The sequence below is a fragment of the Kitasatospora sp. NPDC002543 genome, from assembly GCF_053594915.1.
In genome coordinates, this window is the sequence record NZ_JBSFWR010000003.1 from 113869 (window position 1) to 214958 (window position 101090).

General features: G+C 74.3%; 84 protein-coding genes and 1 pseudogene (1 of these 85 running past the window's edge). 36 read left to right on the forward strand and 49 right to left on the reverse strand.

The window, feature by feature from the left end; genetic code table 11:
• On the forward strand, positions 1-43 hold the end of the coding sequence (gene lnt, locus ACWD4P_RS02555) for an apolipoprotein N-acyltransferase (RefSeq protein ID WP_449778299.1). The gene continues 1556 nt to the left of window position 1, outside the view; only the last 43 of its 1599 coding nucleotides appear in the window; the start codon falls outside the window, past its left edge; its stop codon occupies positions 41-43.
• Here lnt and ACWD4P_RS02560 read toward each other — a convergent pair.
• The 6 genes from ACWD4P_RS02560 to ACWD4P_RS02585 all read right to left on the reverse strand — a co-directional run bounded on the left by ACWD4P_RS02560 (position 19) and on the right by ACWD4P_RS02585 (position 10839).
• Positions 19-783 carry a VOC family protein gene (locus ACWD4P_RS02560; RefSeq protein WP_449778300.1) on the reverse strand — a complete coding sequence of 255 codons (765 nt, stop codon included), beginning with the start codon at positions 781-783 and terminating at the stop codon, positions 19-21. The genes lnt and ACWD4P_RS02560 overlap by 25 nt on opposite strands.
• A gap of 266 nt (positions 784-1049) precedes the next feature.
• Positions 1050-1934: an AraC family transcriptional regulator gene (locus ACWD4P_RS02565; RefSeq protein WP_449778301.1), complete on the reverse strand. Its 885-nt coding sequence runs from the start codon at positions 1932-1934 to the stop codon at positions 1050-1052.
• A gap of 139 nt (positions 1935-2073) precedes the next feature.
• Positions 2074-3465, reverse strand: coding sequence for an NADP-specific glutamate dehydrogenase (gene gdhA / locus ACWD4P_RS02570; RefSeq protein ID WP_359817264.1), 1392 nt, complete (start codon positions 3463-3465; stop codon positions 2074-2076).
• 265 nt (positions 3466-3730) lie between these two features.
• Positions 3731-7261 carry a protein kinase domain-containing protein gene (locus tag ACWD4P_RS02575; protein WP_449778302.1) on the reverse strand — a complete coding sequence of 1177 codons (3531 nt, stop codon included), beginning with the start codon at positions 7259-7261 and terminating at the stop codon, positions 3731-3733.
• Positions 7262-7772: 511 nt separating this feature from the next.
• Complete coding sequence (locus tag ACWD4P_RS02580; RefSeq protein ID WP_359827099.1) at positions 7773-9902, reverse strand: putative bifunctional diguanylate cyclase/phosphodiesterase; 2130 nt, start codon at positions 9900-9902, stop codon at positions 7773-7775.
• Between the two features lie 130 nt (positions 9903-10032).
• A complete protein-coding gene (locus tag ACWD4P_RS02585; RefSeq protein ID WP_359827096.1) occupies positions 10033-10839 on the reverse strand; it encodes an SAM-dependent methyltransferase in 807 nt (268 codons plus the stop codon).
• 249 nt (positions 10840-11088) lie between these two features.
• Here ACWD4P_RS02585 and ACWD4P_RS02590 point away from each other — a divergent pair, with 249 nt between their 5' ends.
• The 7 genes from ACWD4P_RS02590 (at position 11089) to ACWD4P_RS02620 (ending at position 19334) form a co-directional block, all read left to right on the forward strand.
• Complete coding sequence (locus tag ACWD4P_RS02590) at positions 11089-11601, forward strand: SRPBCC family protein (RefSeq protein WP_449778303.1); 513 nt, start codon at positions 11089-11091, stop codon at positions 11599-11601.
• The gene (locus ACWD4P_RS02595) at positions 11598-12851 is read left to right on the forward strand and encodes a MalY/PatB family protein (RefSeq protein ID WP_449778304.1); all 1254 of its coding nucleotides are present in this window, start codon (positions 11598-11600) and stop codon (positions 12849-12851) included. The genes ACWD4P_RS02590 and ACWD4P_RS02595 overlap by 4 nt, the downstream gene beginning before the upstream one ends.
• 271 nt (positions 12852-13122) lie before the next feature.
• Positions 13123-14403 (forward strand): ergothioneine biosynthesis glutamate--cysteine ligase EgtA, encoded by a 1281-nt coding sequence (egtA, locus tag ACWD4P_RS02600; RefSeq protein WP_449778305.1) that lies wholly within the window; start codon positions 13123-13125, stop codon positions 14401-14403.
• Complete coding sequence (egtB, locus tag ACWD4P_RS02605; RefSeq protein WP_449778306.1) at positions 14400-15896, forward strand: ergothioneine biosynthesis protein EgtB; 1497 nt, start codon at positions 14400-14402, stop codon at positions 15894-15896. The genes egtA and egtB overlap by 4 nt, the downstream gene beginning before the upstream one ends.
• Positions 15896-16645 (forward strand): ergothioneine biosynthesis protein EgtC, encoded by a 750-nt coding sequence (gene egtC / locus ACWD4P_RS02610; protein ID WP_449778307.1) that lies wholly within the window; start codon positions 15896-15898, stop codon positions 16643-16645. Before egtB ends, egtC begins: the two co-directional genes overlap by 1 nt.
• A gap of 45 nt (positions 16646-16690) precedes the next feature.
• Positions 16691-17662 carry an L-histidine N(alpha)-methyltransferase gene (gene egtD / locus ACWD4P_RS02615; RefSeq protein ID WP_449778308.1) on the forward strand — a complete coding sequence of 324 codons (972 nt, stop codon included), beginning with the start codon at positions 16691-16693 and terminating at the stop codon, positions 17660-17662.
• Between the two features lie 244 nt (positions 17663-17906).
• Complete coding sequence (locus ACWD4P_RS02620) at positions 17907-19334, forward strand: sugar porter family MFS transporter (protein WP_449778364.1); 1428 nt, start codon at positions 17907-17909, stop codon at positions 19332-19334.
• Between the two features lie 185 nt (positions 19335-19519).
• Here the strand turns inward: ACWD4P_RS02620 and ACWD4P_RS02625 are convergent, their stop codons facing one another.
• Positions 19520-20203 (reverse strand): TetR/AcrR family transcriptional regulator, encoded by a 684-nt coding sequence (locus ACWD4P_RS02625; RefSeq protein ID WP_449778309.1) that lies wholly within the window; start codon positions 20201-20203, stop codon positions 19520-19522.
• A 173-nt stretch (positions 20204-20376) separates the two neighbouring features.
• On the opposite strand from ACWD4P_RS02625, the gene ACWD4P_RS02630 reads away from it, so the two are divergent.
• The 4 genes from ACWD4P_RS02630 (at position 20377) to ACWD4P_RS02645 (ending at position 25268) form a co-directional block, all read left to right on the forward strand.
• The gene (locus ACWD4P_RS02630; protein ID WP_449778310.1) at positions 20377-21540 is read left to right on the forward strand and encodes an acyl-CoA dehydrogenase family protein; all 1164 of its coding nucleotides are present in this window, start codon (positions 20377-20379) and stop codon (positions 21538-21540) included.
• Positions 21541-21588: 48 nt separating this feature from the next.
• Positions 21589-22788, forward strand: coding sequence for a thiolase family protein (locus tag ACWD4P_RS02635; RefSeq protein ID WP_449778311.1), 1200 nt, complete (start codon positions 21589-21591; stop codon positions 22786-22788).
• A 142-nt stretch (positions 22789-22930) separates the two neighbouring features.
• Positions 22931-23689, forward strand: coding sequence for a 3-oxoacyl-ACP reductase FabG (gene fabG, locus ACWD4P_RS02640; RefSeq protein WP_449778312.1), 759 nt, complete (start codon positions 22931-22933; stop codon positions 23687-23689).
• A gap of 208 nt (positions 23690-23897) precedes the next feature.
• The gene (locus ACWD4P_RS02645) at positions 23898-25268 is read left to right on the forward strand and encodes a S53 family peptidase (RefSeq protein ID WP_449778313.1); all 1371 of its coding nucleotides are present in this window, start codon (positions 23898-23900) and stop codon (positions 25266-25268) included.
• Positions 25269-25423: 155 nt separating this feature from the next.
• Here the strand turns inward: ACWD4P_RS02645 and ACWD4P_RS02650 are convergent, their stop codons facing one another.
• Positions 25424-27541: a hypothetical protein gene (locus tag ACWD4P_RS02650; protein WP_449778314.1), complete on the reverse strand. Its 2118-nt coding sequence runs from the start codon at positions 27539-27541 to the stop codon at positions 25424-25426.
• Between the two features lie 418 nt (positions 27542-27959).
• Here ACWD4P_RS02650 and ACWD4P_RS02655 point away from each other — a divergent pair, with 418 nt between their 5' ends.
• Complete coding sequence (locus tag ACWD4P_RS02655; protein ID WP_449778315.1) at positions 27960-28508, forward strand: HAD domain-containing protein; 549 nt, start codon at positions 27960-27962, stop codon at positions 28506-28508.
• A gap of 161 nt (positions 28509-28669) precedes the next feature.
• Here ACWD4P_RS02655 and ACWD4P_RS02660 read toward each other — a convergent pair whose 3' ends face one another.
• From ACWD4P_RS02660 to ACWD4P_RS02720, 13 genes are all read right to left on the reverse strand, one after another.
• Positions 28670-32746, reverse strand: coding sequence for a LysM peptidoglycan-binding domain-containing protein (locus ACWD4P_RS02660; RefSeq protein WP_449778316.1), 4077 nt, complete (start codon positions 32744-32746; stop codon positions 28670-28672).
• A complete protein-coding gene (locus ACWD4P_RS02665) occupies positions 32746-33192 on the reverse strand; it encodes a hypothetical protein (protein WP_449778317.1) in 447 nt (148 codons plus the stop codon). The genes ACWD4P_RS02660 and ACWD4P_RS02665 overlap by 1 nt, the downstream gene beginning before the upstream one ends.
• Before the next feature lie 163 nt (positions 33193-33355).
• Positions 33356-33724 (reverse strand): pilus assembly protein, encoded by a 369-nt coding sequence (locus ACWD4P_RS02670; protein WP_449778318.1) that lies wholly within the window; start codon positions 33722-33724, stop codon positions 33356-33358.
• A 161-nt stretch (positions 33725-33885) separates the two neighbouring features.
• Positions 33886-34260 carry a TadE/TadG family type IV pilus assembly protein gene (locus ACWD4P_RS02675; protein ID WP_359829133.1) on the reverse strand — a complete coding sequence of 125 codons (375 nt, stop codon included), beginning with the start codon at positions 34258-34260 and terminating at the stop codon, positions 33886-33888.
• Between the two features lie 38 nt (positions 34261-34298).
• Positions 34299-34589 carry a hypothetical protein gene (locus ACWD4P_RS02680; RefSeq protein WP_449778319.1) on the reverse strand — a complete coding sequence of 97 codons (291 nt, stop codon included), beginning with the start codon at positions 34587-34589 and terminating at the stop codon, positions 34299-34301.
• Between the two features lie 103 nt (positions 34590-34692).
• Positions 34693-35571 (reverse strand): hypothetical protein, encoded by an 879-nt coding sequence (locus tag ACWD4P_RS02685; RefSeq protein ID WP_449778320.1) that lies wholly within the window; start codon positions 35569-35571, stop codon positions 34693-34695.
• Positions 35568-36542: a type II secretion system F family protein gene (locus ACWD4P_RS02690; RefSeq protein WP_449778321.1), complete on the reverse strand. Its 975-nt coding sequence runs from the start codon at positions 36540-36542 to the stop codon at positions 35568-35570. Before ACWD4P_RS02690 ends, ACWD4P_RS02685 begins: the two co-directional genes overlap by 4 nt.
• Complete coding sequence (locus ACWD4P_RS02695) at positions 36542-38167, reverse strand: CpaF family protein (protein ID WP_449778322.1); 1626 nt, start codon at positions 38165-38167, stop codon at positions 36542-36544. The genes ACWD4P_RS02690 and ACWD4P_RS02695 overlap by 1 nt, the downstream gene beginning before the upstream one ends.
• Positions 38157-39602: a hypothetical protein gene (locus ACWD4P_RS02700; RefSeq protein ID WP_449778323.1), complete on the reverse strand. Its 1446-nt coding sequence runs from the start codon at positions 39600-39602 to the stop codon at positions 38157-38159. The genes ACWD4P_RS02695 and ACWD4P_RS02700 overlap by 11 nt, the downstream gene beginning before the upstream one ends.
• Positions 39602-40462, reverse strand: coding sequence for an SAF domain-containing protein (locus tag ACWD4P_RS02705; protein ID WP_449778324.1), 861 nt, complete (start codon positions 40460-40462; stop codon positions 39602-39604). The genes ACWD4P_RS02700 and ACWD4P_RS02705 overlap by 1 nt, the downstream gene beginning before the upstream one ends.
• A gap of 128 nt (positions 40463-40590) precedes the next feature.
• Positions 40591-41544 (reverse strand): hypothetical protein, encoded by a 954-nt coding sequence (locus ACWD4P_RS02710; protein ID WP_359825390.1) that lies wholly within the window; start codon positions 41542-41544, stop codon positions 40591-40593.
• Positions 41538-42161, reverse strand: a complete 624-nt coding sequence (locus tag ACWD4P_RS02715; RefSeq protein WP_359825387.1) for a hypothetical protein — start codon at positions 42159-42161, stop codon at positions 41538-41540. Before ACWD4P_RS02715 ends, ACWD4P_RS02710 begins: the two co-directional genes overlap by 7 nt.
• A gap of 137 nt (positions 42162-42298) precedes the next feature.
• Positions 42299-43189: a hypothetical protein gene (locus ACWD4P_RS02720; RefSeq protein ID WP_449778325.1), complete on the reverse strand. Its 891-nt coding sequence runs from the start codon at positions 43187-43189 to the stop codon at positions 42299-42301.
• A gap of 117 nt (positions 43190-43306) precedes the next feature.
• Between ACWD4P_RS02720 and ACWD4P_RS02725 the strand changes: the two genes are divergently transcribed.
• The 3 genes from ACWD4P_RS02725 (at position 43307) to ACWD4P_RS02735 (ending at position 45973) form a co-directional block, all read left to right on the forward strand.
• A complete protein-coding gene (locus ACWD4P_RS02725) occupies positions 43307-43810 on the forward strand; it encodes a pyridoxamine 5'-phosphate oxidase family protein (RefSeq protein ID WP_449778326.1) in 504 nt (167 codons plus the stop codon).
• Positions 43811-43940: 130 nt separating this feature from the next.
• On the forward strand, positions 43941-44393 hold the full coding sequence (locus ACWD4P_RS02730; protein WP_449778327.1) for a MaoC family dehydratase: 453 nt from the start codon (positions 43941-43943) through the stop codon (positions 44391-44393).
• Between the two features lie 347 nt (positions 44394-44740).
• Positions 44741-45973, forward strand: a complete 1233-nt coding sequence (locus ACWD4P_RS02735) for an MBL fold metallo-hydrolase (RefSeq protein WP_449778365.1) — start codon at positions 44741-44743, stop codon at positions 45971-45973.
• A 98-nt stretch (positions 45974-46071) separates the two neighbouring features.
• Here ACWD4P_RS02735 and ACWD4P_RS02740 read toward each other — a convergent pair whose 3' ends face one another.
• Together ACWD4P_RS02740 and ACWD4P_RS02745 are read right to left on the reverse strand one after the other, a co-directional pair.
• A complete protein-coding gene (locus ACWD4P_RS02740; RefSeq protein WP_449778328.1) occupies positions 46072-48783 on the reverse strand; it encodes a DUF7824 domain-containing protein in 2712 nt (903 codons plus the stop codon).
• Positions 48780-50252, reverse strand: coding sequence for an SWIM zinc finger family protein (locus ACWD4P_RS02745; protein WP_449778329.1), 1473 nt, complete (start codon positions 50250-50252; stop codon positions 48780-48782). Before ACWD4P_RS02745 ends, ACWD4P_RS02740 begins: the two co-directional genes overlap by 4 nt.
• 152 nt (positions 50253-50404) lie before the next feature.
• On the opposite strand from ACWD4P_RS02745, the gene ACWD4P_RS02750 reads away from it, so the two are divergent.
• Both ACWD4P_RS02750 and ACWD4P_RS02755 read left to right on the forward strand, forming a co-directional pair.
• The gene (locus tag ACWD4P_RS02750) at positions 50405-51313 is read left to right on the forward strand and encodes an acyl-CoA thioesterase (protein WP_449778330.1); all 909 of its coding nucleotides are present in this window, start codon (positions 50405-50407) and stop codon (positions 51311-51313) included.
• 91 nt (positions 51314-51404) lie between these two features.
• Positions 51405-52055, forward strand: a complete 651-nt coding sequence (locus ACWD4P_RS02755) for a TetR/AcrR family transcriptional regulator (RefSeq protein ID WP_359825374.1) — start codon at positions 51405-51407, stop codon at positions 52053-52055.
• A gap of 67 nt (positions 52056-52122) precedes the next feature.
• Here the strand turns inward: ACWD4P_RS02755 and ACWD4P_RS02760 are convergent, their stop codons facing one another.
• Entirely contained in the window at positions 52123-53352 is a 1230-nt protein-coding gene (locus tag ACWD4P_RS02760) for a sulfite oxidase (RefSeq protein ID WP_449778366.1), read from the reverse strand.
• A 517-nt stretch (positions 53353-53869) separates the two neighbouring features.
• Here ACWD4P_RS02760 and ACWD4P_RS02765 point away from each other — a divergent pair.
• Complete coding sequence (locus ACWD4P_RS02765; RefSeq protein WP_359825369.1) at positions 53870-55501, forward strand: BCCT family transporter; 1632 nt, start codon at positions 53870-53872, stop codon at positions 55499-55501.
• 120 nt (positions 55502-55621) lie between these two features.
• Complete coding sequence (locus tag ACWD4P_RS02770) at positions 55622-55801, forward strand: hypothetical protein (protein ID WP_359825366.1); 180 nt, start codon at positions 55622-55624, stop codon at positions 55799-55801.
• Between the two features lie 140 nt (positions 55802-55941).
• Here the strand turns inward: ACWD4P_RS02770 and ACWD4P_RS02775 are convergent, their stop codons facing one another.
• Positions 55942-57609, reverse strand: coding sequence for a DUF2398 family protein (locus ACWD4P_RS02775; protein WP_449778331.1), 1668 nt, complete (start codon positions 57607-57609; stop codon positions 55942-55944).
• 224 nt (positions 57610-57833) lie between these two features.
• Here ACWD4P_RS02775 and ACWD4P_RS02780 point away from each other — a divergent pair, with 224 nt between their 5' ends.
• A complete protein-coding gene (locus ACWD4P_RS02780; RefSeq protein ID WP_359825362.1) occupies positions 57834-58592 on the forward strand; it encodes a lysoplasmalogenase in 759 nt (252 codons plus the stop codon).
• 77 nt (positions 58593-58669) lie between these two features.
• Here ACWD4P_RS02780 and ACWD4P_RS02785 read toward each other — a convergent pair whose 3' ends face one another.
• The 3 genes from ACWD4P_RS02785 to ggt form a co-directional block, all read right to left on the reverse strand.
• Entirely contained in the window at positions 58670-59293 is a 624-nt protein-coding gene (locus ACWD4P_RS02785) for a hypothetical protein (protein WP_449778332.1), read from the reverse strand.
• A 201-nt stretch (positions 59294-59494) separates the two neighbouring features.
• Positions 59495-60349, reverse strand: a complete 855-nt coding sequence (locus tag ACWD4P_RS02790) for an exodeoxyribonuclease III (RefSeq protein WP_449778333.1) — start codon at positions 60347-60349, stop codon at positions 59495-59497.
• Positions 60350-60424: 75 nt separating this feature from the next.
• Positions 60425-62215, reverse strand: a complete 1791-nt coding sequence (ggt, locus tag ACWD4P_RS02795; RefSeq protein ID WP_449778334.1) for a gamma-glutamyltransferase — start codon at positions 62213-62215, stop codon at positions 60425-60427.
• 325 nt (positions 62216-62540) lie between these two features.
• Between ggt and ACWD4P_RS02800 the strand changes: the two genes are divergently transcribed.
• Positions 62541-63215 carry a hypothetical protein gene (locus tag ACWD4P_RS02800; protein WP_449778335.1) on the forward strand — a complete coding sequence of 225 codons (675 nt, stop codon included), beginning with the start codon at positions 62541-62543 and terminating at the stop codon, positions 63213-63215.
• Between the two features lie 148 nt (positions 63216-63363).
• Here the strand turns inward: ACWD4P_RS02800 and ACWD4P_RS02805 are convergent, their stop codons facing one another.
• From ACWD4P_RS02805 to ACWD4P_RS02820, 4 genes are read right to left on the reverse strand one after another with little or no spacing between them, the layout of a single operon-like run.
• Complete coding sequence (locus ACWD4P_RS02805; protein ID WP_449778336.1) at positions 63364-64470, reverse strand: ROK family glucokinase; 1107 nt, start codon at positions 64468-64470, stop codon at positions 63364-63366.
• Positions 64467-65426, reverse strand: coding sequence for an ATP-binding cassette domain-containing protein (locus tag ACWD4P_RS02810; protein WP_449778337.1), 960 nt, complete (start codon positions 65424-65426; stop codon positions 64467-64469). Before ACWD4P_RS02810 ends, ACWD4P_RS02805 begins: the two co-directional genes overlap by 4 nt.
• Positions 65423-66469: an ABC transporter permease gene (locus ACWD4P_RS02815; protein WP_359825485.1), complete on the reverse strand. Its 1047-nt coding sequence runs from the start codon at positions 66467-66469 to the stop codon at positions 65423-65425. Before ACWD4P_RS02815 ends, ACWD4P_RS02810 begins: the two co-directional genes overlap by 4 nt.
• Positions 66466-67479 (reverse strand): substrate-binding domain-containing protein, encoded by a 1014-nt coding sequence (locus ACWD4P_RS02820; protein WP_449778367.1) that lies wholly within the window; start codon positions 67477-67479, stop codon positions 66466-66468. Before ACWD4P_RS02820 ends, ACWD4P_RS02815 begins: the two co-directional genes overlap by 4 nt.
• A gap of 368 nt (positions 67480-67847) precedes the next feature.
• On the opposite strand from ACWD4P_RS02820, the gene ACWD4P_RS02825 reads away from it, so the two are divergent.
• The gene (locus ACWD4P_RS02825) at positions 67848-68927 is read left to right on the forward strand and encodes an alpha/beta hydrolase (protein WP_359825491.1); all 1080 of its coding nucleotides are present in this window, start codon (positions 67848-67850) and stop codon (positions 68925-68927) included.
• An 84-nt stretch (positions 68928-69011) separates the two neighbouring features.
• Here ACWD4P_RS02825 and ACWD4P_RS02830 read toward each other — a convergent pair whose 3' ends face one another.
• Entirely contained in the window at positions 69012-70619 is a 1608-nt protein-coding gene (locus ACWD4P_RS02830; RefSeq protein WP_449778338.1) for a PucR family transcriptional regulator, read from the reverse strand.
• Between the two features lie 299 nt (positions 70620-70918).
• Here ACWD4P_RS02830 and ACWD4P_RS02835 point away from each other — a divergent pair, with 299 nt between their 5' ends.
• The 6 genes from ACWD4P_RS02835 to ACWD4P_RS02860 all read left to right on the forward strand — a co-directional run bounded on the left by ACWD4P_RS02835 (position 70919) and on the right by ACWD4P_RS02860 (position 78293).
• A complete protein-coding gene (locus ACWD4P_RS02835; RefSeq protein WP_449778339.1) occupies positions 70919-71806 on the forward strand; it encodes an FAD binding domain-containing protein in 888 nt (295 codons plus the stop codon).
• Positions 71803-72306 carry a (2Fe-2S)-binding protein gene (locus ACWD4P_RS02840; RefSeq protein WP_359825499.1) on the forward strand — a complete coding sequence of 168 codons (504 nt, stop codon included), beginning with the start codon at positions 71803-71805 and terminating at the stop codon, positions 72304-72306. Before ACWD4P_RS02835 ends, ACWD4P_RS02840 begins: the two co-directional genes overlap by 4 nt.
• Positions 72303-74777 carry a xanthine dehydrogenase subunit D gene (gene pucD, locus ACWD4P_RS02845; protein WP_449778340.1) on the forward strand — a complete coding sequence of 825 codons (2475 nt, stop codon included), beginning with the start codon at positions 72303-72305 and terminating at the stop codon, positions 74775-74777. The genes ACWD4P_RS02840 and pucD overlap by 4 nt, the downstream gene beginning before the upstream one ends.
• Positions 74778-75079: 302 nt before the next feature.
• Entirely contained in the window at positions 75080-76549 is a 1470-nt protein-coding gene (locus ACWD4P_RS02850) for an NCS2 family permease (protein ID WP_449778341.1), read from the forward strand.
• 136 nt (positions 76550-76685) lie between these two features.
• Complete coding sequence (locus tag ACWD4P_RS02855; protein WP_449778342.1) at positions 76686-77900, forward strand: XdhC family protein; 1215 nt, start codon at positions 76686-76688, stop codon at positions 77898-77900.
• Positions 77901-77999: 99 nt separating this feature from the next.
• The gene (locus ACWD4P_RS02860; protein WP_449778343.1) at positions 78000-78293 is read left to right on the forward strand and encodes a hypothetical protein; all 294 of its coding nucleotides are present in this window, start codon (positions 78000-78002) and stop codon (positions 78291-78293) included.
• 19 nt (positions 78294-78312) lie between these two features.
• Here the strand turns inward: ACWD4P_RS02860 and ACWD4P_RS02865 are convergent, their stop codons facing one another.
• From ACWD4P_RS02865 to ACWD4P_RS02930, 14 genes are all read right to left on the reverse strand, one after another.
• On the reverse strand, positions 78313-78933 hold the full coding sequence (locus tag ACWD4P_RS02865; RefSeq protein WP_359825512.1) for a LysE family translocator: 621 nt from the start codon (positions 78931-78933) through the stop codon (positions 78313-78315).
• A 46-nt stretch (positions 78934-78979) separates the two neighbouring features.
• Positions 78980-79396, reverse strand: coding sequence for a PIN domain-containing protein (locus tag ACWD4P_RS02870; RefSeq protein WP_449778344.1), 417 nt, complete (start codon positions 79394-79396; stop codon positions 78980-78982).
• Complete coding sequence (locus tag ACWD4P_RS02875; RefSeq protein ID WP_449778345.1) at positions 79389-79586, reverse strand: type II toxin-antitoxin system VapB family antitoxin; 198 nt, start codon at positions 79584-79586, stop codon at positions 79389-79391. Before ACWD4P_RS02875 ends, ACWD4P_RS02870 begins: the two co-directional genes overlap by 8 nt.
• A gap of 95 nt (positions 79587-79681) precedes the next feature.
• Positions 79682-81454: an SDR family oxidoreductase gene (locus ACWD4P_RS02880; protein ID WP_449778346.1), complete on the reverse strand. Its 1773-nt coding sequence runs from the start codon at positions 81452-81454 to the stop codon at positions 79682-79684.
• Positions 81451-82410, reverse strand: a complete 960-nt coding sequence (locus tag ACWD4P_RS02885) for a M24 family metallopeptidase (RefSeq protein WP_449778347.1) — start codon at positions 82408-82410, stop codon at positions 81451-81453. Before ACWD4P_RS02885 ends, ACWD4P_RS02880 begins: the two co-directional genes overlap by 4 nt.
• 16 nt (positions 82411-82426) lie before the next feature.
• Positions 82427-83515, reverse strand: a complete 1089-nt coding sequence (locus tag ACWD4P_RS02890; protein ID WP_359825525.1) for a PDR/VanB family oxidoreductase — start codon at positions 83513-83515, stop codon at positions 82427-82429.
• A gap of 40 nt (positions 83516-83555) precedes the next feature.
• The gene (locus tag ACWD4P_RS02895; protein ID WP_359825527.1) at positions 83556-84470 is read right to left on the reverse strand and encodes a metal-dependent hydrolase; all 915 of its coding nucleotides are present in this window, start codon (positions 84468-84470) and stop codon (positions 83556-83558) included.
• A 315-nt stretch (positions 84471-84785) separates the two neighbouring features.
• Positions 84786-85565 carry an IclR family transcriptional regulator gene (locus ACWD4P_RS02900; RefSeq protein ID WP_449778348.1) on the reverse strand — a complete coding sequence of 260 codons (780 nt, stop codon included), beginning with the start codon at positions 85563-85565 and terminating at the stop codon, positions 84786-84788.
• Between the two features lie 266 nt (positions 85566-85831).
• Positions 85832-87292 carry a catalase gene (locus ACWD4P_RS02905; protein ID WP_449778349.1) on the reverse strand — a complete coding sequence of 487 codons (1461 nt, stop codon included), beginning with the start codon at positions 87290-87292 and terminating at the stop codon, positions 85832-85834.
• Between the two features lie 104 nt (positions 87293-87396).
• The gene (gene alc / locus ACWD4P_RS02910) at positions 87397-88593 is read right to left on the reverse strand and encodes an allantoicase (RefSeq protein WP_449778350.1); all 1197 of its coding nucleotides are present in this window, start codon (positions 88591-88593) and stop codon (positions 87397-87399) included.
• Positions 88590-90008 carry an allantoinase AllB gene (gene allB, locus ACWD4P_RS02915; protein ID WP_449778351.1) on the reverse strand — a complete coding sequence of 473 codons (1419 nt, stop codon included), beginning with the start codon at positions 90006-90008 and terminating at the stop codon, positions 88590-88592. Before allB ends, alc begins: the two co-directional genes overlap by 4 nt.
• A 114-nt stretch (positions 90009-90122) precedes the next feature.
• A complete protein-coding gene (locus ACWD4P_RS02920; RefSeq protein WP_449778352.1) occupies positions 90123-91265 on the reverse strand; it encodes a glycerate kinase in 1143 nt (380 codons plus the stop codon).
• A 462-nt stretch (positions 91266-91727) separates the two neighbouring features.
• Complete coding sequence (locus ACWD4P_RS02925) at positions 91728-92615, reverse strand: 2-hydroxy-3-oxopropionate reductase (protein ID WP_449778353.1); 888 nt, start codon at positions 92613-92615, stop codon at positions 91728-91730.
• Positions 92616-92748: 133 nt separating this feature from the next.
• Positions 92749-93594, reverse strand: a complete 846-nt coding sequence (locus tag ACWD4P_RS02930) for a TIM barrel protein (RefSeq protein ID WP_449778354.1) — start codon at positions 93592-93594, stop codon at positions 92749-92751.
• A 217-nt stretch (positions 93595-93811) separates the two neighbouring features.
• Between ACWD4P_RS02930 and ACWD4P_RS02935 the strand changes: the two genes are divergently transcribed.
• The 7 genes from ACWD4P_RS02935 to ACWD4P_RS02965 all read left to right on the forward strand — a co-directional run bounded on the left by ACWD4P_RS02935 (position 93812) and on the right by ACWD4P_RS02965 (position 99864).
• Positions 93812-94066, forward strand: coding sequence for a thiamine-binding protein (locus tag ACWD4P_RS02935; protein WP_359817961.1), 255 nt, complete (start codon positions 93812-93814; stop codon positions 94064-94066).
• Positions 94063-94443 (forward strand): helix-turn-helix domain-containing protein, encoded by a 381-nt coding sequence (locus ACWD4P_RS02940; RefSeq protein WP_359817959.1) that lies wholly within the window; start codon positions 94063-94065, stop codon positions 94441-94443. The genes ACWD4P_RS02935 and ACWD4P_RS02940 overlap by 4 nt, the downstream gene beginning before the upstream one ends.
• Positions 94444-94687: 244 nt before the next feature.
• Entirely contained in the window at positions 94688-95203 is a 516-nt protein-coding gene (uraD, locus tag ACWD4P_RS02945) for a 2-oxo-4-hydroxy-4-carboxy-5-ureidoimidazoline decarboxylase (protein WP_449778355.1), read from the forward strand.
• A gap of 117 nt (positions 95204-95320) precedes the next feature.
• On the forward strand, positions 95321-95656 hold the full coding sequence (uraH, locus tag ACWD4P_RS02950; RefSeq protein ID WP_359817955.1) for a hydroxyisourate hydrolase: 336 nt from the start codon (positions 95321-95323) through the stop codon (positions 95654-95656).
• Positions 95657-95688: 32 nt separating this feature from the next.
• Complete coding sequence (gene pucL, locus ACWD4P_RS02955; protein ID WP_359817953.1) at positions 95689-96609, forward strand: factor-independent urate hydroxylase; 921 nt, start codon at positions 95689-95691, stop codon at positions 96607-96609.
• 291 nt (positions 96610-96900) lie between these two features.
• Positions 96901-98412: a nucleobase:cation symporter-2 family protein gene (locus ACWD4P_RS02960; protein ID WP_449778356.1), complete on the forward strand. Its 1512-nt coding sequence runs from the start codon at positions 96901-96903 to the stop codon at positions 98410-98412.
• Positions 98413-98478: 66 nt separating this feature from the next.
• Positions 98479-99864: an 8-oxoguanine deaminase gene (locus tag ACWD4P_RS02965; protein WP_449778357.1), complete on the forward strand. Its 1386-nt coding sequence runs from the start codon at positions 98479-98481 to the stop codon at positions 99862-99864.
• A gap of 431 nt (positions 99865-100295) precedes the next feature.
• On the opposite strand, the gene ACWD4P_RS02970 is transcribed toward ACWD4P_RS02965, so the two are convergent.
• Positions 100296-100682, reverse strand: coding sequence for an allophanate hydrolase-related protein (locus tag ACWD4P_RS02970; RefSeq protein ID WP_359817947.1), 387 nt, complete (start codon positions 100680-100682; stop codon positions 100296-100298).
• Positions 100683-100854: 172 nt separating this feature from the next.
• Positions 100855-101090 (reverse strand): annotated as a pseudogene (locus tag ACWD4P_RS02975) (malate synthase A); the annotation flags it as partial.

A 101090-nucleotide genomic window follows, 5' to 3' on the forward strand; every position in this document is an offset into this window, starting at 1 on the left:
CGCCCTCCGGCGGGCCGGTCAGCCCTCGGCGCCGGCGGTGTAGACGCCGAACGCGGCGCCCTGGGGGTCGCGCAGCACGGCGATCCGCCGGCCGCCCGGCACACCGGTGGCGGGCATCGGCACGTCCCCGCCGAGCGCCGCCGCCCGGCCGACGGTGTTGTCGACGTCGGCGACCGCGAAGTACGGCAGCCAGTGCGGCCCCACCTGGGGCGGGAAGCGGTCGTCCATCGTCAGCATGCCGCCGAAGTCCTGACCGTCCAGACCCCACTGGGGGTAGTGCTCGGACGGGGCGACGGACCAGCCGAACACCGCCGGGTAGAAGTCGAGCGCGCCGGACGGGTCGCGGGTGAGCAGTTCCACCCAGCCGAGCGAGCCGGGCGCGTCGAACACTCCGGCGCCCTTGAAGGCCCGGCCCTGCCAGAGGATGAACACCGCGCCGGACGGGTCGGCGGCCACCGAGAAACGGCCGAAGTCGAAGACGTCGGTGGGGTCCTTCCGGATCTGCCCACCGGACTCCTTGATCCTCACGGCGGTCGCGTCGGCGTCGGCCACCGCGATGCAGACCGTCCAGGCGATCGGCTGCTGCGGGGCGTAGCGCGGGGTGATGGCGGCGGCCGGGGCGCCCCCGACCAGCATCTGGGTGTAGTCCTCGTCCCCGGGGCGGGCCGTGTCGTCCGCCTGCCAGCCGAAGAGCTCGGTGTAGAAGGCCCGGGCGGCGGCCGGATCCGAGGTGCCCAGCTCGGTCCAGCAGGGGGCGTTGGTGGTCACGGAGGTCTGCTTCATGGCGTCTGTCCTCGCAGCTTGCTCGGGAACTCCCGGGTGTTCGGCGCCTCGGCCCCCGCACCTCCTGCCCCAGCATGCGGGGCGGGGGCGGCGCTTGGCGGGCGGTGGTGGGCCGAACGGGGGGGTGGTCGGAGGGCGGGCGGGGGCAGACGGAGGCGGGGCAGGCGGGGAGCGGGCGGACGGATCACAGAGAACAGATCACAGAAGACAGAAAACAGATGACAGCTGACAGATTTCGAAATCTGTCAGCTGTCATCTGTCATTCGTCAGCTCTGCGTGGCACGCACGGCCCGCGCCACCGGGATCCACAGCTCCGCCTCGGCCTCCGCCGTCCCCGGGACGAACCGGGTCCGGAGGATCTCCGGGCCCGGCCTGGCCTCGTACGGGTTGGACGGGAACCACTGGCTCGCCACGTCCCCCCACATCTCCTGCAGGGCCTGCGGGAACGGCCCGGTGTTGGTGAACACCGCCCAGGTGCCGGCCGGGACGTCGAGCACGTCCAGGTCCGCCGGGACGGCGCCCCCGTCGCGCGCCACCACCCCGTGCCAGTAGTCGAGTTCGGACCCCTCCTCGCGGTTCGGCGAGAAGTCGTCGCTCACCGACAGGATCCCCTCCGGGTCGTTCCCGGACAGGGCCGCGATCCGCTCGACCGTCTCCTTGCCGAGCCCCTTGACGAACTCGGCGATACCCGGGTTGATCCCGAGGTAGATCAGCGTGACCCGGGCCTTCCTGCCGACGATCCTGAACTCCGGCTTCTCGATGATCCGGTATTCCATGCTGCTGCTTCCTTCCACGACGAGTCGGAAGGACATCCGGGGCTGCGAGACGAGCACCGCACCGTCGCGCCGGGCCTCGCCCGGCCCGACGCCGTGCATGGCCCGGAACGCCCGGGCGAAAGCCTCCCCCGAGGAGTACCCGTACCGGACCGCGACGTCGAGCAACGTCCGCTCACCGTCCAGGACTTCGGCCCCCGCGACGGTGAGCCGCCGACGCCGGACGTACTCCGACAGCGGCATCCCGGCAAGCATCGAGAACAGCCGCCGGAAGTGGTACTCCGACGTCATCGCGATCCGCGCCAGCTCGGCCACGTCGACCTCGCGGTCCAGATCCCGTTCGATCCGGTCCATCGCCCGGTTCAGATGCTCCAGCACGCCAACCCCGTCCTTCCTTTGATGATCTCCACCGTAGGAAGGAGCCACTCTTCCGTACCCGACAATCGGTGCCCGCTCCGGTGGGGTACCGATCGCCGGGTTCCGGCTCGGCAGCTCGGCAGCTCGACGGTTCAGCGGCTCAGATCAGGCCCTGGGCCAGCATCGCGTCGGCGACCAGCTCGAAGCCGGCGATGTTCGCGCCGACCACGTAGTTGCCCGGGTGGCCGTAGCGCTCGGCGGTGGTGAAGCAGGAGTCGTGGATGTGCTTCATGATCCCGGCCAGCCGCTCCTCGGTGTGCTCGAAGGTCCAGGAGTCGCGCGAGGCGTTCTGCTGCATCTCCAGGGCGCTGGTCGCGACGCCGCCCGCGTTCGCCGCCTTGCCCGGACCGAAGGCCACTCCGGCCTCCTGGAACACCCGCACCGCCTCGGGGGTGGTGGGCATGTTCGCGCCCTCGGCGACGGCCAGCACGCCGTTACGCACCAGGGCCAGCGCGTCGGCCTCGGTCAGCTCGTTCTGGGTGGCGCAGGGCAGCGCGACGTCGCAGGGCACGCTCCACACGCCCGGGCCCTCGACGAACCGGACGTGGCTGCCGCGCAGCCGGGCGTAGTCGGAGACCCGGCCGCGCCGCACCTCCTTGACCTCCTTGAGCAGGTCGAGGTCGATGCCCTTCTCGTCCACCACGTAGCCGGAGGAGTCGGAGCAGGTGAGCACGGTCGCGCCGAGCTGCTGCGCCTTCTCGATCGCGTAGACCGCCACGTTGCCGGACCCGGAGACGACCACCCGGCGGCCGTCCAGGCTCTCGCCGCGGCTGTGCAGCATTTCGGAGGTGAACATGACGCAGCCGTAGCCGGTGGCCTCGGTGCGGACCTGGGCGCCGCCCCAGCCGAGCCCCTTTCCGGTCAGGACACCGCTCTCGTACCGGTTGGTGATCCGCTTGTACTGACCGAAGAGGTAGCCGATCTCCCGGCCGCCGACGCCGATGTCCCCGGCCGGCACGTCCGTGTACTCGCCGAGGTGGCGGTACAGCTCGGTCATGAAGGACTGGCAGAACCGCATGATCTCGGCGTTCGACCGGCCCTTGGGGTCGAAGTCGGAGCCGCCCTTGCCGCCGCCGATGGGCAGACCGGTGAGCGCGTTCTTGAAGATCTGCTCGAAGCCGAGGAACTTGACGATCCCGAGGTTCACGGAGGGGTGGAAGCGGAGCCCGCCCTTGTACGGGCCGAGCGCGCTGCTGAACTCGACCCGGAAGCCGCGGTTGACGTGGACGTCGCCGGAGTCGTCCGTCCACGGCACCCGGAACATCAGCTGACGCTCGGGCTCGCAGATCCGCTCGATGATCCGGGCGTCGAGGAGTTCGGGCCGGTGGGCGAGCACCGGCGCCAGGGTCTCCAGCACCTCGTGGACGGCCTGGTGGAACTCGTCCTCGCCCCGGTTGCGGCGGACCACGTCGGCGTAGAGCGCCTCGATCGCGCGCTGTTCGGCGTCGAAGGAGGAGGCGGAGGAGCGGGGGGTGGCGGGGGTCGTCGGCATCTGATCAGGACCCTTCCGTGTCGTCGATGGGCGTGCGCAGTGTCCCGGCGGGCCTGAGGGACGTGCCCAGGAAACGCGGCCAGTGTCGCAGTGTCCACACGGCGGGTCCTGAAGCATCCACATGCTGGAAACCGACGGCCGACGGATGACAGGCGACAGATGGCCACTGACGGATGACAGCTGACAGATTTCGAAATCTGTCAGCTGTCATCCGTCATCCGTTCGCCGTCACCCGTCGGCCGGGCTTCGCGGCCATCGCCATCCGTCAGCCGCGCCGCCCCGCGCTTCCCCGGACCGTCCGCAGCCCGCCGTACGCCGCCAGCGGCAGCGCCACCAGCAGTGCGGCCCAGAAGGCCCCGTGCCCCCACAGCCCCGCGACCGCCCGGAACAGCCCCTCGAACACCGGGATCCGCAGCGCCTCGACCGGGCCCAGCGGCCCCGGCCAGGCGCCCAGGAACAGGGTGGCCGGGACCCAGACCGCGAACAGCCCCCGGGCGGTCGCCGGCGTCCCGAGGGTGCTCACCAGCGACACCACCGCCAGCAGCAGGACGAACCCGGCCTGGTAGGCCGCGCCGGTCTGCCCGGTCCCCCAGGAGTCGGGCGTGCCGTGCACCCCGGTGGCCGCCAGCCGGACCTCGACCGCGGCCCACAGCAGCAGCACCAGCACCGCCGTCGTGCCGAGCGCGAACCGCACCCGGTCCCGCGTACCCGCGCCGCCCGGCCGCCACCGCCCGGACGGCCCGCTCCGCACCCGTTCCGCGGCCGCGTCCCGCCCGGCGGCGGCGTCCCCGGACGACCGCGCCGCGCTCCGCGCGTCCAGCCGCCGCCAGGCCTCCCGGACCTGCCGGCGGGCCTCCTGGGCGGGCTTCAGCAGCCGGTTGGAGGCCCGCTCGATCAGGACGAGCGAGACCACCACCGCCACCACCGCCGCGATGCCGGCCCAGCTCCCCATGCCGCCCTCGAACACGACCACCCGGTCGGCCACCGCCTGGGGCGTCTCCAGCGCCGTCATCGGCGGACCGAGCCGCAGGTAGCCGATGGCGAGGGCCCCGGCCCCGGTCAACAGCGCCGTGCCGATGCCCAGCCGGGCGGGGAAGAAGGCGATCACGGCGGCCGCGACGAGCCCCGCGCCGAGCTGTCCGACCACCTGCCGGGCCGCGTGGTCGCCGGCCGTCCGCAGCGGGCCGCCGAAGGCGCCGGCGGGCGAGAGGTCGAGCTTCTGCCCCGCCTCGACCGGATGCCGGATCACCGCCCCCGCCCACAGCAGCAGCCCGAAGGCGAGGAGCAGCAGGACGACCGCACCGGCCCGGCGCGGCAGCGCGGTGCGGGCATGCGGCCACCAGGCCGTCAGCCGGCCCCGCCAGTCCACCGGCGGCCGGCGGCGCCGGTTGCGCCAGAGCCGGGTCAGCGGCCCTTCCCGTCGCACCCCGGCCTCGGCCCTGGTACCGGCTCCGGTCTCCGGCTCGGGCCGTTCGGGCCGGCCCCGGCCGCGCCGCCGCAGCGCCTCCGCCGCGACCAGCGCCGCCCGGCCGGCCGGCTGCTCCGGGTCGGCGGCCACCGCCCGGCGCCGCAGCGCGGACCAGCGGCGCCGCACCACGTCCCGGGGGGTGGCCGCCGCCGGGTCGGGCGCCGGCCTACGGGCCGCCGCCCGTACGGCGGTGCGGGCACCCGCCCCGGCGGCCAGCGCGCCGTCCACCACGGTGGCGGCCACCACGGCCGCGAGCTCCGACACCCGCTCGGGCAGCGGCAGCCGGTGCAGCGCGGCGGGCAGCGGTGAGAGCCGGCCGAGCAGCCGTACGCGTTCCTCGGGACGGATGCTCAGCCAGACCGCCTGCCGGTGCGCCTCCTCGCGCTCCTCCGGGCTGAGCCCGTCGCCGCCGCGCCGGCCGCCGCCGACGGTCCGGGCCAGCCGGTCCACCTCGGCCAGCACCTCCGGCAGTCCGGCCACCGCGAGCAGCCGCGAGCAGTGCTCGCCCGCGCACTCGGGGTGGAAGCAGTCGTAGCGGGCGACCACGACCGGTGCCCCGCCCCGGACCAGTTCGTCGATGAGCTCGGCGCCGTCCGGTTCGGTGACGACGCGCTCCAGGCCGGTGGTGTCGATCCGTCGGTCGCGGTAGTGCGGGACGGCTCCCGGCGCGAAGGCGGCCCCGAGGGCGAGCACCGCGACCGCTGCCACGGCCTCGCGCCGGGAGCCGGGCGCCCGGGCCACGTCGGTGAGGTGGTGCAGGTCGAAGACGGTGTCCTCGACCTCGTCCCGCAGCCAGTCGCGGACCCGCTCCGCTCCCCCGGTGGAGAGCCAACGGGCCGCCGCGCCGGAGTTCTTGAGCAGCGCCTCGGTGAGCCGGACCGGGTCGGTGAACGGGTTGCCGAGGAAGGTGACCGGTCGGTGTGCCCGGGGCTGTGCCTGCGGCCGGCGGCGGACCACCTCGGGGGTGCCGCCGGCCAGCCAGCTGCGGACCTGCGGCGCGGTCCAGCGATCCTCCGGCTTCTTCGTGAACAGCCCCTGGAGGAGGAGCAGTTGACGGGGGTCACGGACGGCTCCGAGGTCGACCTCCTCGCCCATGACCAGTTCCAGCTCCAGCTCCTGGTCGTCCGGGCGCTCGCCGTCCGCGCCGACGAAGCGGGGGCGGCCGACGAACAGCTCGTACAGCACGTTGCCGAGCCCCCACCAGGGCCCGGCCTGGTGGTTCTTGCCCGCCAGTTGTTCGGGGGCCATGTAGGCGACGGTGACCATCATCGCGGAGGTGAACCGGCGGCTGTCGGTGAGCCGGTCCACGCCGCCGAAGTCCGCGATCACGAACTCCCCGGAGCCGCTGCCGGGGCGCACCAGGATGTTGGCGGGCTTGAAGTCCAGCGGGTTGCGCCTGATCCGCTGCTGCCAGAAGTCGAGGAGGGCGACCAGCTCGTAGACGATCTGCTCGGTGGCCCGGCGGTCGCCGTGCCCGCCCGCCCGCCACAGCCCGGCGACGTGCGCGGCGAGGGTGACCGGCAGGTACTCCATGGCCACCCAGTCGACCTGGGCGCCGTGGTGGCGGACCCGGCCGAAGTCGATCAGGTGCGGGACGTGCCGGCGGAAGCCGTCGTTGCGCAGGTGGGCGAGCAGGTCGTGGTCCATCGGCTGGCCGGCGACGGCCACCTTGACGGCCGCGTCGCCGCCGCCGTCGGTGCGCCGGACGTACCAGACGGTACCCTCCGAACCCGCCCCGGCCCGGCCGAGCGGGACGAACCGACTCCGCAGGGCGTCCGGGAAGGCCCCCTCGAACGGGTCGTCGGTGTCGGCACCGCCACCGAAGCCCCCGGGATCGGCTCCGGTGCCGTTCCGGTCACCGTCGGAGCCACTGCCGGGGCCGCCGCCAGGGCGTCCGGCCGGGGCCGGGCCGCCGGGCCCGACGCCGTCCTGCCAGGAGGGCGGGCCGGCCGCCGCGCCCGACCGGGGTCGGACGACCTCGGTCACCGCCTCGGAGTCGACGCCTTCCGTACGGCCCGCACGGCCAGGGCGCCCCTGGTGGCCGGGGTTCCCCGGTCGGCCCGGCCGCGCCTCCGTCAGAGCGTGCGGGTCGAACCGCGGCTCGGCATCCGGCTTGCGGCGGGTGGCCGCCTCCGGGTCGAAGCGCGGTGCGGCGCCGGATATCCGGCGGGTCGCGGCCTCCGGGTCGAACCGCGGCGGGGCGGCGGGCACCCGGCGGGTCGCGGCCTGCGGGTCCGTCCGGGGCGGCGGGGCCGCCGCGCCCAGCCGGGAGGACCGGTCCGGGGCGGCTCCGGAGGCGCGCCAGCGGCCCCGCGACCACCGCTCCACCCGGCTCCGCGGCGGATTCCCCGGCTCGGCTCCGGCGGCCGACCGGGGCCTCGGCCCGCGCCGATCGCCCTCGGCCGGATCCGCGTCCTCCGTCGTGCCCATGCGACGCTCCCATTCCGCGCAGCCCGGACCGGTGCGCGGGCGTGGTCATGGGTGCGCCGGTGCCGGGGTGAATCGTGACGCGTCATCATCCCGCACGGCGGGCAGGGGTGTCGGGCGCTTTTCCGGATCAGGACCGACCCATCGCAGGACCGATACGCGAACGCGACCGGCGGCCGGGAACCGGGGACCGCCGGCGCAGGCGCCGAAGCCGAAGCCGTACCGACACCGGCACCGGCACCGGCACCGGCACCGGCACCGAGACCGTACCGACGCCGACGCCGTCCGTTCGGGCACGCGCCCGGGCCCGAACGGGGACGGCCCGCTCCCCCGGCTCCGAGGCCGCCCCAAGCGGCCCCAGGCGGCCCTCCGACGGCCCGCCCGCAGCCCGCAGTCTGCTCTCGGCCGGCTCTCAGTCGACCCTCGACCGGCCGTCGACCGGGCGCCCCATCGGCTCGTCCACGATCCGCCGGGCGATCTCACCGGGCCGCACCGGCCGTCCGAAGTGCCAGCCCTGCGCCCAGTCGCAGCCCATGGTCCGCAGCCGCTCCGCGTCCCGGAGGGTCTCCACGCCCTCGGCGGTGACGTTCAGCCCGAGCGCGTGCGCCATCGACACCAGCCCGCTGACGATCCGCCAACCGGTGGACTCGTCCTTCCCCGGTTCGTGCAGGTCACCGACGAAGGAGCCGGCGATCTTCAGCCCGGAGACCGGCAGGTCGCGCAGGTAGGCGAGGTTGGACCAGCCGGTGCCGAAGTCGTCCACGGCCAGCGACACCCCGAGGTCGACCAGCCCGTGCAGGGTGCGCAGCGCCTCGTCCTCCGGCCCGACCACGGTCGACTCGGTGATCTCCAGCTGCAGCCGGGCCGGGTCCAGCCCGGTGCTGTCCAGGATCCGGCCGAGGTCGGTGACCAGGGCGGCGCTGCGGGCCTGCCGGACCGCCAGGTTGACGTTGAGCTGCGGGGCGGCGTCGCCGTACCGCTTGATCCAGTCCGCGGCCTGGCCGCAGGCCTGCTCCAGCACCCAGCGGCCGAGCGGCATGATCAGCCCGGTCTCCTCGGCGGTGGTGACGAACTCGTCCGGGCCGAGCACGCCGAGCTGCGGGTGGCGCCAGCGCACCAGCGCCTCCACGGCGGCCAGCCGACCGTCGGCGAGGCGGTAGAGCGGCTGGTAGTCGATGAAGAACTCGCCGCGGTCGAGGGCCGCGGGCATCCGCACGGACACCGCGTAGCGGCTGACCGCCCGGGCGTTCTCCTTGGGGTCGAACAGCGTCCACCGGCCGCGACCGGCCTCTTTGGCGCGGTACAGCGTGAGGTCGGCGGCCCGGACAGCGGCGCCCGGGGTGGTGGTGGACACCCGGCGCTCCAGCACGCCGACGCTGGCGCCGACGGCGAGCTTGTGGTCCCCGATCAGCACCGGCCCGGCCAGCGCCTTGAGGACGGTCTTCGCGGCGGCCACCGCCTCCTGCTCGCCCCGGCACTTCTCCAGCAGGACGACGAACTCGTCGCCGCCGAGCCGGGCCACCAGGTGGCCGAGCGGGCTGAGGGCGGCCTTCAGCCGGGCGGCGACGGCGGCCAGCAACTGGTCGCCCATGTCGTGGCCGAGGCTGTCGTTGACCACCTTGAAGCCGTCGAGGTCGACGTAGCAGAGGCCGAAGCGGGCACCGGGCTCGGGCTCCTCGAACAGCTTCTCCAGCCGCTCGAAGAAGGCCGCGCGGTTGGGCAGGCCGGTGAGGGGATCGTGGGTGGCCTGGTGGCGCAGCCGCTCCTGGAGGCGGTAGCGGTCGGTGACGTCCTCCAGCATCGCGACCTGGTACTGCGGGACACCGTCGTCGTCGCGGATCAGCGAGACGGTCAGGTGGGTCCAGATGATCTCGCCGTCCTGCCGGTAGTACGGCTTGTCGAACTGGAAGTAGTCCCGCTTGCCGCTGATCAGCTCCTCGTAGGCCTCCCACACGCCCGGGGTGTCCTCCGGGTGCACGAGGTCGCCGACCCGGCGGCCGATCATGTCCTCCGGGCCCGCGCCGAACAGCTCCTGGAGGGCCTTGTTGACCGCCAGGATGTTGCCGTCGGTGTCTCCGATGCCGATGCCGATCGCGGCGCTCTCGAACAGGGCCCGGAACCGGGCCTCGGACGCGCGCAGCGCCCGCTCGGCCTCCTTGCGGGCGGAGTCGGCGGCGGTGCGGATCGCCTCCTGCTCGGTCAGCGTGCGCTCGCGCAGGGCGGCCGCCCAGCCGGCCGCGAAGGCGCCGGTCAGGGCCGGGCCGCGGTCGTCGTGGACGGGCTGCGCCTGGAGCAGCTCGACCGCCCGGGCCAGCAGCACCGGGTCGGTGAAGTGCGCGTCGACCAGTTCGGCGCCGGCCTGCGCGGCCAGCCGCGGCTCGAACGGATCGTCCTCCTGGGCGCGGTGCAGCAGCGCCGCGGTGCGCGCGACCAGCCGGCCGAGCAGCCCGGGGTGGACGGCGATGCCGTGGTCGGCGGAGAGCAGCCGGGACCAGTCCTCGTGGAACCGCTCCGCGTTGCCGCGCACCGGGGTGGTACTCATCTGCTGAACCTGGTTCCTCTGGTGTGCGCGCCGGCTCCGGCGGGCCCGGTCAGCCCGGCAGGCGCGACAGGCCCGACGGCGGCCGCCGCGCGGGGCGTACGGCCGTCGGTGCCTCGTCCGTCGCGTCCGCTCAAGGGCGGATCCCGACGCCCGCGACCCCGGCTATCCGCTCGGGGTGCTCGCCGACCGTACCCGGCTGGTCCGGGCGCCACAGCGGCAGGTGGACCACGCCCGGCTCGACCAGCTCGAAGCCGGAGAACATCGCGGTGATCTGCTCGTGGGTGCGCATGGTCAGCGGGGTCGGCGTCCGCTGGTAGAGCTTCTGGTGGTCCTCCGCCTGGTCCGGGCGGCTCTCCAGGGCGGCGTGCGAGAGCACCAGCGCACTGCCGGGCGGGAGGGCGTCGCGGATCACCCCGATCAGCTTCCACGGGTCCTCGTCGTCGCTGACGAAGTGGGCGACGGCGACCAGCAGCACCGCCACGGGCTCGCCGGCCGCCAGCAGTTCGACGACCTCGGGGCGGGCCAGCAGGTCGGCGACGTCGCGCAGGTCGGCCTGGGCGACGGCGCTGGCGGGGTCGTCCTCCAGCAGCAGGCGGCTGTGCGCGACGGCGACGGGGTCGCGGTCCACGTAGACGACCTTCGTCTCGGGGCGGATCGCGCGGGCGATCTCGTGCACCGCTCCGAAGGTCGGGATGCCGGAGCCGATGTCCAGGAAGCGGGTGATGCCCCGCTCGGCGAGGAAGGTCACGGCGCGGCGCAGGAAGGCCCGGTTGGAGCGCATGATCTGCGGCAGCTCCGGCCACATGGCGATCGCCTTGCGCGCCATCTCCCGGTCGACCTCGAAGTTGTGCGAGCCCCCGAGGTAGTAGTCGTAGACCCGCGCGGCGTTCGGTTTGTCCAGGTCCGTACCCTCCGGTACCCAGCTCGGTCGCCGCATGCCTGTGACTCCTTCACTCCGGTTCTGGGGTTGCAGCGCCTTGGGAGAGCTGCCGTGACTGATGAGACTACAAGCACAGAAGATCCTCCCCCGCACCCCGAACGGGTGCAAGCGGAGGGCACCCGTCACGGTGGGCGGAGACCATCGGAACCCATCCCTCCGGTTCGACGCCCGCTACGGCGGCCAACTCGGGAACGGTCCAACGGCGTTAGCCCCCTGGGGCCGGTCTCGCCGGACTAGGGTGGGGCCGTGGACCCCAATCACTACCGGTTCCGGGGCGTCTGGCGGTTCCCCGCTCCGGCGTCCGCCGTGTACGCGGTGCTGGAGGACGTGCGGAGCTATCCGCTGTGGTGGCCGGAGATCCGCGAGGTCCGCCCGACCGGCGAGGACTCCGGGGACGTGGTGGTGCGCGCACTGCTGCCGTACCGGCTGGTGATCGGCCTGGTGGCGAGCCGGCGCGACCCGGCGGCCGGGGTGCTGGAGGTGGCCATGCGGGGTGACCTGACCGGGTGGTCGCGGTTCACGGTGACGCCGGACGCGGCAGGCCCGCCCGCCGCCGCATGCAGCCGGGTGCTGTTCGAGGAGGACACCCGGCCCGGCAAGCCCCTGCTGCGCCGTCTCGCCCTGCCCCTGCACCCGCTGTTCCGGGCCAACCACGCGGTGATGATGCACCGGGGGCGGCGGGGGCTCGCGGCGTACCTGGCGGGGCGGACGGCTGGCGACGGGGTGGCCGACGGCGGACGGGTGGCGGCGCACAGATGACGGACGACAGCTTTCAGCGAACAGATGACAGATTTCGAAATCTGTCACCTGTTCGCGACTCCCCCGACCTCGCCGCGGACCCCGGCCCCGCTCTCGATCCCGGCCCCGACCCCGACTTCGGCTTCGACTTCGGCTTCGACGCCCCCTTCGACCGCACCGGCACCGGCAGCAGCAAGTGGGCCCGGGCGGACGCCCCCGGGGTGATCCCGATGAGCCTCGCCGACATGGACCTGCCCGGCCCGCCCGCCGTCGCCGAGGCGCTGGAGCGACGCGCCCGCCACCGCGCGTACGGCTACACGGTGTGCGACCCGGCCGGCCGCGCGCTGGTGGCCGACTGGTACCGCACCCGGCACGGCGCCGCGGTGGACCCGGACTGGGTCCTCCTGCTGCCCTGCGGCCCGCGCACCGCGCTGCGCGTCCTGCTGGAGGCCGTACGGACGCGGGCCCCCGTCCTGTTCCCCACCCCCGACTGGGGCGGATTCGCCCAGCTCTGCCGCGCGGCCGGCCTCCCGTACCGCGAGCTGCCGCTCCGGCCGGGCCCGGACGGCTACCGGCTCCCTACCGGCCCGTTGCCCCGCCCCACCGGAGCCGTGCTGCTGAGCAACCCGCACAACCCCTCCGGCACGGTGTGGCCCACCGACTCGCTGCGGACCCTCGCCGCCTCGGCGGCCGAGAGCGGAGCCCTGCTGGTCTCGGACGAGGTGCACGGCGACCTCACCCACCCCGGCAGCGCCCATCCCGTCGCCGTCACCACCGCCGACCCGGCGCACCGGCCGCTCGTCGTCACCCTCAACTCCGTCGGCAAGACCTTCAACTGCTCCGGCATCCCCAGCAGTTTCGCGCTCGTGCCCGATCCCGGCCTGCGCGCCCGGTTCACGGAGGCGCTGGCCGGCTACGGCCTCTGGGAGGGCGGCCTGCTGGAGCAGACCGTGCAGCGGGCGGCGCTGCGCGAGGGCGGCCCCTGGCTGGACGCGCTGCTGACCCACCTGGCCGGCGCCCGCACCCGGCTGACCGACCGGCTCGGGCCCGCCGTCCGCTCCTCCCCGCGGGCCTCGTACCTGCTCTGGCTGGACGCCGTCGCGCTCGGCCTGCCGCCCGCCGACGCCCGCCGGGCGCTGCTGGCGCGCTGCGGCCTGGAGGCCTCCGACGGCGCCGAGTTCGGCCCCGGCGGCCGGGGCTCGCTGCGCCTGAACTACGCCCTGCCGGGGCCGGTCCTGGCGGCGGTGCTGGAGCGGCTCGAGCGCCTGTGACCCCGGCACATGCCCGGCGGGACGCGGCCCCGCGGCCCGGCCGCCCGTCGTCCGGAAACCCGTCCTCACCCGTTCGCCACAGGCCTGACCTGCGGGAACGAACGTTCACACGATTTTTGCGGAGCGCCCCCGCATGCTCCGTAGCAGACTGGGCAAAGTAGACCGGGCCGCAATCGTGATCCCGAGGATGGTGAGTCCGGTGATACCGGTATCCCGCACCACTCCGCCCGAACGGCAGAGCACGCCACCACCCCCGCCCGGGGTGACCCCGTTGACCGAATCGGGGGCGCGCAGCCATGTGTCGGGCGTCTGCTTCAAGATCGGACCGCCCCGTCTGGTGGGGGTGGAGGTCGAGTGGTTCGTCCATGACGACCGATGTCCCTCCCGGCCCGTACGGCCGGAACTGCTCCACGCCGCACTGGAGTCGCTGCCCCTCGGCGGCCCGGACGGCGCCTCGCTCCCCTCCGGTTCGCGCCTCACGCTCGAACCCGGCGGACAGGTCGAGCTCAGCTCCCCGCCCGCCACCGGCCTCCTGGCCTGCGTCGAGGACACCCGACGCGATCTGACCGCCCTGCGGGCCGCCTTCGCGGCGCAGGGCCTGCGCCTCACCGGCACCGGAACGGACCCCTTGGCCCGCCCCCGGCGGATGGTGCTGGACCACCCCCGCTACCTCGCGATGGAGCGCTTCTTCGACTCCGCGGGGCCCTGGGGCCGCATCATGATGACCGGCACCGCTTCGGTGCAGGTGTGCCTGGACGCCGGGGAGGCGGACGGCCCGCAGGCCGTCGAGCGCCGCTGGCGACTGGCCCACCGGCTGGGCCCGGTCCTGGTCGCCGCCTTCGCCAACTCCCCCACGTTGGACGGCCGTTCCACCGGCCATCGATCCACCCGGCAGGCCGTCTGGTCCCGGATGGATCCGACCCGAACGCTCGCCCCGGAGCCGGACCACGGCGACCCGCGGGAGGCCTGGGCGCAGTACGTGCTGGATGCCGAAGTGCTTTGCCTGCGAAGGCCCGAGGGCCTGCCCTGGACGGCACCGGCCGGCCTGACCTTCCGTGACTGGATCCGCGGCGCGGGCGAACGCCCGCCCACGCTCGACGACTTGGACTACCACCGCACCACCCTGTTCCCGCCCGTGCGCCCGCGCGGCCACCTGGAGCTGCGCATGATCGACGCCCAGCCCGGGGACGGCTGGGTGGTGGTCACCGCGCTGGTCACCGCGCTGCTGGACGACCCGAAGGCCGCCGACACCGCGCTGGCCGCCCTGGAGCCCCTGGAGTGCGCGGACGGACCGCGCCCACCGCGCAGCGAGGTGTGGCGCCGCGCCGCCACCCTGGCGATGGCCGACCCGGAGCTGCGCCGCGCCACCCTCACCTGCTTCGCCGCCGCCGACGCCGCGCTGGGCCGCCTGCCCGGTGCCGAGCGACTGCGCGTCGCCGTCGCCGAGTTCGCCGAACGCTACCCCGCGCGCGGCCGCTGCCCGGCCGACGACCAGCTGGACGCCCTGCGCTCCGGTGCCCGACGCACCCCCTCGGAGGAGGCGACACCATGACCGACGTCCGATCCCACGGCGGCACCGGGGCGGGCGGCGCGGACCGCACCGCGAACCGCACCACCGGTCCCGCCGCCGACAGCCCCACGACCGCCGGTCCCACCACCACCGGCCCCACCCGCGTCGACACGGACGCCGTCAGCACGGTCGCCGTCGACACGGACACCGTCAGCACGGACGCCGTCAGCACCGAGGCGCTGCGCGAGAGCATCGCCGCCGAACTGCTGGCCGCCCGCGCCCGCACCGCCGCGCTGACCGACTGCGTCGAGGACGGCGACCTCACCGCCCAGCACTCCCCGCTGATGTCCCCGCTGGTCTGGGACCTCGCGCACATCGGCAACCAGGAGGAACTCTGGCTGCTGCGCAACGTCGGCGGCCGCGACCCGATGCACCCCGAGATCGATCCGCTGTACGACGCCTTCCAGCACCCCCGCGCCGAGCGCCCCGGTCTGCCGCTGCTGCCGCCCGCCGAGGCCCGCGCCTACGCCCACGAGGTGCGCGGCCGGGTGCTGGACCTGCTCGCCGCCAGCCCGCTGGAGGGAGCGCCGCTGCTGGAGGCCGGGTTCGCGTTCGGGATGATCGCCCAGCACGAGCAGCAGCACGACGAGACGATGCTGATCACCCACCAGCTCCGCAGGGGCGAGCCGGCCCTGGCCGCTCCCCCGCCGCCGCCACCGCCCGCCGACGCGGCCCTCCTTCCGGCCGAAGTCCTCGTCCCGGCGGGCCCGTTCACCATGGGCACGGACACCGAGCCGTGGGCCCTGGACAACGAACGCCCGGCGCACACCGTCGACCTGCCGGCCTTCCTGCTGGACACGACCCCGGTCACCAACGCCGCCTACCTGCGCTTCATCGCGGACGGCGGCTACGACGAGCCGCGCTGGTGGACACCGGAGGGCTGGGAGCACCGCCGACGTGCCGGCCTGACCGCCCCGCTGTTCTGGCACCGCCAGGACGGCCAGTGGCTCCGCCGCCGCTTCGGCACGGTGGCGCCGGTCGAACCGGACGAGCCGGTGCTGCACGTCAGTTGGTACGAGGCCGACGCCTACGCCCGGTGGGCCGGGCGGCGGCTGCCGACCGAGGCGGAGTGGGAGAAGGCGGCCCGGCACGACCCGGCCACCGGCCGATCCCGCCGCTACCCCTGGGGCGACGGGCCGCCCGGCCCCGAGCACGCCAACCTCGGCCAGCGCCATCTGCGCCCGGCCGCGGCGGGCAGCTACCCGGCGGGACAGTCCCCCTACGGAGTACGGCAGTTGATCGGCGACGTGTGGGAGTGGACGGCCAGCGACTTCCACTCCTACCCGGGCTTCCGGGCCTGGCCGTACGACGAGTACTCGAAGGTGTTCTTCGGCCCCGAGCACAAGGTGCTGCGCGGCGGCTGCTTCGCGGTGGCACCGGTCGCCTGCCGGGGGACGTTCCGCAACTGGGACTACCCGATCCGACGGCAGATCTTCGCCGGGTTCCGCACCGCGCGCGACCTGGAGGATGCCTGATGTGTCGTCACATCGCTTATCTGGGAGAGCCGGTGGCGCCCCGGGAGCTGCTGGTCCACCCGCCGTTCGGGCTGTACCGGCAGTCCTGGGCGCCCCGGGTCCAGCAGTACGGCACGGTCAACGTGGACGGCTTCGGAATCGGCTGGTACGCGGACGGGGACGAGGTGCCCGCCCGCTACCGCCGGACCGGACCGGTCTGGGCGGACGAGACCTTCGCCGACCTCGCCCGGGTGGTCCGCACCCGGGCGCTGCTGGCCGCCGTCCGGTCCGCCACCGAGGGCTGCGCGCCGGGCGAGGGCGCGGCGGCGCCGTTCGCCGCCGAGCGATGGCTGTTCAGCCACAACGGCGTGGTGGCCGGCTGGCCCGGCAAGCTGGACGCACTGGCCGCCCTGCTGCCCCCGGCCGAGTTGCTGGAGCTGGAGGCCCGCACCGACTCGGCCCTGCTGTGGGCGCTCACCCTGCACCGCCTGCGGGCCGGCGCCGGGCTGGGCGAGGCGCTGGCGGGCACTGTCGCGGACGTCGCCGCGCACACCTCCGGCCGGCTCAACCTGCTGCTCACCGACGGCGCCGCGATCGGCGCGACGACCTGGGGCGACACCCTGTACCACCGCACCCTGCCGGGCCTCGGCACGGTGGTGGCCTCCGAGCCGTACGACGACGCGCCGGGCTGGACGCCCGTCCCGGACGGTTCGCTGCTGCTGGCGGACTCGCGCGGCGTCACCCTGAGCCGCCTCTCCGGCCGCGACTGACCCTTCACTCTCCCTTCATCTTCTGAACAGAGGAACCACCCTGTCATGGACACATTCGAACTCACCCGGCTGCTCCCCGCGGACCACTTCAGCACCGCGCTGCGCCACGACGTGCAGCACGGGCTGACCTCGCGGCCCAAGTGGCTGCCGCCCAAGTGGTTCTACGACGCGCGGGGCAGCGAGCTGTTCGAGGAGATCACCCGGCTGCCCGAGTACTACCCGACCCGCGCGGAGCGGGCCATCCTGACCGCCCGGGCCGGCGAGATCGCGGCCGCGACCGGGGCCCGCACCCTGGTCGAACTGGGCTCCGGCTCCTCCGAGAAGACCCGGCTGCTGCTGGACGCCCTGCGCGCGCTCGGCACCCTGGAGACGTACGTGCCGGTGGACGTCAGCGAGAGCGCGCTGACGGCGGCCGGCGGCGCGCTCGCCGCCGAGTACCCCGGACTGGCGGTGCACGGCGTGCTCGCCGACTTCACCGCCCGGCTCGGCCTCCCCCCGGAGGGCGGCCCCCGCCTGGTCGCCTTCCTCGGCGGCACCCTCGGCAACCTGCTGCCCCTGGAGCGCGCGGCCTTCCTGGCCGGCCTGCGCGCCGCCCTCGACCCGGGCGACTTCCTGCTGCTCGGCACCGACCTGGTCAAGGACCCGGCGGTGCTGGTCGCCGCCTACGACGACTCCGCCGGGGTGACCGCCGAGTTCAACCGGAACGTGCTGAACGTGCTCAACCGGGAGCTGGGCGCCGACTTCGACCCGGACGCCTTCGAGCACGTCGCGGTCTGGGACGCCGAACAGGAGTGGATCGAGATGCGGCTGCGTTCGCTGCGCGCGCAGTCCGTGAAGATCCCGGCGCTGGGCCTGCCGGTGGAATTCGCCCGGGGCGAGGAGCTGCGCACCGAGGTGTCGGCCAAGTTCCGCCGGGAGCGGGTGGCCGGGGAACTGGCGGCGGCGGGGCTGCGGCTGAGCCACTGGTGGACCGACCCGGAGGGCCGGTTCGGGCTCTCGCTGGCCTCGCCCGTCTGAGCACCGCGGCTGAGCGCCACACCCTGACGCCGCGGCGGGGCGCCACACCCGAGCGCCACGCTCAGGCACCGCGCCCGGGCACCGCGCCCGAACGCCACACCACGTCCACAGCCGGGCCCGCCCAATTTGCTTGTTCACCTTACGAATTCTCAGAGCGAAACTTGAGGTTCCCGGTGTACAAGACTTGAACATGTAGGGGTTACGATCTCGGCTACCGAGCTCAGCGTTGAGTACCAGGAGTCAGATCGTGAGCGTCACCCAGAAGCCCTCCGGGGCGGTCGAGGCCTCCGTGCCCGGCCGCCTCGGCTTCGTCGTCTTCATCACCGCGGCAGCGGCCCTCGGCGGCTTCCTGTTCGGCTACGACAGCTCCGTGATCAACGGCGCCGTCTCCGGGATCCAGGAGAAGTTCGGCGTCGGCAGCGGCGTGACCGGCCTGATCGTCTCCTCCGCCCTGCTGGGCTCGGCGGTCGGCGCCGCGGTCGCCGGCCGGTTCGCCGACCGGTACGGCCGCATCAAGGTCATGAAGGCGGGCGCGCTGCTGTTCGCGGTCAGCGCGGTCGGCTCGATGCTGCCGTTCTCCTCCTGGGACCTCGCCCTGTGGCGCGTCCTCGGCGGCGCGGCCATCGGCATCGCCTCGGTGATCGCCCCGACCTACATCGCCGAGGTCGCGCCGACCAGGTACCGGGGCCGGCTGGCCTCCTTCCAGCAGGCCGCGATCGTGCTCGGCATCGCGATATCCCAGCTGGTCAACTGGCTGCTGGCGCAGGCCGCCGGCGGTGACACCCGAGGCGGGCTGCTCGGTCTGGAGGCCTGGCAATGGATGCTCGGCATCTGCGTCGTGCCGGCCGCGGTCTACTTCGTGCTCGCCTCGATGATCCCCGAGTCCCCGCGCTACCTGATCCAGGCCGAGCGCCTGGACGAAGCCCGCAAGGTGCTCGTCCAGGTCGAGGGCGAGGGTGTGGACACCGACGCCCGGATCGCCGAGGTCCAGGGCCTGATCGCCTCCGACCACCGCCCGCGCTTCCGCGACCTGCTCGGCGGCCGCTTCGGCCTGCTCCCGATCGTCTGGGTCGGCATCGGCCTGTCGGTCTTCCAGCAGCTGGTCGGCATCAACGTGATCTTCTACTACTCGTCGATCCTCTGGCAGTCGGTCGGCATCGACCAGAGCAACTCCCTGCTGATCAGCTTCGTCGGCTCGGTGATCAACATCCTGGGCACCGTGATCGCGATCGTGCTGGTCGACCGGATCGGCCGCAAGCCGCTCGCCCTGATCGGCTCGGCGGGCATGGCGGTCGCGCTCGGCACGGCCGGCTGGGCCTTCTCCTCGGCCACCGGCAGCGGGGACAACCTCACCCTGCCCGACCTCCAGGGCACCGTCGCCCTGATCGCCGCCAACGCCTTCGTGCTGTTCTTCGCGATGTCCTGGGGCGTGGTCGTCTGGGTGATGCTCGGCGAGATGTTCCCGAACCGGATCCGTGCCGCCGCGCTCTCCGTCGCCGCCTCCGCGCAGTGGATCGCGAACTGGGTGATCACCGTCTCGTTCCCGTCCATGTCGCGCTGGAACCTGTCGGCGACGTACCTGATCTACGCCGCCTTCGCGGCGCTGTCCATCCTCTTCGTGGCGAGGTTCATGAAGGAGACCAAGGGCGTCCGGCTGGAGGACATGGGCTGATCCGCCCGTCGGACTCCCGGCCCCCGCACCCCCTGCGCTGAGCGCGACGGGGTGCGGGGGCCGAATCGTTTCCGCAGGACCGGAGCCGCCGTTCGGGGTTGCGCGAGGCGGAACGCGTCCCGGCAGAGCGGCCGGAGTGGACGGGGCAGGGCAAGGCAAGACGGGGCAGGACGGGACGAGAAGGTTCAGGACCGTTCGGCGAGCCGGGCGTAGCGCAGGGCGAGCCCGTCGAGCAGTGCCTCCAGCCCGGTCTCGAACGCCCCCTCGTCCACCGCCCCCCGGTGCCCGGCCAGCCGGTGCGCCTCGCCGAGGTGCGGGTAGTCGGCCGCGTCGTAGACCTCGGCGTCCGCCGGGAAGCCGGCCGCGAAGGAGGCCAGCGCCGAGCCGGTGACGAAGTAGCGCATCAACGCGCCGATCCTGGTCGCCTGGCCGCGCGGCCACCCGGAGTCGACCAGGTGGCCGAAGACGGCGTCGGCCAGGCGCAGCGCGTTCGGCCGCCGCCCGGGGCCCTGGGCGAGCACCGGGACGATGTTGGGGTGGGCGGCCAGCGCGGCGCGGTAGGAGCGGGCCCAGTCGCGCAGCGCCTCCGGCCAGGCTGCCTGACCGGGCTCCCCGGGAACCCTGGTCGTCCCGAAACTCCCCGAGGTCCCGAACATCGACAGGTCGACCTCGCCCATGACGCTGTCCACCACCGCGTCCAGCAGCTCGTCCTTGGTCGCGAAGTGGTTGTAGAGCGAGGGCCCGCTGACCGACAGCTCGGTGGCGAGTCGGCGGGTGGAGAGGGCGTCCAGACCCTCGTCGTCGATCAGCCGCAGCGCGGCGGCGACGATGCGCTCGCGGCTGAGCAGCGGGGTGCGTGGACGGGCCATCGCCTCGGGTGCCTCCGGTTCCTCCGGTCGGGTGTGCTGGGGACCGATTCTGGCAGGTGCCCCTTCCCAGCGCGGGCCGGGCGGGGCTACAGTCGCCCCGTAAAACTTGCAGCGCTAGTTTAATGGGGCCGGAGCCGGATTCCGAGCCCCGGACACCGGATTCGGGAGCCGCCGTGAACCTGGAGTTGTCCGAGGAGCAGAGCGCCGTCCGGGACCTCGCGGCCTCCTTCACCGACCGCGAGATCGTGCCGTACGCCGCCGAGTGGGACCGGGCCGAGTCTGTGGACCGCGCGATCATCGGCAAGCTGGCCGAGGTCGGCTTCCTCGGGCTGACCATCCCGGAGGAGTACGGCGGAAGCGGCGGCGACCACCTCGCGTACTGCCTCGTCCTGGAGGAGCTCGGACGCGGCGACTCGGCCGTGCGCGGGATCGTCTCGGTCTCGCTCGGCCTGGTCGGCAAGTCGGTCAACGCCTTCGGCACCGAGGAGCAGAAGCGCCACTGGCTCCCCCGGCTCACCTCGGGCGAGGCGCTCGCCTGCTTCGCCCTCACCGAGCCGGGCACCGGATCGGACGCCGCCAACCTCACCACCCGGGCCGTCCGGGCCGGCGAGGACTGGCTGATCAGCGGCGCCAAGACCTTCATCACCAACGGCACCTGGGCCGACGTCGCCCTGGTCTTCGCCCGCACCGGCGGCGACGCGCCCGAACTGCGGGGCCACCGGGGCATCACCGCGTTCCTGGTCCCCACCGACCTGCCCGGCTTCACCCGCACCGAGATCCACGGGAAGCTGGGCCTGCGCGGCCAGGCCACCGCCGCGCTCGCGCTCGAGGACGTCCGGGTGCCGGACAGCGCCCGGCTCGGCGAGGTCGGCAAGGGGTTCACGGTGGCGATGGCCGCACTGGCCAAGGGCCGGATGTCGGTGGCGGCCGGCTGCGTCGGCATCGCCCGGGCCTGCCTGGAGGCCGCCGTGCGCTACGCGGGCGAGCGCGAGCAGTTCGGAAAACCGATCGCCTCGCACCAGCTCGTCCAGGAGCTGCTGGCCGGCATCGCCGTGGACGTCGAGGCGGCCCGGCTGCTCACCTGGAAGGTCGCCGACCACATCGAGCGCGGACTGCCGTTCGCCACCGAGTCCTCCGTCGCCAAGCTGTACGCCGGCGAGGCCGCCGTCCGGGCCGCCAACAACGCGCTCCAGGTCTTCGGAGGCTACGGCTTCATCGACGAGTACCCGGTCGGCAAGTACCTGCGCGACGCGCGGGTGATGACCCTCTACGAGGGCACCAGCCAGATCCACCAGCTGCTCATCGGACGTGCCCTCACCGGCATCAACGCCTTCTGACGCCCCCGGCACCGACCAGCCCCGCCACCCGACAAGGAGCCCGACGACGTGCGTCCCGTCTACTTCGCCGCCGCCCGCCGCACACCCATCGGCCGGCTGCGCGGTGCGCTCGCCACGGTCCGCCCTGACGACCTCTCGGCCACCGTGCTGCGCGCCCTGCTCGCCGACGTACCCGCGCTCGACCCGGCCCGGATCGACGACGTCTACTGGGGCGCCGCCAACCAGGCCGGCGAGGACAACCGCAACGCCGCCCGGATGGCCGTGCTGCTGGCCGGCCTCCCGGAGACCGTCCCCGGAGCCACCGTCAACCGCCTCTGCGCCTCCGGGCTGGAAGCCGTCACCCTCGCCGCCCGGGCCATCGGCTCCGGCGAGGCGGACGTCGTGCTGGCCGGCGGCTGCGAGTCGATGACCCGCGCACCCTTCGTCCTCCCCCGCCCCGACGAGGCGCTGCCGCACCGGATGGAGACCTTCGACACCCGGCTCGGCTGGCGGCTCACCAACCCCCGGATGGCCGAACTGCACGGCGTGCTCAGCATGGGCGAGACCGCCGAGGAGGTGGCCACCCGGTACGGCATCGACCGCGAGCGCCAGGACGCCTTCGCGCTGCGCAGCCACCAGCGGGCCGGCGCCGCCCGCAAGGACGGTCACTTCGACGCCGAACTCGTCCCGGTCGAGCGGCCGGACGGGGTGACGGTGGGCCGGGACGAAAGCATCCGCGAGGACACCAGCCTGGCCAAGCTCGCCGGTCTCAAGCCGGTGTTCCGCACCGGGGGCACGGTCACCGCCGGGAACGCCTCGCCGATGAACGACGGCGCGTCCGGGCTGCTCCTGGTCGGTGAGGAGGCGCTGCGCGACCTCGGGCTCCGGCCGCTCGGCCGGTACGTGGCCGGCGCCTCCGCCGGCGTGCACCCGGACGTCATGGGCATCGGTCCGGTGCCGGCCACCGCGAAGGTGCTCGCGCGGGCCGGCTGGACGCTCGCCGACCTGGACACCGCCGAACTGAACGAGGCCTTCGCCGCCCAGGCACTCGCCTCCGCCGACGGCATCGGGTTCAGCCCGGAGCAGGCCGAGGAGGTGGTCAACCCCAGCGGTGGGGCGATCGCGCTCGGTCACCCCCTGGGCGGCTCCGGCGCCCGCATCCTCACCACCCTGCTGCACCGGATGCGCCGTACCGGCGCCCGGCGTGGTCTGGCCACCATGTGCGTGGGCGTCGGGCAGGGCACGGCCGTCCTGGTCGAGAACGACTGACACCGGCGGAGTCCGGAACCGGCGACGTCCGGCATCGGCGACGTTCGGCATCGGCGGCATGCGTGACCTGCGAGGTTCGTGACGGACGAGGTTCGTGACGGGCGCTCGCCGTCTGCTTGATCCACACTACCGAGGAGTTCACATGACGCGGTTCGCGGGCAAGGTCGCCGTGGTGACCGGCGCGGCGCAGGGCATTGGGGCGGCCACCGCCCGCCGGCTGGCGGAGGAGGGCGCGGCGGTCGCCGTCGTCGACCTCACCGCCGAGCGGGCGGCCGGGACGGTCGCCGAGATCACCGGCAAGGGCGGCACCGCCCGGGCGTACGGCTGCGACGTCGCCGACTACGACGCCGTGGAAGCGGTGTTCGCGCAGGTCGCGGCGGACCTCGGCGGGGTGCACATCCTGGTCAACAACGCCGGGATCACGCGGGACAACCTGTTCTTCAAGATGCCCAAGTCCGACTGGGACGCGGTGCTGACGGTCAACCTGACCAGTGCGTACAACTGCAGCCACGTCGCGCAGAAGTACATGGTGGCGCAGAAGTACGGGAAGATCGTCTCGCTCAGCTCCCGCTCCGCCCTCGGCAACCGGGGCCAGGCCAACTACGCCGCCGCCAAGGCCGGCATCCAGGGCCTCACCGCGACCCTGGCGATCGAGCTGGGGCCGTTCAACATCAACGTGAACGCCGTCGCGCCCGGGTACATCGCCACCCCGATGACCGCGTCCACCGCCGAGCGGGTCGGCAGCAGCGCCGAGGAGCACCAGGCCGAGGTCGCCGCCCGGACGCCGCTGCGCCGGGTCGGACAGCCCGAGGAGATCGCCTCGGTCGTCGCCTTCCTGGCCAGCGAGGAGGCCTCGTACGTCAGCGGTCAGACCCTGTACGTCAACGGCGGGGCCCGCTAGAGCCCGGCTGACGTGTCATCACATGGTCGTCCCAGGTGGGAGGTTACTTTCCCCTGGGACGACCTTTACCTTTTCGCGTGGCCGAGCATGACCATGCCCTTGATCATATGACCCCACCAAATGACTATGGCATGATCATGCGGCACTCGATGGGATGGCCGGACCGACCCGACCGGACATGGTCGGGCCCTGCGTCCCAAGGAGTCCCATGGGCAGCCCCGCCACCCTCCGCCGCGCCCTGGCTCTGCTCGCCGTGGGGGCCACCGCCCTCACGGCCGGCACCGTCGCCGTACCGGCCGCCGGCACCGCGATCGCCGCCCCCACGCACGACCTCGCGGGCGTCCACGTCCGCCCCACCTCCTTCGGGCACCACAACGCCCAGGGCCGCCCCGCCCCGCTGAGCACCACCCAGTGCGTCAGCCAGGTCGGCATCCACTGCTACTCGCCGCTGCAGTACCGGACCGCCTACAACCTGGACCCGCTGTACCAGGAGGGCATCACCGGCAAGGGCCGCACGATCGTCATCGTCGACTCCTTCGGTTCGCCGACCATCCAGCACGACCTGGAGGTCTTCGACAAGCAGTGGGGCATCCCGGACACCAACGTCGAGGTGGTCAAGTGGGGCAACGTCCCCACCTGGGACCCGAAGAACCCCGACCACACCGGTTGGGCCGGCGAGACCACCCTGGACGTCGAGTACGCCCACGCGATCGCCCCCGACGCGCACATCATCCTGGTCGAGACCGGCGTCGCCGAGACCGAGGGCACCACCGGCCTGCCCGAGATGATGGACGCCGAGAAGGCCCTCATCAAGGCCGGCCGCGCCGACGTCATCTCGCAGAGCTTCGGCGCCACCGAGAACACCTTCCCCGGGTACGACAAGGGCGACTTCAAGTCGCTCACCGACCTGCGCTACGCCTTCCAGGCCGCCGCCGACCACAACGTGACGGTGCTCGCGGCCTCCGGCGACAACGGTGCCACCGACGCGCAGGAGAACGGCAGCGACCTGTACCCGTACAAGGTCAACTCCTGGCCGTCCTCGGACCCGCTGGTCACCTCCATCGGCGGCACCCAGCTCACCCTGGACGACTCCGGCAACCGCACCGCGCCCGACAAGGTGTGGCACGACAAGTCCGGCGCCGGCGGCGGTGGCGTCTCGGGCGTCTTCGAGCGCCCGTGGTACCAGACCGGCGTCGCCAACGTCACCGGCAACCACCGCGGCACCCCGGACATCAGCATGAGCGCGGCCGTGGACGGCGCCGCCTGGACCTACGAGTCCTACGACCCGACCTCCGTCGGCTGGCACCTCACCGGCGGCACCAGCGAGGCCACCCCGCTGTTCTCGGGCGTCGTCGCGCTCGCCGACCAGCTCGCCGGCCACCGCCTCGGCCAGCTCAACTGGCGCCTGTACGGCATGAACCTGCTGCCGAGCAAGTGGAGCGGCATCGTGGACGTCAAGCAGGGCGACAACGGCTGGGGCGGCGTCACCGGCTACAACGCCACCGAGGGCTACGACCTCGCCAGCGGCCTGGGCACCATCGACGGCACGAAGTTCGTGCACGCGGTCGCCGGTCGGTGAACGGGCGGCTCACCGGGTGGTGAGTGACGGGTGACGAACGACAGCGAACAGCTGACAGATTTCGAAATCTGTCAGCTGTTCGCTGTTCGCTGTTATCTGTTTGCCGTCAGCTGTTCGCCGTCATCTGTTCGCCGCTACCTGTCTGCTGTCGCCTGTCAGCCGGTGGCGGCCAGCTGGGCAAGGTAGCGCTCGGCGGCGCGGAGCTTGCGACCGTCGGGGCCCGGAAGGTAGGCGCGCAGTTCGATGATCTCCGGGGCGATCCGGATGGCCTCCGCACGATCGGTGATCGCACGCCAGCAGGCCTCGGCGTTGGTGGCCGCCCGCTGGGTCTCCGTGTGGTCCGGGCCCTGCGAGCGGAGCAGCGTCAGCGCCACCTCGCGGTAGATGTCCGCGGCCTCCGCCGACCGGCCCGCGAGCCGGCAGACGTGCGCCCGCACCTGCCGGACCTGCAGCACCGGCTCGGAGACGGCACCGTGCTCGGCGATCGCCTCCAGTTCGAGGGCGAAGGCCAGGTCGGTGGCGGCGGCGTGGTCCCCGGCGTCGGCGCTGCGGACGATCCGTCCGATGACCTCCCGGTAGTCCGCGCGGGGAGCAGGAGCCGCAACCGCCTTGTCGGTGGGAGCGGCGTCGCCCGGCACCTGGTCGGCGGGTGCACCGTCGGTCGGCACGGCGTCGGCCGGTGCCTCGTCGTCGGGCGCACCGTCGGTCCGCACCTCGTCGACAGGGGTCCGCTCGGCGGGCGCCTCGTCCGCCGGCTCGGGCTCCGCCGGGACGGCCTCCCTGGGCTCCTCCGCCGCCTCGGGCGCCTCCTCGACCTCGAGCGTCTCCTCGGTGGCGTCCTCCGTCGCGGCGTCCTCCGTCTCGGTGTCCTCCGCCGCGGCCTCGCCCGCCTCCGTGCCGGTCTCGGCGCTCGGCTCCGCGTCCGGCTCCTCGGCCGCCGCGTCGCTCGCGGCCTCGGCCGTCTCCACCACGGTCTCGGGGGCCACCACGGCTTGGGTCGGCGGCAGTTCGGGCTCGGTGACGGTGCCGCCCGCGGGCTCGGTGACGGTGCCGCCCGCGGGCTCCGGCCGGGACTTGAGGAGCGTGACGCCCGTGGAGGGCGCGCCGTCCTCGGGTGCCGCGTCGACCGGGGCGGGCTTGCGCAGGGTCACGCCCGGGGCCTCGACCGATTCGCCCGCCTTCAGCAGGCTGACCGGTCGGGCCGGCCGCGGCGGGGTCGGCGGCACGCCCGGCTTGACGAGGCTGACCGGTCCGCCCGCGGCCACCGGCGACACGGCCGACCGGCCGGGCACCGCCGAGGCCGAGGCCTGCCGCTCGGCAACGGCGTCCCGGGGCTCCGTCGAAGTCGAACGCGGCAGCGGCGGCATCGGGGCCGGTGCCGGCAGCACGTCGGAGGCGGTCGGCAGCGGCGGCACCTCGGCCGGCAGGCCCTCGCCACGACGGGCGGTGTTGCGGAAGAACGGACGGTCCGGGGCGTGCGTGGCCAGGATGACCACGTCCGGCCGCAGCACCGAGTACACCTGCTGCCGCAGCTGCTCGGGCGCGAGCACGTCGCCCGCACCGGGTCGGCCGCCGTGCAGGGCCTCGATCAGGGCTCGCGTGAAGGTGCCGATCTGCTCCGGGTCCGGGCTGACCACCGCCCACAGCGGAATCCCCTCGCTGAGCGGCGAGACGGTGCCCTGGAGGTACGGCCAGGCGTTCTGGTCGGCGCTCAGGTCGGCGATGACGAGGGTCTGCCACTCGGCCGGACGGTGGCTCAGCTCGGCGGCGACGGCCTGCCAGGGGAGGCCGTCCTGCTTGGCGTCGCGCAGGGTCAGCTGGAGCTGCCCGCCGCGCTTGTCGGCGACGACGTGGCCGCCCAGGTGGATCAGCAGCGGTCCGGGGTGCCGGGAGGCGGCCCGCAGGTGGGCGAGGACGGTGTGCGGGTCGCCGGCGCCGGGGAGGTGGACGGCGTCCACCGCGTCCGCGGCGAGCAGCACCTGCGGCGAGACGGCGGCGAGCATCGCCGAGAGCACGGGTGCCTGGGTCGGTCCGCCGCGGCCCCAGGTGCGGCGGCCGGAGTTGCCGTAGCCGCCCTCGATCACCAGGATCCGTCCGCGCGGCGCCGCGCCGAGCCCGCCCGCGCCGACGGGGGCGCTGCCGCCGGGAGCCGCGCTCTGGACCGGGAACGGCGGTGGGGTCTCCGAGGGAGCGGCTCCGGCGGCGGGCAGACCGGTGAGGGTCCATCCGGTGGGCGGAACGGGGGGTGCGACCGGGGGCGCGGGCGGCGGCATGGGTGCCTGCCCGACCGGCTGCACGCCCGTCCGGGCGCTCCCCTGCCCGCCCGCCCCGGGAGCCGGAGCCCCACCCGGCGCGGCGGCGGCGAACGGAACGGCCGGCGGCACCGGCGGCGGCTCGTACAGGGCGGCGGGACCGGGCGGGTGTTCCTCCGCCGGGAGGCGCGGCGGCGGCGGTACGGCGTCCCAGGGACCCGAGTCCGCTGCCGGGTCGGGACCTCCGGAAACCGCTGTCGTCTCCGCCATCTCCTGGTCACCGCCCCGCCCCGCCGCTCCCGCGGCGTCTGATGCCCTCGCCTGCGTGGTGCCTGCCACCACACTCCGTGCGCGCCACCCTACGAGATCCCGGCTCGCCCCTTCCAGGCCGGGTGGCCGATCGGCGCGCCACACCGTCAAGCCCCGCTAAAGTGCCGTCATGATCGGTGCCGACCGCCCGTTGCTGTTCCTCGACGTGGACGGCCCGCTGATCCCCTTCGGCGACCCGCCCCCGGGCGGCTACCCCCTCCACCGCAGCCCGTACGTCCCGCGCGGCACGGTACCCGGCGGGAACCCGCTGATCGCCCGCGTGGACCCGGAGTTGGGGCGCCGGCTGCTGGCCCTGCCGGGCGAACCGGTGTGGGCCACCACCTGGCTGGAGGACGCCAACGAGTGCCTCGCGCCCTGGCTCGGACTGCCCCGACTGCCCGTCGTGGACTGGCCGGTGGAGGACACGGACCCGACGGACCCGACGGACCCGACTGACCGGCCGGACGGGCCGGAGGATCTGCACTGGAAGACCCGTACGCTCGTCGCCTGGGCGGACGGCCGGCCGTTCGCCTGGGTGGACGACGAGATCACCCGGGCCGACAGCCGCTGGGTCGCGGCCCACTCCCCCGCCCGCGCCCTGCTCCACCGGGTGGACCCCCGACGCGGGCTCACCGAGGCGGACTTCACCGCCCTCGACGCCTGGCTCCGCACGGCCTGACCGGACACCGACCGCCAGGCCTGGGCCACTCACCCCCACCGGCATCCGTACGGAACCCTCGCACGACCACCACATCCGCCACCGGCCCGCCGGCCCGTCGGCCCGTCAACACGACCGCCCGGCCGCCCTCGTGGGGGCGGCCGGGCGGTCGGCGGTCCGGCTCAGGAGCCCGCGAGCAGGTCCCGCAGCAGTGCGACGGTGTCGGCGTCCAGGTCCCGTCCGGTACGGCGGCTGAGCGCGTCCAACCGGTTGACCGCGCGCAGGAGTTGGTCCCGGGCGCCGGCCGAGGCGTAGGCGTAGAAGAGGTCCCGGTGCAGCAGTTCGACGTCCGGGGCGACGGCGAGGCCGCGGAAGACGGCGGCCTCGGCGCTGCGGTGGTCGCCGTACTGCAGGCGGCGGGCGGCCAGTTCGTGCGCCGTGTCGACGATCGCCGCGATCATGTCCTGCCGCTCGGCCTCGGCCCAGCCGTACGAGGCCGGCGGGGCCTCGGCGAACGGCGCGCCCCGGACCAGGGCCAGGGCGTGGGCGAGGGCCGCGTCGGCGGTGGCACTGGTGCTGCGCATGCCGCGCCGGTAGAGGCCGCGGAACTCGTCCCAGTCGCAGGTGACCGTCGGGGCGAAGGAGTAGCCCTCGGTCCCCTCCGTGGGCAGGAACGCACGCCCCTCAGCCGAGGTGCCGAACCAGGCGGCCAGGTCGGCGAGTTTGTCCGGCAGCGGGCTCTTGGCGTCGGCCGTGGTGGGGTGCGGGTCGAGGTGCGCCGCGCCGGGGTGCAGGTCGTGGTCGAGCGCCTGGAGGTCGGACCCCGGACGAAGCGCCAGGTAGACGGCCAGCTCGGTGAGCCGGGGCAGCGCGCCGGGTGCGGCGTCGCCGAGGATCCCGGCGACGTCCACCGGGCCGAGCAACCGGATCCGGGGCGCGTTGCGCGGGGCGTGCGCCTCCGGGGACCGGAGGATCGCGAGCAGGTCGTCGCTGTCGCTGCGGCCGGGCGTCGTCCGGGCGACCGGGGCGACGGCCGCGGGGCCGGGCTCGACGGCCGGCTCCGGCCGCTCCGTACCGGTGGCGTCCACGGGATCGACGGTCGTCGCGGTACCGGCGGGCCCGGTTCCGAGGGCGACGGCGGGGCCGGGAACGGACTCCGACCCCGGTTCCGCGGCCGCCTTCGACACGGCCGGCCCGCCCTCACCCGGTTCCGCCGCCACGGCCGCCTCCGCAGCCTGCGACGAGACCGGCTGCGCCGAGGCGGACTGCGACGAGGCGGGCCGCGGCACGACCGGCTGGACGGCGAGCACGACCGTCGCCGTGGACTCCGAGGAGGTGTCCCCCGGCTCGGCCGCCCCCTCGCCCTCCGGCGGGCCGGGCCGCCGCAGGTCGCGGGTGGTCTCGTCGGTGGCCGCCTGCCGTCCCTGCCCGTTGACGACGAACCGGGCCGGACCGGCGGGTACCGGAGCCGGACCGGAAGCCGTCGCCGCCCCCGCACCCGCACCCGAAACCGGAGCGGGCGTCACCGGATCGGTGCCCGCGAACGGGCTGGCCCCGGTGCCGATGACCCGGGCGAGCAGCCGGGGACCGGCGGCCGCGTCCGAGCCCTCCCCCGCACCGCCGCCGGCCGGAGCCCCGCCGACCGACGCCCCATTCGACGCCCCACTCGACGCCACGACCGACGCTCCGCCGGCCGCGGCCTCGCCGACCGACGCCGCGATGGCCACCGGGGCCCCGACGGCGGCCAGCACCGGTACCGGGGCGGGCAGTTCGGTGGTGTCGGGGTCGTCCTCCGGCCCGTCCAGCGTCCAGGCCGGGGCCGGGTGCTGGGTGGTGTCGTCGGCGACCCGGAGCAGTTCGGCGACCTGCTCGTACTGCTGCCCGCTGAGCCGCTGCAGCTCGACGGTGAGGTGCAGGCCCGGGATCGCGGCCTGGCCGGAGGTCGGCAGGGTCCAGCGGGCGACCGGGCCGGTGCCCCGCTCGGGGGCGCGGGTGACGACGGCGACGCAGGTGCGCGGTCGGGCGTCGAGCAGGCGTCCGAGCTCGGCGGGGACGTCCCCGCCGGGCTGGTGGGCGCAGAGCACGATCTCGGGCGTCCAGGACTCGTCGGCCTGGCCTCGGCTGCGGGCCTCGCGCGGGCTGGTGGCCTCGGCGGCGACCAGGGTGGCACGGGCCTTGGCGGTGCGCGGGCCGAGGGCGGCGAGCGCGGCCTCCAGGGTGGGGTGGCGGTGCACGCGTTCGGCGGCCGGGCCGGTGATCGGCACCTCCTCGGCGAGGTCCACCAGGTGCAGGTGGAGCCGGTCGGCGAGCGGGCTGTGGGCCAGTTCGACGGCGAGGGTGCGCAGCACGTCGCGGGCGTCGTCCGGGTGGCCGGACAGGTGGAGCAGCCGGACGGCCTCCAGGTCGGCGAGGACCACCGAGCCGTCCGGCGAGGTGCCGAGCGTGACCAGCGCGGGGTACGGGGCGGCGGTCTTCCGGGCCTGGGCCGGGCTGAGCAGGTCGCCCGAGTCGGCGCTGCACCACCACACGTTGGCGGCGTGCGCGGCGCGGAACGGCGCGATCGGGGTGGCCGGGCCGGACAGGTGCAGTTCGACGGTCTCGCCCTGGGTGATCCGGGCCGCGACGATGGCCGGCAGCCGCTTGCCGCCGCGCACGGTGTTGCGGGCCAGGGTGCGCAGGGCGCGGTCCAGCAGGTCCAGTCCGGCCTGGTCCTGCCGGGCCAGCAGCTCGTTCTCGAAGGCGGCGGCCTCGGCGTCGGGCATCGCGATGCGGTGCCGGGGGCGACGGGCACGCTGCTGGGTGCCGCGCTTGTGGGCGACGGTGCCGATCATGATGGCGGCGAGCAGGACGCCGACGGTGGAGGCCGAGAGTGCGACGGTGTAGTCGTCACTGGGGGCCGGGTCGGCGTGGGCGGCGGGCGCGTGAGCCGGCGCGTGGGCGGGCGTGGGCGCCGGGGCCGACTTCGGCGCGCCCTGCGAGGGGGCGCCCGGTGCCGGGGTCTGCGCCGGAGCCTGGTCGGCGGGCGCGGGCGCGGGGGCCGGAGCCGGAGCCGGGGCCTGGTCGGCCGGCGCGGGGGCCTGGTCGGCCGGCGCCGGTGCGGGGGCCGGAGCGGCACCCGCCGCCCCCGGCACCGTGAGCACCATCCCCGGCACCACCACGTCCGGGTTCGTCAGCTGCTCCCCGTCCGGGGCCCGTACCCCCTTGTTCGCGTCGAACAGCTGCGGCCACTGCTCGCCGTCCCCCAGCTCCCGCTGGGCGATGGCCGACAGGCTCTCGCCCGCCTGGACGGTGACGGTCCGCTGGGCCGCGGAGCCGCCCGCACCACCGGGGCCGCCGGCCTCCGCCCCGGACTGCGGAACGTTCTGCGGCGCCCCCTGCGCGGCGCCTCCGGAGGGAGCCGGGGCGGGGTCCGGCGCGGGCGTCCTCGCCTCGTCCGGCTTGGCGTCCGCCGGCATCAGCAGCTCCCAGCCGGGCTGGATCGGCCGCTCGGCGTCGAAGCGGATGCCCGAATCGCCCATCACCCGGCCGTCGTTGAGCTTGGCGATCTCCACCCAGCGCTCCCCCGAGCCCAGTTGGCGCTCGGCGATGGACCACAGGCTGTCGGCCGGGCGGGCGTCCCGCACGGTGTACGTGGACTGCTGCTCGGCGGCCGGGGTCAGGGCCGGCGCGGCCTGCGCGGCGGGCAGGGCGGCGCGCTGCACGCCGGGCGCCAACTGCGCCTGGGCGACCGGGCTGTGGGTCAGTTCGGGGACGGCCGCAAAGGCCGATCCGGCCACCGGCAGCAGTGCGAGCACCGAGCCGACCAGTCCGGCCGCGAGCCGCTGGCTCCAGCCGAAGGCCGGGATCCGGCGGGCGATCCGGCCGCGCAACTGGGCGGGGATCTCCAGCAGGACGGAGAGCGCGAAGCAGGCCCAGGCGATCCAGCCGACCACCACCAGCGCCCACAGGAACAGGCTTCCGTCGTCCGGACTGGTGAGCGCCTCGCCCACGCCGCCCGAGGCGACCTCGCCCATCCCGGCGACCGCCTCGGTGCCGTACAGCAGGAGCACGGGGACGCCGACCAGCAGGGCGAGCAGGGCGACCAGCGCACCGAGCGCGGTGATCACGGCACGGCCGCGCCCGCGGGGTGGTCGGGGCGCCGGGGCGGCGGGCCTTCGGGCGCCGCCGGCGCGATGGGACGTCCCGGCCCGGCCGGAGCGGGCCTGGTCGGTGCGGGCCCTGGCGTTACGGGCCTGGTCCTTGGCACGTGGCGCGGCCATCAGTCGGTCTCCGCTTTCTCGACTCCGTGGACGAGGGTCGCACTGCCCTTGCCCGTTACCTTCCGTTCCCCGAGGGCTCCCAGCAGGACCGGGTGGTAGTCGGCCCGCACGGTGACGGTGACGACCTTGCCGTCACCGGAGAACTCGATGTCGCCCGCCCGCAGGCCGTACAGGCCCAGGTAGGCGTCGGCGGCGTCCCGCACGTACTTCTCCTGGACCTTGAAGCCCTTGCCCTGCAGGACGGCCGCCTGGTCGAGCTGCTGGCCGCCGACCCGCGCGGCCTCCAGGGCGTAGGCGTCGGTCCGCTCGGCGACCCGCAGCCGGCCGCCGGCGTCGATCACCAGGGCGATGACGAGCACGACGTAGGCCGCGCAGATCGCCACGAAGAGGGCCACCGCGCCCCGGTCGGACCGGCGCGCCGACAGCCGTCGCCGCAGACGGCTCACCACTTCCGTCCCCTCCCCCCACTTCGCACGATGCTCTCCCCACCGGCCCCCACCGGGCGCCGCTCGGTACCGTTGTGTCATCCCCCGGGCGCTCTCCGCTTGCGTCTCCCCCGCACGGGCCGTCTCCAATCCACCGTCTTCCGGGTGACGGCACCGCGCGCCGTCAGGTGCCCCGGTAACGGTCCACCACCGAGGTGAACTCGCCGACGAGGTGCTTCGTCACGGGCACCCCGGACGGTCCGCCGAGCAGGTCGGCCAGTTCCACGTCGCAGACCACCGTGACCGTGACGGTCGTGACCGGTCCGCCCGGCAGGTTGAGCGTCCCCTTGGCGACCCGGACGTCCCCGTTGCGGCAGGACACGCCCTGCTGGCGCAGCGACGCGAGGGCGGAGTCCCTGGCCGGCTGGTCCATCCCGTCCACGCCGCGTTGCAGGGAGGCGGTCCGGGCCCCGGCCCGGGCGGCGGCCTCCACGGTGCCGGCCGTGGTCTGCACCCGCCCGGCGGCGACGGCCACCAGGACCAGTCCGACCACGCCCGGCACGACGATGGCCGCCTCGATCGCGATCCCGCCGCGGTCCCTCCGGCCCGGCCGGAGGCGGAGCCGAAGCCGCCGCCCCTGTCCCTCGCTCCGCGCCTGCCGAGGCCCGAGTCGACGTCCGGGCAGCCGACGCCCCGACACCGGCGTCCCGCCCCTCACGGCTTCACCACCGGCGGTACGAAGCGCTCGCGCGGCGCCTCGGCGAACTGGGTGATGGCGGGCGCCTTCAGCCCGGGTATCAGCAGCGGCGGAGTGAGCTGCACAGTGACCCGGACGGTCTGCGCCGTACTGCCGTCGGTCCGCACCGCGTACCCGTGCACGCCCTGCCGGTCGAGGAAGTCACGGGCCTGCCGCTGGGCCGCCTCGTTCTTCTCGCCGTCCGTCGCGCCGCCCTGCACCCGCCCGGCGTCCACGCCCTCACGGGCGGCGGTGAGCGCGACCTGCCGGTCGTACCACCACAGCGCGGCCTGGACGACGAGCAGCAGGAGCAGCAGGACGACCGGGAAGACGATGGCCAGGCTCAGGCTCATCGACCCCCGGTCGCCCCTGCGGCGGAAAGCAGGACGCGTCACGGGGTGGCGCCGCCCGCGCCCGCGCCGCCCGGCATGTTCGGGTCCTGCTGGACCTTCTTGACGACCTTGTCCTTCAGCAGGTAGAGCGCGGTCGCCACGGCGCCGGCGACGAAGACCAACGCGATGATGGCCAGGGCGAGTTCGATGCTGATCGCGCCGCGGTCGCCGCGCGCGCGGGCGGCCCGCAGCCGACCGAGCCGCAGGGTGAACAGCAGCAGCGCGAACTGGACGGGTAGCAGGGCGGGTCGCAGCACCCGGTCTGCCAGCTGGGCGAGTCGTGCGGTCATCGGGATCTCCCGGGAGTGTGGCGGTGCGGTGTGGTGGTTGGTGCCGACTGCTCGGAGCGGCCTGTTACGGCTTTCGGGGGACGGAACGGGGCGTCGATCAAGGTCAGTTGAGCATCTGGTGCAGGGCGGGGAAGACGATCAGGACGGTCATCAGCAGGGTCAGCGCGGCCCCGGGTGCGACCATCCGCTCGCTGTCGGCGTTCGCCCGGGCGAGGTCCTCGGCGAGCAGCTCCCCGCGCAGGCCCTTGGCGCGGGCCCGCAGGGTGTCGTAGACGGCGGCGCCGTCGGTGCCGGACAGCCGCATGATGTCGGCCAGGTCCTGGAGCGGACTGAGCCCCAACTCCTCGGCCAGCGCGTCGAGTCCGGCCCACGGCGGGAGCCGGTCGGTGGCCGCCCGCTCCAGCGCGTCGCGGACCCGCCGGAACACCGCGCCCTGCCCGACCGCGGCGGCCCGGCGCAGCGCCTCGGCGGGGCCGCAGTCGGCGGCCCGCTCCATCGCGACGAGTTCCAGGTAGGCGGCGATGCCGTGCAGGTACTCGGTGCGCGCCTCCTTGGCCTCGCCGCGCACGATGGCGTCCGGGACGAACCAGAGCAGGCCGGCCAGCAGCGGCCCGGCGACCAGCGGCAGCGCGAACGGCAGGCCGACGTCCATCAGCACGGCCATCGCGCCCAGGTAGGCGGGCAGCATCAGGCCGAGCGCGGCGAACGTCAGTTTGTGCACCATGAAGCGGGCCGGGGCGCGGCCGATCAGGGAGAGTTCGCGGCGCGGGACGGAGACCCCGCGCAGGTGGACGGACCGCTCGCCGATCCGGTCGTACCAGCGGGGCCGCTCGTCCGGGTCCTGCTCGCGGTCGGCGGGGGTGGCGTGCAGCCGGTCCAGCGCCTGGCGCAGGTCCGGTGGCGCCGGCCGCAGTTCGGCGACCAGAAGGGCGAGGCCGCCGGCCGCGGCGGCGCCGGCCAGCACGGACCAGGGGGAGATCATCGGACCTCCCCGATCCGCTCGGCCGGCTCCGGCTCGGCCGCCGGCGCGGCGGACCGCCACCCGCTCCTGCTGCGCCGGTCCGGCGTCAGCAGCCGGGGCACCGGCGGGTGGGAGGCCAGCGCCCGCATCCAGGCGATGATCGCCACGAACAGGGCGGCGACCACCGCGAGCACCACCTGGCCGAGGAGGGTCCCGTAGGGCTTGGTGTACTCCGTGTTGAAGGAGCCGACGGCGACGACCAGCACGATGATGCCGACCAGCCAGCGGATGGTGGTCCGGTGCTTGGCCCGGTCGGCCTCGATGGCGCGGCGCTGGCGGACCTCCTCGCGCACCGAGTCGGCCATGTCGGAGAGGGTGCGGGCCAGGCCCGGGCCGCTGTCGCCGGCCCGCAGCACGAGCGCGGCGAGCACCTTGTCGGCGGTGGCGTCGGCGAGGCTGTCGGCGAAGGCGCGCAGCGCCTCCTCGGGCCGCCAGCGGGCCTGCAGCCGGGCGGCCAGCTCGCCGATCTCGTCCTCCAGGGCGGCCGGCGCGGTGCGGCGGCTGGTCACGATGGCCTGGTTCAGGCCGACGCCGAGCAGCAGCACGTCGGCGATCCGCTGGGTCCACTCGGAGAGCGCCTCCAGCCGCTCGATCCGGTGGGTGTCCGGGCGGGTGGTGTCGAACAGCCAGGGCAGGCCGAAGACGGCCAGCGGGACCAGCAGCGCGGTCAGCGGGATGCCGGTGAACAGCCAGGCCAGCGGTGCGCCGGCGAGCGCGAGCGGCAGTTGGACGCGGCGCAGCCGCACCATCCGGTGCGCGGCCGTACCGGGGGCGCCGTACCAGAACACGTGGAGGCGGCCGGCCAGCGGGTTGGCCGACGGCTCGGCCCCGCCCTCCTCGTCGGGCTCGCCGGGCTCGGTGCCGCGGGCCCAGGCCACCAGGGCGGCCAGGCCGCCCGCGACCGCCAGCCCGCACAGGGCGAAGAGCAGCATCACCGCGTGCCACCGCCGATCCGCAGCTGCAGCGGGGTGGCCCAGCTCCCGTACCGGGAACCGAGCAGCGAGGCGTCGAACCCGGCCCGGCGCAGGTCGTCCAGGCACTGCGGCGGGGTGTGCGGGACGGCCCGCGGCTCGCCGAGGTCCGGCCGGGGGCCGAAGACGGTGTTGAGCGCGGGCCGGCCGCTCTCCCCGAGGCCGGTGACCTCCAGGACGTGGGAGACGAAGCGGTGCCGGCGGCCGCCGACGGCGGTCTCGTCGACCATGGTGACGTGCACGATGAGGTCCAGGGCGTTGGCGGTGAGCCGGTAGGCGAGCGAGTCGGTCATGTGCGAGCCGTACTCCAGGCAGAGTTCGGCGATGCGGTCGACGACCATGTGCGGTCCGCGGGCGTGCAGGGTGCACATCGAGCCGCCCTCGCCGTTGGTCATCACCCGCAGCATCGGGACGACCTCGCCGGAGCGGACCTCCCCGACGATGATCCGGGAGAGCGTCATGCGCAGCGCGGCCGGGATGAGGTCGCCGATGCTCAACTCCCCGGCCAGGCGCCCCTCGACGCGCTCGCCGTTGCCCTCGCGGGCCTCCATCGGGACGACCTGGCGCAGGTGGCCGAGGGTGTGCAGCCAGAGCTCGAACTCCGACTCCAGGGTGCCGATCCGCTCGTCCGGCGGAATCTCGGCGGCCATCGCGCGCAGCAGGCTGGTCTTGCCGACGCCCTGGGTGCCGGTGATCATCACGTTCTTCCTGGCCCGGATCGCGGCGGCCAGGAAGGCGGCCAAGGTGGCGTCCAGGGTGCCGAGTTCGACCATCTCGGGCAGTGTCGCGGAGGCCACCCGGTGGCGTCGGATCGCCACGTACGGGCGGGGCGTCACCTCGGTGAGCGCCTGGAGGCGCATGCCGCCCTCCAGGCGCAGAGCGAGGGTCGGGCTGGCGGTGGACAGGCTGCGCTCGCCGCCGCCGTGCTGGCGGGCCAGGTCCTGGAGCAGTTCGACGAGTTCGGCGTCGCTGTCGGCCACCGGCGGCACCTGGCGCAGGGGCTGGTGCACTTTGGAGACCCAGACGTCGTCACAGCCGTTGATCAGGATGTTCTCGATCTCCGGGTCGTCCAGGTAGGGCTGGAGCCGGCCGGCCCGGAACAGCAGGTCGAAGACGGCCTCGGCGAGGGCGCGGTCCTGCTCCCGGGTGGGCGGGATGCCGTGGGTCTGCGCGTACGCGTCGGACCACCGGGCGACGGACTCCTCGATCAGGGCCCGGCCGCGCTGGCGGCGGGTGGCGCGGTCCGGTTCGGCCCCGGAGGCGGCGGTCAACCGGGTGATCTGCTGGTGCAGTTCGGCCGCGACCTGGCGCTTGAGCTCGCGCGCGACCTGGGGGTCGACGGCGGGCCGGGTGGCGGCGCCGCGCAGGTCCAGCGAAGGCAGCTGGGAGGGTACGGCGGTGGGCCCGGCCGCACCGGGCGGGACGGGCTGCGCGGCGGCGGGCTGCGCGGCGGCGGGCTGGGGCGCGACCGGGCCGGGCTGGTACCCGTACGGCGGGGCGACGGGGCCGGGGGCGGCCGCCGGCACCGCCCAGGGCAGCGCGGCCGGATCGGAAGCGGGACGCTGGTGCAGGGGGCTACCGCGCACGGAGCACCTCCCCGGGGTCGTGCGGGTACGGCCCGTTCACGTCGTCCTGACGGTTCGTCACCACTGGTTGCTGGAGCGCGTACTGGTCGTCCTGCTCGCCGTACGGCGCGGGCTGGACGTGTGCCGGGAACGGCGCCGGCGCGGCCGGCTGCGGCGCCAGCCCGGCCAGCGGCGCCACCGGCCCGGTGGTGATCACCGGCGGGACGGGCTGCGGCGGGGCGTACGAGGGCTGTTCGCCCACGGCCGCGTCGTACCCGCCCGGGGCGTACGGGCCGTACGGGGCCTGGCCCTGGCCGTCCTGCCGGTAGTACCCCTGCCGGCCGTACCCGGGCCGGCCGCCGGGCCCGCCCGCACCGTGGGCCGGCTGCCCGTGGGCCGACTGCCCGTGACCGGGCTGCCCGTACGGGCCCTGGGCGGGCACGGGAGAGGGCGCGGGCACGGGAGAGGGTGCGGGCACGGGAGAGGGTGCGGGCACCGCCGGCTGCGGCGCCACCGGCACGGGCCCGGTCGGTATCGACGAGGCCGGCCCCGGCGCGGCCGGGACCGGAGGCGTCGGCCCCGGAGGCATGGCCACCGCCGCCGCGACCGGGGCCGGGGCCGGGCCGCCCGCCGTCAGCTGGGCCGGTGCCGCGTCCTGCACCGCGCCCGGCGCGAGCCGCTGGCGCCGACGGCGGATCAGCAGCTGCACCTCGTCCGCCGCCGACCGCGCCGTGCGCATCAGCTCCGAGCGGATGAACCGCCGGTCGGTGGTGTCCCCGCCGTCGGAGAGCACCTTGGCCGTCCGGGTGGCGTGCGGCAGCACCCCGAGCACCGGCAGCCCGAGCTCGCGGGACACCTCCGCCCGCGTGTACGGCCCCTCGGCGACCAGCAGCAGCCCGAGCGCGTCCGTCCCGGTGCCGGCGGAGGCCAGGTCCTCGGCCAGGGCGGCGAGCCGGGGCCGGACCGAGCTCAGCCCGCGCAGCGTGGTGCGCACGGTCGCCACCACCGCGTCAGCGCGGCGGGCCAGCACCGCGCTGTGGCCGGTGGCGCCGGAGCGGCCGAGGTCCACGATGACGTCGTAGCCCTGCTGCTCCACTCCGTGCAGCAGGTCCGCGAGCGGCTCCCAGGTGTAGGCGAGGCCGGGCGCCTGGGTGGGGTCGGTCAGCCCGGGCAGAAGCAGCCGTTCGGCGTTGCCCTCGGGCGAGAGGTCGATGAGCTGTTCCCAGATGGTTCGGGCGAGCAGCCCGCGCCGGTCGGCGACGGCGAGGTTGCGCAGCCCGTACACCGCCTCGACCCGCCCCTCCAGGGCGCCGGCGAGCACCGCGCCGCCGTCCGGGTCGGCCTCGACCAGCAGGACCCGCCGACCGGGCGACAGCGGCCAGGACAGCAGCAGCGCCAGGGCGGTGGTGGTCGCACCCGGCGCACCCGGGCCGCCGACCACCGCGATCACGGCCATCAGGCACCGCCCGTCGGTGCCGGGGCCCCGGGCGTGCCGCCGCCCGGGGTGGCGGCACCCGGCGTGCCGGGCGCACCGGCGGCGGCCGAGGGCGCACCGCTCGGCGCCGGGGCCGGGGCGGCGCCGGGCCCGCCCGTCGCCCCGCCGCGCGGCGCGAGCAGCACCTGGATGCGCCCGCTCGCCACCCACTGCGCCAGCCGGGGTCCGTCCGCGGTGCCGACCGCCACGTCGATCACCTGGCTGCCGTCGGTGTCCACCCGGCCGACGGTGATGACGGTGGCGGGCAGGGAGTCGGCCCGGCCGTTGTCGGGGGTGAAGACGATCACCAGCTGCACGCCGGGCTGGAGCCGGCTGGCCGGCAGCTGGCTGCGCTTGGCCGACACCCCGACCACGATCTGGCCGGGCTGCACCGACAGGCCCTGCGCGAGGTCGGAACCGGTGAGCATCGCCCCGCGCTTGAGGTCGGTGGCGGCCCGCATGCCGACCGCCCTCGCCCGGTCCTGGGCCGACACCGGGTGCAGCGCCGGGTCCCCCGCGATCCGGGCGATCACCAGGTCGTCCTCGGTGATCACCTGCCCCCAGGGCACGTCCCGGGCCAGCGCCAGCACCGCGACCCGCTGGCCGGTGCTGTTGTAGAGGACGGCCCCGCCCAGCCCGCCGGCCGCGATCAGCGCGACCGCCATCGCCAGCACCGCCGGGCGGCGCCGCCGCGCCCGCATGGTCCGCCCGGGAGCGTGCGGCACCGCCCGTCCCCGGCCCTTGCCCGGGCCGCCCTGCTCCGGCTGCTCCGGGAGTGCCACGGACGCCGCCGCGCCCGCGGAGGTGCCGGATCCCGGCGTCGCGAACGTACGGTTCTCCACCGGGTTCCGCCCTTCCCTCGTTCGTCTCTGCTCGTCTGGCTGGTCAGTGTGCGCATCGCCGCACCGGCGCGGTCAGTCGATCGCGGTCGGTCGATCGCGACCGGGTGGTAGCGCCCGGTCGGGCGCGCTCAGTTGAGCACCTGCATCTCGGCGACCCTCAGCTCGAAGGGCTTGCTGCTCTGGTTGATGCCCTTGATCGTGAACTTCCGCGGGTTCGACCCGCCGGTGACCACGACGTCGGCCGCCCAGTGCATCGTCACCGTGGCGCTGAAGACGCCGTTCTTCTCGCCGGCCGAGCTGGTCCCGAACTCGTAGCCGCAGTCCGGGGACTTCGCGCCGCCGTACTTGGGGTCGTACGGCGTGCCCGGCGTGGTGCAGGAGGTCTGGAGGCGGTCGCCGAAGCTCCAGTCCGCCTTCACCAGCCGGGGCGTGACGGTGACCGAGATCCCGCCCACCGACGCGTTGCCGGGCGCGGGCAGCGCGGCGCCGTCCGCCCAGAGCCAGACCGGGGCGTGGACCACCGCCGTGTTCTGCGGCGCGGCCCGGCCCACCGGCGCGCCGAAGCGGACCTTGTCGTAGGCGTCCTGGATGGCCGTGGCCTCCGCGTTGACGGTCTGCCCGTCCGGCGCGGTCTTCTCGAAGACGATCTCGGCGCCACCCATGCCCCCGTCGGTCTGGGCGCAGACCTTCGTGTAGAGCGCGCCGTCCTTGGGGTCGTTGCCGCCCCACTCGGGGGCGCCCGCGGGCGGCGGGTTGTCCAGCGGGCGGAAGTAGCAGCCCAGGCTGTTGCTGAACCAGCCGAGCGCCGGGTCGTGGCAGGCCCACGGGACCTCGTGGTAGCCGCACAGCTGCGGGCCGGTGGCCGAACCGCCGCCGCCACCGCTCGGCTTCGATCCGCCGGGCGCCGGGGTCTTCCCGCCGGAATGGGCGTCCGCGCAGATCACCGACGGGGAACACTGCTCGGCCCCGCCGCTCGGCGGTTCGTCCGCGGTCGCACTCACCGCCGAGGACAGCAGCAAGCCGGCCGACATCGACACGGCGACCGCGATTCGCCGGGCCGGTTTCCGCGTGCCGTTCAGCATGTCCGGTCCACCTCCCGTTTGAAGTCGTAGATCAACCAATGTGCTTGGAACCAGCGCAGGGAAGCGGTTCCGACGTACCGGTTCAGACGCGTTCCGGGATCCTTGGCGGCCCCGGTGACGGCGTCGACGCGGTGCCAGTCCGACACGTCGACGCAGTCCTCGATCACGGCGGTCTGCGGATCGGCTTTCAGATCAATGGCCTTGACCACGGGGGAATTGCGCGGTGTTCCGGTCATCACCGCATTGGCGTCGCGCAGTTGCCGGAGGCTGACGAGGCCGTCGGACAGCGCCCGCCCGGAGGAGAGCTGCTCCAGTCCGTAACCGTCCGAATCCGACCGCCCGAAGACCTCGGCCTGGGCCTGCCACCAGTCCTGATAGACCTTCAGTGCGAGCCGCCCCATCGCGCCCTCCGGGCCGCTGGTCGGCGCGATCGAGCCGTTTACCGAACCACCCGAAGGAGTTAGCGGGTTCACTCCCGCGACGGTGGGAGCGGCCGACCCGATGCGATCGACGGAACCGCCCGCACCACCGCCCGCGCAAGCGCCGAGCAGCAACACCAGAACCGCCCCACCGACCCCAACCGCCCCAGGGCGCAACACATTTCCGCGCTGCCGCATGGCCCCACCTCATTGCGACCGACCAGATCCGCGATCCACGGCCGCCAGGAGAATTCCGCCGTCCCGCCGGTGTTTCCGCTGAGGATCGATTCTTCGCCAACCCACCCCATCACGGCAACACCTCAGGCCCCCTGACCTTACGCGGAAGGCGGTTCCGTCGGGGCACTTTCCCGCCACAGAACGGCCAACAGTTCTTCGGAAAGCGACAATCCGGCCAATGCGCCCCGAACCGCGGCCCGATTGCGCATCAGGAGCCTCCCGGCGTGCGGCGGAACGAGCAGGCGCGCGCCAGGCGCACCCGAACTACCGGCCGGTTCCCCACCGTCCGTCAGCGCGGCCACGGCCGGCTGGAGATCGAGCGGGGCGACGGCCGCGGGGGCACCCGGGACGCCCTGCTGCAGGACGGTGGTCAGGGCCCGGCTGAACGAGCCCTCCCCGCCCGGCAGGACGGCGTCCCGGCCGCGTCTGCCCGGGGCGTAACGGCTGCCCGGGCTGAAGCGGCCGATCCGGCCCCACAGCGGGACCCTCGAGTAGCTCAGCAGTTCGCCCGCGCCGTCCTCGCCGCGCTCCAGCGCCGCCCAGGCGTCCCGGTCGACCGCCGCGTCGACCAGCAGCAGCGCCTCCTCCTGGTCCCCGTGCACCATCGCGCTGACCACCCAGTCCCAGGCGAGGCCCCGGCGGTAGGCGTTGTCCGGGGTGCTGCCGGCGGTGACGAGGGCCAGCCGGCGCCCGCGCGGATCGGCCACCAACTGGCCGACCAGGCAGACCAGCAGCCAGCGGCCGGGGTGCTGGGCGGCGTCCCGTACCGCGGTGAGCATCGCGTTGGCGTCCGCGTCCGGCGGCACCGCGGTGACCCGGCAGCCGGCCGCGCCGGTGTCGAAGCACATCCCGGGGAGCACGTCGGCGAGCAGCCGGGCACCGTCCGGCGCGAGCGCCGCTCCCCCGAAGGCCCGGTCGGGCCCGCCGTCCGCCCCGATCACCACCAGATCGACCCCGCCCGCCATCCGGCCGTCCCCCTCCTGCACCATTTCTCCACCCGCCGGGCAGGCTACCGCCCCGAACGGCCGCCGACGGGGCTCCCGGCCCGTCCGCTCAGGGACCATGGGCCCTATCGACGCGCGCGCCGACCGAGGACGATCGGACGCATGGAGCGTGAGGACCGTGTGGAAACCCTGAGCGAGGCCGAGTGCCTGCGGCTGCTCAGCACCGTGCCCGTCGGGCGCGTGGTGTACACCGAGCACGCGCTGCCGGCCGTCCTGCCGGTCTCCTTCGAGGTCCTGGACGGGCGGCTGGTGCTCGCCGTACGCCGGGGAAGTGCCACCGCGCGCGGGCTCGACGGCACGGTGGTGGCCTTCCAGGCGGATCTGCTGGACCCGGTCACCCGCACCGGCTGGAGCGTCCTGGTGCACGGGCGGGCCGACGTGGTGAGCGACCCCGAGCAGGTCCGGCGGGTGCTGCGCTCCGGCCTGCGGCCCTGGGTCGGCGATCCGGAGCCGCTGTTCGTCGCGCTGGTGCCCGAACTGGTCAGCGGCCGCCGCCTGTTCCCCACCGGATCCGGCGGGGTGGGCCGCCAGGCCCGGCGGCCGATGGGCGCGGGGCCGATGGGCGCGGGGCCGATCAGCGCCGGTCCGTGGGCGTCCGCCCCGTGAACACCGGGCCCGTGAACGCCAGGCCCGCGAACAGCGGTTTTCCGTTCGGCTCCTGACAGATACCGATGGGTAGGCATACGCTTCCGGCGTCCTGATCCCTCCCCGGGTCCGTCCCCACCAGGAGCGCACCGTGACGACCTTCGCCTCCCTCGCCGAGCTGACCGCCGCCGTCGGCACCGAGCTGGGCACCAGCCAGTGGCACACCGTCGAGCAGCGGCAGATCGACCTGTTCGCCGAGGCGACCGGCGACCACCAGTGGATCCACGTGGACCCGGAGCGGGCCAAGGAGAGCCAGTTCGGCTCGACCATCGCCCACGGCTACCTGACCCAGTCGATGATCCCGGTGCTGGCCAAGGAGTGCTACGCCGTCGAGGGCGTGCGGATGGCGCTGAACTACGGCTCCGACAAGGTGCGCTTCCCGGCGCCGGTGCCGGTGGGCACCGCGATCAGGGCCACCGCCGAGCTGGTCTCGGCCACCGAGGTGCCGGGCGGGGTCCAGGCCGTGGTGCGGTTCACCGTGACCAGCGAGCACAGCGCCAAGCCGCACTGCGTCGCGGAGACGATCACCCGCTTCTACGCCTGACGGCGAGCGGCCCTCCGGCGAACGGCCCGACGGGCGCTCGGGCCCGGGCCGGGCGGGGCCCGCCCGAGACGGTCCGCGCCGCTTCCCCGGTACGCCGATTGGACCGCACGGGGCTCTCCACCAGGTCCGGACGGCCCACGGCGAGTAATCTCCGACGAGATGGTTGTCGTATCGCAGCGGCCCCACCCGCCGCAGCGCTGCGCGCCCCGGCCCGCCCGGTAGCCGTGCCCGTCCCTGGAGGAGCCGTGCCCCGCCGCCCCGTCCCGTGGTTCTCCCGTCTCGCCGGCCTGACCTCGCAGTTCGCGCCACCGCCGGCGGGCGCCGCCACCGAACGCGCCGTCCCCGGCCTGGCCGGACTGCCCCGGGCCGCCTGGCACCGGATCCGCACCGACGCCTTCGGCGCCGAGCCCCGGGGCGAACGGCTGGCCCGGATCCGCCGCTCCCCGCAGTTCGCCGACGGCGCCTTCCGCAATCCGGTGCCGACCCGCCGCCTGGTGTACGAGCGCAGCCCTCTGGAGATCACCCGCGCCCAGCTGACCGGGGACAAGGCCCGCCGGGCGCCGGTCGCCGCCGTCCCGGTGCACCGGCTCCTCCCGGACGACCTGGCCGCACCGCCGGACTCCGGTCTGCGGCTGACCTGGCTGGGCCACGCCACGGTCCTGGCCGAGATCGGCGGACGGCGGGTGCTGCTCGACCCGGTCTGGGGCGAGCGCTGCTCCCCCTTCTCCTGGACCGGGCCCAAGCGGCTGCACCCGGTGCCGCTGCCGCTGTCCGAACTCGGGCCGGTGGACGTGGTCGTGGTCTCGCACGACCACTACGACCACCTCGACATGGGCACCGTGCGGGCACTGATCGGAACGGACGCGGTGTTCGCCGTCCCGCTCGGGGTCGGGGCCCACCTGGAGCACTGGGGCGTGCCGGCCGGGCGGATCGTCGAACTGGACTGGTGGGAGTCGGCCGAGGTCGCCGGGCTGACCCTGACCGCCACCCCGGCCCGCCACTACTGCAGCCGCGGGCCGCGCACCAGCGCGCTGTTCCTGTGGGCGTCCTGGGTGGTGGCCGGCGGCGGGCAGCGGATCTTCCACAGCGGGGACACCGGCTACTTCCCCGGATTCGCCGAGATCGGCCGCCGGTTCGGCCCGTTCGACGCGACGATGATGCAGGTCGGCGCGTACAGCGACTTCTGGCCCGAGGTGCACATGACCCCGGAGGAGGGCGTGCGGGCGCACCTGGACCTGGGCGGCGAACTGCTGCTGCCGATCCACTGGTGCACCTTCAACCTCGCGCTGCACCCCTGGGAGGAGCCGGCCGAGCGGGTGGTCGCCGCCGCCCAGACGCTCGGCGCCCGGCTCGCGGTGCCCCGGCCCGGCAAGCCCTTCGAACCCGCCGCCCCGCCCGCCCTGCGACTGTGGTGGCGCGCCGTCGCCACCTCCCCGCGCGGTATCTCGCCACTGACCGACGAGCGGACCGAGGAGGAGGAGGCGGCGGCGGGGACCGCCGAGGGGCGGGCGACCGGTGCGGCCGGGGCGCGCGAACAGACGACGACTTTCAGCGAACAGATTTCGAAATCTGTTCGCTGAAAGCTGTTCGCTGAAGCTCTGTTCGCTGAAGCTCTGCGCTGGAAAGCCCTCCCGAGCCCCTCGGCCCCCCTCGGCCCCCCTCTGCCCCTCGGCCCCACTCAGCCCCCGAGGACGTCCCGCAGGGCCCGCGCCTCCTTGACCACCCGGCCCGAGCCGCCGCGCTCGGCCGCCGCCGTCACCTCGGCGACCGGCCCGCGGGCCGCGGTGCGCCGGGCGCAGTCGGTGGCGAGTGCGATTAGGTCACCCAGCCCGCGGGTCGACGGATCGGCCGTCCCGAGCAGGCCTGGCAGGGCCGGCCCGAGCACCGACCAGACCGTCGCCCGGGCGCCGGTCTCGGCCGCCATGGTGAGCGCCGCCGCCAGCCGGGCGGGCATCACCGTGCCGCAGGCCACCAGGGCGCCGAGCTCACGACCGAGCAGCGCGCCGTCCAGGTCCCCGCGCGCGGCGAGCACCAGCAGGGCGTCCACCGCCGCCGTCCGGTCCTCGCCGTGCCGGGCGCCCAGGCCGTACGCCAGCGCCAGGTGCAGCGCCAGCCCGGCCGGGCCGCCGGCCTCGGCGAGCAGCGGCAGGTGGCGGCCCGCGCCGCGCTCGTCCCGGTCGGCGCCCTCGGCGAAGGGGTCGAGCCAGCGCGCGGCCAGCTCCTCCCGGTGCCAGGGGAGCATCGCGAACCAGTGCGCGACGGGCCGCCAGCTCCAGTCGTACACCGTGCGGGCGCGGGCCACGCTGGGCTCGGTGCCCTCCAGCAGGGCCCGGAACTCGCGCGGGAGCCGCTCGCGGCCCGGCCCACTCGGCCCGCTGCCGATGCCGGGCTGGGAGACGGCGATCCGTTCGATCTCCTCCCACCAGCGGTCCCCGTGCACGTTGGTGCGCCGCAGCCCCTTGCCAGGGGCGAACAGCACCCGCTCGGACGGCTGCCCGGGCAGTCCGCCGGTGCGCAGCCAGTGCGCCAGCCGGCGACCGACCGGGGAGGTGAGGTCCTCGGCGGCCCGCAGCACCGCCGCGTCGGCGGGGCCGACCCGCAGCAGGGCCTGGGAGAGGTCGGCCTGGCCCGGCGTGACGTCCGCCGCCTCGTACCCGGCGAGCCGCTCGACGAGCACGGCCGCGTCCAGGGCGCCGGTGGCGTCGGTCGGGGTGGCGAGCAGGTACGGCAGCCGGGCCTGGACGACCTGCCCGGCCACCTCCTCCAGCCGCGCGGCGAGGACGGCCCCGTGCACGGTGGTGCGCGGTCCGCGCAGCTTGGCGCGGCCCTTGCCGCCGATGTGGTCCCAGAGCTTCCACTGCGGCGCGCCGTCGGCCACCCCGGCCACCACGTGGAGGATGTCCCGGGGTGAGCAGTCCCCCCAGCTGGTCGGGCCGTGCCACGGGTGCACCCGGCGGACCGGCTCCACCGCCTCGGCCAGGGCCGCCCGGTCGAGGTGGCTCAGCCGGACCAGCCCGTCCAGCACCCGCTCGAAGTCCGCGACACCGGGCTCGCGGGCGGCGAGCAGGGCGGACAGCTCCTCCGCGAGTTCGCCCGCCGAGCCGATCGGCGCGCCGAGCGGACGCGGTTCGGGAGCCGGCGGCAGGAACTCGTTCCACCCGGTGTCCGGGTCGTCCTCGTCCCCTCCGACCGGCGCGCCGAACAGCTCGCCGGCCCGCCGGTGGTGGGCCGGGTTCAGCGCCCCGGCCGCGGAGCGCAGGTCGGCCAGGACCGCCTCCCCCGCCGTCTTCAGGTGCCGGGCCACCACGTTCAGCGCCCGTTCCTGGAGGGCCGCGTCCGGATGTCCGAAGGCATCGGCCGCGGCCAGGACGACCGGGCCGGAGCGCTCGGGCGCCCGCCGGGCGGCCCTGTCCAGCCAGGCCAGCTGGGCGCGGACGAGTTTCTTCTCGGCCCGGAAGAGCACCACCGCCGAGGCCTCGGTGAGCACCTCGGGCTCGATCAGGCCGGCCTCGTCCAGCCCGGCGAGCACCTCCTGGGCGTGCCCGGCGAGCGTCGACAGACCGTCCAGGAGTGCCACCACGTCCCGTACCCGGGCCGTGTACTCCTCGGGCGTCGGGTCGAGCGCCCGCAGCACCTCCAGGAAGGCCCGCTGGTCGGCCGCCTTGCCGCCGCGCAGCAGCCGGGCCAGGCAGCGGTCGAGCAGTTCGACGCGGTCGACGACGCCGGCGGCGGCCAGTTCGCCGATCGCCTCCGTCCAGACGTCGCCGGGGCGCGGGCTGAGCCGGAAGGTCAGCGGCCAGCTGACGTCCGCGAGTTCGAACAGCTCGGGTATCAGTACCGGAGCGAAGGCGTCCCGGCGCAGCGTCTCGGCCAGCGTCGGACGCGGGCCGCCGGTGTCGTTGGTGTGGTCCATCCAGCTCCGGACGAAGGCCTCGCCGCGCGGCACCTCGCAGCCGGTGCGCCGGACCACGGCCTCCATCACGGGGTACATCGACGAGCCCCAGTTCCGCACCGGCCGGGCGGCGAGCCGGGTGACCACCTCGACCTGCCACTCCACCGGCTGGGCCTCGACGACCTGGTGCAGCACCGAGTTCCGGGCCCAGTTGCGGCTGCTGAAGTCGCTGCCGGCCAGCCAGGTCGCGGCGGCGGCGGGGCCGGCGTGGCAGCCGGCTCCGGCCACCAGCAGCCTGCCCCTGATCTCGGCCGCCTCCCGCGACCAGTCCTGGCGCAGTTCCTTGCGCAGTTCCTTGAGGGCGGGCAGGCAGGCCCGCCGCTGGGCCGCGTCCAGCGCGGCCAGCAGCTCCGGTATCCGCGCCAGCCGCCCCGACCGGACGGCCTTCAGCAGCTCTTCGACCGGCCCCTGCCGGTCGGCACCCGGCGTCGTGTTCACGCTCCGGCCCCCTTCGCCCCCGCGATCCCGGCGGCCCCCGCGGCCGGGGCGTCCCCGGCATCCGACACACCCCGCCCGATCGCCGAGGCCCCCGCCCCGGAGTCCCCGGCGGCCGACTCCCGCACCATCCCGACCGCCAGCGCGTGCTTGCACGGCCCGCGCCCGCCCCGGTACTTGCCCCACCACAGGCAGGTGCAGCCGAGCCGCCCCGACTCGTCCCTCCGCACCCGCTGGATGTGGTCGTCCACCGTGACGACGGCTGTCGCCCCGCCCTCCTCCAGCCGTACCGCCCCGGCCTCGACCAGTGCCCGGGCGGCCCGCAGCCGGGGGTTGGCCGCCTCGGCCCGCCCGGCGTCGTACGGGAGCTGCCGGTGGAAGTAGGCGGCCTCGGCGGTGTCGTAGCCGATCTGACCGGCGGTGCCCAGCCGGGTGAGCGCGGCGCGGACCCGCTCGGGACTCAGCCCGGACTGGTCGGCGAGGTCCCCGACCTCGATCCGGGGCTCCCAGGCCAGCAGCACCGCGATCAGCTCGGCGTCCCGCTCGGCCGCCGCGGTGGCGAGCGAGTCCAGCACCCCTCCCTCACCGGAGAAGCCCCGGGCGGCGTTCGGTGACAGCGTCAGGGTGAGCCGCATGCCGGGCAGCACCGCCTCCCAGGCGGAGGCGGTCGGCTCCCCGGTCGCCACCGGCCCGTACACGCGCAGGGCGAGGGCGTGCCGCAGCACCCGCTGGAGCGCCGCCAGCCGCTCGGGCCCGGGCAGGCAGACGGCGCCCGGGACCGGCCGGGTGGTCGGCCGCAGCGCCTTCCCGGCCGGGACGACCCAGCCGACGGACGCCCGGCCGCCGCGCCCGGCCCGGGGCAGCGAGCGCAGGAACCGGACGGCCTCGGCGGCGGGCAGTTCGGCGCGCGGCTCGAAGCCCGCGGCGATCACCTGGGTCTCGGCGAAGCCGCGCAGCCAGCGCTCCGGCAGCGGGACCTTCTTCTCGACCAGCGGGCCGTCGAAGGTGGTGACCTCGAGCGCGTCGGGCCCGACCGCGAGGTGCAGCGGGTCGGTCGGGCCGATCCTGGTCAGCGCCTCGCGCAGCGGGTTGTTGACGTCCACGTTGGTGGTGCCGTGGCCGATCTCGTCCCCGTCGAGCCCGGCCCCGAGCACGTCGAGCCGGGCGTAGACGCCGCAGCAGCCCGAGAAGGACTCGAAGCGCAGCCGGTCCCCGTTGGCGGTGACCACCGGGTCGAGCGAGGCGCGCAGCTGCGGCTGGTAGTAGCGCGCGGCCGCGACGTCCGCGACCGCGAGCAGCGCCGCGGCGGCCGGTGCCGGGTCGGCCAGGAAGCCCGCGAAGAAGCGCGGGTTGGCGGCGGCGCCGAGCGGGGTGGCGCCGCCGGAGGTGGCCAGGTCGAGGCGCCGGCCGTCGGCGCCGTCCAGGACCGCCGACGGGCGCAGATAGGCGTACGCGTGCGCGGATTGCGTCATGCCGGGCACGCTAGGTGAGGGCACTGACAATCCCTCGGGCCGCCCTCGGGCCGACCCGATGAATGGAACGTGTTCTACGTCATTCCCATGGCCTGGGGGCGGCGTTACCCAGGTCACACCACGGCACGGTTGGCTTCTGCCACTATGGCTCCGTGACCGACCTCACCGAACCGTACGTCCGGGCCGAACGGCACCCCCGGCCGGCCTCCCCGTTCGCCGAGCTGCTGCAGATCGAGCGGCTGGACGAGAACACGTTCCGGGGGCACTGCCACGCCGGTTCCCCGACGCGCACCTTCGGCGGCCACGTCGCCGCGCAGGCGCTCGTCGCGGCCGGGCGCACCTGCGGGGACCGGCGTCCGGTGCACTCGCTGCACGGCTACTTCCTGCGGCCGGGCTCCCCGGCCCGCCCGATCGACTACCTGGTCGAGCGGGTCCGCGAGGGCACCTCGTACACCACCCGCCGGGTGACGGCGGTCCAGAAGGAGAGCGAGATCTTCACCCTCTCGGTCTCCTTCAAGCACCCCGAGCCGGCCGCCGACCGCCGGCGCTCGGTCCCGCCGCTGCCCCGCCCCGAGTCGCTGCCGAACGCCGTGGCCCGGCTGCCTGAGGAGGTCCGCCGGGCGCTCGCCGCCTCCGGTGGGTTCCGCGACCTCGACCTGCGGTTCGTCCCGTCGGACACCCCGGGGCTGCCTCCGGTCGTCCCCGGGCTGCTCCAGCAGTTCGTCTGGATGCGCACCGCCTCCCCGCTGCCGGACGACGACCAGCTGCTGCACGCCGGCGCGCTCACCTACCTGTCCGACCTCACCCTGGCCTCCACCGTCGGGCTGGACGTGCAGCCGAACTTCTTCCAGCGCACCGAACCGCCCCGGCTGCTGATGGCCTCGCTGGACCACGCGATGTGGTTCCACCGCCCGTTCCGGGCCGACGAGTGGCTGCTGTTCGCCCAGCGCAGCCCGTCCTCCTCGGACGGCCGGGGCCTGGCGCTCGGCGAGTTCTACGACCTCGACGGCCGGCTGGTCGCCTCCGCGGTCCAGGAGGCGCTGGTCCGCGACCCCTCGTGACGCCCGCGGCAGCCCGATGGCTCCCCGGCGAACGCAAGGGGGCCGGACGGCGTCATACTCCTGAGCGGCCCCGGCCCGTATCATGGTGCGGGTGACCAAGGTTGACCTGTCACCACGGCCGGTGGAGGCGATGTCTCCGCGTCAGCTCGAACGCCGCGAGGGCCTGATCGCGGCCGCGCTCGCCCTGGTGAACGAGATCGGCGTCGAGCGGATGCAGATGAAACAGGTCTGTGAGCGGTCCGGAGTCGCCCTGGGGACGGCGTACCGCTACTTCTCCTCCAAGGACCACCTCCTGGCCGCGGCGATCGCCGAGTGGCATCGCCTGTTGCTGGCCGATCTGGTGGCGGAGCTGCGCGGGCCGAGGGCCGGACTGGGGGCGACGGACCGGGCCGTCCGGTTCGTCCGGGGCGGGATGCGCGCCTACCAGCGCCAGCCCGAACTGGCCCGGCTGCGGGTGGCCGTCGCCGCCTCCACCGACCCGTTCGCCAGCGAGGCCCTCCAGGGCATGGCCCGGGCCGACAGCACGGCCCTGCAGGCGGTGACGGCCGAGGTTCCGGCCGCCGCGAGCGACCTGGTGCGGCACATCGTCGCCCACGCCTGGCAGGGCGAGCTGACCGCCTGGGTGACCGGCCGCACCACCCTGGGGGACGCCCGGCGGCGCCTGGAGGACGTGGTGCGGCTGGTGCTGAACCCGTACGAGACGCGGTACCCGGCCCCGTACGAGGTCCAGTCCACCGGCTGAGCGCCCGCCGGCGTTCCGGGCCGGCCGACCGGCCCGGAGCGCCGCCGCGGTCAGGGCCCCTTCGCGGTCAGACCGCCGTCACCGGGTGGGCCACCACGGCACCGAACAGGTAGCCCTCCCGGTTGAACACCTCCCGCTCGGGCTGGGTGTTGCCCCGGCGGTCCGTCGCGCGGGCGCGCAGCTCGTACGGGCCGGGCCGCCCGGGGCGCCAGCCGATGCTCCAGCGCGTCCAGCCGTCGGCCCGCGGCTCGTCCCGCAGTTCGGCGCGCCGCCAGGTCCGGCCACCGTCGGCGCTGAACTCGACCCAGCGCACCGCCGCCGCCCCGGACCACGAGCGCCCGTGCAGCCGGTGCTCCCGGTCCGCCGCCAGCCGCGCGCCCACGGCCAGTTCGAAGGCGCTCTTGACCACCTGGTCGGTGAGCGGGGCGCCGCCGCCGGGCGGGTGGTCCGGCCCGAACATCCGGTAGAAGTCGGTGTTCCACGGCGAGTACAGCGGCCGGTCGGCGACCTCCATGGTGCCCAGCCACTTGATCGAGGCGACGCCCACCCAACCGGGCACCACCAGCCGGGCCGGGGCGCCGTGGTCCGGGGTCAGCGGCTCGCCGTTCATCTCGTACGCGACCAGCACGTCGTCCAGCGCCTTGGCGATCGGCAGCGGGCGGCGCACCGGACCGTAGTTGGTGCCGCCGGTGACGTAGTCCGGGTCCAGGCCGGTGGGCAGCACGTCCACGGCCGCCCCGGTCAGCCCGGCGGCCCGCAGCACCTCGGCCAGCCGGACGCCCCGCCAGCTCGCCGAGCCGACGCCGCCGAGCCTCCACGGCGTGCCCGGGACGGTCTGGCCCTGCTGCCCGAGGTAGTAGCTGCGGGCGTTGCCGGCGCACTCGATCAGCGCGCTGATCCGGGTGGACGGCAGCGCCCGCAGGTCCGCCAGACCGAACTCGACCGGGTGCTGGGCCGTCGGCGCACCGCGCAGGCCGCTGCCGAAGAGCTCGAGGCTCCAGGTGTCGGGGTCGATCAGCGGGGTGCTGGTGTGGTTGCGGACGAAGAACCGCTCCACCGGCACGTGGCGGCCGAGGGCGGCGCCGCCGTCGGCGTCGCGGAAGGCGTCCCAGCGGGTCTCGGCGTTGGTGTCGTGCCGGACGAACCACTCGGCGGGCAGCGGCTTGACGATCCCGGGCAGCGACTCGGGCGCCCCGTCGGCGGCCGCCCGGCCCGCGGTGAGCAGCGGGACGGCCGGGAGCGGCGCGGCGAGCAGCGGGACGGCGGTGACCGCCCGCAGCAGCGTCCTGCGACCCATCCCCTCGGAGCGCGCGCCCTCCCGCGCGCCCTCCCGGACGTCCTGCGCGCCCGGCACCGGGGTGCCCCGCGCGGCGACGTCCCGCGCCGAGACGCCCTCCGCCGGGGAGTCCTGCGCCGCGGTGTCCTGCGTCGCGGTGTCCTGCATCGGGACTGCTTCGTTCGGAATGCGGACCTCGTCGTCCATGAACGGCGTTCCTTCCGTTTCGGAACAGGCGGCTCGGCGGTTCGCGCGGCCACGGCCGGGGCCGAAGGCCGCCGGGGCGGGCTTCGGCCTCCCGGCTCGCCCCTCCCACCGATCCGGACTCCTACCGTTCCCGCCCCCGGCGAAACCCCGGCCCGCCGGGGACGGGCCCTTGTCGGCCACCCCGGGCGGGCGGCCTGACGGGACGTAGGTCCCGAGCCGGCGCTTCCCGGCGCGCCGTCCCCCCGCTCCCGGAGCGAACTGGACATAGTGCGACATACAGCCTGTCTTCCGAGTGCGCCGAGCACGTCCGGCATGTCGAGAGGTCCATCCGATGAGCAGCCAGCCGCCCCCGCCCGACCAGCCCGCGGAGGAGCCCGACGAACCCTCCGCGACCCTTCCGGCCGACCGGGCGGTGTTCGGCATCGGCGCGGTCCTGGTGCTGGCGGTGGTCGCCTGGGGCATCTTCGCCGAGGACTCGCTCGGCCGTACCTCCGACACCGCGCTCCGCTGGGTGCTGCACAACTTCGGCTGGCTGTTCGTGGTGGCCGGCGATGTCTTCCTGGCACTCAGCGTGCTGCTCGCGTTCAGCCGCTTCGGCCGGATCCGGCTCGGCCGCGACGACGACGAACCCGAGTTCTCCACCCTCGCCTGGATCGCCATGATGTTCAGCGCCGGCATGGGCATCGGCCTGATGTTCTACGGCGTCGGCGAGCCGCTCCAGCTCTTCGCCGCCCCGCAGCCCGGCTCCGGCCTGGAGCCGCAGAGCGCGGCCGCCGCCCAGCAGGCCCTGGAGTTCTCGCTCTTCCACTGGACCCTGCACCCGTGGGCGATCTACGCGGTCGGCGGTCTGGCCCTCGCCTACACCACCTTCCGCAAGGGCCGGGGCAACCGGATCTCCGCCGCCTTCGTCCCGCTGATCGGACAGCGGGGTGCGGACGGCTGGGCCGGGCGGACGATCGACCTGCTGGCGGTGTTCGCCACCGTCTTCGGCTCCGCGACCAGCCTCGGCCTCGGCGCGCTCCAGGTCGCCGACGGACTCGGCTACATCTCCTCCGTCCGCAACACCCAGAACGCCCAGCTGGTCATCATCGGCTCGCTGACCGCCGCGTTCGTGGTCTCCGCGTTCTCCGGGGTGCACAAGGGCGTGAAGTGGCTCTCCACCGCGAACGTCGTCCTGGCCTCGCTGATCATGCTCTTCGTCTTCGTGTTCGGCCCGACGGTGTTCGCCCTGGACGCGATCCCCTCCTCGGTCGGCGGCTACCTCTCCGACCTGCTCGCGATGTCCACCCAGACCGGCGCGTTCACCGACGAGGGCTGGCTCGGCTCCTGGACGATCTTCTACTGGGCCTGGTGGCTCTCCTGGGCGCCCTTCGTCGGCACCTTCATCGCGCGGATCTCGCGCGGCCGCACCATCCGGCAGTTCCTGCTCGGCGTACTGCTGGTGCCCAGCGGAGCGACGGTCGTCTGGTTCTGCGTGATGGGCGGCACCGCGATCCGGCTGGTCACCACCGGCGCGGCCGACCTGGTCGCGACCATCCCCCAAGGCCCGGAGGCCTCGCTGTTCGAGATGCTGCGCTCGCTGCCGCTCGGCTCGGTGACCAGCGTGGTCGCGGTGCTGCTGGTGATGACCTTCTTCATCACCAGCGCCGACTCGGCCTCGCTGGTGCTCGGCTCGCTCTCCAGCCGGGGCTCGCTGCATCCGCGCACCTGGCTGGTGGTGGTCTGGGGCGTGCTGATGGGCGGGGTCGCGGCGGCCCTGCTGCTGGCCGGCGGGCTCACCGCGCTCCAGAACGCGACGATCCTGGTCGCGCTGCCGTTCGTGGTGGTGATGCTGCTGCTGTGCGTCTCGCTGGTCAAGGAACTCCGCGAGGACCCGGCCGCCGCACCGGCCCGCTTCCACCCGCCGCACGGTCTGCGGGACGCCGTCCGGGAGGCCGTCGGCGACTCGGGAAAGCGCCGCTGACCAGCGCATACGCCCCGCCCGGCGACGGATGGGGCGTATGCGGCCAACCGACGCCCAACCCCCGTCCGGACTTCACCCCCGCGTACCGACCGTTCACACCGCCCTGGAAACCTCCCTGTCATGAACGCCAGCCCTCAGGCGCCCTACCAGGACCCGCGCTTCCCCCTGCCCCAACGGCACCGCCGGCTGCTCGCCGTCACCGCCGTCCTCGCCTCCATCGCCCTCGGCACGCTGGGCGTCGGCGCCACCGTGGAGACCGTCGAACACGGCCCCCTCGCCACCGCCTCCGCCAGCAAGTAGCACCCGCCCGACCACAGGGGCGACCTGCCCCGCCCAGCACCGCGGTCCACACCCCGGACCCGGTGCATTTCACTGCCCGCGCCCACGGCGCGGGCCGACGCGGCGACCGGGGCGTCACGCCGCCCGACGGGACGCCGCCCCTACGCCCACTGTTCGGCGCGGGGGACGGCCGGGGGCGGGATCAGCGGACCGGGGCGGGAGTGGCGGCCGGTGCCGGGGGCGGGGTGGAGGTCGGGGGCCGGGGCGTAGCGGGCGGCCGGGGGGCGCAGGCGCCAGGCCGGAGGGCGGGTGGGGTGGGGGGTGGGGGTCATCAGGGCGAGGCGGTGCAGCAGGTCGAGGGCGTCGCGCCGCAGGGCGGTGCGGTCGGCGAGGTAGCGGGCGGGGAGGCCGTACTCGTCCGCGATGTCGCCGAGGACGCCGTCTATCAGCGCGTCCGGGATCGGGACGTCGCCGGTCACCGGTTCGTCGGGCAGCGGGCGGACCTCCTCGACCAGGCGCTCGACCAGCAGCAGGGCGGCCTGGGCGAGGGTGCCGGTACCGGGGAGGGCGAGGTCGGTGAGTTCGGCGGCCGGGTCGAGCAGGGCGACGCCCTCGGCGCGCAGTTCGGCCTCCAGGCCGAGGAACTCGGCGAGCGCCGCGGGGCCGCTGAGCCGGTGCTCCCGCAGCCAGGCGCGGTGCTCCTGGGGGAGGTCGGCGGACAGGACGGCCGGTGTCTCGGCGAGCAGGCGGCGGACGGCGGTGGCGGGTTCGGCCTCGGCCGCGCGGCGGATCAGGTCGGCGGCGTCGTCGGCGAGGGCGGGCGGGCCGGCCGGGACGGCCCGGGCGAGTTCGCGGTCCACGGTCAGCACGAAGGAGTCGTCGGTCTGGTCGGCCGGCAGCTCGCCGAGCACCTGCCAGCTCGCCAACGCGGCCAGCGCCATGGCGAGGTCGGCCGGTTCGGCGGCGAGCTCGGGCGCGGCGGCGGCCATCGCGTCGAGCAGCCGCCGGTAGCCCAGCTCTTCCGGGGCGTCGACCAACAGGGCCAGCGCGAGGGCGAGTTGGGCATACCCTGCCGGGGTGAACGGCACGCCGGTGACGGGGTGTTCGAGGCGCCGGGCGGCGTCGGGGCCGAGGCCGGCCTTGCAGAGCCGGGCGTGCCAGGGGCCGACCACGAGGCGGTAGCCGAGCAGGGCGTCGAAGCGCTCGGCGAGCCAGTCGCGGTGACGGCGGATCAGCGGGAAGCCGTCGGCGTGCGGGCCGGAGGCGGTGACCAGCGGGTGGGCGAGCAGGAGCCGGGCGGCGATCCGGCGTTCGGCCGCCGGGAGCTCCTCGCCGGAACGATCCTGCGCGATCACGGTGGGCGGTGCCACCCGGGTCCGTTCGGGCCTGCGGTGCCGCCCCGGCCCGCCCGGCTTGGCACCTGACCGGACGACGGGCAGTTCGGCGTCGTCGCGCCGGGCCCGGCGCAGGCCGCCCTCGGTGCGGTCCTCGCGGGGGCGTACGGGCGCGGCCGGGTGCGCGCTGGGGCCGTGCCACCAGCTGACGTCGGGGTCGGCGGCGGGTTCCGCGGCGGCACCGAGGTGGCGGGCGGGGTAGAGGCCGAAGGAGGCGGCGCAGAGGTCGTCGGCGGTGCCGGGCGCGGCAGCGGCGAACCAGTGGGCCAGGCGCAGCAGTCCGGGGTCCGGCGAGAGCGTCGGGCCGTCGGCGGGCCCGGCTTCGCGTACGGCGAGGACGGCGTGGGCGGTTCCCCGTCCTGCCCCGCCCCTGCGCCCGTCCGGCCTGCCGGCGGCCACCCGGGTGGCGCCGACCGCGTAGTCCTGCTGATCCATGTCGGGGTCCAGACTAGACGGTGCCCGGGTCACCCGACGGCAGCAACCGCCGTCCTGAGGAAGTCTCCGCAAGAGCCCTCGAAGCGGCCGCCCGCGCTCCGCTCACCGGCCGCCCCGTCATCCGCCGCCCCCCACCGGGGTTACGCGCCGGTAACCCGCCCTTCCGCCGCCGGTCCGGCTCCTCTAGGGTCGGTCCGAAGCAGCGGACCACCGAGAGGCCACCCATGACTGTCCGGACCACCACCCGCGCCGGCCTCGGGGCACGTCTGCGCTCGGCCACCGGCCTGCTGGGCGGCTTCGCGGCCACCTCGGCGGCCCACCTGGGCGCGATCGCCTCCGGCGCCTCGGTGCTCCAGAACGCCACCAAGCCGGCCCTGATGCCGCTGCTGGCCGCGCACAGCGTGGCGGCCGCCGCGAAGGCCGGCCGCGAGGCGCCGAAGCTGCTGGCACCGGCGCTGCTGCTGAGCGCCGGCGGGGACGTGCTGCTCCAGCTGAAGAACGACCCCGCCTTCCTCGCGGGCATGGGCTCGTTCGCGGCCGCGCACGTCTGCTACGTGACGATGTTCGTCCAGCGCGGGGCGCTCACCGACCGCCGCCGCGCCCTGGTGGTCGCGGCCGCGTACGCGACGGCCTGGGTGGCCCTGGTCGGACAGCTCTGGCCGGACCTCGGGGACCTGCGCGTCCCGGTGGCCGGCTACAGCCTGCTGCTCGCCTCGACGGCCGTCACCTCGGCCGGGCTGGGCTGGCGGACCGGGCTGGGCGGCGCGCTGTTCCTGCTCTCCGACACTCTGATCGCCACCCAGCTGGCCAAGTGGCGGGAGCTGCCGGGCCATCAGTTCTGGATCATGGCGACCTATGTGCTGGCCCAGTACCTGCTGGCCGACGGCACCCTCCGGCACCAGGACCGGCTCCACCGCGAGGGCGGCGAGGAAGCCGGCGGGATCGGCGAGAGCAGCGGGAGCGCCGCTCCGCGGACCGCCTGACACGCCGCCGCGCTGCCGGTCCGGTCGGGACCCGGCGGCGCGGCCAGGGGCGCGCGGGCGCGCGGGGGCTGGGGACGTCAGGCGCCGCGCCTGCGCAGCAGCCAGAAGCCGCCGACACCGCCGGCGACCAGCGCGAGACCGCCGGCGAGCTCCGCCGGGTTCGCCGCGACCGAGCCGCCGAGGCCGGTCTGCACCGCTCCGTGCGGGGCGACCTGCTGGCCGCCGGCACCGGACTGCCCGAGTGACCCAGCCCACTCCCCCGCCGCCTCGCCCCATTCGCCGAGGCCCCGGTCAGGATTCGTCTGGGGGTTCTTGTCGGAGCCGCGGCCGGGGACGGTGGAGGCCACGGTGGTGACCGTGACGGTGGTGGCGAAGGCGCCGCCGTCCGGGCAGGTGCCGTCGACCTTGCTGTCCCCGGCGTGCTGGCCGGCCAGCCTGGCGGAGCCGCTGTGCTTGCCGTCGGGCCCCAGGGTGAGGGTCGCCGGACCGCCCTCGAACGCGGCGGAGCGGGCGGTGATGGTCTTGGCGTCGGGCTTGTCCGACTCCTCGCAGGAGACCGTGACCGTCACGGTCTGGCCCGGTGCGGCCTGGGACGGGCTGACCGAGGCCGAGCCGTCCCTGGCGGATGCGAGGGGGGCCGTCAGGCCGGTCAGCGCCGTCGCGCCGATCAGGGCGGCGGCGGCCGTACGCATGGGGCGCATGCCGGAACCTCCGGGATTCTCGGGCGCAGCCGGGGGACTCCCATGTCCACGTGGTCGATCGACTGCATCCGGTCACTCACCGACGGTAGGCACCCGCCCCGCGCTCGGCCAGCGCTCACGACCGTTCGGGTTACCACCCGTGACCCGTCGTGACGCCCGCCGAGGCGGGCCCGGCACCGGCCGCGGCGCCCGCCGTACGGCTCAGAGGTCGAGGTCCACCACGACCGGCGCGTGGTCCGAGGTGCCCTTGCCCTTGCGGGCCTCGCGGTCCACGTAGCTGTCGGAGACGGCGTCGGCGAAGGCCTTGTTGGCGTAGGTGAGGTCGATCCGCATGCCCCGGTTCTTGGGGAAGGCCAGCTGGCGGTAGTCCCAGTAGGTGTAGGGGCGGTCGTACTTGAGCGGGCGGGGCAGCACGTCCTGGAGGCCGATCTCGCCGAGGGCCGCCAGCGCCGCGCGCTCGACCGGGGTGACGTGGGTGAGGCCCTCGAAGGCGGCGGTGTCGAAGACGTCCTCGTCGGTCGGGGCGATGTTGAAGTCCCCGAGGACGGCGAACGGGCGGGAGCCGGCGGCGTCCTCGGCGGCGGCCTTGCGCAGCGCCTCCAGCCACTCCAGCTTGTACTGGTAGTGCGCGTGGCCGACCTCCCGGCCGTTGGGCACGTAGACCGACCAGACCCGGACCGGTCCGCAGGTCGCGGCGACGGCCCGCGGCTCGACCTCGGGCAGCAGGGCGCCGTCGGCGAGGTAGCCGGGCTGGTCGGGAAGGCCGCGCACGACGTCGTCCAGGCCGATCCGGGAGACGATCGCGACGCCGTTCCAGCGGCCGCTGCCGTGCGCGGCCGTCTCGTAGCCGAGCTCGCGGACCGCCTCGTACGGGAAGGCGTCGGCCGCGCACTTGAGCTCCTGGAGGCAGAGCACGTCGGGCTTGGCGCTCTCCAGCCACTCCAGGAGCTTGGGCAGCCGCGCGGTGACGGAGTTGATGTTCCAGGTGGCGATGCGGACGGTCACGGCGGGCGGCCTTCCCGGTGGTTCGGTGCGGACGGGCGTCCGGATGGACATGCGGACGGGGTGGGCCGCCCCTCACGAGGGTGGCCCACCCCGAACATACCGCCCGGCACCGACAGGCCGGCCCGATCAGCGAGTGGGCCGGACCACCGCGGCCGAGCCGCCGCCGCGTCGCACCGGTTCGGCGGCGGCCACCCAGCGGCCGTCCGGCAGCCGCTCCACGCCGGTGGCGGCACCGATCTCGCCGCCGTTGACGAAACCGTGCCCGAGTCCTTCCAGCGCGGCCCGCTCCGGCAGCGCCAGGAAGCTGGGCTCGGCCTGGGTCGTGGCGCTGTTGCGCTGGCTTGCGCGCGGAGCGGCGATGGCCTGCTCCAGGCTCAGGCCCCGGTCCAGGCGCCCGAGCAGCACCTGGAGGGTGGTGGTGATGATGGTCGCGCCGCCCGGGCTGCCGGTGGCGAGCAGCGGCTCGCCGTCGCGCAGCACGATCGTCGGGGACATCGAGGAGCGCGGCCGCTTGCCCGGGCCCGGCAGGTTGGGGTCGGGGACGCCGGGGGCGAGCGGGGTGAAGTCGAAGTCGGTCAGCTCGTTGTTGAGCAGGAAGCCCCGGCCGGGGACGGTGATGCCGCTGCCGCCGGTCTGCTCGATGGTGAGCGTGTAGGAGACGATGTCGCCCCAGCGGTCGGCGACCGTCAGGTGGGTGGTGTTGGGGCCCTCGTACGGCTCGGGGACCGCCTGGCCGGTGTCGGCGCAGGGGGCCGGGTGGCGCGGGTCGCCGGGGGCGAGCGGGCTGGTGAGCGCGTGGTCCGGGCTGATCAGGCAGGCCCGGGAGGCGGCGTAGCGCTCGGAGAGCAGTTGCTTGGTGGGGACGTCGTTGAAGGCCGGGTCGCCGACCCAGCGGTTGCGGTCCGCGAAGGAGATCCGGGAGGCCTCCAGGAAGTGGTGGTAGTACTGGGTGCCGCTGTACGCCGAGACGTCGCCGCCGTCCTCCAGGATGTTGAGCGCCTCGCCGACGGTGGTGCCGCCGGAGCTGGAGGGGGCCATCGCGTAGACGTCGTAGGCACCGTGGGAAACGTGGGTGGGCGCCTGGTCCCGGACCCGGTAGTCGGCGAGGTCGGTGGTGTCGACCCTGCCGGGGCGGGCGTTGCGGCCGGAGGCCGGGTCGACCGGCGGGTGCTGCACCGTGTCGGCGATGTCCCCGGCCAACTCGCCCTGGTAGAAGGCTTTTACGCCGTCCTTGGCGAGCAGCCGGTAGGTGGCGGCGAGGTCGGGGTTGCGCAGCACGCTGCCGGTCTCGGGGGGCTTGCCGTTCGGCAGGTAGAGCTTGGCGGTGGCCGGGAAGTCCTTGAACCGGGCGTAGTTGTCCGCGGTCTGGTTGCGGAAGGTGTCGTCCACGACGAAGCCGCCGTCGGCGATCCGCTCGGCCGGTTCGAGGTTCTGGGCCAGCGAGCGGGTGCCCCAGCGGCGCAGCGCCGCGTCCCAGGTGGCGGGGGTGCCGGGGACCCCGACGGACAGGCCGCTGGTGACGGCGTCGGCGAAGGCCAGCGGCTTGCCGTCCTCGAGGAACAGGCCGGTGTCGGCGGTGCGGCCGGCCGTCTCGCGGCCGTCGATGGTGTGCACCCGGCCGGTGGCGTGGTCGTAGTAGACGAAGTACCCGCCGCCGCCGATGCCGGAGGAGTACGGCTCGGTGACGCCCAGGGCCGCGGCCGCGGCGACGGCCGCGTCCACCGCGTTGCCGCCCTTGCGCAGCACCTCGATGCCGGCCGCGGTGGCGTCAGCGTCGACGGTGGCCACCGCCCCGCCCCAGCCCACCGCCTCCGGCACCTTCGACGGCGGGGCCGCGGCACCGGCCGGCCCGACGCTGGACCAGAGCAGTGCGGTGGTGAGTAACACCGATGGCGCGAGGCGGGTCAGAGCCCTCATCCGAGTCCTCCTGATTCGACGTCAACTCATCAGTTGTTCCACAGGAGGCATCATCCGACAACCACATCGGGGCTCTACTCACAAGTAGTTGACGCGCCGGCGCGGACGGGCCACGGGAGCCGCACCGGAGGCGGGGACGGAGGTCACGTTCCGGAGTCGATTCCGGACACATCCGATCATCTCCTTATGTGATCCATATACGGTGATCGGGTTCACCACGAAGCCACCACAAGAAGGACGCAGCTCCTCCGTGTATCCGCCGCCTCCCCCGCCCCTGCCGTCCCAGCTCCCGACACCTCACCGCCCCTGGTGGCAGCACCGGGCGGTGCACGTCGCCAGCTTCCTGCTCTTCCCGCTCGCGGCCTTCGGGATCGCCTGGAGCTGGCCCCGACCGCTCTGGCGCAAGGTCACCAGCACCGTGGTGGCAGCGTTCTGCAGCCTGGTGTGGCTCGGCGCGATCGTCGGCCCCAAGCCCGCGGACCAGACGCCCGCGCCGGCCGCGGTGGTGGCCACGGCGAGCCCGTCCGCGACCGGGACGCCGTCGGCGACCCCGACGCCCACGCCGACGCCGGATCAGACGGCGACGCAGCCGCCCGCCCCGGTCGAGACTCCGGCGGCCACGCCCACCCCGGAGCCGCCCGCACCCACCCAGGCCCCGCCCGCCCACGCCGAACCGCCCGCTCCGGCGGCGCCCCGGACCACCGCACCGGCCGCCCCGCACCCCGCCGACCCGGGCTCCGGCTCAGGGGGCTCGGCGTCGGGCGGCTCGACCACCGGCGGCAGCGGCTCCGGCGGCTCGACCACCGGCGGCAGCGGCTCCGGCGGCTCGGCCACCGGCGGGTCCGGCTCCGGCTCCGGCTCCGACGGCGGCTCCGGCGGGACGGTCCACTCCGGATCCTTCTGCTCGCCGGCCGGCGCGACCGGTGTGACCAGCAAGGGCACCCCGATGGTCTGCGGCCCCGGCAGCGACGGCCGCAACCGCTGGAAGTCGGCGGGCTGAGACCGGGCGGGCAAGGGCGCCGTGCACAGGTGCCGCGAACAACTGACAGCCGACAGCTGACAGATTTCAGCGAACAGATAACGTCATCTGTTCGCTGACATCTGAAACCTGTCGGCTGTCGGCTGTCGGCTGTCGGCTGCCCCCCTGACTACAGCGCGCTGCGCTCCACCCGCCGCCGCTTGATCGTCCGGAAGCGCCGCGCCACCTGCCGGGCCAGGTCGGCCGCGCCGACCAGGCCGGCCTCGTTGCCGAGGGCGGCGTGCACGATGGTGGCCTCCGGACGGAAGCCGCGCCCGGTGAGGGTGCGGCGGAAGGTGTCCCGGGCCGGGCCGAGCAGCAGGTCGCCCGCCTCGGAGACCCCGCCGCCGATCACGAAGCGGCCCGGGTCCAGCGCGGCGGCCAGGTTGGCGATGCCGACGCCGAGCCAGGTGCCGACCTCGTAGAGCAGCTCGGTCGCGGTCGGGTCGCCGTCCTGGGCGGCCTCGGTGACCAGCGGTCCGGTGATGCCCTCGACCGTACCGCCCGCCCGGGCCAGCAGCGGCTGCACCACCGGCGACTCCTCGGCCACAAGCTCGCGCGCGTCGCGCACCAGCGCGTTGCCGGAGGAGTACTGCTCCCAGCAGCCGCGGTTGCCGCACGGGCAGCGGTGGCCGCCGGGCAGCACCTGCATGTGCCCGAACTCGCCCGCCAGACCGTACTTGCCGCGGTCCACGTAGCCGTCCCGGACCACCGCGCCGCCGATGCCGGTGCCCAGCGTCAGCATCACCATGTGGTCCTCGCCGCGCCCGGCGCCGAAGCGCCACTCGGCCCAAGCGGCCGCGTTGGCGTCGTTCTCCACGATCACCGGGAACCGCAGCCGCTCGCTGAGCGCGTCCCGGAGCGGCTCGTTGCGCCAGTTGAGGTGCGGGGCGAACAGCACCTTGGAGCGGTCGGCGTCGACCCAGCCGGCCGCGCCGACGCCGACGGCGTGGACGTCGTGCCGGTCGGCGAGCTGGAGCACCAGCTCGACGATGACGTCCTCGACGACCTTGGGGCTCTTGCTCTTGTGCGGTGTGTCCGTGCGCAGCTTCTCCAGCACCTTGCCCTCGCCGTCCACCACCCCGGCGACCACCTTGGTGCCGCCGATGTCGACGCCGATGGTGGGCAGTCGCAGTATCCCGGCGGGCAGGGCGCGCCGGCGGCGCTCGGCGCGCGGGCCGAGGCCGAGCAGGGTGGGCAGGACGGGTGGCCGGGTGCTGCCTTGGGAGCTGGTCACGGCTTCGGACGCTCCTCACGGGAGTCGGGATCCCGGGGCTCGGAATCGCCGGGGTCGGAATCGGAAGAGCCGGACGCGGACGCCCCGGAGCCGGACGCGGATGCTCCGGAGCCGGACGCGGATGCTCCGGACGCCCCGGAGGCCGACGGCCGGGCCAGCTCGTGCGAGAGCTCGGCGAGGTCGGAGCCGCCGGCCATCTCGGTGGTGAGCTGTTCGAGGCTGATCTCGGCACGCGGGTGGCTGCCCGCCATCCGGCCCCGCTTGAGCAGGGTGAAGTGGTCGCCGACCAGGTACGCGTGGTGCGGGTTGTGGGTGATCAGCACGACTCCGAGCCCGGCGTCGCGGGCGGCGGTGACGTACTTGAGCACCACCCCGGACTGCTTGACGCCGAGCGCGGCGGTGGGCTCGTCCAGGATCAGCACCTTGGCGCCGAAGTGCACGGCGCGGGCGATCGCCACGCACTGGCGCTGCCCGCCGGAGAGGGTGCCGATCGGCCGGTCGACGTCCTGCAGGTCGATGCCCATCCGGGCGAGCGCGTCGCGGGTGGTGGCGCGCATCCCGTCGGCGTCCAGGCGCAGGCCGCCCCAGCGGCGCATGCCCTGCTCGGAGCCGAGGAAGAAGTTGCGCCAGACCGGCATCAGCGGGACGACCGCGAGGTCCTGGTAGACGGTGGCGATGCCGCGGTCCAGGGCCTGGCGCGGGGAGTCGAAGCGGACGTCCTCTCCGCCGACGGTCAGGATGCCCTCGTCGTGCCGGTGCAGCCCCGCGATGATCTTGATCAGGGTGGACTTGCCGGCCCCGTTGTCGCCGAGCACGCAGCTGATCTCGCCGGCCCGCAGGGTCAGCGAGACGTCCTGGAGCGCCCGGACGGTGCCGTAGCTCTTGCCCACGCCGTGCAGGGAGAGCAGTTCGCCCCCCGTGGACGCCGTGGGAACCGTCGAATCCTCGACCTTCATCGCGGCCCCCGCTCGGCCCGTCGCTTGACGTAGGCGTTCAGCAGCGCGGCCAGCAGCAGCATCGCGCCGAGGAAGAACTTGAACCAGTCCGGGTTCCACTGGGCGTAGATGATCCCCTTGCTGGCCATGCCGAAGATCAGCGCGCCGAGCGCGGAGCCGGCCACCGAGCCGTAGCCGCCGGTGATCAGGCAGCCGCCGATGACGGCCGCGACGATGTAGATCAGCTCGTTGCCGACGCCCTCGCCGGACTGCACGGTGTCGAAGGAGAACAGCAGGTGCTGGCCGAGCACCCAGGCGCCGAAGCCGACCCCCAGGTAGAGCAGGGTCTTGGTGCGGGCGACCGGCACGCCGACCGCGCGGGCCGCGTCCGCGTCGCCGCCGACCGCGAAGACCCAGTTGCCGAAGCGGGTGCGCAGCAACACCCAGCTGCCGACGACCAGCAGGCCCAGCCACCACCAGACGGTGGCCTTGATCGCGAGCCCGCCGATGGTCACCTCGGAGGCGAACAGCCAGCGGCAGGAGGCGAAGCCCTGCATGTCGGCGATCGACTTGGTGGAGACCGTCCCGGAGATCGCCTTGGTGACGCCCAGGTTGGCGCCGGTGAGCATCAGGAAGGTGCCGAGCGTGACGATGAAGCTGGGCAGCCGGGTGCGGCCGAGCATCCACCCGTTGAACCAGCCGATGGCCAGCGTGGTCGCCAGCGAGACCAGCACGCCGACCCAGGTCACCGCGGTGAGCTGGTACGAGACCATCGAGGAGGTCAGCGCGGCGGTGGTGACCAGCACGCCGGCCGAGAGGTCGAACTCGCCGCCGATCATCAGCAGCGAGACCGGCACGGCCATGATCCCGATGGTGGAGGCCGCGTACAGCACGGTGCCCAGCGAGGAGACCCGCAGGAAGGGTTCGGCGACGACGGCGAAGACCAGGAAGACGGCGACGGCGGCGATCAGCGAGCCCAGCTCGGGTCGGGCCAGGAGCCGGCGCAGGGCCGCCGGGCGCCCGTCGACCAGGCCGTCCCGGGCGAGGAGGTCGGGGGTGCTCACCTGGTCCCCCTCGCGACGTACTCGGCGAGCGCGTCGGCGTTGTCCTTGGTCAGGATCTGCGGGCCGGTCTCGACGGGCTTGCCGCCCCCGAGCATGTTCAGGTTGTACTTGTACAGCCACATCAGGTCGACGCCGGTGTAGCCCTGGAGGTAGGGCTGCTGGTCGACGGCGAAGCCGACGCTGCCGGACTTGAGCCCGGAGACCACCTGGGTGCCCAGGTCGAAGGTGTCCAGCTCGACGGCGCGGTGGGCGTCCTGGACGGCCTGGAGGCCGGTGGCGGCCATCGGGCCGGAGAGGGTGAGCACGGTGTCGATGGCCGGGTCGGCCTGGAGCTTGGCGGAGATCGCGGCGCGGGCGTCGGGCATGTCGACGCCGTTGACGTAGAGCACCTGGAAGGCGCCGCCGGCCTTGGACTGGGCGCCGGAGCAGCGCTGCTCCTGGCCGACGTTGCCCTGCTCGTGGATCACGCAGAGCACGTTCTTGCGGCCGCGCGAGGCCAGCTCGGTGCCGGCCGCCTGGCCGGCGGTGGCCTCGTCCTGGCCGATGTGGGTGAGCGCGCCGAACTTCTGCGAGTACTCCTGGCCGGAGTTGATGGTGATCACGGGGATGCCGGCGGCCTTGGCCTTGCCGAGGACGTCGGCCATCGCGTCGCCCTTGGCGAGGGTGACCAGCAGGCCGTCGACCTTCTGGTCGATGGCGGCCTGGACGAGCTGGACCTGGTTCTGGGTCTGCGCGTCGTTGGAGTACAGGAAGGTGATGTTGTCCTTGGCGGCGGCCTGCTCGGCGCCCTTGCGCACAGTGTCCCAGAAGGCGTCGCCGGCTCCGGCGTGGGTCACCATGGCGACCTTCCAGCGCGGGGTGGTGACGGCGCTGCCGCCGGTGGCCGCGGCCTTGGCGCGGGCCTCCTCGGCGCGTCTGCCTCCGGTACTGCTGCAACCGGCCGCGGTGACCGCGAGTGCCAGGACGGCACAGACGGGCCAGAAGCGGCGGGACGGGCGAAAGCGGGTGATGCTCATCCCCATAGTCTCCCTGCCCGGGCCGCGCGGGATCGCACCGCCTCGCCCGGCAGCCCGAACGGCCTGGGAGGTATGGTGCCCCGGGGGACCTTTCCTGGTAGTTCGCTGAACATCTGGTCCGGACGACGTCTGTCCGGGTGGCAGACTAGGCGCCGATCCGAAGGAGGTTCATCACAAGAAAGTGATGTTCCTCTCAGGTTCCGCACAGATTCGGACGGCAACCGATCATCGGCCCATCACCGTCTGATGCCATTGACGTGCGTTCGGGCGAGTGGGCCCCGGGCGGCGTGCGACCCGGATACGAGAACTCGATGGATCTGACAGGTACGCCATTCTTCCTCCTCACCGTCATCCTGGTGCCGGTGTCCATCACAGTGGCGCTGCTGTTCTGGGGAAGGGTCGGCGGCCCGCAGCCGGTACGCTACCTCACCCGAATCGTCATGATCATGTTCTGCCAGGTCACGGCCGTCCTGATGGTCTTCGTGATGGTCAACAACGCCAACCTGATCTACGGCAACTGGGACGACCTGCTCGGCACCGGCAACCACGTCCGCGCGGTGCCGGTGGTGGCACCGGTCGACCCGGCCGCCACCGCCCCGGGCCACTCCGGTGACGCCGCCAAGGAGCCGCCGAAGGTCAAGCAGAGCTTCAGCGCCGTCGACGACCCGGCGGTGCCGAAGGACGTCCAGCGGACCGAGCTCAAGGGACAGGTGTCCGGGGTCGACGGCGAGGTGCTGGTCTGGCTGCCGCCGCAGTACGACGACCCGGCGTTCAAGGACAAGAAGTTCCCCGTGGTCGAGCTGATCCCGGGCTACCCCGGCTCCTCCTCCACCTGGTACGGCACCCTCAAGGTCTCCGAGCAGCTGAAGCCGCTGATGCAGCAGGGCAAGGTCGCCCCGTTCATCCTGGTCTCGCCCCGCACCAAGCTGCTGAACAACCAGGACGCGGGCTGCACCGACATCCCCGGCAAGATCAACGCCGACGCCTGGGTCACCCGTGACGTCCCGCAGATGGTGCTGGACAACTTCCGCGCCGACCCGTCCTCGGACCGCTGGGCGATCGCCGGCTACTCGGCCGGCGCGCACTGCGCGGCCAAGCTGTCGCTGGCCCACCCCAACCGTTACCGGGCCGCCATCGCGATGTCCGGCTACAACGACCCGGCCCAGGAGCCGGACTCCCTGGTCGGCAAGGACGCCAAGCTGCGCGAGGCCAACAACCCGGTCAACATCCTGAAGACCTCCCCGCAGCCGCCGAAGGTCTCCCTGCTGGTCAGCGGCTCCAAGGGGGACGGCTACGAGGACGGCGAGGCGATCCGCGCCGCGGCCAAGGCCCCGACCACCGTCCAGGTCGAGGAGGGCACCGGCCCGCACACGACCGAGCAGTGGAAGAAGATGGTCCCGTCCGCCTTCCAGTGGCTGACCTCGATCATCCCGGTGCAGTGACCCGCCCCGGGTAGGACCGACAGCGGAAGGGCCCGTCGCGACCGGTGGTCGCGGCGGGCCCTTCCCGTACGTCCGGGCGCGGCGTCAGGCCAGCTCCAGCGCCAGGTAGAAGTCCACCCGGTCCTCCAGCCGGGAGAGGTCACGCCCGGTCAGCTCCTCGATCCGGCCGATCCGGTACCGCAGGGTGTTCACGTGGACGTGCAGCCGGGCGGCGCAGCGGGTCCAGGAGCCGTCCGAACGCAGGAAGGCCTCCAGGGTGCGGACCAGGTCCGCCTGGTGCTCGATGTCGTACGCGATCACCTTGTCCAGCAGCCGGCCGCGGAAGGCGCGACGCACCTCGTCCGGGACGGCGGCCAGCAGCAGGACGTGCGAGGCGAGCTCCTCGGGGCCCGCGACGCAGACCCGGCCGATCCGGGAGGCCGCGATCCGGCGGGCGTGCCGGGACTCCTCCAGGGCGCCGCGCAGACCGCCGGCCTCCGAGGCGGGGGCGGAGACGCCGAGGGTGATCCGGCCCTCCGAGCCGAGCCCGGCCTCCAGCGGGGCGAGCAGCTCGCGCAGGGTGTCGGCGGGCACCGGGCCCTCCAGCGCGGGCAGCACCACCACGGCGCCGGTGCCCGTCCCGGCGACCAGGGCACGGTCGGTGACCCCGCCGAGCGCCTCCTCCAGCGCCGCCCGCACGACGCCCTCCGGCAGGCCGGTGCCCTCGGCGCTGAGCACCAGCCAGGAGCCTTCCTCCGCTTGGGACTTGGGCTCCGGGCTCTCGTAGCGGGCGGCCATCGCGGAGGAGGCGTAGAGGCTGCGGCTGATCTCGGCCGGGTCGGCGTCGCGGCGCAGCAGGGCGAGCACCTCGTCGGCGAGCCGGCGGCGCAGCCGACGGCCCTCGTCGCGGCGGTGGCGCTCGGCGGCGACCAGCCGGGCCAGGTTCTCGGCGAGCTGCTGGCGCTTGGTGGTCCACTCGGTGACGTCGCCGGCCACCGCGAGCACCCAGTCGACCAGCGGGCAGTCGGGCTGCGGGGCGTCCTGCTCGCCGGACGCCGGGGCGGGCAGCAGGGAGTAGGAGCCGCCGGCCAGCCGGGCCCGGTGCGGGGGGCGGCGGCGCTGGCGCTGGGCTGCGAGGTGGGCGCGGACCAGCTGGTCGCGGTCCTGGGCGGAGAGCCGGTCGGCGGGGCCCGCGATCACCGCGCCGGTCGGGGTGAGCACCCAGCAGTCCAGGTCCAGGTCGCCGCCGAGCAGGTCCAGCACCGCGTCCAGCCCGCCGCCGCCGGCCGCCGAGACGAGCAGGCGGTGCCGGTCGACCAGGGCGGCGAGGTCGGCGGCGCGATCGGCGGAGACCTGGCGGCCGATGAACTCGGTGACGGTGCCGAAGGCGATGTCGTCGGGGACGGCGAGCAGCGGCATCCGGTGCCGGCGGCACGCCTCGACCAGGTCCTCGGGCACCGGGCCGACCTCGGCCTCACCGGCAGCCAGGGCCACCGCGCCGCCGGCCGCGAGGGTGCGCACGAAGCGCTCGGAGTCGGCCGGGACGGTGCGCCAGAGCATGCCGGTGAGCACCAGTTCGCCGCCGTGCAGGTAGCGGCCCGGGTCCTGGAGGTCCGTCGTCATCACACCGCTGACCTGCCGGTCCAGCTCTTCCTCGGCCGCGAGCAGGCGCAGTCGCGGGGCACCGGGGGCGAGCAGGTCACGGACGCGCATCCGCGGACTCCTTAACGGGGCTTGGGGGGAGGGATGAAGGGGTAACGATAGGGCCTGGCCGTGCGGGCGTCCGCCCGGGCCCGTAGCCCGCGCACCACCGCCGGACTACGGTCGTAGGTAGCACCCGGCGAACACCCGGGCTGCGAGATTCTCCTCCTTAGAGGAACGTACAGGATGCCGGGCGGGCTCACAGCCGGGGCTTCATGCCATCGGTGACTGCCAGTGGGCCGCGTCACAGCGGTTCACTGGGCGACACGCCGCCGGGCTCCCGGCGGGCGACGACTTGAGGAGACACCCGCATGGAGTTCCTTCGGCCCGCCACCTGGGACGAGGCACTCGCGGCGAAGGCCGAGTACCCGACCGCGCTGCCGATTTCGGGCGGCACGGACGTCATGGTCGAGCTGAACTTCGACGTGCACCGGCCATCCGCGATTCTCGACCTGAACCGCATCACCGAACTCGCCGAATGGTCGAACGACGACGGCGTCGTGCGGCTCGGCGCCGCCGTCCCGTACACCCGGATCATCGCCGAGCTGGCCGGTCCGCTGCCCGGGCTGGCGCTGGCTGCCCGCACCGTCGGCTCGCCGCAGATCCGCAACCGCGGCAGCGTCGGCGGCAACCTCGGCGCGGCCTCCCCGGCCGGCGACTCGCACCCGGCGCTGCTGGCGGCCGGGCGGGACGTGTTCGTCGAGGCGGCCTCGGTGCGCGGCACCCGGCTGATCCCGATCGACGACTTCTACACCGGGGTGAAGCGCAACTGCCTGGCCGCCGACGAACTGATCCGGGCCGTGCGGATCCCGGTGGCGGACGGGCCGCAGCAGTTCTCGAAGATCGGCACCCGCAACGCGATGGTGATCGCGGTCTGCGCGTTCGGCTTCGCCCTGCACCCGCGGAGCGGGACCGTCGGCACCGGGATCGGCTCGGCCGCCCCCACCCCGCGCCGCGCCGTCGAGGCCGAGGAGTACCTCGCGGGGGTGCTCGCCGGGCGCGGGCTGTGGGAGTCCGGGGGACCGCTGGGCAGCGAGGTGGTGCGGCGCTTCGGCGAGCTGGTGAAGGCCGCGGCCTCGCCGATCGACGACGTCCGGGGCACCGCCGACTACCGCCGGCACGCGCTCGCCGTGATGGCCCGCCGCACCCTCACCTGGACCTGGAACGACTACGGCAAGCAGATCGGGAGCGCGGCATGAGGGTCACTTTCACCGCCAACGGCAGGCCGGTCGAGGCCGACGACGTGTGGGAGGGCGAGAGCCTGCTGTACGTGCTGCGCGAGCGGGTCGGCCTGCCGGGCTCGAAGAACGCCTGCGAGCAGGGCGAGTGCGGCTCCTGCACCGTCTACCTGGACGGCGTCCCGGTCTGCTCCTGCCTGGTCGCGGCCGGCCAGGTGCAGGACCGCGAGGTGCGCACGGTCGAGGGCCTGGGCGCGGAGGACGGCGAACTGGGCCTGGTCCAGCAGGCGTTCGTCGACGCCGGGGCCGTGCAGTGCGGCTTCTGCACCCCCGGGCTGCTGGTGCAGACGGACGCGCTGCTGGCGGACGACCCGCAGCCGAGCGACGACGACATCCGCGAGGCGCTGTCCGGCAACCTGTGCCGCTGCACCGGCTACGAGAAGATCATGGACGCGGTGCGGCTGGCCTCGGCCCGCACCTGCGCGGAAGCGGGGGCCACGGAAGCGGGGGCCGGCGCATGAGCGGCACGACGAACGGCACCACGAGCGGCGCCACGAGCGGCACCACGAGCGGCGCCACGAGCGGCACCACGAGCGGCACCACGGACGGACCGACGGCTCAGCGGACGGCCCAACGGACCATCCGGGGCCAGAAGAACCTGCAGAACATCAACCAGGCGGCCAAGGACGGCGTCGGCGGCTCGCCGCTGCGCCCGGACGGCAACCTGAAGGTCCGGGGCGAGTTCGCCTACTCCTCCGACCTGTGGCACGAGGACATGCTCTGGGGCACGGCGCTGCGCTCCCCCCACCCCCGGGCGAACATCCTCTCGGTGGACGTCTCCGAGGCGCTCAAGGTGCCCGGGGTGTACGCGGTGCTGACCCACGAGGACATCCCCGGCTCGAAGTACTACGGCCTGGAGATCCAGGACCAGCCGGTCCTGGCCATCGACCGGATCCGCTACCACGGCGAGGCGATCGCGCTGGTCGCCGCCGACCACCCGGAGACGGCCCGCCGCGCGGTGAAGAAGATCGCCGTCGAGTACGAGGTGCTCACCCCGATCGTCACCGAGGAGCAGTGCCTCGACCCGGAGACGTACGGGTACGTGCACGAGCCCCACGAGTACAAGTCCCACGCGTACGGCAACATCTGCCACGAGCAGCGGCTGGTCTCCGGCCGCGGCGTGACCGACGAGGTGCGGGCGCTGGCGGACGTGGTCGTCAGCGGCGACTACGAGGTCGGCATGCAGGACCAGGCCTTCCTCGGCCCGGAGTCCGGACTCGCGGTGCCCGCCGAGGACGGCGGCGTCGACCTCTACATCGCCACCCAGTGGCTGCACGTGGACCGCCGGCAGATGGCGCCGGTGCTCGACCTGCCGGAGGAGAAGGTCCGGCTCACCCTGGCCGGCGTCGGCGGCGCGTTCGGCGGCCGCGAGGACCTGTCGATGCAGATCCACGCCTGCCTGCTGGCCCAGCACACCGGCAAGCCGGTCAAGATCGTCTACTCCCGGGACGAGTCCTTCTTCGGCCACGTGCACCGCCACCCGGCCCGGATGCACTACGAGCACGGCGCCACCCGGGACGGCAAGCTGGTGTACGCCGACGCCCGGATCGTGCTGGACGGCGGCGCGTACGCCTCCGCCTCCCCCGCCGTGGTCGGCAACGCGGCCTCGCTCGGGCACGGCCCGTACGTGATCCCGAACGTGCGGATGCACGCCGTCGCGCTGTACAGCAACAACCCGTCCTGCGGGGCGATGCGCGGCTTCGGCGCGGTGCAGGCGGCGTTCGGCTACGAGTCGCAGATGGACAAGCTGGCCGCCGAACTGGGCATGGACCCGGTCGAGTTGAGGCAGCTCAACGCGATGTCCGAGGGCGACTTCATGCCCACCGGCCAGCAGATCGACTCCCCCGCGCCGGTGGCCGAACTGCTGCGCCGGGCCAAGGAGATGCCGCTGCCGCCGCCACTGGACACCGAACACCCGGACATCCGCCGGCTGCCCGGCGCGCTCTCCAACACCTCGCACGGCGAGGGGATCGTCCGCGGCGTCGGCTACTCGGTCGGCATCAAGAACGTCGGCTTCTCCGAGGGCTTCGACGACTACTCCACGGCGCGGGTGCGGCTGGAGGTGATCGGCGGCGAGCCGGTCGCCATGGTGCACACCGCGGCGGCCGAGGTCGGCCAGGGCGGCGTCACCGTGCACGCCCAGATCGCCCGCACCGAGCTGGGCGTCGAGCAGGTCACCATCCACCCGGCCAACACCGAGGTGGGGTCGGCCGGTTCGACCTCCGCCTCGCGCCAGACGTACATGACCGGCGGCGCGGTGAAGCTGGCCGCCGAGGCGGTGCGCCGGGAACTGTTCGACAAGGGGCGGCGGCGCTACGGCTGGACCCACGACGACCTGCTGCTCGCCGGCGGCAAGGTGGTGTCGGCCGCGGCCGGCGTGCTGGTCTCCATCGTCGACCTGCTCGGCGACGAGGCCATCGAGCAGACCCGCGAGCACCACCACCGGCCCACCCAGGCCTTCGACCCGCAGACCGGCCAGGGCTTCGGCCACGTCCAGTACACCTTCTGCGCCAACCGCGCGGTGGTGGACGTGGACGTGGAGCTGGGCCTGGTCAAGGTGGTCGAGCTCACCGCCGTCCAGGACGTCGGCAAGGCGCTCAACCCGCTGTCCGTGGTCGGCCAGATCCAGGGCGGCTGCACCCAGGCGCTGGGCCTCGCGGTGATGGAGGAGATCATCGTGCGGGACGGCAAGGTCCGCAACGCCTCCTTCACCGACTACCTGATCCCCACCATCCTGGACACCCCGCCGATCCCAGTGGACATGCTCGAACTGCCCGACCCCAACGCCCCGTACGGGCTGCGCGGGGTCGGCGAGGCGCCGACCGTCTCGGCGACACCGTCCATCGTGGCCGCCATCCGCGCCGCCACCGGGCTGGCGCTCAACCGGATCCCGGTCCGGCCGGAGCACCTGACCACCGAACGTCCCGTCTGAGAACCGGAGTTCGGCACCCCGGGGCGGCGGCCGTCCGTCCTCCGCGCCGCCCCGGGGCTCCCCGCACCCTGCCCTTTGCCCCCTGCCCCTGCCCCTGCCACCCTTGATCCACCCGCTGCCCCGCCCACGCCGGGGCGCGCAGCGGTGCGCTCGCCCCCACCGGCCGCACTCCGCGCCCACCGCCTCCCGCCGCGGGTGCCGCCGGCGCCCCAGTGAGTCGATACGTCCCCCTACGCCGCTTCGTTGACCGGCAGTCAGGTCGGCTCGCCCACCCCAACCCCCTTTGACACTTGGGAGTGGACATGCCCAGGATCCCCACGGAGCCCGGCACCACCGAAGACAGACCGGCGGACGACACAACCGCCGGGAACCGCCCCACCGGCGCCCTGGACGCCTACTTCAGGATCTCGGCCCGGGGATCGACCCTCGCCGCCGAACTGCGCGGTGGGCTCACCACCTTCATGGCGATGGCGTACATCATCCTGCTCAACCCGATCATCCTGAGCGGCGCCGACGTCACCGGCGCCACCCTGGACCGCGCCGCGCTGACCACCGCCACCGCGCTGGCCGCCGCCGTCACCACCGTCCTGATGGGCCTGGTCGGCAACGTGCCGCTCGCGCTCGCCGCCGGGCTCTCCGTCTCCGGCGCGGTCTCGGCCCTGGTCGTCCCGCACACCACCTGGGCCCAGGCCATGGGCCTGTGCGTGATCTACGGCCTGCTGATCGTGCTGCTGGTCGTCTCCGGGCTGCGCGAGCGGGTCATGAACGGGATCCCGCTGCCACTCAAGCACGCCATCACCATCGGCATCGGCCTGTTCGTCACGGTGATCGGCCTCTACAAGGCCGGGTTCATGCACACCGGCGGCCCCACCCCGCTCTCGCTCGGCCCGGCCGGCGAGCTGGCCGGCTGGCCGGTCCTGGTCTTCTGCGTCACCCTGCTGACGATCTTCGTGCTGATGGCGCGCGGCACCCGCGGCGCCATCCTGATCGGCATCGCGGGCGGCACCGTACTCGCGATGGTCGTCAACAGCGCCGCGCACATCCCCGCCGAGGCCTGGAGGAGCTCGGTACCGGTCTGGCCCGGCAGTCCGGTCTCCGCACCGGACTTCGGCCTGTTCGGCCACGTCGACCTGTTCGGCGCCTTCGGCGCGCACGGCATGGGCGCGATCAGCGCCTCGGTCGCGGTGTTCACCCTGGTGCTGGCCGGCTTCTTCGACGCGATGGCCACCATCATCGGCGTCGGCACCGAGGCCGGACTGGCCGACCGGCGGGGCCGGATGCCCGGGCTGTCCAGGGCACTGTTCATCGACGGCGCGGGCGGCGCGGTCGGCGGGCTGGCGGGCGCCTCCGGGCAGACCGTCTTCGTCGAGTCCGCCACCGGCGTCGGCGACGGCGCCCGCACCGGGCTCGCCTCCACCGTCACCGGCGCCCTGTTCGCGCTGATGCTGTTCTTCTCGCCGATCGCCGGGATCGTCCCGGTCGAGGTGGCCTCGGCCGCCCTGGTCGTGATCGGCTCGATGATGATGAGCCAGGCCCGGCACATCGACTGGGCCGACCGCGAGGTGGCCGTCCCGGCCTTCCTCACCTGCGTGCTGATGCCGTTCACGTACAGCATCACCGCGGGCGTCGCGGCCGGCGTCGTCTCGTACACCGCCATCAAGGCCGGGGTCGGGCGGTGGCGCGAGCCCGGGGCGCTGATGTGGATCCTCACCGCGGTGTTCGTGGTGTACTTCGCGATCACCCCGGTCAAGTCCTGGCTGGGCGTGCACTAGACGTCCGTCCCCTGCCGCACCCCGCCCCCGTTCCCCGTTCCCCGCCGCCGCTTGGGCGCCACCGCCGCCGTACGGGATCGTTTCCCGTACGGCGGCGTCTCCCGCTACTGTCGAAACCGTGTAAGGAGCCCTCCCCATGCAGGACATCGCCGAGCAGCTGCGGGCCTGGCACGCGTCCGGGCGCCGCTTCGCCGTGGCCACCGTGGTCGGTGTCTCCGGCAGCGCTCCGCGCGACCCCGGGGCGGCCCTGGCCGTGGACGCGGACGGCGAGGCGGTCGGCAGCGTCTCCGGCGGCTGCGTCGAGGGCGCGGTGTACGAGCTGTGCCGGGCCGCCATCACGAGCGGCGAGCCGGTGCTGGAACGCTTCGGGTACAGCGACGAGGACGCCTTCGCGGTGGGTCTGACCTGCGGCGGCGTCCTGGACGTGTTCGTCCAGCCGGTGGTGCCGGGGGCCGACGCCGGGCTGGACACCGGGATCGCGCACATCGCGGCCGGCACGCCGGTGGCGCTGGTGCGGGTGATCGCCGGGCCGGGCGGGCCGGGCGGGCTGGTCGGGGCCACGCTGGCGGTCACCGCCGACGGCGTCACCGGCGCCCTCTCCCCCGCCCCCTCCACGGTCGGCGGACTGGAGCGGGCGGTCGTCGTGCGGGCCCGGGCGATGCTGGAGGCCGGACGCACCGGCCGGCTCGTGCTCGGCCTGGACGGCCGCCCCTGCGACGACCGCCGGCAGGGCACCGTCACCTGCTTCGTCGAGTCGTACGTGCCCGCGCCGCGGATGCTGGTGTTCGGGGCGATCGACTTCGCGGCCGCGGTGGTGCGGATCGGCAAGTTCCTGGGCTACCACGTGACCGTCTGCGACGCCCGGCCCGTCTTCGCCACCGCCCGTCGCTTCCCGGAGGCCGACGAGGTGGTGGTCGACTGGCCGCACCGCTACCTGGACTCCCAGCTCGGCCGGATCGACGGGCGCACCGTGCTCTGCGTACTCACCCACGACGCCAAGTTCGACATCCCGCTGCTGGAGCGCGCCCTGCGGCTGCCGGTCGGCTACGTCGGCGCGATGGGCTCGCGCCGCACCCACCGGGACCGCGTGGCCCGGCTGCGCGAGGCGGGACTCGGCGAGGCCGAACTGGCCCGCCTGCGCTCCCCGATCGGCCTGGACCTCGGCGCCCGCACCCCGGAGGAGACGGCGGTCTCGGTCGCCGCCGAGATCGTCGCCCACCGGCGCGGCGGCAGTTGCCTGCCGCTGAGCGCCTCGGACGGGCCGATCCATCACGACCTGCCTCGCGCGGCGACGGAGGGTGACGCCGAGGGCACGGCGAGCGGCCCGAATCCCCGTACCCACGCGGCCTGAACCGGAACGCACTCCGGATCCGCTCACGTTGCGTGGCCACCGGCTCGGCGGGAGGCTGGAGTTGCGGGCTCTCCCGAGCCCGGGGAAGGAGCAGGGATCATGCGTGCCCTGCTGGAGGTCGAACTCGACACCGCGGCCTCGAACAAGCTCATCACCGAGGGAACGATCGGCGAAGGGATCCAGCAGATCCTCGACCGGATCAAACCGGAGGCGGCCTACTTCCTCAGCCGCCACGGCCGCCGCACCATGGTCTTCGTCGTCGACGTCGCGGACGAGGCCTCGCTGCCGTCCCTCGCCGAGCCGTTCTGGCTGCAACTCGAAGCCACCGTCGACCTGAACATCTGCATGACCGCCGACGAGCTCACGGAGGGACTCAAGCGCCTCCACGGCTGATCGGGCCCGGGACGGACGGTCAGTCGCCCAGCGCCAGCTTCACACCGAAGCCCATCACCACCGCGCCGGTCACCCGGTCCATCAGCCGCCGGGCGGCCGGCTTGCGCAGCCAGCCGCGCAGCACCCGGGCGAAGCCCACCAGGACGGTCGACCAGAGCAGGCCTTCGACCACGTGCACGCAGGTCAGCGCCACGCCGGCGGCGAAGTGCGGGACCCCGGCCGGGATGAACTGCGGCAGCACGGCCACGTAGAAGACCCCGACCTTGGGGTTCAGCAGATTGGTCAGCGTGCCCCGCCGCCAGCCGTGCGCGAACCCGCCGTCCTCCGGCTCCTCCTCGACCGCCGCCTCGCCGCCCCGGTTGCGCAGCATCCCGATGCCCATCCACACCAGGTACGCCGCACCCGCCCAGCGCAGGGTCTCGTAGGCCACCTGCGAGGCGGTCAGCAGCGCCGTCACCCCGGCCGAAGTCAGCGTCCCCCAGAGCAGCGTCCCGGTCTGGATCCCCAGCACGACCCCCCACGCCTGCCGGCGCCGCCCCAGGGCCGAGGTCCGCAGGACCAGCGCCGTGTCGAGTCCGGGCGTGAGCGTGAGCAGCCCCACGACGAGGGCGAAGGACCACAGGGCGGTTGTCATCTCCATGGGCCTCGATGCTCTCACAGCCCCGGGCGGCCCCGTCGGCCGCCCGTCAGTCCGCCGACCCCGGAGGAACGACCCACTCCGTCGGCTGGCCGGTGACGGCAGCGACCATGTCGTAGTCGCCGTCGTAGTGCAGCACGGTGGCGCCATGGCGCTCAGCGGTGGCAGCGATGACGAGGTCCGGCACCGACAGCGCCCGCCAGTTGCCCGACGAGGTGAGGAGGGCCTGCACCTCGATGGCCCGGTCCCAGACTTCGTCGGGCGTGGGCAGCCAGTCGAAGCCGCTCAGGCCCTCCCGGATCTGCAGGGCGTCGGCTTTGGAAAGGGCACTGTGCATGATCTCCAGTTCGACAGCGCCGCAGATGGCTACGAGCCCTCTGCTGATCATCGGCCTGAGGACCGACCTGACCACCGGCTTGGAGAAGCGAGCGAAAGCCGACTTGTCGATCAGGAAGCGCTCACTCATCCTTTTCCACCGGCCCGGTGAGATCAGGCAGTCCGCCCTCGGCGAGCCAGGCCATGAAGGTCTCACGCTTGCGGCGCTTCACGAGATCCTCAAGGGCGGCGTTGACGGTGGCCACCTTGGTCGTCGTACCAAGGATCTCGGCGGCCTCGGCCAACAGTTCGTCGTTGACGTCTATCACGGTACGAGCCATGGTCGGCCTCCCAAGCGGAGCGGGCCTGCAATATCAGCACCGACGGTACTTGATGTCACAGGCCCGTATGCCCTGGTCAGTCGTTGTTCAGCCGATCAGGTGACGTCGAGCCGGGCGGCGAGGCGCAGCAGGCCGGGGCTGAGGCGGGAGAGGAAGCGGGCGACCTTGGCCTCGGGGGTGACGGGCACGACGGGCCGGCCGGTGCGGACGGCGGTGACGATGGCGGCGGCGACCTTCTCCGGGGGGAAGCCGCGGCGGGCGTAGAGCTTGGCGGCGCGGGCCTGCTTGGCGGCCTGCTCGCCGGAGGTGGTGGCGGAGAAGGTGGAGGTGCGGGTGATGTTGGTGTTGACGATGCCGGGGCAGATGGTGGAGACGCCGATGCCGTGGCCGACGAACTCGGCGCGCAGGCAGTCGGAGAGCATGAACACGGCGGCCTTGCTGGTGGCGTAGGCGGTGAGCGCCTTGGACGGCAGGTAGGCGGCGGCGGAGGAGACGTTGACGATGTGGCCGCCCTGGCCGCGGTCGGCCATCAGGCCGCCGAAGGCGCGGCAGCCGTGGATCACGCCCCAGAGGTTGACGTCCAGGACCCGCTGCCACTCCTTCTCGGTGGTCTGCAGGAACGTCCCGGAGTGGCCGATGCCGGCGTTGTTGACCACGACGTCGGGCACCCCGTGCTCGGCGGCGACGGTCCGGGCGAAGTCGTCCACCGCGGCGCCGTCGGAGACGTCCACCCGGTAGGCGTGCGCCTTCGGGCCGATCAGCGAGGCGAGTTCGGCGGTGCGCTCGGCGGCCGCGAGGTCGAGGTCGCAGACCACCACCCGGGCGCCGTCCTCGGCGAAGGCGAGCGCGGTGGCCCGGCCGATGCCGCTGCCGCCGCCGGTGACCACGACCAGCCGGCCGTCGCCCCCGGGGCCCCCGGCCTGTCCCGCGCCGGTGCGCGCGGCGAACTCGCGGACCATTCCGGCCACGGTGGATCCCTTCTCCAGCAGCGCCGACCAGTGGCCGGCGTGCAGCGTCCTGCGGGTCAGCTTCGGCGCCCAGCGCTCCAGCCCCTCGGAGAGGTAGGTGCCGACGTACCGGTCCCGGGTGAGGGTGACCAGCTGGACCGGCACCTCGGTCGGCCGCTCGCGCGGACTGCCCAGCGCGGGGCGGAAGTTGGCCCGGTACAGCTCGATGCCACGGACGGCGTCGCGGCGCAGGCTGGGCTGCGGGTGGTCGGCGCGCGGGGTGACGTGCTCCAGGTCGCGCAGCACCCGCGGCCAGGCCCGGGCCAGTCCGAGGCGCCACACGCCCGGGGCGAGGAAGGGCAGGTGGAAGGCGGTGATGTACCAGGAGTGCAGGCCCTGGTGCAGCAGCTGCCCGAGGTGGCGCGGGGTGGGGCGGCGCAGCCGGTGGCGCAGCCAGTGGCCCATGTGGTCCAGGCTGGGGCCGGACAGCGTGGTGTACGAGGCGATCCGGCGCTCGGCGCCGGGCTCGGTGACGGCTTCCCAGGACTGGATCGAGCCCCAGTCGTGGGCGACCAGGTGCACCGGGCCGTCCGGGCTGACGGCGTCGGCGACGGCGAACAGGTCCTCGGCGAGGTGCTCCAGGCGGTAGCCGGCCCGGTCGACGGGGGCGGCCGACTCGCCGGCGCCGCGCACGTCGTAGCGGACCACGTGGTGGTCGCGGGCGAGGTCGGCGGCGATGTCGTCCCAGACGGTGTGGGTGTCGGGGTAGCCGTGCACGAGGAGGACGGTGGGGGCGTCCGGGTCGCCCTGTTCGAAGACGGCGAGCGGGAGGCCGCCGGAGCGGACGGTCCGGCGGCGGACCGGGGGTGCGGGTGGGGGCGCGGCCGGGGAGGCCGACGGGCGCTTCGTCGGGAACGTCATCGGGTGGCCTCCAGGGGGGTGCTCGGCGCGGTGGCGGTGGTCGGCTCGGCGGCGTCGGGGCCGGGGGCGGTCGGCTCGGTGACGCCCTGCCCGGTGATGCGCTGTCCGGTGACAGTCTGCTCGGTGCCGGCCGTCCAGCGGCGGACGTGCGGCAGATCGTCGTCGAGCCAGTAGGCGTCGTCCTCGGTGACCACCAGCAGTTCCTCGAACTTGATGCCCACGCCCCGGAAGCCGATGTGCGGCTCGACCGCCCACAGGCCCGGGGTGGGCGCGTGCCGGGACGAGCGGCCGTCCGCCCAGAGCGGGGAACGGCCGTGCAGCCGCTCGGAGACGAGCTCCCGGCCGAGGGTCTGCAGGGTGCGCACGCCGAAGCCGAAGACGTTCACCCCGGCCGGACCGCGCGCGGTGTTGCGGGTCACCTGGTGGCCGATCACCCGGCCCGGGTAGACCCGGTGGCGGTTGTCGTACCCGTGCGCGGCGATCTGGGCGTCCACCGCGGCGTACACCTCGGCGAGCGGCTTGCGGGCCCGCACCTCGGCCACGATCAGCTCGCGGTAGACCTTGAGGTCGGCGGCCAGGCGGTCCCAGACCGGGTTCTCGCCGACCTTGCCACCGTAACCGATGTCGGCGGTGTAGCCGTCCACCACGGGCGCGCAGTCCAGCACGTACGGCATGCCCTCCTCCAGCCGGCGGTTGCCGGCGAAGAACTGCAGGGGCGTGCGGAAGTGCCGGAAGGCGGTGCGGTCGCCGAACCAGGCGAAGGGGACGTGGAAGAAGTCCTGCACCCCGGCGGCGACCAGGCGGCGGCGCAGCTCGGCGGTCGTCTGCCGCTCGGTGACACCGGGTTCGATCCAGGCGGCGACCTGTTCGGCGCAGTGGTACGCGAGCTGCTGGGTCTCGCGGAAGCGGGCGAGGTCGCGCTCGGTGTAGCGGAAGGCGGGGGTCGCTTTCGCCATGGCGGAGGCTCTCCTTCTAGAGATCGAGCACGAGGGTCTCGCCCTCGCCGGCCCGGGAGACGCAGGGCAGCAGGGCGCCGGCGGCACGCTGCTCGGGGGTGAGGCGGCGGTCCCGGTGGTCGGGCGCGCCGGCCAGCACGCGGACCTCGCAGGTGCCGCAGAAGCCCTGGTGGCAGGAGTACGGGAGATCGGGGCGGGCCTCGCGCAGCACGTCCAGGGCGGAGCGGTCGGCGGGGACGTCGAGGGTCGGGCCGTCGGTGCCGAGGCGGACGGCGAACGGCTCGCCGTCGGTGACCGGGGCGGCGCCGAAGCGCTCGAAGTGCAGGGAGGCGGCGGGGGACGCGTCCAGGGCGCGCTGCACGGCGGCGAGCATCGGGGCCGGGCCGCAGCAGTAGACGGCGGCGCCGCGCGGGGCGTGGGCGAGCAGTTCGGCGCCGGTGGGCACGCCGCCGTGCTCGTCGTCGGTGCGCAGGACCACCCGGTGCGGGTCGAGGGCGCGCAGTTCGTCCGTGCAGGGCAGGGTGTCGGCGCTGCGGCCGACGTGCACCAGGCGCCAGTCCAGGCCGTGCCGCTGCGCCTCGCGGGCCATCGGGAGCAGCGGGGTGATGCCGATGCCGCCGGCCAGCAGGAGGACGGCGGGCTCGGCGCAGAAGGCGAAGCCGTTGCGCGGGCGGCGGGCGGTGAGCCGGGTGCCGGGGTGCAGGGCGTCGTGGACCTCGACGGACCCGCCGCCGCCCTCGGGCAGCCGCCGGACGGCGATGCGGTAGGCGGTGCGGTCGGCCGGGTCGCCGCACAGGGAGTAGTGGCGCTCGCGGCCGGAGGGCAGGGTGAGGCGCAGGTGGGCGCCGGGCTGCCAGCCGGGCAACCGGCCCCCGGAGGGGTCGGCGAGCCTCAACTCGACGACGTCGGCGGCCAGTCGGCGGCGTTCGGTGACGACCAGCCGGAGCGGCGGGGTGGGGCGGCTGTACGGCCGGCGGGGGCTGCGGCGCAGCAGCGGTCCGCCGAGGGCCGGGCTGTAGCGGTCGCCGAAGGCGGTGAGCCAGCGCATGAAGCCGTCGGCGCGGGGCCGGCCGTAGAGGTCGGGGGGCGGGGTGAGCAGGTCCATCCGGCGGGGTCCTTGGGGTGGGAGGGGAGGAGGACCGGGCTCAGCGCCCGGCGGCCGCGCGGGCGGCCGGGGAGGTGGCGAGGTAGCCCAGCGCCTGGCTGGAGGAACCCTCCTGGGTCGGGTGGTAGCCCGGCCGCAGGTAGCGCAGCCCGGAGCGGATCGACCGGAGCGGGTCCGGCAGCAGTCCGCGCCTGGCGATCCGGCCCGCCTCCCGCCAGGTGGGCTTGAGCCGCCCGTCCAGGCTGGGGTCGGCGGCGAGCAGGAAGCGGGCGCCGCGCACCCAGAGGTGGACCAGCAGCGGCCCGGACACCGCCATGCCGCGCACCCGGCGCAGGTAGCCCGGGTCCAGGTGGACCATCAGGTCGTAGGCGACGCTGCGGTGCTCGACCTCCTCCGCGCCGTGCCAGCGCAGCAGGTCCAGCATCGTCGGGTCGGCCTTGGCCCGGTCCAGGCCCGGGGAGTTGAGCGCCCAGTCGCCGAGGAAGGCGGTGAAGTGCTCGATCGCCGCGATGAAGGCGACCCGCTCGATGACGTTCTCCCGCTGCCGGGCCGGCGTCAGTCCCGGCTTGTCGCCGAGGACCCGCTGGAACAGCCAGGAGATCTGCCGGACGTACGGCCGGGGGTCGAGCCCCTGGGCGAGCAGGTGGTCCAGGACCTCCTGGTGGGCCTCGGCGTGGATGGCCTCCTGCCCGATGAACCCGAGGACCTCCTCGCGCAGTTGCTCGTCCCGGATGAGCGGCAGCGCCTCCTTGAAGACCTTGACGAACCAGCGCTCCCCTTCGGGCAGCAGCAGGTGCAGCACGTTGATGACGTGGGTGGCCATCGGCTCGTCCGGGATCCAGTGCAGCGGCAGCTGGGCCCAGTCGAAGCGGACGTCCCGGGGCTCCAGGACGAGGCTGTCGTGCACGCGCGCGGCGGGTGCGGCGAGGGCGGGGACGGGGGTGGGACGGGGCATGGCAGGCCCTCCTGACCTGGGGGCGGCGGCTCGGCTCCAGGGAAACGTACTCGCGGGTAGCCGTGGGGACAAGGGTTTCGGCGACTCTTATCGACATCGAGTCTAATAAGTGACGCCCGCACCGGCGGGCGCCACGGGAAAGACGGGAAAGACGGGAAACGCAGGAAGCCCCACCGGTTTCCCGGCAGGGCTTCCCCGAACTCCCGTTCGCGGCGCGGACTCCGGTCCGAACCGGTCGGCCCCGGCCGGAGCCGGTGGGCCCCGGTCCGAACCGGTCCAGCCCGGCCCGTCGCGGCGCGCGCCGCCGATCCGCCGTCAGACCGCCATCGCCAGCATCAGCGGCGCCGCCCGGGCCGCCAGCAGCTCGGCGGCGGCCTTCAGCTTGTGGACGTTGTCCGCCGGCATCGAGGTGGCCAGGCAGCCGACCGTACTGCCCGCCGTGATCGGCACCGCCGCGCACACCGTGCCCAGCGCGTACTCCTGGATGTCCAGCACCGGCACCGTGGCCGGCTGCCGCTCCAGCCGGTGCATCAGCTGGTCGGCGTCGGTGACGGTGCGGGAGGTGAGCCGGGCGACCGGATGCCGGGAGAGGTGGTCGCGCCGGCCGTCCGCGTCCAGCTGGCTGAGCAGGCACTTGCCGATCGCGCTGGCGTGCGCGGTGGCCCGGAAGTCCACCCACTCCTGCACCGCCGGCGCGTAGTCGGCGGCCGAGACCACCTCCACCGACAACTCGCCTTCGTGGTACCGGCTGAAGTACACCGCGGCGCCCAACTCGTCCCGCAGTTCGGCGAGTTTGCGGTTGAGCCGGGCCTTCACCAGCTGCTCCCGGTTGTGCTGGCCGAGCAGGGCGAAGGTGCCGCCGAGCAGCCAACCGCCGTCCTGGCACTGGAGGTAGCCCTCGACCTCAAGGATCTCGGCGAGCCGCCGCACGGTCGGCAGACCGAGCGAGGTCTCCCGGGCGAGGGCCACCAGGGTGGCTCCGTCGGGGTGGCGGTCGACCGCCTCCAGCAGTCTGAGGGCGTGCTGGAGGGAGGTGAACGGGCCCGCCGGGCCCTGGTCCGGCGCGGCGTGACGACCCGGGGCTGGTGTCGACATGTCGTCCCCTTCCGATGTCCCCCCACGGAGCGACCGCGGGCGTCCACCAGCCTATCGACCCGGCGGCTCCGACGACTGCCGTCCGTACATATCCGTGAACAATCCGTGTAGCACCACCCGCCGACCTGGGCGGACGCGACGGGCCCTTCCCCCCGCCGCCCGGGGGGAAGGGCCCGTCCCGCGGCCGCCGGGTACGGGCCCGGCGGCCGCGGGGGTGGTGGTGCGGACGGTGGACCGGGCGGGCGGCGCACGCCCCCGAGCCGGGGTCAGCCCTCGTCGTCCGACCGCAGTTCGGCGACGGCGGCGGCCAGCCTGGCACCGTACTCCTCGTCCGCGGCGCGGAAGTGGGCGAGGTTGCGCTCCACCACGTCCTCGCGCGAGACCTGCGCCAGGAAGCCCGCGAGGTTCTCGATCAGACGGGCCTTCTCGCCGGCCGACATCAGCCGGTACAGCTCGCCGGCCTGGAAGAAGTCGTCGTCCTTGGCGTGCGCCGGGGTGGCGTGGTTGCCGGTGTGGCCCGACACCTCGACCGGCGCCGCCAGGGCCTCGCCGGTCTGGGCCGGCCCGCCGTACGAGTTGGGCTCGTAGTTCCTGCCGCGGCCGGCGCCGTCGACGGCCATCAGGCCGTCCCGGCCGTAGTTGTGGGCCTCGGTGGCGCGCGGGGCGTTCACCGGCAGCCGGGTGTGGTTGACGCCGAGGCGGTAGCGCTGGGCGTCCGCGTAGGCGAACAGGCGGCCCTGGAGCATCCTGTCCGGGGACGGGCCGATGCCCGGCACGAAGTTGTTCGGCGAGAAGGCGGCCTGCTCGACCTCGGCGAAGACGTTCTCCGGGTTCCGGTTGAGCACCAGGCGGCCGACCTTGACCAGCGGGTAGTCGGCGTGCGGCCACACCTTGGTGAGGTCGAAGGGGTTGAAGCGGTAGTCCGCGGCCTCGGCCACCGGCATCAGCTGGACGTGGAGGGTCCAGGACGGGAACACCCCGCGCCCGATGGCCTGGTGGAGGTCGCGCTGGTGCGAGTCGGCGTCGCCGCCGACCACCTCGGCGGCCTGCCGGCCGTCCAGGCATCGGATGCCCTGATTGGTCTTGAAGTGGTACTTCACCCAGTAGGCCTCGCCGTCGGCGTTGACCCACTGGTAGGTGTGCGAGCCGTAGCCGTTCATGTGGCGGTAGGAGGCCGGGATGCCGCGGTCGCCGAACAGCCAGGTGATCTGGTGGGTCGAGGCCGGCGAGTGGGACCAGAAGTCCCAGACGTTGTCCGCCTCCTGCACCCCGGTGTACGGGTCGCGCTTCTGCGAGTGGATGAAGTCGGGGAACTTCACCGGGTCCTTGAGGAAGAACACCGGGGTGTTGTTGCCGACGAGGTCGTAGTTGCCCTCCTCGGTGTAGAACTTCACCGCGAAGCCGCGCGGATCGCGCACCGCGTCGGCCGCGCCCAGGTTGCCGGCGACGGTGGAGAAGCGCACGAAGACCTCGGTGCGCTTGCCGACCTCGGAGAGGAAGCCCGCCCGGGTGTACTTCGCGACCTCGTCGGTGACCTCGAAGTAGCCGTACGCGCCCGACCCCCGGGCGTGCACCACGCGCTCCGGGATGCGCTCGCGGTTGAACCGGGCCAGCTTCTCCAGCAGGTGCTGGTCCTGGATCAGCAGCGGTCCGTACTCGCCGGCCGAGGCCGAGTTCTGGTTGTCGGCGACCGGGGCGCCGGACTCCGTGGTCAGGATCTTGGGCATGGAGGGTCCTTCGGGTGTCGATAAGTGCCGTGCTCGGGGGAGTCTTAATTGACGGTCCGTCAGATCGCCGCCCGGGCGGGTGCCACGGGACGGTCCCGGGGCCGTCAGCCGCCCAGCAGGCTCCGGACCACGGCCGCCGCGGCGGCCGGATCGGCGGCCGGGCGGGCGGCGGTCAGCGCGGCGGCCTCGGCGGCGGTGAGGCCGGCCCCGGTGAGGGCCGCGGCGGCCTCGGCGGCCGGGAGGGCGTTGAACCAGCGCAGCGCGAGGGCCGTGCGGCCGGCCTCGGTGAGGCGGCCGGTGAGCCGGAGGCGGGCCAGGCCGCCGTCGGGGTGGACGTTGACGCGCACATGGGTCACCGGGCGGCCCGCGTCGAGCCGGAAGCGGTGCCGGGTGTCGGGCTGGAGCCTGGTGCGGGGCAGGAGTTCGAACCACTCGCCGTCCGCCGGGTCGGCCCCGGTCGAGGCGTCGAAGCCGATCAGGTCGGCCCAGCCGGGGGCATTGGCGACGAAGCAGGAGGTGTCCACTTCGGCGGCCAGGACCTCACCGCCCCCGGCCAGGGCGATCTGCACCCAGTCGTTGGCCTTGTCGCGCCGACGCCGGGTCTCCCAGCCGTCGCCCATGACGGAGGCTCGGCCGGGAGCGTTCAGGTTGTGCGGGGAGGAGAAGTAGCGGTCGGACGCCGCCTCGGCCACGCCGCCGTACTCCTGGGCGGCCAGGTCGAAGGTGAGGCCGTCCAGTTCGCGCGGGTCGGGCAGCACCTCGCCGTGCACCCGCAGCCGGGCGACGCCGCCGTCCGGGAAGATGTTCAGCCGCACGTGGGTGTACCGGGTGCCGTCGGTGACGGCGAACTCGTGGGCGGTGTCGCCCCTGAGCGCGGTGCGCGGCACGATCGTGGTCCACTCGGCGTCCTGGAGCTCCTCGGGCGAGGGGTGGCCCGGGACGGAGGCGGCCTCGACGGAGGCGGACTCCGGGTAGTTGCCGGTGAAGTGCGCGGTGTCCACGATCACGCCGCGGACCACCCCGGCGGCGCCGAGCCGGACGATCGTCCGGTCGTGGTCCTCGTCGGTGGGGTGCGGGTGGTCCGCGCAGGCCCCGCGGCGGCGCCTGGACTCCCAGCCGTCCATGATCTGGCCCTTGTGGCCGAAGGTGTGCGGGCGGAACTCGGCCGGCGCGGCGACCAGCAGGTTCTCGGCGTCCGCGAAGGTGTCCTCGTCGGTGGCGACGACGCCCGCGCCGAGCAGCCGTGAGGCCAGGTTGACCAGCTCGGTGAAGGGAGCACTCTGGGTGTCGACAGTGGTCACTGACTCTCCTTTGGGCGCGTGCGGATGTGGGCGCGTGCGGACGGAACGGTGGTGGGGCGGGCGTGCGGCCGGACGAGCTGCCGGCCGAACGGGCGGGCCGCGGGGTCCACCTCGCGGCCGCGCAGCCAGGTGGCGCGCACCGCACCGGTGAGGGTGCGTCCCGCGTACGGCGTCACCGGGTTGCGGTGGTGCAGCCCGCTCGCCCGGACGGCGAACCCGCCGTCGGGGTCGAAGGCGACCAGGTCCGCGTCGTGGCCGGCCGCGATGGCGCCCTTGGTGCCGGTCAGGCCGACCAGTTCGGCCGGGCCGGCGGACATCCAGCGCACCACGTCGGCCAGGCCGTGGCCGCGCCGGCGGGCCTCGGTCCAGACGGCCGGCAGGCCCAGCTGGAGCGAGGCGATCCCGCCCCAGGCGGCCGCGAAGTCGCCGCTGCCGCCGTACTCGGGCAGCAGCTTGAGGTCGGGCGTGGACGGCGAGTGGTCGGAGACGACGGCGATGAACTCGCCGTTCGCCAGGGCCTCCCAGAGCGCGTCCCGGTTGGCCTCGTCGCGGATCGGCGGGCAGCACTTGAAGGCGGTGTCGCCGTCCGGCACCCGCTCGGCCGCGAGGGTCAGGTAGTGCGGACAGGTCTCGGCGGTCACCCGCACGCCGTCCTCCCTCGCCTGCCGCAGCAGCGGCAGCACGGCCGCCGAGGAGACGTGCAGGACGTGCACCCGGGCCCCGGTGCGCCGGGCCGCGTCGAGCAGGTGGGCGACGGCCTCGGTCTCCGCGTCGGCGGGCCGGGAGGCCAGGAAGTCCCGGTAGTGGACGCCGGGTTGCTGCGGGGCGGCGGCGAGCACGGCCGGGTCCTCGGCGTGGATGATCGCCAGCGCCCCGATCCGGGCCTGCTCGGCCAGCGCCGCCTCCAGGTCGACGGCCTCGACGTGCGGGAACTCGTCCACGCCGGAGGGGGCGAGGAAGCTCTTGAAGCCGAACACGCCCTCCCGGTGCAGGAGTTCGAGCTCGGCCACATTGCCGGGGACGGCCCCGCCCCAGAAGCCGAGGTCGACCCAGGCCTGCCCCTCGGCGACCTTCCGCTTGGCCGCCAGCCCGGCCACCGTGGTGGTGGGCGGGATCGAGTTGAGCGGCATGTCGACGACCGTGGTGACACCGCCGGCCGCGGCGGCCCGGGTGGCGGTGGCGAAGCCCTCCCACTCGGTGCGGCCGGGCTCGTTGACGTGCACGTGGGTGTCGACCAGCCCGGGCAGCAGGGCGGTGTCACCGAGGTCGACGAGCTCGCCCTCGCGGGCCGCGAGCGAACCGTGCGGGGCCGTCCGGGCGATCCTGCCGTCCTGGATCAGCACGTCCGCGGGGCGCTCGCCGTCGGGCAGGACCGCCCGCCGGGAGCGGATCACCGTGGGCTGGCCGAAAGGCATGGCGAACCTCCGAAACCTGGGAGTCGGGAGTGCGGGAACACGGGTGGAGGCGAAGGATTGCCGGGAGCCTAGGCCCGCCTTCAACAAAACGTCAATGGATGGACGGGCGAGGAATCAGCCCGGCAGCAACCGGCCGGCCAGCCGCTCCCCCGCGCGTTCGGCGAGCTCGGCGGCCCTGGTCATGCTCTCCCCCGGCCGTTCGGCCAGGTCGGTCAGGGCGATCGCGGCGGTGAAACCGGCCGCCCGCCACTCGGGCTCGGAGAGCTCCAGCCGGCCCGCCACGGCGGCCACCCGAACCCCCGCCCGGGCCGCCGCCGCGGCGACTCCGGCGGGGGCCTTGCCATGGAGCGTCTGCGCGTCCAGGCAGCCCTCGCCGGTCACGACGAGACGCGCCCCACGCACGGCCCCGTCGAAGCCCAGCAGGTCGAGCAGCAGCTCGATGCCGGGTCGCATGGTGGCGCCGAGCAGGGCCAGGGCGGCGAAGCCCACCCCGCCCGCGGCGCCCGCGCCGGGCGCCTCCCGGACGTCCCGGCCGGTCGCCCCGGCGACCAGGTCGGCGAACCGGGTCAGCCCCGCCTCCAGGACCACCAGGTCCGCGCCGCCGGCGCCCTTCTGCGGACCGTAGACGGCCGCGGCGCCGCGCGGCCCGAGCAGCGGGTTGTCCACGTCGCAGGCCACCACGACCTCGACCCCGCCCAGGGCGCCGGCCAGCGGGCCGAGGTCGATCTCCGCGAGCCTGCGCAACGCGGCACCGCCCGGCGGGAGTTCGACGCCGTCGGCGTCCAGCAGCCGCACCCCGAGCGCCTGCAGCATGCCGGCGCCGCCGTCCGTGCTCGCACTGCCGCCGAGGCCCAGGACGATCCGCTCGACGCCGAGCGAGACCGCCCTGGCGATCAGCTGGCCCACCCCGTAGGACCCGGCCGAGAGCGGCGCGGTCCGGCCGCCGGGCAGCCGGGCGAGGCCGCAGGCCTGCGCCAGCTCGACCACCGCGGTGTCGCCCCGGACGGCCAGCGCGGCGTCCACCGGCAGTCCGGTCGGGCCGGCCACCTTCGCCGGGACCCTGCCGAAGCCGGCCGCGAGCGCGGCGGCCAGAGTGCCCTCGCCGCCGTCGGCGACGGGCAGTTCGCGCACTTCGGTGCCGGGCGCGGCGCGCCGGATGCCGGCGGCGATCCGGGCCGCCGCCTCGGCGCCCTCCAGACTGCCCTTGAACTTGTCGGGGGCGACGACCACATGGCCCTGGTGGGGGGTGGGGGGCATGGCGCGCTCCTCGCTTCCGTACGGGTCTGGCGGTGGTTCCGCGGCGTGCTGTCCAGCATGGGCCCGGGGCGGCCGGGGGTGCGAGCCCCTCGCCCGGAGGGGCCGGGGCAGCTGCGGGCCGGGTCCGTCACCGGTGGCCCGGGGCAGCTGCGGGCCGGGTCCGTCGCCGGTCGTCAGGAGGGGTGCGTCCCCTCCCCGCCGGTCCCCCTCGTCCCGCTTCCGACGCACGAGGGGCTCCCCGCGGCGGGGAGGGGGCCGGGCGACGCGCACCGGGCACGACCGGAGTGCCCCCAGGGGGTACGTACGCGTCACCGGCCCGGGTCGACCGGCGGGCGGGCGGATGAGCCCCGGCCCGCCCACCGGTCGGATCCGCCCTCCTGGCGGCGCGGGCACGACCGGAATGGGTACACGCCGCCAGGAGGAGTTCGGGCCGGGGCTCCGCAGGCGGAGCCCCGGGCGGTGTTACGCGACCTCGCGCCCGGAGAGCCGCTCGACACCGCGCAGGAGCGCCGAGTGGTCGAGCGAACCGTCGCCGTTGGCCCGGGCGGAGGCGACCAGCTGGGCCACCACGGCACCGACCGGCAGAGCGGCGCCCACGGCACGGGCCGCGTCGGTGACGATGCCCATGTCCTTGTGGTGCAGGTCGATCCGGAAGCCGGGGGCGAACTCCCGGTTCAGCATGTTCGCCCGCTTGCGGTTGAGCACGGTGGAGCCGGCCAGACCGCCGCCGAGCACGTCCAGCGCGGCCGCGAGGTCGACGCCGGCGTTCTCCAGGAACACCACGGCCTCGGCGAGCACCTGGATGTTGGCCGCGACGATCAGCTGGTTGGCGGCCTTGACGGTCTGGCCCGCACCGGACGGGCCGACGTGGACGACCGTGGTGCCCAGTGCGTCGAACAGCGGCTCGGCCTCGGCGAAGTCCTCGGCGGCGCCGCCGACCATGATCGACAGGACGGCCTCGACGGCACCGGCCTCGCCTCCGGAGACCGGGGCGTCCAGGGTGCGGACGCCCTTCTCCCCGGCGGCGGCCTCGACCCTGATCGAGGTCTGCGGGGTGATCGAGGACATGTCGATCAGCAGGGTGCCGGTCCGGGCGTTCTCCAGCACGCCGCCCTCCCCCAGGACGACCTGCTCGACCTGCGGGTCGGCCGGGACCATCGTGATGACCACCTCGGCGTCCCGCACCGCCTCCGCGATGCTGCCGGCGCCGTGGCCGCCGGCCGCCACCAGGGCGTCGATCGGCGGCCGGGTGAGGTTGAAGCCGGTGACGTGGTGGCCGGCCTTGACCAGGTTGGCGGCCATCGGGCTGCCCATGATGCCGAGGCCGATGAAGGCGATCTTGCGGCTCATCGCGTCGAGGTTCCTTACGTGTGCGCGGGTGGGTGGTCGGGGCGGGCCGGCGGCGGTACCTGACGGCGCCGCTCGGCGGCGGTCGTCGGCGGCGCTACTCGGCGGCGGTCGTCGGCGGCGGTCGTCGGCGGCGCTACTTGGCGGCGCGCAGCTCGCGCGGCAACCACCCGAAGCTGTCGGTGCTGACCCCGCCGGAGGGGCGGTACTCGAGGCCGATCGAGCCGGTGTAGCCCGCCGCCGAGAGCCGGGCGAACAGGTCCTCGAAGTCCAGCTCGCCGGTGCCGGGCTCGTTGCGGCCCGGGGTGTCGGCGATCTGCACGTGGCCGATGCGGTCGGCGTGGGTGTCGATGACCGCCGCCAGGTCCTCGCCGTTCCTGGCCAGGTGGTAGAGGTCGCAGAGGAACCTGGCGTTTCCCAGGCCGGTGGCGGCGTTGACCCGGTCGACCACCTCGACCGCGGCGGCGGCCGAGACCAGCGGGTAGTCCGGGGACTCGGCCCGGTTCAGGGCTTCGATCAGCAGGACGGCGCCGATCCCGTGCGCGGCCCGCGCGGCGAGCGCCAGGTGCTCCAGCGCGAGGGCGTCCTGTTCGGCCGGGTCGACGCCCTCGACCCGGTTGCCGTACAGCGCGTTGAGCGCGGTGGCGCCGAGCGAGGCGGCGAGTTCCGCGGCGACCGGGAGGTTGGCGCGGAAGCGGTCCCGCTCGGAGGGCACCGAGACGGTTCCGCGGGCCCCCTTGCTCAGGTCGTCGAGGAGGTTGAGTCCGGTGAGCCGCACGCCTGCGTCGGTGAACGCCTTGCGCAGCGCGTCCAGTTCGGCCTGCGCGGGGTCGTGTTCCGCACCGAAGGGCCACCAGAGTTCGGCCGCGGTGAAGCCGGCCGCGGCGGCCGCGGCGGGGCGCTCCAGGAGCGGCAGTTCACCGAACAGGATCGACAGGTTGACCGTGAAGCCGTGCTTGGCGGCCGCCGTCACGTCGCTCACCTCTCATCTCTCTTCCCCCGACCTTCCCCGGCATCGTGAATTCCACAATGCGGAAGGGAGATTCTGTGTGGTGGAAGCATCTCCGCCCGCCGGGCGAGTGTCAAGGGAGTCGCAACATTTTGTTGAAGAAGCCCCGAGGGTTCGCCACGACCGGGGCCGGAGCGTTCGATCACCCGGCCCCCACCCGCCCGCAACCCCCGCTCGCTACAGTGACCCCGTGCGATTGATGGTGGAGTTCACGACAGAACCGTTCGAACTGGACACGTTCCCGGAGCACGCCTCGGCGGCCCGCAAGGTCGTCGACGAGGCCGGCCTGTCCGTGTCCGTCGGCCCCTTCGGCACCGGCGCCGAGGGCGGGGCCGAGCAGGTGCTCGCCGCGGTGACCAAGCTGCTCAAGGAGACCCTGGACGCCGGGGCGACCCGGATCTCCGTCCAGGTCAGCGTGCTGGGCGAGGAGGACGGTACGCCGTGACCGAGAACGTGGAACACCCGCTCGCCGCGGCGGTGAAGCCGCTGCTGGCCGCGGTCGGCGCGACGCCCGTCCCCCTGGACGAGGCCAAGCCCGACGACGTGGTCCTGGAGTGGGAGGGCTCGCCGGCCCTGGCCGTGCGGCTGCCGCACCTGAGCAGCGCGCTGGACCGGCTGCTCGCCGAGATGACCCGCCAGTTCGACGGCCGCCCGCTGGCCGAGCTCGACCGCCTGGAGAAGCAGCGGGTCGTCGCCCTGCTGGAGGAGCGCGGGGCGTTCACCGTCCGCCACGGCGTGGAGACCGTCGCCTCGGCCCTGGGCGTCAGCCGCTTCACCGTGTACAACTACCTGAACCGCCAGGACGGCGCGAAGTCGTCCTGACGCCCGGTTCGGCGCCTCCGGGGCGCGTGCGGCCCCCGCCCCGGGGCTTCCGAACGGGTGACCCCGCCGGCACGGCAGGACTGGATCGGCCTGCGGCGGGGCACACTTGGCGAATCGCACACGAAAGGGCCCGGTCTCGTGGCCCGGTTCAAAACGTAACCACCAACCGTTCAACAAAGTGTTGACGGCCGGGTGGGGCCGATCTAGCTTTTCCGGGTGGCACCACTCTTCAGGAGGTCCACTCGTGACCAACCACCCCCACCCTCACCCCCACGCCCTCGACGCCCTGACCGCGGCCGGCACCGCGGAACTGGAAGAGGTCCTGCTGGAGGTCTGCTCCAGCCCCCGCTGGGCCGCCGCGGTCGCGGCGACCGGCCCCTGGTCCGACCGTGACGCCCTGCTCGCCGCCAACGCGGCGGCCACGGCCTCCCTGACGGCCGAGGACCTGCGCGACGCGATGGCCGGCCACGCCCGGATCGGCGAACCCACCGCGGGCGACACCGTCTCCGAGCGCGAACAGGCCGGAATCCAGGGCGTGGACCGGGCGCTCCTCGACGAACTGCGCGAGGCCAACGCCGCCTACGAGGCCAAGTTCGGCCATGTGTTCCTGATCTGCGCGACCGGCCGCACCGCGGCCGGCATGCTCGCCGCCCTGCGCGAGCGCCACCCCCACGACGCCGCCACGGAGGCGGAGATCGTCCGCGGAGAGCTGCGCAAGATCAACGACATCCGGCTCAACCGCCTGCTCGACACGAACTGACGCATCGCCGGAATGACTGCCGCAACCCCGCCGCACGTCGCGCAGGATTCCACCAGGCGCACCTCGCCGCGAATCTGACACATCATCACCCCTGCCATCAGTAAGGTCACTTCACCCATGGCTGGCATCTCCACCCACGTGCTCGACACCAGCCTCGGCCGCCCGGCCGAGGGTGTCCCGGTCGAGCTCGCGCTGCACACCGAGGGTGGCTGGCAGGTGCTCGGCACCTCCGCCACGGACTCCGACGGCCGGGTCAAGGACCTGCCGGCCGTGGAGGCGGGCTCGGTCGTCCGGCTGCTCTTCGACACCGGCGCGTACCTCGCGCCCGGGTCCTCCGAGCCGCCGTTCTTCCCCGAGGTCTCGATCGTCTTCACGGTCGCGCCCGACCAGCACCACTACCACGTGCCGCTGCTGCTCACCCCGTTCGGCTACTCGGTCTACCGCGGAAGCTAGTGGACCGACCTCGAGAACCCAGGAGCCACGTCATGGCCCACGTACTCGGTCAGAACCAGTACGGCAAGGCGGAGAACCGCATCGTCCGGATCCACCGCGACTCCACCCGGCACGAGATCAAGGACCTGAACGTCTCGGTCTCGCTCCGCGGTGAGTTCGAGGACGTCCACCTCACCGGATCCAACGCCAACTGCCTCCCCACCGACACCACCAAGAACACCGTGTACGCCTTCGCCAAGGAGTACGGCATCGAGTCGGCCGAGGCGTTCGGCATCCTCCTGGCACGCCACTTCGTCGACGACACCGAGCGCGGCGTCGTGCACGGCGCCCGGATCCGGATCGAGGAGTACGCCTGGGACCGGATCCGCACCCCGGACAGCTCGGCCCGCTTCATCGGCTCCGAGGAGGTCGGCCACTCCTTCGTCCGCAGCGGCCGGGAGGTCCGCACCAGCGAGATCGTCTACGACGGGCAGTCCGTCCAGGTCGTCTCCGGCCTGAAGGACCTGGTCGTCATGAACTCCACCAACTCGGAGTTCTGGGGCTACATCAAGGACGACTACACCACCCTCCAGGAGGCGTACGACCGCATCCTCGCCACCCAGGTCACCGCCCGCTGGAAGTTCGGCTACGGCGGCGGGGCCGGCGAGGCCCAGCCCAACTGGAACCGCTCCTACACCCAGGTGAAGCGGCACCTGCTGGAGGCCTTCGCCGAGACCTACTCCTACTCGCTGCAGCAGACCCTGCACGCGATGGGCACCCGGGTCCTCGACAACCGCGCCGAGGTGGACGAGGTCCGCCTCGAACTGCCCAACAAGCACCACTTCCTGGTCGACCTGGAACCGTTCGGCCTCAAGAACGAGAACGAGGTCTACTTCGCCGCCGACCGGATGTACGGCCTGATCGAGGGCACCGTGCACCGCGAGGGCGTCGTCCCGGTCATCCCGGTCGCCTGACGTTCCCCCAGCAGGTGGACGCCGCCCGGCATCGCCGCTCCTTCCGGCCCGCGCGGGCCGGTCGCACCGGGCGGGGCCGCTCCACCGCCCCCACCCCCGCACCACCCGTACCAGCAGTTTCTCCCCCACCCACCGGAGTTCGTGTCTGCCTCGCGGCGGCCGGCCCGGGGCGCACCGGAGAGGCCGGCCGAGGGACCCTTGCACCGCCGTCCCGCCCTCGGCCACATCGGCACCAGCCGCACTCCGGCGCCACGGGCGCGCCGGGAGCCACGGGCACAAGAGGGGCTCGACATGGCACCCAGCAACACCACCAGTACAGACGGCGGTTCCACCCCGGCAAGACCCCACGGCCCGGACGGCACGCCGGCACACCTCCCCGGTGCGCCGCCCGGGCACGGGACCCACCCCGTGGACGAGGTGCTGCCCCCGGTGAAGCTGTTCTCCACCGGGCTCCAGCACGTCGCCGCGATGTACGCGGGAGTCGTCGCACCCCCGCTCATCGTCGGCGCCGGCGTCGGGCTCTCCCCCGCCGAACTCGCCCTGCTCATCTCGGCCAGCCTGTTCACCGCCGGACTGGCCACCCTCCTCCAGACGCTCGGCGTCTGGAAGATCGGCGCGCGACTGCCGTTCGTGAACGGCGTCTCCTTCGCGGGGGTCGCACCCATGATCGCCATCGCGAAGGAGCACGGACCGAAGACCGCCCTACCGGTGATCTTCGGAGCGGTGATCGTCGCGGGGCTCCTGTGCTTCCTCGCGGCGCCGTACTTCTGCAAGCTCATCCGGTTCTTCCCCCCGGTCGTCCAGGGCACCGTGATCACCCTCATCGGGGTGTCCCTGCTTCCGGTGGCGGTCAACTGGGCGCGCGGCGGCTCGCCGGGCGCCCCCGGGTACGGCTCCATGCGGGCCGTCGGCCTCGCCGCGGTCACCCTCACCGCGGTGGTGCTCTGCAACCGGCTGCTGCGCGGATTCTGGCAGCAGCTGTCCCTGCTCATCGGGCTGGCGCTCGGCACCCTGGTCGCCTTCCCGCTGGGGCTGGCCGACTTCGGCGCGGTCGGGGACGCGAAGGTCTTCTCGCTCCCGTCTCCGTTCCACTTCGGCGCGCCCGTGTTCGACGCCGCCGCGATCGTCTCGATGTGCATCGTCATGGTGGTCTCGATGACCGAGTCCACCGCCGACATGCTCGCCCTCGGCCGGATCGTCGACCGCGAGGCGGACGAACCCACCCTCGCCGCCGGCCTGCGGGCCGACGGTCTGGCCACCGCGCTCAGCCCCGTCTTCAACGGCTTCGCCGCCAGTGCCTTCGCCCAGAACATCGGGCTGGTGGCGCTGACGAGGATCCGCAGCCGCTTCGTGGTCGCGGCCGGCGGCGGCATCCTCGTCCTGCTGGGGCTGTTCCCCGTGCTGGGCTCGCTCGTCTCCCTGGTTCCGCAGCCCGTCCTCGGCGGCGCCGGGATCGTGCTCTTCGGCACGGTCGCGGCCAGCGGCATCCGCACCCTCGCGGAGGCCGGCATGGAGTCCGGCTCGAACACCGTGCTGGTGTCGGTCTCGCTCGGTGTCGGGATCGTCCCGATCGCCGTGCCGACGTTCTACGACTCCTTCCCGGAGGCCGCCCGGACCCTGCTGCACTCCGGGATCTCGGCCGGCTGCGTGATGGCCGTCCTGCTCAACCTGCTCTTCCACCACGTCGGGGCCGCCCGCCGGGCCGGGTCCGGATCCGGGTCCGGGTCCGGCCCGGCCGCCGGCGGCGCGACGGGTCCGACCGTTCCGAAGGGCCCGACAGTTCCGAAGGCGACACCGTCCTGACCGGCTTACCGCGGGGCGCGCACCATTCGGTACGCGCCCTCCCGGCCCTCCCCTAGGAGTCACACCATGGCAGTCCAGCCCCCTCCCGCCGACCAGCGGATCGTGATCGAGAACGCCGCGATCGCCACCGTGGACGCGCACGACACCGAGTACGCCCGCGGCCACGTGGTCGTCCTCGGCAACACCGTCGAGACGGTGGGCGACGGCCCCGCCCCCGCGTGGCTGGACAACGTGGTGCGCCGGATCAACGGCGAGGGCCACCTGATCACCCCCGGCCTGGTCAACACCCACCACCACTTCTACCAGTGGATCACCCGCGGGCTGGCCCAGGACGACATCCTCTTCGACTGGCTGGTCGCCCTCTACCCGACCTGGGCACGGATCGACGAGAAGCTCGTGCACGCCGCCACCCAGGGCTCCGCCGCCGCACTCCTCAAATCCGGCTGCACCACCGCCTCCGACCACCACTACGTCTTCCCGAAGGACGGCGGCGACGTCCTCGGCGCCTCCGTCGAGGCCGTCCGGGAACTCGGCCTGCGATTCACCGCGCTGCGCGGCTCGATGGACCGCTCCCGGAAGGACGGCGGGCTGCCGCCGGACCACGCCGTCGAGGAACTCGACGACATCCTGGCCGCCTCCGAGGCCGCCGTGGACCGCTACCACGACTCCTCCTACGGCTCGATGCTGCACGTGGCCCTCGCACCCTGCTCGCCCTTCTCCGTCTCCACCGACCTGCTGCGCCGGACCGCCGAACTCGCCCGCCGCAAGGGCGTCCGCCTGCACACCCACGGCTCGGAGACCGCCGAGGAGGAGGAGTTCTGCAAGGAGCTGTTCGGCATGGGGCCCACCGACTACTTCGAGTCGGTCGGCTGGCTCGGCGAGGACGTCTGGATGGCGCACTGCGTGCACATGAACGACTCCGACATCGCCAAGTTCGCCGAGACCGGCACCGGCGTCGCCCACTGCCCGTCCTCCAACGCCCGGCTGGCGGCCGGCATCGCCCGGGTGCCCGACATGCTCCGGGCCGGCGTCCCGGTCGGGCTCGGGGTGGACGGCACCGCCTCCAACGAGTCCGGCGAGCTGGGGACGGAGCTGCGCAACGCGCTGCTGATCAACCGGCTGCACGGCTCCCCCGCCGCGCTGACCGGACGGCAGGCGCTGCGGCTGGGCACGATGGGCGGCGCCCGGGTGCTCGGCCGGCAGGACGAGATCGGCTCCATCGAGGCCGGCAAGCTCGCCGACCTGGCGCTGTGGAAGATCGACGGGATCATGCACTCGTCCATCGCCGACCCGGTCGCCGCGCTCACCTTCGGCGCGCTGCCGCCGCTGTCGGTGCTGTTCGTCAACGGCAACGCGGTGGTCGAGAAGGGGCAGCTGACCACCGTCAACGAGGACCGGATCGCGCGCGACTGCGCCCGCGCCGCGCGCGAGCTGGCGGCCCGTCCGGTCTGACGCCCGGACCGGGTCCGGGGCCGGGGTCGGGGCCGGGGGCGGGTCCGGGGCCGGCGTCTGGTCCGGTGTCGGATCCCGTTCGGCACCCGGGCCGGGGCCGTGGTTCACCCCCGTACTCCCGGGGGCGCCCAGGGACGGTGCGCCTCCGGGCTCCGCGCGGCGCGGGACGGCGGACAGGTGACAGGTGACAACTTTCATCATCTGTCATCTGACATCTGTTGTCCGTTGTCCGTTGTCCGACATCTGTTCGCCGCTCCCGGCACGCGGACCGCGGCCCCGGACCCACGGCGAGGGTCCGGGGCCGCGGCATGTCCAGGGCCGCGCGCGGGCGGGGAACAGCGGACGGATGACAGATGACAACTTTCGTCAGCTGTCATCCGTCCGCCGTCATCCGTCGGATGTCAGCGCTCAGCCGTCGGGCCGTCGGGCCGTCAGGCCGTCCGTCCCAACGTGGCCAGGTAGGTGCGCCAGCCACCGTGGTGGGTGATCTCGCGGTGCACTCCGCGCTCGACCTCGCCACGGGCCAGCAGCATCGACAGACAGGCCGACCCGTCCTCCAACTCGATCACACCCAGCTCCAGTTCGCGCGGCTCGCCGGGGAGGATGACGTCCCGCAGGCGCTCCAGGCTGATGTCGTACAGCTCGCCCTCGATCGCGGTGTCGACGGCCGGATCGCGCAGGAGCCCCGGGCACACGTCGTCGATGGAGAAGAAGCGGTAGCCGGACGCCGTCCGGGCCGGCCCGATCAACGCGTCCGAGACCTTCGCGTGGAAGGGGCCGCCGACCATCGCCTGACCGTTGAAGAAGATGCGTGCCATGGTTCAACTCCTGTGCCGGGAAGTACCGGGAGGTACGGGAAAGAGCCGGGAATGTGCCGGAGAACGGAAGAGGCCGTTCCGTACGACGGCGGGGGGACGGGTGAATCCGTCGCCGTACGGAACGGAGCAGGGCGGGACGGGCCGGGGCCGTCCGGGCCGGGACGGCCGGGGCTCAGCCCAGCAGGCGGAGCGCCGGGAGGGTCAGGAAGTCCACGAACTCCTCGGCCAGGGCGACCTGTTCGAAGAGCCCGGCCGCCTCGCGCCAGCGTCCGGCTCCGTAGGCCTCCTCGCCCAACTCGGCGCGGAGTTCGGCCGACTCCCCGGCGACCAGGGCGCGGACCAGCTCCGCGGTGGCCTTCTCGCCGGTGTCGGACAGCACGACCCCGTTGTGGATCCACTGCCAGACCT

Bases quoted from the DNA above. Each gene is read 5' to 3' on its own strand.
- ACWD4P_RS02965 (WP_449778357.1), top strand. From the start codon at position 98,479: ATGGCAGTCCAGCCCCCTCCCGCCGACCAGCGGATCGTGATCGAGAAC.
- ACWD4P_RS02655 (WP_449778315.1), top strand. From the start codon at position 27,960: ATGATCGGTGCCGACCGCCCGTTGCTGTTCCTCGACGTGGACGGCCCG.
- ACWD4P_RS02875 (WP_449778345.1), bottom strand. From the start codon at position 79,586: ATGGCTCGTACCGTGATAGACGTCAACGACGAACTGTTGGCCGAGGCC.
- ACWD4P_RS02890 (WP_359825525.1), bottom strand. From the start codon at position 83,515: ATGGACCTGCTCACCCCGCCCCCCGACCTCTACGGCCGGCCCCGCGCC.
- ACWD4P_RS02860 (WP_449778343.1), top strand. From the start codon at position 78,000: ATGCGTGCCCTGCTGGAGGTCGAACTCGACACCGCGGCCTCGAACAAG.
- ACWD4P_RS02855 (WP_449778342.1), top strand. From the start codon at position 76,686: ATGCAGGACATCGCCGAGCAGCTGCGGGCCTGGCACGCGTCCGGGCGC.
- ACWD4P_RS02895 (WP_359825527.1), bottom strand. From the start codon at position 84,470: ATGCCCCGTCCCACCCCCGTCCCCGCCCTCGCCGCACCCGCCGCGCGC.
- ACWD4P_RS02960 (WP_449778356.1), top strand. From the start codon at position 96,901: ATGGCACCCAGCAACACCACCAGTACAGACGGCGGTTCCACCCCGGCA.
- allB (WP_449778351.1), bottom strand. From the start codon at position 90,008: ATGCCTTTCGGCCAGCCCACGGTGATCCGCTCCCGGCGGGCGGTCCTG.
- ACWD4P_RS02745 (WP_449778329.1), bottom strand. From the start codon at position 50,252: ATGACGCAATCCGCGCACGCGTACGCCTATCTGCGCCCGTCGGCGGTC.
- ACWD4P_RS02870 (WP_449778344.1), bottom strand. From the start codon at position 79,396: ATGAGTGAGCGCTTCCTGATCGACAAGTCGGCTTTCGCTCGCTTCTCC.
- ACWD4P_RS02765 (WP_359825369.1), top strand. From the start codon at position 53,870: ATGAGCAGCCAGCCGCCCCCGCCCGACCAGCCCGCGGAGGAGCCCGAC.
- ACWD4P_RS02595 (WP_449778304.1), top strand. From the start codon at position 11,598: ATGACGGACGACAGCTTTCAGCGAACAGATGACAGATTTCGAAATCTG.
- ACWD4P_RS02775 (WP_449778331.1), bottom strand. From the start codon at position 57,609: ATGGATCAGCAGGACTACGCGGTCGGCGCCACCCGGGTGGCCGCCGGC.
- ACWD4P_RS02885 (WP_449778347.1), bottom strand. From the start codon at position 82,410: ATGGCGAAAGCGACCCCCGCCTTCCGCTACACCGAGCGCGACCTCGCC.
- ACWD4P_RS02925 (WP_449778353.1), bottom strand. From the start codon at position 92,615: ATGAGCCGCAAGATCGCCTTCATCGGCCTCGGCATCATGGGCAGCCCG.
- ACWD4P_RS02585 (WP_359827096.1), bottom strand. From the start codon at position 10,839: ATGCGGCGACCGAGCTGGGTACCGGAGGGTACGGACCTGGACAAACCG.
- ACWD4P_RS02830 (WP_449778338.1), bottom strand. From the start codon at position 70,619: ATGCGCGTCCGTGACCTGCTCGCCCCCGGTGCCCCGCGACTGCGCCTG.
- ACWD4P_RS02710 (WP_359825390.1), bottom strand. From the start codon at position 41,544: ATGCTGAACGGCACGCGGAAACCGGCCCGGCGAATCGCGGTCGCCGTG.
- ACWD4P_RS02850 (WP_449778341.1), top strand. From the start codon at position 75,080: ATGCCCAGGATCCCCACGGAGCCCGGCACCACCGAAGACAGACCGGCG.
- ACWD4P_RS02645 (WP_449778313.1), top strand. From the start codon at position 23,898: ATGGGCAGCCCCGCCACCCTCCGCCGCGCCCTGGCTCTGCTCGCCGTG.
- fabG (WP_449778312.1), top strand. From the start codon at position 22,931: ATGACGCGGTTCGCGGGCAAGGTCGCCGTGGTGACCGGCGCGGCGCAG.
- ACWD4P_RS02690 (WP_449778321.1), bottom strand. From the start codon at position 36,542: ATGCTGCTCTTCGCCCTGTGCGGGCTGGCGGTCGCGGGCGGCCTGGCC.
- ACWD4P_RS02970 (WP_359817947.1), bottom strand. From the start codon at position 100,682: ATGGCACGCATCTTCTTCAACGGTCAGGCGATGGTCGGCGGCCCCTTC.
- ACWD4P_RS02625 (WP_449778309.1), bottom strand. From the start codon at position 20,203: ATGGCCCGTCCACGCACCCCGCTGCTCAGCCGCGAGCGCATCGTCGCC.
- ACWD4P_RS02685 (WP_449778320.1), bottom strand. From the start codon at position 35,571: ATGATCTCCCCCTGGTCCGTGCTGGCCGGCGCCGCCGCGGCCGGCGGC.
- ACWD4P_RS02725 (WP_449778326.1), top strand. From the start codon at position 43,307: ATGGAGCGTGAGGACCGTGTGGAAACCCTGAGCGAGGCCGAGTGCCTG.
- ACWD4P_RS02900 (WP_449778348.1), bottom strand. From the start codon at position 85,565: ATGTCGACACCAGCCCCGGGTCGTCACGCCGCGCCGGACCAGGGCCCG.
- ACWD4P_RS02920 (WP_449778352.1), bottom strand. From the start codon at position 91,265: ATGCCCCCCACCCCCCACCAGGGCCATGTGGTCGTCGCCCCCGACAAG.
- ACWD4P_RS02790 (WP_449778333.1), bottom strand. From the start codon at position 60,349: ATGTCCATCCGGACGCCCGTCCGCACCGAACCACCGGGAAGGCCGCCC.
- ACWD4P_RS02560 (WP_449778300.1), bottom strand. From the start codon at position 783: ATGAAGCAGACCTCCGTGACCACCAACGCCCCCTGCTGGACCGAGCTG.
- ACWD4P_RS02700 (WP_449778323.1), bottom strand. From the start codon at position 39,602: ATGGCCGTGATCGCGGTGGTCGGCGGCCCGGGTGCGCCGGGTGCGACC.
- egtC (WP_449778307.1), top strand. From the start codon at position 15,896: ATGTGTCGTCACATCGCTTATCTGGGAGAGCCGGTGGCGCCCCGGGAG.
- ACWD4P_RS02650 (WP_449778314.1), bottom strand. From the start codon at position 27,541: ATGCCGCCGCCCGCGCCCCCGGTCGCACCCCCCGTTCCGCCCACCGGA.
- egtB (WP_449778306.1), top strand. From the start codon at position 14,400: ATGACCGACGTCCGATCCCACGGCGGCACCGGGGCGGGCGGCGCGGAC.
- ACWD4P_RS02680 (WP_449778319.1), bottom strand. From the start codon at position 34,589: ATGACCGCACGACTCGCCCAGCTGGCAGACCGGGTGCTGCGACCCGCC.
- ACWD4P_RS02715 (WP_359825387.1), bottom strand. From the start codon at position 42,161: ATGCGGCAGCGCGGAAATGTGTTGCGCCCTGGGGCGGTTGGGGTCGGT.
- ACWD4P_RS02810 (WP_449778337.1), bottom strand. From the start codon at position 65,426: ATGAAGGTCGAGGATTCGACGGTTCCCACGGCGTCCACGGGGGGCGAA.
- ACWD4P_RS02835 (WP_449778339.1), top strand. From the start codon at position 70,919: ATGGAGTTCCTTCGGCCCGCCACCTGGGACGAGGCACTCGCGGCGAAG.
- ACWD4P_RS02675 (WP_359829133.1), bottom strand. From the start codon at position 34,260: ATGAGCCTGAGCCTGGCCATCGTCTTCCCGGTCGTCCTGCTGCTCCTG.
- ACWD4P_RS02720 (WP_449778325.1), bottom strand. From the start codon at position 43,189: ATGGTGCAGGAGGGGGACGGCCGGATGGCGGGCGGGGTCGATCTGGTG.
- pucL (WP_359817953.1), top strand. From the start codon at position 95,689: ATGGCCCACGTACTCGGTCAGAACCAGTACGGCAAGGCGGAGAACCGC.
- pucD (WP_449778340.1), top strand. From the start codon at position 72,303: ATGAGCGGCACGACGAACGGCACCACGAGCGGCGCCACGAGCGGCACC.
- ACWD4P_RS02880 (WP_449778346.1), bottom strand. From the start codon at position 81,454: ATGACGTTCCCGACGAAGCGCCCGTCGGCCTCCCCGGCCGCGCCCCCA.
- ACWD4P_RS02905 (WP_449778349.1), bottom strand. From the start codon at position 87,292: ATGCCCAAGATCCTGACCACGGAGTCCGGCGCCCCGGTCGCCGACAAC.
- egtD (WP_449778308.1), top strand. From the start codon at position 16,691: ATGGACACATTCGAACTCACCCGGCTGCTCCCCGCGGACCACTTCAGC.
- ACWD4P_RS02785 (WP_449778332.1), bottom strand. From the start codon at position 59,293: ATGCGCCCCATGCGTACGGCCGCCGCCGCCCTGATCGGCGCGACGGCG.
- gdhA (WP_359817264.1), bottom strand. From the start codon at position 3,465: ATGCCGACGACCCCCGCCACCCCCCGCTCCTCCGCCTCCTCCTTCGAC.
- ACWD4P_RS02770 (WP_359825366.1), top strand. From the start codon at position 55,622: ATGAACGCCAGCCCTCAGGCGCCCTACCAGGACCCGCGCTTCCCCCTG.
- ACWD4P_RS02840 (WP_359825499.1), top strand. From the start codon at position 71,803: ATGAGGGTCACTTTCACCGCCAACGGCAGGCCGGTCGAGGCCGACGAC.
- ACWD4P_RS02660 (WP_449778316.1), bottom strand. From the start codon at position 32,746: ATGGCCGCGCCACGTGCCAAGGACCAGGCCCGTAACGCCAGGGCCCGC.
- ACWD4P_RS02580 (WP_359827099.1), bottom strand. From the start codon at position 9,902: ATGAGTACCACCCCGGTGCGCGGCAACGCGGAGCGGTTCCACGAGGAC.
- ggt (WP_449778334.1), bottom strand. From the start codon at position 62,215: ATGAGGGCTCTGACCCGCCTCGCGCCATCGGTGTTACTCACCACCGCA.
- ACWD4P_RS02760 (WP_449778366.1), bottom strand. From the start codon at position 53,352: ATGGGTCGCAGGACGCTGCTGCGGGCGGTCACCGCCGTCCCGCTGCTC.
- ACWD4P_RS02780 (WP_359825362.1), top strand. From the start codon at position 57,834: ATGACTGTCCGGACCACCACCCGCGCCGGCCTCGGGGCACGTCTGCGC.
- ACWD4P_RS02865 (WP_359825512.1), bottom strand. From the start codon at position 78,933: ATGGAGATGACAACCGCCCTGTGGTCCTTCGCCCTCGTCGTGGGGCTG.
- uraH (WP_359817955.1), top strand. From the start codon at position 95,321: ATGGCTGGCATCTCCACCCACGTGCTCGACACCAGCCTCGGCCGCCCG.